This window comes from Streptomyces sp. NPDC039480, from assembly GCF_055597165.1.
Window position 1 is genome coordinate 622521 of record NZ_JBVITX010000003.1, and the last position, 112923, is coordinate 735443.

General features: G+C 72.0%; 103 protein-coding genes (2 of these 103 running past the window's edge). 44 read left to right on the forward strand and 59 right to left on the reverse strand.

Annotated features, from left to right (window positions below; genetic code table 11):
* Positions 1–383, forward strand: the end of a protein-coding gene (locus tag ACZ56E_RS13445; protein WP_471213888.1) for a DUF5937 family protein. Its footprint begins 733 nt before the window's first position; only the last 383 of its 1116 coding nucleotides appear in the window; its start codon lies off the left edge, out of view; its stop codon occupies positions 381–383.
* An 86-nt stretch (positions 384–469) separates the two neighbouring features.
* Positions 470–1012, forward strand: a complete 543-nt coding sequence (locus tag ACZ56E_RS13450) for a putative immunity protein (RefSeq protein WP_471213891.1) — start codon at positions 470–472, stop codon at positions 1010–1012.
* 27 nt (positions 1013–1039) lie between these two features.
* On the opposite strand, the gene ACZ56E_RS13455 is transcribed toward ACZ56E_RS13450, so the two are convergent.
* A complete protein-coding gene (locus ACZ56E_RS13455; protein WP_471213893.1) occupies positions 1040–1732 on the reverse strand; it encodes a TetR/AcrR family transcriptional regulator in 693 nt (230 codons plus the stop codon).
* Positions 1733–1809: 77 nt separating this feature from the next.
* On the opposite strand from ACZ56E_RS13455, the gene ACZ56E_RS13460 reads away from it, so the two are divergent.
* Both ACZ56E_RS13460 and ACZ56E_RS13465 read left to right on the forward strand, forming a co-directional pair.
* Complete coding sequence (locus ACZ56E_RS13460) at positions 1810–3207, forward strand: MFS transporter (RefSeq protein ID WP_471213896.1); 1398 nt, start codon at positions 1810–1812, stop codon at positions 3205–3207.
* A complete protein-coding gene (locus tag ACZ56E_RS13465; RefSeq protein ID WP_471213897.1) occupies positions 3204–4451 on the forward strand; it encodes a Rossmann-fold NAD(P)-binding domain-containing protein in 1248 nt (415 codons plus the stop codon). Before ACZ56E_RS13460 ends, ACZ56E_RS13465 begins: the two co-directional genes overlap by 4 nt.
* A gap of 22 nt (positions 4452–4473) precedes the next feature.
* Here the strand turns inward: ACZ56E_RS13465 and ACZ56E_RS13470 are convergent, their stop codons facing one another.
* The 6 genes from ACZ56E_RS13470 to ACZ56E_RS13495 form a co-directional block, all read right to left on the reverse strand.
* Positions 4474–5022, reverse strand: coding sequence for a dihydrofolate reductase (locus ACZ56E_RS13470; protein ID WP_468605268.1), 549 nt, complete (start codon positions 5020–5022; stop codon positions 4474–4476).
* A complete protein-coding gene (locus tag ACZ56E_RS13475; RefSeq protein ID WP_471213900.1) occupies positions 5019–5816 on the reverse strand; it encodes a thymidylate synthase in 798 nt (265 codons plus the stop codon). Before ACZ56E_RS13475 ends, ACZ56E_RS13470 begins: the two co-directional genes overlap by 4 nt.
* Positions 5817–5893: 77 nt before the next feature.
* Complete coding sequence (locus tag ACZ56E_RS13480) at positions 5894–6826, reverse strand: anti-sigma factor RsbA family regulatory protein (protein ID WP_471213903.1); 933 nt, start codon at positions 6824–6826, stop codon at positions 5894–5896.
* Positions 6823–7116, reverse strand: coding sequence for an STAS domain-containing protein (locus ACZ56E_RS13485; protein ID WP_398307973.1), 294 nt, complete (start codon positions 7114–7116; stop codon positions 6823–6825). Before ACZ56E_RS13485 ends, ACZ56E_RS13480 begins: the two co-directional genes overlap by 4 nt.
* A 150-nt stretch (positions 7117–7266) precedes the next feature.
* Positions 7267–8406: a S1 family peptidase gene (locus tag ACZ56E_RS13490; protein WP_471213904.1), complete on the reverse strand. Its 1140-nt coding sequence runs from the start codon at positions 8404–8406 to the stop codon at positions 7267–7269.
* A gap of 56 nt (positions 8407–8462) precedes the next feature.
* Positions 8463–9104: a restriction endonuclease gene (locus tag ACZ56E_RS13495; RefSeq protein ID WP_471213906.1), complete on the reverse strand. Its 642-nt coding sequence runs from the start codon at positions 9102–9104 to the stop codon at positions 8463–8465.
* A 268-nt stretch (positions 9105–9372) separates the two neighbouring features.
* Between ACZ56E_RS13495 and ACZ56E_RS13500 the strand changes: the two genes are divergently transcribed.
* The gene (locus tag ACZ56E_RS13500) at positions 9373–11754 is read left to right on the forward strand and encodes a SpoIIE family protein phosphatase (RefSeq protein ID WP_471213907.1); all 2382 of its coding nucleotides are present in this window, start codon (positions 9373–9375) and stop codon (positions 11752–11754) included.
* 78 nt (positions 11755–11832) lie between these two features.
* The gene (locus ACZ56E_RS13505) at positions 11833–12600 is read left to right on the forward strand and encodes a restriction endonuclease (RefSeq protein WP_471213909.1); all 768 of its coding nucleotides are present in this window, start codon (positions 11833–11835) and stop codon (positions 12598–12600) included.
* Between the two features lie 23 nt (positions 12601–12623).
* Here the strand turns inward: ACZ56E_RS13505 and ACZ56E_RS13510 are convergent, their stop codons facing one another.
* Complete coding sequence (locus tag ACZ56E_RS13510) at positions 12624–14852, reverse strand: MMPL family transporter (protein WP_471213910.1); 2229 nt, start codon at positions 14850–14852, stop codon at positions 12624–12626.
* A gap of 92 nt (positions 14853–14944) precedes the next feature.
* On the opposite strand from ACZ56E_RS13510, the gene ACZ56E_RS13515 reads away from it, so the two are divergent.
* The 3 genes from ACZ56E_RS13515 (at position 14945) to ACZ56E_RS13525 (ending at position 16598) form a co-directional block, all read left to right on the forward strand.
* Positions 14945–15679 (forward strand): TetR/AcrR family transcriptional regulator, encoded by a 735-nt coding sequence (locus ACZ56E_RS13515; RefSeq protein ID WP_471213913.1) that lies wholly within the window; start codon positions 14945–14947, stop codon positions 15677–15679.
* 89 nt (positions 15680–15768) lie between these two features.
* On the forward strand, positions 15769–16356 hold the full coding sequence (locus ACZ56E_RS13520) for a DUF2975 domain-containing protein (RefSeq protein WP_471213915.1): 588 nt from the start codon (positions 15769–15771) through the stop codon (positions 16354–16356).
* Entirely contained in the window at positions 16356–16598 is a 243-nt protein-coding gene (locus ACZ56E_RS13525; RefSeq protein WP_468605288.1) for a helix-turn-helix domain-containing protein, read from the forward strand. The genes ACZ56E_RS13520 and ACZ56E_RS13525 overlap by 1 nt, the downstream gene beginning before the upstream one ends.
* A gap of 43 nt (positions 16599–16641) precedes the next feature.
* On the opposite strand, the gene ACZ56E_RS13530 is transcribed toward ACZ56E_RS13525, so the two are convergent.
* The gene (locus ACZ56E_RS13530; protein WP_468605290.1) at positions 16642–18300 is read right to left on the reverse strand and encodes a catalase; all 1659 of its coding nucleotides are present in this window, start codon (positions 18298–18300) and stop codon (positions 16642–16644) included.
* Positions 18301–18610: 310 nt separating this feature from the next.
* Here ACZ56E_RS13530 and ACZ56E_RS13535 point away from each other — a divergent pair, with 310 nt between their 5' ends.
* The 4 genes from ACZ56E_RS13535 to ACZ56E_RS13550 all read left to right on the forward strand — a co-directional run bounded on the left by ACZ56E_RS13535 (position 18611) and on the right by ACZ56E_RS13550 (position 23975).
* Positions 18611–19123 (forward strand): DUF1360 domain-containing protein, encoded by a 513-nt coding sequence (locus ACZ56E_RS13535; RefSeq protein WP_471213918.1) that lies wholly within the window; start codon positions 18611–18613, stop codon positions 19121–19123.
* Positions 19124–19234: 111 nt separating this feature from the next.
* Positions 19235–19459 carry a DUF5133 domain-containing protein gene (locus ACZ56E_RS13540; protein WP_471213920.1) on the forward strand — a complete coding sequence of 75 codons (225 nt, stop codon included), beginning with the start codon at positions 19235–19237 and terminating at the stop codon, positions 19457–19459.
* A gap of 183 nt (positions 19460–19642) precedes the next feature.
* Positions 19643–20785, forward strand: coding sequence for a PQQ-dependent sugar dehydrogenase (locus tag ACZ56E_RS13545; RefSeq protein ID WP_471213921.1), 1143 nt, complete (start codon positions 19643–19645; stop codon positions 20783–20785).
* A gap of 124 nt (positions 20786–20909) precedes the next feature.
* On the forward strand, positions 20910–23975 hold the full coding sequence (locus ACZ56E_RS13550) for a 3-keto-alpha-glucoside-1,2-lyase-like domain-containing protein (protein WP_471213923.1): 3066 nt from the start codon (positions 20910–20912) through the stop codon (positions 23973–23975).
* Between the two features lie 15 nt (positions 23976–23990).
* Here the strand turns inward: ACZ56E_RS13550 and ACZ56E_RS13555 are convergent, their stop codons facing one another.
* Entirely contained in the window at positions 23991–24431 is a 441-nt protein-coding gene (locus tag ACZ56E_RS13555) for an OsmC family protein (RefSeq protein WP_471213925.1), read from the reverse strand.
* A 363-nt stretch (positions 24432–24794) separates the two neighbouring features.
* On the opposite strand from ACZ56E_RS13555, the gene ACZ56E_RS13560 reads away from it, so the two are divergent.
* Positions 24795–25502, forward strand: a complete 708-nt coding sequence (locus ACZ56E_RS13560) for an FG-GAP repeat domain-containing protein (RefSeq protein WP_471213926.1) — start codon at positions 24795–24797, stop codon at positions 25500–25502.
* A gap of 105 nt (positions 25503–25607) precedes the next feature.
* Positions 25608–26243, forward strand: coding sequence for a helix-turn-helix transcriptional regulator (locus tag ACZ56E_RS13565; protein ID WP_468606046.1), 636 nt, complete (start codon positions 25608–25610; stop codon positions 26241–26243).
* Between the two features lie 14 nt (positions 26244–26257).
* Here ACZ56E_RS13565 and ACZ56E_RS13570 read toward each other — a convergent pair whose 3' ends face one another.
* From ACZ56E_RS13570 to ACZ56E_RS13585, 4 genes are all read right to left on the reverse strand, one after another.
* Positions 26258–27673, reverse strand: coding sequence for a hydrolase (locus ACZ56E_RS13570; RefSeq protein WP_471213928.1), 1416 nt, complete (start codon positions 27671–27673; stop codon positions 26258–26260).
* Positions 27674–27786: 113 nt separating this feature from the next.
* The gene (locus ACZ56E_RS13575) at positions 27787–28386 is read right to left on the reverse strand and encodes a flavodoxin family protein (RefSeq protein ID WP_468605306.1); all 600 of its coding nucleotides are present in this window, start codon (positions 28384–28386) and stop codon (positions 27787–27789) included.
* A gap of 159 nt (positions 28387–28545) precedes the next feature.
* Complete coding sequence (locus ACZ56E_RS13580) at positions 28546–28902, reverse strand: hypothetical protein (RefSeq protein WP_468605308.1); 357 nt, start codon at positions 28900–28902, stop codon at positions 28546–28548.
* Positions 28903–28991: 89 nt separating this feature from the next.
* On the reverse strand, positions 28992–31037 hold the full coding sequence (locus ACZ56E_RS13585; protein ID WP_471213931.1) for a SpoIIE family protein phosphatase: 2046 nt from the start codon (positions 31035–31037) through the stop codon (positions 28992–28994).
* 193 nt (positions 31038–31230) lie between these two features.
* Between ACZ56E_RS13585 and ACZ56E_RS13590 the strand changes: the two genes are divergently transcribed.
* Positions 31231–31491, forward strand: coding sequence for a GlsB/YeaQ/YmgE family stress response membrane protein (locus tag ACZ56E_RS13590; RefSeq protein ID WP_468331466.1), 261 nt, complete (start codon positions 31231–31233; stop codon positions 31489–31491).
* Between the two features lie 130 nt (positions 31492–31621).
* The gene (locus ACZ56E_RS13595) at positions 31622–32251 is read left to right on the forward strand and encodes an alpha-ketoglutarate-dependent dioxygenase AlkB (RefSeq protein ID WP_468605312.1); all 630 of its coding nucleotides are present in this window, start codon (positions 31622–31624) and stop codon (positions 32249–32251) included.
* Between the two features lie 7 nt (positions 32252–32258).
* Here the strand turns inward: ACZ56E_RS13595 and ACZ56E_RS13600 are convergent, their stop codons facing one another.
* The gene (locus tag ACZ56E_RS13600) at positions 32259–33632 is read right to left on the reverse strand and encodes an NAD(P)/FAD-dependent oxidoreductase (RefSeq protein WP_471213932.1); all 1374 of its coding nucleotides are present in this window, start codon (positions 33630–33632) and stop codon (positions 32259–32261) included.
* A 252-nt stretch (positions 33633–33884) separates the two neighbouring features.
* On the opposite strand from ACZ56E_RS13600, the gene ACZ56E_RS13605 reads away from it, so the two are divergent.
* From ACZ56E_RS13605 to ACZ56E_RS13615, 3 genes are read left to right on the forward strand one after another with little or no spacing between them, the layout of a single operon-like run.
* The gene (locus ACZ56E_RS13605; RefSeq protein ID WP_471213934.1) at positions 33885–35069 is read left to right on the forward strand and encodes an alcohol dehydrogenase catalytic domain-containing protein; all 1185 of its coding nucleotides are present in this window, start codon (positions 33885–33887) and stop codon (positions 35067–35069) included.
* Positions 35066–35632: a cysteine hydrolase family protein gene (locus ACZ56E_RS13610; RefSeq protein WP_471213935.1), complete on the forward strand. Its 567-nt coding sequence runs from the start codon at positions 35066–35068 to the stop codon at positions 35630–35632. The genes ACZ56E_RS13605 and ACZ56E_RS13610 overlap by 4 nt, the downstream gene beginning before the upstream one ends.
* A gap of 9 nt (positions 35633–35641) precedes the next feature.
* The gene (locus ACZ56E_RS13615; protein ID WP_471213936.1) at positions 35642–37225 is read left to right on the forward strand and encodes an FMN-binding glutamate synthase family protein; all 1584 of its coding nucleotides are present in this window, start codon (positions 35642–35644) and stop codon (positions 37223–37225) included.
* On the opposite strand, the gene ACZ56E_RS13620 is transcribed toward ACZ56E_RS13615, so the two are convergent.
* From ACZ56E_RS13620 to ACZ56E_RS13670, 11 genes are all read right to left on the reverse strand, one after another.
* Entirely contained in the window at positions 37215–38621 is a 1407-nt protein-coding gene (locus tag ACZ56E_RS13620) for an MDR family MFS transporter (RefSeq protein WP_471213937.1), read from the reverse strand. The genes ACZ56E_RS13615 and ACZ56E_RS13620 overlap by 11 nt on opposite strands.
* Positions 38618–48589 (reverse strand): amino acid adenylation domain-containing protein, encoded by a 9972-nt coding sequence (locus ACZ56E_RS13625; protein WP_471213939.1) that lies wholly within the window; start codon positions 48587–48589, stop codon positions 38618–38620. The genes ACZ56E_RS13620 and ACZ56E_RS13625 overlap by 4 nt, the downstream gene beginning before the upstream one ends.
* A 1-nt stretch (position 48590) precedes the next feature.
* Positions 48591–49376, reverse strand: coding sequence for an ABC transporter ATP-binding protein (locus tag ACZ56E_RS13630; protein ID WP_468090034.1), 786 nt, complete (start codon positions 49374–49376; stop codon positions 48591–48593).
* Positions 49373–50302 carry a FecCD family ABC transporter permease gene (locus ACZ56E_RS13635; protein WP_471214096.1) on the reverse strand — a complete coding sequence of 310 codons (930 nt, stop codon included), beginning with the start codon at positions 50300–50302 and terminating at the stop codon, positions 49373–49375. Before ACZ56E_RS13635 ends, ACZ56E_RS13630 begins: the two co-directional genes overlap by 4 nt.
* Before the next feature lie 62 nt (positions 50303–50364).
* Positions 50365–51387, reverse strand: coding sequence for a FecCD family ABC transporter permease (locus ACZ56E_RS13640; RefSeq protein WP_471213942.1), 1023 nt, complete (start codon positions 51385–51387; stop codon positions 50365–50367).
* On the reverse strand, positions 51384–52379 hold the full coding sequence (locus tag ACZ56E_RS13645; RefSeq protein WP_471213943.1) for an ABC transporter substrate-binding protein: 996 nt from the start codon (positions 52377–52379) through the stop codon (positions 51384–51386). The genes ACZ56E_RS13640 and ACZ56E_RS13645 overlap by 4 nt, the downstream gene beginning before the upstream one ends.
* 43 nt (positions 52380–52422) lie before the next feature.
* Entirely contained in the window at positions 52423–53274 is an 852-nt protein-coding gene (locus ACZ56E_RS13650; protein WP_471213944.1) for a siderophore-interacting protein, read from the reverse strand.
* Complete coding sequence (locus ACZ56E_RS13655) at positions 53271–53510, reverse strand: phosphopantetheine-binding protein (RefSeq protein ID WP_468090042.1); 240 nt, start codon at positions 53508–53510, stop codon at positions 53271–53273. Before ACZ56E_RS13655 ends, ACZ56E_RS13650 begins: the two co-directional genes overlap by 4 nt.
* 158 nt (positions 53511–53668) lie before the next feature.
* Positions 53669–55063 carry a mycothione reductase gene (locus tag ACZ56E_RS13660; protein WP_471213946.1) on the reverse strand — a complete coding sequence of 465 codons (1395 nt, stop codon included), beginning with the start codon at positions 55061–55063 and terminating at the stop codon, positions 53669–53671.
* A gap of 99 nt (positions 55064–55162) precedes the next feature.
* Positions 55163–55435: a hypothetical protein gene (locus ACZ56E_RS13665; RefSeq protein ID WP_471213948.1), complete on the reverse strand. Its 273-nt coding sequence runs from the start codon at positions 55433–55435 to the stop codon at positions 55163–55165.
* A gap of 64 nt (positions 55436–55499) precedes the next feature.
* Positions 55500–56066 carry a DoxX family protein gene (locus ACZ56E_RS13670; protein ID WP_471213950.1) on the reverse strand — a complete coding sequence of 189 codons (567 nt, stop codon included), beginning with the start codon at positions 56064–56066 and terminating at the stop codon, positions 55500–55502.
* A 131-nt stretch (positions 56067–56197) separates the two neighbouring features.
* On the opposite strand from ACZ56E_RS13670, the gene ACZ56E_RS13675 reads away from it, so the two are divergent.
* The 4 genes from ACZ56E_RS13675 to ACZ56E_RS13690 all read left to right on the forward strand — a co-directional run bounded on the left by ACZ56E_RS13675 (position 56198) and on the right by ACZ56E_RS13690 (position 58706).
* Positions 56198–56344, forward strand: a complete 147-nt coding sequence (locus ACZ56E_RS13675) for a hypothetical protein (RefSeq protein ID WP_362989886.1) — start codon at positions 56198–56200, stop codon at positions 56342–56344.
* A gap of 98 nt (positions 56345–56442) precedes the next feature.
* Positions 56443–57015 (forward strand): dihydrofolate reductase family protein, encoded by a 573-nt coding sequence (locus ACZ56E_RS13680; RefSeq protein WP_471213952.1) that lies wholly within the window; start codon positions 56443–56445, stop codon positions 57013–57015.
* Positions 57016–57085: 70 nt separating this feature from the next.
* A complete protein-coding gene (locus ACZ56E_RS13685; protein WP_471214097.1) occupies positions 57086–58039 on the forward strand; it encodes a YdcF family protein in 954 nt (317 codons plus the stop codon).
* 265 nt (positions 58040–58304) lie between these two features.
* Positions 58305–58706 (forward strand): hypothetical protein, encoded by a 402-nt coding sequence (locus ACZ56E_RS13690; protein ID WP_468605344.1) that lies wholly within the window; start codon positions 58305–58307, stop codon positions 58704–58706.
* On the opposite strand, the gene ACZ56E_RS13695 is transcribed toward ACZ56E_RS13690, so the two are convergent.
* Positions 58693–59277, reverse strand: coding sequence for an AAA family ATPase (locus ACZ56E_RS13695; RefSeq protein WP_471213954.1), 585 nt, complete (start codon positions 59275–59277; stop codon positions 58693–58695). The genes ACZ56E_RS13690 and ACZ56E_RS13695 overlap by 14 nt on opposite strands.
* Before the next feature lie 357 nt (positions 59278–59634).
* Between ACZ56E_RS13695 and ACZ56E_RS13700 the strand changes: the two genes are divergently transcribed.
* The 6 genes from ACZ56E_RS13700 (at position 59635) to ACZ56E_RS13725 (ending at position 64415) form a co-directional block, all read left to right on the forward strand.
* Entirely contained in the window at positions 59635–60273 is a 639-nt protein-coding gene (locus ACZ56E_RS13700) for a carbonic anhydrase (RefSeq protein WP_471213955.1), read from the forward strand.
* Positions 60274–60326: 53 nt separating this feature from the next.
* Positions 60327–61853, forward strand: a complete 1527-nt coding sequence (locus ACZ56E_RS13705) for a SulP family inorganic anion transporter (RefSeq protein WP_468605396.1) — start codon at positions 60327–60329, stop codon at positions 61851–61853.
* A 123-nt stretch (positions 61854–61976) separates the two neighbouring features.
* A complete protein-coding gene (locus tag ACZ56E_RS13710; RefSeq protein WP_468605398.1) occupies positions 61977–62129 on the forward strand; it encodes a hypothetical protein in 153 nt (50 codons plus the stop codon).
* An 81-nt stretch (positions 62130–62210) separates the two neighbouring features.
* Entirely contained in the window at positions 62211–63428 is a 1218-nt protein-coding gene (locus ACZ56E_RS13715) for a phenylacetate--CoA ligase family protein (protein ID WP_471213957.1), read from the forward strand.
* A gap of 23 nt (positions 63429–63451) precedes the next feature.
* A complete protein-coding gene (locus ACZ56E_RS13720; protein WP_468605402.1) occupies positions 63452–63970 on the forward strand; it encodes a glycine-rich domain-containing protein in 519 nt (172 codons plus the stop codon).
* Positions 63971–64040: 70 nt separating this feature from the next.
* The gene (locus ACZ56E_RS13725) at positions 64041–64415 is read left to right on the forward strand and encodes a VOC family protein (protein ID WP_471213959.1); all 375 of its coding nucleotides are present in this window, start codon (positions 64041–64043) and stop codon (positions 64413–64415) included.
* Here the strand turns inward: ACZ56E_RS13725 and ACZ56E_RS13730 are convergent.
* Positions 64403–65335: a LysR family transcriptional regulator gene (locus tag ACZ56E_RS13730; RefSeq protein WP_471213961.1), complete on the reverse strand. Its 933-nt coding sequence runs from the start codon at positions 65333–65335 to the stop codon at positions 64403–64405. The two genes, ACZ56E_RS13725 and ACZ56E_RS13730, sit on opposite strands and share 13 nt — an antisense overlap.
* 109 nt (positions 65336–65444) lie before the next feature.
* On the opposite strand from ACZ56E_RS13730, the gene ACZ56E_RS13735 reads away from it, so the two are divergent.
* From ACZ56E_RS13735 to ACZ56E_RS13745, 3 genes are read left to right on the forward strand one after another with little or no spacing between them, the layout of a single operon-like run.
* Positions 65445–66653: a four-carbon acid sugar kinase family protein gene (locus tag ACZ56E_RS13735; RefSeq protein ID WP_471213963.1), complete on the forward strand. Its 1209-nt coding sequence runs from the start codon at positions 65445–65447 to the stop codon at positions 66651–66653.
* On the forward strand, positions 66650–67630 hold the full coding sequence (gene pdxA, locus ACZ56E_RS13740; protein ID WP_471213964.1) for a 4-hydroxythreonine-4-phosphate dehydrogenase PdxA: 981 nt from the start codon (positions 66650–66652) through the stop codon (positions 67628–67630). Before ACZ56E_RS13735 ends, pdxA begins: the two co-directional genes overlap by 4 nt.
* A 39-nt stretch (positions 67631–67669) precedes the next feature.
* On the forward strand, positions 67670–68350 hold the full coding sequence (locus tag ACZ56E_RS13745) for a HisA/HisF-related TIM barrel protein (RefSeq protein WP_471213966.1): 681 nt from the start codon (positions 67670–67672) through the stop codon (positions 68348–68350).
* Between the two features lie 46 nt (positions 68351–68396).
* Here the strand turns inward: ACZ56E_RS13745 and ACZ56E_RS13750 are convergent, their stop codons facing one another.
* A complete protein-coding gene (locus ACZ56E_RS13750) occupies positions 68397–69329 on the reverse strand; it encodes a DUF5829 family protein (protein ID WP_471214099.1) in 933 nt (310 codons plus the stop codon).
* Between the two features lie 304 nt (positions 69330–69633).
* Here ACZ56E_RS13750 and ACZ56E_RS13755 point away from each other — a divergent pair, with 304 nt between their 5' ends.
* The gene (locus ACZ56E_RS13755) at positions 69634–70362 is read left to right on the forward strand and encodes a hypothetical protein (RefSeq protein ID WP_471213968.1); all 729 of its coding nucleotides are present in this window, start codon (positions 69634–69636) and stop codon (positions 70360–70362) included.
* 12 nt (positions 70363–70374) lie between these two features.
* Here the strand turns inward: ACZ56E_RS13755 and ACZ56E_RS13760 are convergent, their stop codons facing one another.
* The 7 genes from ACZ56E_RS13760 to ACZ56E_RS13790 all read right to left on the reverse strand — a co-directional run bounded on the left by ACZ56E_RS13760 (position 70375) and on the right by ACZ56E_RS13790 (position 78462).
* Positions 70375–72036 (reverse strand): FAD-dependent oxidoreductase, encoded by a 1662-nt coding sequence (locus tag ACZ56E_RS13760; RefSeq protein ID WP_471213970.1) that lies wholly within the window; start codon positions 72034–72036, stop codon positions 70375–70377.
* A gap of 38 nt (positions 72037–72074) precedes the next feature.
* Complete coding sequence (locus tag ACZ56E_RS13765) at positions 72075–72989, reverse strand: AurF N-oxygenase family protein (RefSeq protein ID WP_471213972.1); 915 nt, start codon at positions 72987–72989, stop codon at positions 72075–72077.
* Between the two features lie 144 nt (positions 72990–73133).
* Positions 73134–74327, reverse strand: coding sequence for an MFS transporter (locus ACZ56E_RS13770; RefSeq protein WP_471213976.1), 1194 nt, complete (start codon positions 74325–74327; stop codon positions 73134–73136).
* On the reverse strand, positions 74311–74871 hold the full coding sequence (locus tag ACZ56E_RS13775) for a GNAT family N-acetyltransferase (RefSeq protein ID WP_471213979.1): 561 nt from the start codon (positions 74869–74871) through the stop codon (positions 74311–74313). Before ACZ56E_RS13775 ends, ACZ56E_RS13770 begins: the two co-directional genes overlap by 17 nt.
* On the reverse strand, positions 74868–76049 hold the full coding sequence (locus ACZ56E_RS13780) for a type III PLP-dependent enzyme (protein ID WP_471214100.1): 1182 nt from the start codon (positions 76047–76049) through the stop codon (positions 74868–74870). Before ACZ56E_RS13780 ends, ACZ56E_RS13775 begins: the two co-directional genes overlap by 4 nt.
* A 71-nt stretch (positions 76050–76120) precedes the next feature.
* A complete protein-coding gene (locus ACZ56E_RS13785; RefSeq protein WP_471213982.1) occupies positions 76121–77440 on the reverse strand; it encodes a DUF6271 family protein in 1320 nt (439 codons plus the stop codon).
* Positions 77422–78462, reverse strand: a complete 1041-nt coding sequence (locus ACZ56E_RS13790; protein ID WP_471213983.1) for a phytanoyl-CoA dioxygenase family protein — start codon at positions 78460–78462, stop codon at positions 77422–77424. Before ACZ56E_RS13790 ends, ACZ56E_RS13785 begins: the two co-directional genes overlap by 19 nt.
* A 336-nt stretch (positions 78463–78798) precedes the next feature.
* Here ACZ56E_RS13790 and ACZ56E_RS13795 point away from each other — a divergent pair, with 336 nt between their 5' ends.
* On the forward strand, positions 78799–79923 hold the full coding sequence (locus ACZ56E_RS13795) for an NHL repeat-containing protein (protein WP_471213985.1): 1125 nt from the start codon (positions 78799–78801) through the stop codon (positions 79921–79923).
* 62 nt (positions 79924–79985) lie between these two features.
* Here the strand turns inward: ACZ56E_RS13795 and ACZ56E_RS13800 are convergent, their stop codons facing one another.
* From ACZ56E_RS13800 to ACZ56E_RS13820, 5 genes are all read right to left on the reverse strand, one after another.
* Complete coding sequence (locus ACZ56E_RS13800; protein ID WP_471213987.1) at positions 79986–81464, reverse strand: esterase; 1479 nt, start codon at positions 81462–81464, stop codon at positions 79986–79988.
* 157 nt (positions 81465–81621) lie between these two features.
* Positions 81622–82533 carry a glycoside hydrolase family 16 protein gene (locus ACZ56E_RS13805; RefSeq protein ID WP_471213988.1) on the reverse strand — a complete coding sequence of 304 codons (912 nt, stop codon included), beginning with the start codon at positions 82531–82533 and terminating at the stop codon, positions 81622–81624.
* Between the two features lie 84 nt (positions 82534–82617).
* Positions 82618–83778 carry an oxygenase MpaB family protein gene (locus ACZ56E_RS13810; protein ID WP_471213990.1) on the reverse strand — a complete coding sequence of 387 codons (1161 nt, stop codon included), beginning with the start codon at positions 83776–83778 and terminating at the stop codon, positions 82618–82620.
* A gap of 28 nt (positions 83779–83806) precedes the next feature.
* On the reverse strand, positions 83807–84862 hold the full coding sequence (locus ACZ56E_RS13815) for a polyprenyl synthetase family protein (RefSeq protein WP_471213992.1): 1056 nt from the start codon (positions 84860–84862) through the stop codon (positions 83807–83809).
* The gene (locus tag ACZ56E_RS13820) at positions 84852–85130 is read right to left on the reverse strand and encodes a polyprenyl synthetase (RefSeq protein WP_471213993.1); all 279 of its coding nucleotides are present in this window, start codon (positions 85128–85130) and stop codon (positions 84852–84854) included. Before ACZ56E_RS13820 ends, ACZ56E_RS13815 begins: the two co-directional genes overlap by 11 nt.
* Before the next feature lie 278 nt (positions 85131–85408).
* On the opposite strand from ACZ56E_RS13820, the gene ACZ56E_RS13825 reads away from it, so the two are divergent.
* Complete coding sequence (locus ACZ56E_RS13825) at positions 85409–87520, forward strand: choice-of-anchor A family protein (RefSeq protein WP_471213996.1); 2112 nt, start codon at positions 85409–85411, stop codon at positions 87518–87520.
* Positions 87521–87550: 30 nt separating this feature from the next.
* Here ACZ56E_RS13825 and ACZ56E_RS13830 read toward each other — a convergent pair whose 3' ends face one another.
* Positions 87551–88246 carry a L,D-transpeptidase gene (locus tag ACZ56E_RS13830; RefSeq protein WP_471213998.1) on the reverse strand — a complete coding sequence of 232 codons (696 nt, stop codon included), beginning with the start codon at positions 88244–88246 and terminating at the stop codon, positions 87551–87553.
* 133 nt (positions 88247–88379) lie between these two features.
* Between ACZ56E_RS13830 and ACZ56E_RS13835 the strand changes: the two genes are divergently transcribed.
* On the forward strand, positions 88380–88763 hold the full coding sequence (locus ACZ56E_RS13835; protein WP_471213999.1) for a DUF779 domain-containing protein: 384 nt from the start codon (positions 88380–88382) through the stop codon (positions 88761–88763).
* Between the two features lie 156 nt (positions 88764–88919).
* Positions 88920–90128, forward strand: a complete 1209-nt coding sequence (locus ACZ56E_RS13840; protein ID WP_471214102.1) for a phosphodiester glycosidase family protein — start codon at positions 88920–88922, stop codon at positions 90126–90128.
* 7 nt (positions 90129–90135) lie between these two features.
* On the opposite strand, the gene ACZ56E_RS13845 is transcribed toward ACZ56E_RS13840, so the two are convergent.
* The 3 genes from ACZ56E_RS13845 to ACZ56E_RS13855 form a co-directional block, all read right to left on the reverse strand.
* On the reverse strand, positions 90136–91704 hold the full coding sequence (locus ACZ56E_RS13845) for a hypothetical protein (protein WP_471214000.1): 1569 nt from the start codon (positions 91702–91704) through the stop codon (positions 90136–90138).
* A gap of 98 nt (positions 91705–91802) precedes the next feature.
* Positions 91803–91997 carry a hypothetical protein gene (locus ACZ56E_RS13850; RefSeq protein ID WP_362989947.1) on the reverse strand — a complete coding sequence of 65 codons (195 nt, stop codon included), beginning with the start codon at positions 91995–91997 and terminating at the stop codon, positions 91803–91805.
* A 129-nt stretch (positions 91998–92126) separates the two neighbouring features.
* A complete protein-coding gene (locus ACZ56E_RS13855) occupies positions 92127–92993 on the reverse strand; it encodes a phosphatidylinositol-specific phospholipase C/glycerophosphodiester phosphodiesterase family protein (protein ID WP_471214001.1) in 867 nt (288 codons plus the stop codon).
* 291 nt (positions 92994–93284) lie between these two features.
* Here ACZ56E_RS13855 and ACZ56E_RS13860 point away from each other — a divergent pair, with 291 nt between their 5' ends.
* Complete coding sequence (locus ACZ56E_RS13860; protein WP_471214003.1) at positions 93285–93686, forward strand: RidA family protein; 402 nt, start codon at positions 93285–93287, stop codon at positions 93684–93686.
* A gap of 8 nt (positions 93687–93694) precedes the next feature.
* On the opposite strand, the gene ACZ56E_RS13865 is transcribed toward ACZ56E_RS13860, so the two are convergent.
* From ACZ56E_RS13865 to ACZ56E_RS13905, 9 genes are all read right to left on the reverse strand, one after another.
* Entirely contained in the window at positions 93695–94369 is a 675-nt protein-coding gene (locus ACZ56E_RS13865; protein ID WP_471214005.1) for an ABC transporter ATP-binding protein, read from the reverse strand.
* On the reverse strand, positions 94362–95273 hold the full coding sequence (locus ACZ56E_RS13870) for an ABC transporter ATP-binding protein (RefSeq protein WP_468606058.1): 912 nt from the start codon (positions 95271–95273) through the stop codon (positions 94362–94364). The genes ACZ56E_RS13865 and ACZ56E_RS13870 overlap by 8 nt, the downstream gene beginning before the upstream one ends.
* 44 nt (positions 95274–95317) lie before the next feature.
* Positions 95318–96184, reverse strand: coding sequence for an ABC transporter permease (locus ACZ56E_RS13875; protein WP_471214007.1), 867 nt, complete (start codon positions 96182–96184; stop codon positions 95318–95320).
* A gap of 19 nt (positions 96185–96203) precedes the next feature.
* Positions 96204–97169 (reverse strand): ABC transporter permease, encoded by a 966-nt coding sequence (locus tag ACZ56E_RS13880; RefSeq protein WP_471214008.1) that lies wholly within the window; start codon positions 97167–97169, stop codon positions 96204–96206.
* Positions 97170–97228: 59 nt separating this feature from the next.
* Positions 97229–98824: an ABC transporter substrate-binding protein gene (locus ACZ56E_RS13885; RefSeq protein ID WP_471214010.1), complete on the reverse strand. Its 1596-nt coding sequence runs from the start codon at positions 98822–98824 to the stop codon at positions 97229–97231.
* Positions 98825–98953: 129 nt separating this feature from the next.
* On the reverse strand, positions 98954–100051 hold the full coding sequence (locus tag ACZ56E_RS13890) for an acyl-CoA dehydrogenase family protein (protein ID WP_471214012.1): 1098 nt from the start codon (positions 100049–100051) through the stop codon (positions 98954–98956).
* Positions 100048–101235, reverse strand: coding sequence for an acyl-CoA dehydrogenase family protein (locus ACZ56E_RS13895; protein ID WP_471214014.1), 1188 nt, complete (start codon positions 101233–101235; stop codon positions 100048–100050). The genes ACZ56E_RS13890 and ACZ56E_RS13895 overlap by 4 nt, the downstream gene beginning before the upstream one ends.
* Entirely contained in the window at positions 101232–102200 is a 969-nt protein-coding gene (locus ACZ56E_RS13900) for an NADPH:quinone oxidoreductase family protein (RefSeq protein ID WP_471214015.1), read from the reverse strand. Before ACZ56E_RS13900 ends, ACZ56E_RS13895 begins: the two co-directional genes overlap by 4 nt.
* An 86-nt stretch (positions 102201–102286) precedes the next feature.
* Positions 102287–102898 carry a helix-turn-helix domain-containing protein gene (locus ACZ56E_RS13905; protein WP_471214017.1) on the reverse strand — a complete coding sequence of 204 codons (612 nt, stop codon included), beginning with the start codon at positions 102896–102898 and terminating at the stop codon, positions 102287–102289.
* An 89-nt stretch (positions 102899–102987) separates the two neighbouring features.
* On the opposite strand from ACZ56E_RS13905, the gene ACZ56E_RS13910 reads away from it, so the two are divergent.
* A complete protein-coding gene (locus ACZ56E_RS13910; RefSeq protein WP_471214019.1) occupies positions 102988–104049 on the forward strand; it encodes an NAD(P)/FAD-dependent oxidoreductase in 1062 nt (353 codons plus the stop codon).
* A gap of 3 nt (positions 104050–104052) precedes the next feature.
* Here the strand turns inward: ACZ56E_RS13910 and ACZ56E_RS13915 are convergent, their stop codons facing one another.
* Entirely contained in the window at positions 104053–104613 is a 561-nt protein-coding gene (locus ACZ56E_RS13915) for an RICIN domain-containing protein (protein ID WP_471214021.1), read from the reverse strand.
* 215 nt (positions 104614–104828) lie between these two features.
* Between ACZ56E_RS13915 and ACZ56E_RS13920 the strand changes: the two genes are divergently transcribed.
* Positions 104829–105932, forward strand: a complete 1104-nt coding sequence (locus ACZ56E_RS13920; protein WP_471214023.1) for an SDR family oxidoreductase — start codon at positions 104829–104831, stop codon at positions 105930–105932.
* Here ACZ56E_RS13920 and ACZ56E_RS13925 read toward each other — a convergent pair.
* The 4 genes from ACZ56E_RS13925 to ACZ56E_RS13940 form a co-directional block, all read right to left on the reverse strand.
* Entirely contained in the window at positions 105859–106692 is an 834-nt protein-coding gene (locus tag ACZ56E_RS13925; protein WP_471214025.1) for an enoyl-CoA hydratase/isomerase family protein, read from the reverse strand. The genes ACZ56E_RS13920 and ACZ56E_RS13925 overlap by 74 nt on opposite strands.
* Positions 106693–106746: 54 nt before the next feature.
* Positions 106747–107508: a PIG-L deacetylase family protein gene (locus ACZ56E_RS13930; protein ID WP_468605477.1), complete on the reverse strand. Its 762-nt coding sequence runs from the start codon at positions 107506–107508 to the stop codon at positions 106747–106749.
* 148 nt (positions 107509–107656) lie between these two features.
* A complete protein-coding gene (locus ACZ56E_RS13935) occupies positions 107657–108958 on the reverse strand; it encodes an alpha/beta fold hydrolase (RefSeq protein WP_471214027.1) in 1302 nt (433 codons plus the stop codon).
* A 157-nt stretch (positions 108959–109115) separates the two neighbouring features.
* On the reverse strand, positions 109116–110177 hold the full coding sequence (locus tag ACZ56E_RS13940) for a LacI family DNA-binding transcriptional regulator (protein WP_471214104.1): 1062 nt from the start codon (positions 110175–110177) through the stop codon (positions 109116–109118).
* Between the two features lie 663 nt (positions 110178–110840).
* On the opposite strand from ACZ56E_RS13940, the gene ACZ56E_RS13945 reads away from it, so the two are divergent.
* From ACZ56E_RS13945 to ACZ56E_RS13955, 3 genes are all read left to right on the forward strand, one after another.
* Positions 110841–111128: a hypothetical protein gene (locus ACZ56E_RS13945; RefSeq protein WP_471214028.1), complete on the forward strand. Its 288-nt coding sequence runs from the start codon at positions 110841–110843 to the stop codon at positions 111126–111128.
* A 118-nt stretch (positions 111129–111246) separates the two neighbouring features.
* Positions 111247–112458: an L-rhamnose isomerase gene (gene rhaI / locus ACZ56E_RS13950; protein WP_471214105.1), complete on the forward strand. Its 1212-nt coding sequence runs from the start codon at positions 111247–111249 to the stop codon at positions 112456–112458.
* 5 nt (positions 112459–112463) lie between these two features.
* On the forward strand, positions 112464–112923 hold the start of the coding sequence (locus tag ACZ56E_RS13955; protein ID WP_471214107.1) for a bifunctional aldolase/short-chain dehydrogenase. The gene runs 1580 nt beyond the window's last position; the window shows 460 of its 2040 coding nt (coding positions 1–460); the start codon lies at positions 112464–112466; the stop codon falls past the right edge of the window.

Below are 112923 nucleotides of genomic sequence, written 5' to 3' on the forward strand. Positions count from 1 at the left end.
CGTTCGTGCCGAGCACGTTCGGCTGGCCGCATCTCATCGTGCGGCAGGCTCCGGGGTGGCGGCCGGTCGTCGGCTATCCGGTGGCCGCACCGGAGTTGCGGCCGGGACCCCGCACCTCGCAGCTGATGGAGAAACGCCTGATGGCGCTGGCCCATCCGGTCCGGATACGGCTGTGCTGGGCGCTGGCCCGTGCCCCGTACACGACGAGCGAGTTGGCGACGGGCTTCGGCCTCACCGCGTCCGAGGTGTCGCGCCACCTTAAGGCCCTGCGCGAGGCCGAGATGCTCACGACGCGGCGGCACGGGAGGTACGTGCAGCACCAGCTGGACGTCACCGTGGTGGCACGGCTGGGCAGCGACTTCCTGGAGTCGATCCTGCGGTGAGGGGGCCGCCCCCAGCGACAGCACTGCCGGCACCGTCGGCACAGCCCGCGGGCTCCGGGCGGCCCGCACGTGGGAGAGTCGGTGCCATGACGACCGTATCCGGGGACTTCGAGCTGACCATGGACGAGCTGCGCGCCGTCGCGCGCTACGCCGTGGAGAGCGCCGAGGAGGTCCTGCCCGTCTTCGAGGGCGCCAACCCGGACGACCCGCGGCCTCGTGCGGCCGTCGACGCGGCACGGGAGTTCGTGAACGGCGCGCGGCGCACCAACCTCCAGCGCACCACCGCCCTCGACGCCCACCGCGCCGCGCGCGAAGCGGCCACGGAGGCCGAGCAGCTCGCCGCGCGCGCCGCCGGAGATGCCGCTGCCGCGGCCTACCTCCACCCCATCGCGAAAGCCACCCAGGTGGGTCACATCCTGCGGGCCGCCGCGAGCGCGGCGCGCGTGGGCGAACTGAACGCGGGCGGCGATCCCGCCGTCGGGCTCGCCCTGATCGAGCGGGCCGGGCGGCGCGCCACCCCGGTCCTGATCGACGTCCTCGGCCGGTATCCGCTCGCGCCGCCCGGCAAGACCCGTGTCGCGGAGCTCATGAGCATCCTGGACGCGTCCTTGCGTACGGCGGGCCGCTAGCACCCGCAGGAGTACCTACGGAAGTGTCTACAGGGCCCGGTACGCCCGCAGAAAGGTCCGCACTCCCTCGACGACGAGCGGCCGGACGCGCGCGTCCTCCAGGGCGTTCGCGGAACCGAGCCTGTTGATCGCGACGCTGAAGGTGAGCGCGATGAACTGGTCGGCCGCGAGCCGGGGGTCGGGGACGTCGAGCAGCCCGGCATCGGCGAAGGCGGCGAACCGCTCGGCGATCGCCTCGTCGGGGGCGTCGGCCAGGGGGTTTTCGCCCTGGTGCGGCGGGTGGCCGCTTTCCGCCCGGACCAGTCGCTGGAGCGTCGCGTACTCCGCCGAGCCGAGCATGTCGGTCGCGATGCGCATCGCGAACGTGACCAGGGCGTCCTCGAGTTCGGCGGCCTCGGTGAGGTCGGTCAGCGTGTCGTCGAGGGTGCGCCGGATCGTGGTGATCAGCGACTGACCCACGACGTCCACGACCGCGTGCAGCAGCGTCCGCTTGTCGCCGAAGTAGTCGTAGACCGTCCGCTTGGACACCTCGGCCCGGGCGGCGACCGCGTCGACGCTCGACCGGTCGAAGCCGTCGGCGAGGAACAGTTCACGGGCCGCCGACAGGATCGCGGCCCGCTTCGGCGTGGACCCCTCGCGCAGTGTCTTCGCGGTCGGCGTCCTCGGCGTCTTCGCCTTCGTGGTCGGCGTCTTCGTGCTCGCGGTCTTCGTGGTCGGCATGGGCACATCCTAACCTTCCTACACTGCACGGTGTAGTGTAGTTTCGGATTCGCCCGACCACGACGGAAAGGAAGTCCATGACCGCAACTCTGGCTCCCCCGGTGCACATCGGGAAGTCCGCTGTCGGAGCCCTCGGCGTGCTGGCGGTCGCCACCGGCGCCCTGGAGTCGGTGGTGACACCGACGCTCCCCCTCCTGCAACGCGAGCTGGACATGAGTCCGGCCGAAGGTGCGTTACTCAGCGTCATGTTGCTCATCACCGGCGCGCTCGTCACCCCGGTCGCGGGCAAGTTGGGCGACCGCTACGGCGGAAAACGGGTCATGGTCCGGCTGATGGCGGTGGTCGCGGCCGGTGGCCTGGTGTCCGCCCTCGCACCGAACCTGCCCGTGCTGCTGCTCGGCCAGGTGCTCCAGGGAGCGATGGTGGGCGCGCTGCCCCTGTCGTTCATCCTGGTGCGCGCGCACCTCCCCGCCGGGGAGTCGAAGGTGGCCATCGGGGTGGTCAGCGGTTTGTTCGTGGGCGGCGGGATGGCGGGCACGCTGTCCGCCGGGCCCGTGGCGGAAGGGCTGTCCCGGCACTGGATGTTCGCGCTGCCGACGCTCGCGGTCATCGGGGCCACCGTGCTGGTGCACAGGCTGCTGCCGCACGATCCGCCGGGCCGCTCGGACGGCGCCGGGATCGACTGGCCCGGTCTGCTCCTCCTGAGCGGGGCCCTCATCACGCTCATGCTCTTGCTGGCTCTCGCGCCCGAACTCGGTGGGCAGCCGCTCGTGCTCGGCGCCCTCATCGTCGTGCTCGTCGGCTTCGTGGCCGGGTGGACGGCCGTCGAGCGCCGCGCGGTCTCGCCGATGGTGGATCTGCGCATGCTGGCACGGCCCGCGATGTGGCAGTCGTGTGTGCTGACCTTCGTGATCTGCCTGGGCACCTCGATGGCGGTCTATCTGATCCCGCAGCTCCTCGACGTGTCCGCCGACGGATACGGCTTCGGGGCCGGCGCCACCGAGATCGGCTTCTACCTGCTACCGGGCGCCGTGGCCGCCTCACTGGCCGGGCCGCTCAGCGGGATCGGCGCGCGGCGCTTCGGCTCGCGGGCCGTGGTCGTCGCCGGGGTCCTCCTCATGACCGTCGGCCTGCTCGGCCTGGCCGCCGTGCACAGCGAGATCTGGCATCTCGTCGTCGGCAAACTGCTGATAGCGCTGGCCAACGGCCTGTGCGTCACGGCGCTGGTGACCCGTACCGCCACCTCCGTCGACCGGAGCGACACCGGCATCGCCACCAGCCTGGTCCTGGTGACCCGCGTGATCGGCTTCGCCGTGGGGGTGCAGATCGGCGGTGCCGTCCTCACCGCCGGAACCCCTTCCGGATCGGACATACCCGCCGAATCGGCCTTCGCCACCGGCTTCGTCATAGCCGGCGCCATCTCGGCGCTGTCCCTCCTCGTCGCCCGCACCATGAGCAAAGGAGTCAAGGAATGACCCGCACCGGCCTGTCGAGGAGCGTCCGTACCACGCCGAGGCGCACGGCTCTGATCTCCGGGGCCAGTGTCGCGGGGCCTGCCCTCGCGTTCTGGCTGAACCGCTACGGATTCGCGGTCACGGTGGTCGAGAAGGCGGGCGCGATACGGAGCGGCGGTTATCCCATCGACGTACGCGGCACCGCACTCGAAGTCGTCCGCAGGATGGGCATCCTGCCGCGCCTCCGGGACGCGCACATCGACCTGCGCCGACTGACCTTCCTCGACGGGGACGGCGGCGAGGTCGCCTCGATCGACCCGCACACCGTCACCGGCGGCGTCGCGGGCCAGGACGTCGAGGTGCGGCGCGGGGATCTGACCGACGCCCTCCACACGGCGGTCCGTGACGACGTGGAGTTCCTGTTCGACGACTCCATCGACGCTCTCGACCAGACCGGCCACGGGGTCGACGTCACCTTCCGCGGCGGCGGCAGGCGTACGTTCGACATGGTCTTCGGAGCCGACGGCCTGCACTCACACACCCGCGCGCTCGTGTTCGGCCCCGAGGAGCGGTTCCATCACTACCTCGGCTACTGCTTCGCCGGATTCACCCTGCGCAACACCTTCGGGCTCTCCCACGAGGCCCTGCTGTGGAACACGCCGGGCAGGGCCGCGGCACTCTACGCTGCGGGCGACGCGAGGGGCGGCGCCGCGGGCGGCAACGACGACGTGCATGCCCTCCTGGCCTTCGCCCACCCGGAACCGCCGCTCGACGCGTTCCGGAACCCGGCGGCCCAACGCGACCTGGTCGCCGCGGTCTTCGCGGACGCGGGCTGGGAGGTGCCGGGCATGCTGGCCGCCCTGCGCGACGCGGACGACCTGTTCTTCGACGTGGTCAGCCAGATCCGCATGCCCCGCTGGTCGAGCGGCAGGGTCGCACTGGTCGGCGACGCCGCGTACGCGCCCTCGTTCCTCACCGGACAGGGCTCCAGCCTCGCCCTCGTCGGGGCGTACATGCTCGCCGCCTCCGTGGCCGACCGGGAGCACACCGCGGGCTTCGCCGCCTACGAACGCGACACCCGTGCCTTCGTGACTACGAACCAGGAGCAGGTCGGCAAGGGCGACGCCGCGCTGTTCCCGACTACCGCCCGGGCCCTGGAGCAGCGCAACGCCATGCTGCGCAATCTGGCCACCAGGCCCCGCCCGACGGCGGGACGCCCGGCCCATTCGGCTCTCACCCTGCCCGGGCTCGCGCCCGTGCCGTGACCGGCTACCGCCGCGTGACCGGCTACCGTCGCGCCTGGACGCCCGCGTGGAGCCGGGTGTGGGTGCGGATGCGGTAGCGCAGGCCGGAGGTGGAGGTCCGCCAGCCGCTGTCCTCCGCGACCTGCCAGGTCGCGTCCGGTGTCGGGGCGTAGGTGTCGCCGGTCACCGGGGAATCGACTTCGGTCACCGAGAGCGTCGTGGCGTAGGCCAGGGCGGCGCGGTAGATCTCACCGCCACCGATCACCCACGTCTCGGCGGGGGGTGCCGGCTCCGAAGGATCGGCTCCGGGTGCGGGGAGCGCCGCCAGTTCCAGGGCCCCGGCGATGGACCCGGCGCGCTCCGCGCCGTCGGCCGTCCACTCGGGATCGCGCGTCACCACGATGTTGCGCCTGCCGGACAGCGGACGGAAGCGCGGCGGCAGCGAGTCCCAGGTCTTGCGCCCCATCACCACGGGGTGGCCGAGGGTGGTCGCCTTGAAGTGCGCCATGTCCTCGGGAAGCCGCCACGGAATGCCGTTGTCCGCGCCGATCACGCCGTCGAGGGTCTGCGCCCAGATCAGTCCGACGTTCATACGGCGACCGGAGCCTTGATGGCCGGGTGGTGCTGGTAGCCGAGCACCTCGACGTCGGCGTAGGCGTAGTCGAAGAGGGAGTCGGCCGCCCGCAGCCGCAGCTCGGGGAAGTCGAAGGGGGTGCGGGACAGCTGCTCGGTCACCTGCTCGACGTGGTTGTCGTAGATGTGGCAGTCGCCGCCGGTCCAGATGAAGTCGCCCGGTTCGAGGCCGGCCTGCTGCGCCACCATGTGCGTGAGCAGGGCGTAGCTCGCGATGTTGAAGGGGACGCCGAGGAACAGGTCCGCGCTGCGCTGGTACAGCTGGCAGGAGAGCTTGCCGTCGGCGACGTAGAACTGGAAGAAGGCGTGGCACGGCGCGAGGGCCATCTTGGACAGCTCGGCCACGTTCCACGCGGAGACGATCATCCGGCGGGAGTCCGGGTCGCGGCGCAGCGTGTCGAGGATCTCGGTGAGCTGGTCGATGTGTCCGCCGTCCGGCGTGGGCCAGGAGCGCCACTGGACTCCGTAGACCGGGCCGAGGTCGCCGTCCGCGTCGGCCCACTCGTCCCAGATGGTGACGCCGTTCTCACGGAGCCAGCTGACGTTCGAGTCGCCGCGCAGGAACCACAGGAGCTCGTACACGATGGACTTCAGGTGCACCTTTTTGGTGGTGACCAGCGGGAAGCCTTGCGAGAGGTCATAGCGTAGTTGGTGCCCGAAAATGCTCCGGGTACCGGTGCCCGTCCGGTCGGCCTTGGCCGTCCCGGAGGTGAGTACCGCGCGCAACAGGTCTTCGTACTGGGTGTCCGCCACAGTCGTCGAGTCTAACGGCACGCCGGGCCCGCCCGGACCCGGCGATACGTTTACGCACCCGTCCCCATCGTGGCTGGTCAGCGGTGGAAGTAGCAGTGGGTCGTCGTGCCGTCGGCCGGGTCGGTGTGGACGCGGACGAGGTCGGCGATCACATGCACCAGGAGGAGTCCCCGTCCCCCGCGCTGGTCCCTGGGAGGCGGACAGCGGCCCGCGAGCGGGTCGGCGAGGACGCCGGCGTCCCGGACCTCGAAGACGACGTGGTGGTCCTGGGCCCAGATCCGCATCGCGCCCGAGCCTCCGCCGTGCACCACGCTGTTGGTCGTCAGCTCGGCGACGGCGAGGGCGAAGTCCTGCAGCCGGGCCTCGGGCAGGCCGAGCTCGGCCGCTCTGAGGATGGCGTGATGCCGGACGTCGGACAGGGACTGCTTGGCGTAGGACACCTGCGGCACGTCGTCGGGTGCCGTCAGGGGCTGGTTGTAGCGGGAGACGACGGCCTCGGGAGCGTATGCCGCGCTCGTGTCCTCCGCACCTGCCCGGATGATCGTGGGGTGGGTGGCGTGGGCGTCGGCCAGGACCGTCTCTTCCAGATTCACTTCGTCGTACGGGCAGAGGATCGTGGCCTCGCGGCCCTGGAACGCCAGGTTGATCAGTGCCTCGTGCTGTGCGCAGGCGGGGTACTCCGTGGCGGTGCGCCCGGCCCAGATGGGTTCGCCGATGATCCGGACCCGGCCCTCGGGGTGCGCGTCGGCGAACGCCCGCAGCACCCGCGGGATGATCCGGCCGGGGTTGCGCCCCGCCTGCCCCATGTCGAGGAGCTGCACCTTCTCGGCCCGCACGCCCAGGGCGGTGCGGATCAGCTCGAGGTTGGCCTCGGGGACCGCCACCGCCACCGCCTCGCCGGCGTCGAGGCCCTCCAGGACGAACGGCACAGTGCCCTCGAGGTACTCCTCCCGGCCCCGGTAGAACAGCGCCGGGTGGACAAAGGGTTCGGTCTGAACCGTGGCACTCATGGGGCGGACACCTCGATTGCTGACAGATCGGGCCAGAACAGCTCGAGCAGGCGGGTCAGGGCGGGCGGCGGTCCTTCCAGCACGAGCCGCTGCCCGTCGGCCAGGCCCTGGGCTGCCACCGCGAGATCCGTGACTCCGGCCACATCGATGAAGGTCAGCGCCGAGAGATCAAGATGGTACGGCGGCCGGTGCTGCCGGGCCACCACCACCTGCTCGAGAGCCCGCTCCCACACCGGGTAGGTGGGCAGGCAGACCTCTCCGGCCACTTCGAGACCGGTCCGGTCGCTCAAGGGGCGAATCCGCAACCGAGAGTCCGAGGGCGTTGCTTCACCTGCCGACAAGTACCCCTCCTCCGGATAATCCACATCGCCCTCCCGCTTTCCTTCCAGGCATCACTAGTATCCCCCGCCTGGCTTGAAAGCAAGGCGAGTTGGAGTAGATCACCCGGCGCCGGCCCCGGTACCGGCCTCGGTGCCGCTCCCGGTGCCGATCTCGGCGTCGACCGCGGCCAGGGCCGTGGTCACGGGCTGGAAGAACGTCTCGCCGCCCGCGGTGCAGTCACCGCTGCCGCCCGAAGTGAGGCCGATCGCACTCCCCTCGCGGGTGAAGAGTGAACCTCCACTGTCTCCCGGTTCCGCACAGACATCGGTCTGGATGAGTCCGGTGACCGTGCCTTCCGGGTAGTTGACGGTGGCGTCGAGCCCGGTGACCACTCCGTCGCGGAGCCCGGTGGTGCTGCCCATCCGGGACACCTCGAGGCCGACCGCCGCTTCTGCGGCCCGCACGATACCAGTGGCCCGGCCGTCCCCCGTGTCCACCTCGGCCGGGGCGGCCGTGGCCGGATCGTCGTACGTGACGAGAGCGAAGTCACCGTCCCCCGGGAACGTCGCCGCCTCGACGGTTCCGACGGGCGCCCCGTCCTGTTCCTCCGACCACTTCCGGGCGGCGACCCCGCAGTGCCCCGCCGTGAGGAACCCGGGGCGTCCGTCGCCGGCCGTCACGTTGAACCCGAGCGAACAGCGCGCGCCGCCCCCGAAGATGGCGTCGCCGCCCGAGGCGAAGGTCTTGAACTCTCCCGCGGACTTCTCGATGCGGGCCACTCCCGTGCCGAGCGACGCGACGGTCGCCTCCAGTTCGTCCCAGCGTTCACCGGTCACCGTGCGGTCGGCCGTGACCAGGATCTGGTTGGTCCTGGGGTCGGTGGCCCAGGCGGTGCCGGGCATGTCGGCCCGGCGGGCCAGTGTCCGCCCCGCGGCCCCCAGCGCGTCCGAGCTGTTGCGCACGCTGCGCGCCACCGCACCGGCTTGCCGCACCTGGGCGGTCATGTCCTCGTCGTCACTCGCCACGTTGACGACGAGCCGCCGCCTGTCCGCGTCGTAGTACGCCCCTCCGTAGGCGTCGCCGAGCCGCGAGGCCAGTTGTCCGGCCAGCTTCGTCGCCGATGCCGCGCCGATCCGCTGGGACTCGGGCCCGGCCTGCGTGGCGCCGGCATGCTGCAGCAGAACTCCCACTGTGGCGAGGCCCGTCGCCGCGGCCACGGCCAGAACGGCCTTTCGCTTGGGTATGCGCTTGTGCTTCAACTCGTCGCCTCCTGTTGGGATACCGACCCCTGATACGGATGCGACGCGAGGTGTGTTCAGGCCCGCGAGCGGCGCTGCGTTGCTCCGCCGCCACGCCCGTTCAACGGGATCAGCGACTCGATGTGGGCGCCTCTGACCCAGGCGCCCAGCAGATCGCGGTGCAGGGCCACGATGTCCTGCCGCACGGCGAGGCCCAGTGCCGCCTTCGTGAACGTGCGGCAGGTGGTGACGAACAGGGCCACGTCCGCGCCGTGCTCCGGGCGGGCGGTGCCCACGAACTTCTGCATGTCCTGCGAGGACACGCTGCGGTGCGGCGCGTACTTCTTGCACTGGACGACGAGCCTGCGGCCGTCGGCGAGGTGACCGACGACGTCGGCTCCCAGGTCGCCGCTCCTGCCGCTGACCACGACCCTCGTGCAGCCGTCCCGGCGGCACAGATCGGCGACGTACCGCTCGAAATCCTGCCAGGAGAGCGCGTCGACCTCCGCCATCGACAGCTCCCGCGCCTTGGCCTCCTCGTCCGCCCGCCACCGCCGGTCCCGCACGACCGCGAGACGGTGCGCACGCCACAGCCCCCATCCGGCCCCGCCCACCGCGGCGGCCCCGAACACGGCCACGAGCACCGGCCACACCGTGGCCCAGCTCCTGACCACCCACACGGCGGCGACCACCACCGCGACCGCACCCAGGGCCCGCACCCGCGCGCGCGTGCGCTTACTCCACCGCTTCCTCCACCTACTCCACCGCTTCCTCCACCGCCGGCTCCGTCGTGCCGCCATCGCCCCCCCCCACTCCCCCGATCCCCACACCCCTGCCCCGCAGTCTGGGAGGCCCGGCCGGGCCCGGCAAGGGGCCCCGCTGCCCGGTGGTGACGGCGGCGGGCTCGCCTTGGGTGGGTGTACCGCAGTTGTGCCTGCCCCGGGGAGGACGGATTCTGTAGGGAATGAACGGGGCTGGTGTGGCGCCATGACGGCATGGAACGCGTGGAACGCCGAGGCAAGCGCTGACTTCCGTGGTCCTCTCGACGTCACCAGGGCGGCCACGGCGGTCGTCGACGCGCGGAACACGGTCATGGGGTGGAGCCCCGCGGCGGAGCGGCTCCTCGGGTACCGGCCGCAGGAGATCATCGGCCGGCCCCTGTCGACGTTTCTGCTGTCACCCGGCCCGGCGGCCGCCGCCCGCCCGCTCTCCGCCGGGTCGCGGGGCAACGAGCTCCGCGTCGCCCGGCACCGGGACGGGCGTGAGCTGACCGTCGCCACCGCGGTGTGTCCCCTGGCGGGCGCCGGGTCCGCGGTGCGTGTCGTCGTCGTCACGGAGCTGCGGGACCTGCGGCTGTGGGAGTCCCGGCAGGCACTGCTGCACGGGCTGGCCACCCAGTCCCCCGTCGGCCTCGCCATCTACGACACCGATCTGCGCCTGACCTGGTGCAACACGGCGTACGAACTGGAGATGGGGCGACCGTTCGAGGAGTTCCGCGGCTCCCGGGCCGACGACATGTACTCCGAGGGGCGCTTCGTGAGCAAGGGCCATCCGCCCACGCTCGACTCGGTCATGCAGCACGTCCTCGACACCGGTGAGCCCTTCCTCGACCTGCACTTCCAGGGCCGGCCTCCCAGCGACCCGGAAACCGACCACCTCTGGTCCTGTGCCTACTACCGGCTCCAGGACGCCGACGGTCACGTGTTCGGCGTATGCGAAGACGCGTTCGACATCACCGACCGTTACAAGGCCCAGCGGCGGCTCGCCCTGCTCGTCGAGGCGGGCCGCGGCATCGGCGCCGCCCTCGATGTGCGGGTCACCGCCGAGAAGATCACCGAGGTGGCCGTACCGGAGTTCGCCGTCACGGTGACGGTCGACCTCGCGGAGGCGGTCCTGGAGGGTGAGGTGCCGGCCACCAGCGGTGTGGCCGCGAAGTCGCTGGTGCGGGTGGCCCGCTGCTCGACCGTGGAAGCCGACTGTGCGCGCCAGCCGGGACAGCCGCTCCCCGTGGAGTATCCGCCGGGTTCGCCGCAGTACCGCAGCCTCTCCTCCGGCGGTCTCGTGCTCGACGACGCGGCCCTGGTCGTGCCGTTGCGGGCCGGGAACAGCATTCTGGGCCTCGTCACCTTCGTACGCGGCACCGGCCCTGCCACCTTCGACAGCGGCGAGGTGGCCCTTGCCGACGAGCTGGTCGCCCGTACGGCCGTGTCCATCGACAACGCCCGCCGCTTCACCCGGGAGCGCACCGCGTCCCTGGCCCTCCAGCGGCAGCTGCTGCCCCAGCAGCTGCCGGAGCAGTCGGCGGTCGACCTGGCCTACCGCTACCTGCCCACGGACGACGTGACGGGGGTCGGCGGTGACTGGTTCGACGTCATCCCGCTGTCCGGGACCCGGGTCGGGCTCGTGGTCGGGGACGTGGTCGGCCACGGGCTGCAGGCGGCCGCCACCATGGGACGGCTGCGCACGACCGTCCGCGCGTTCGCCCAGATGGACATGGACCCCGTGGAGCTGCTCTCGCGGCTCGACGATCTGGTGGGGCAGTCGGCGGAGGAGCAGTCGGGCGGCCCTGCCCTTCCCGGCGGCTACACCGACGTGACCACCGGGGCGACCTGTCTCTACGCGGTCTACGACCCGGTGTCGCGGCGCTGCGTCATGGCGAGGGCGGGCCATCTGCCGCCGGCGGTCGTCGACCCGGACGGCCGGCTGTCCTTCCCCGATCTGCCGGCCGGGCCGCCCCTGGGCCTCGGCGGCCTGCCGTTCGAGTCGATGGAGATCGAGCTGCCGGTGGGCAGCCTGCTGGCTCTCTTCACCGACGGCCTGGTCGAGGCCCGTGACCGCGACATCGACCATGGGCTCGACACCCTGGGCCGGGTGCTCAGCGACCGGCACGCGTCGCTCGAAGAGCTCTGCGACCGGGCCGTGGCGGAGCTTCTGCCGGGCGGCTCGACGGGCGACGACACCGCCCTGCTGCTCGTCCGCACCCGCGAACTGGACACCGCGCAGGTCACCGAGTGGGAGCTGCCCGCGGAACCGGTCGCCCCGGGCCACGCGCGGGAGCTGGCCACCCGTCAGCTGAACCACTGGGGCCTCGGCGAGCTGTCGTTCGCGACCGAACTCGTCGTCAGCGAGCTGGTGACCAACGCGGTTCGGTACGCCGAAGGACCGATCCAGGTACGCCTCATCCGTGACCGCACCCTGCTGTGCGAGGTCGCGGACCGGGGCCACACCTCACCGCATCTGCGCCACAGCGGCGAGGAGGACGAGGGCGGGCGCGGCCTGTTCATCGTCGCGCAGCTCGTCCAGCGATGGGGGACGCGCTACACCCGCTCCGGCAAGACCATCTGGACCGAACAGGCCTTTCCCCCTTAGAGCGCGGGCTCTTAACCGCGGCGATCTTGGGCATGCGGATGAAGTGATCTTCGTTGCCGACCGCTGTTGGGGAGTGGCATGACCGTACCCACGCGCCCGGTTCGCCGTGCGAACCGTGAGCGACGTTTCGATCTGCGCGCGACCGCCCTGTTCTTCGTGCTCGTCGCGATCATTCTGTGCGGCTCGGTGGCTCTGGTGCGCGTCGCCGCCCAGATGGTCGAGAACCGGCCGCTGTGGATCGGTTCGCTCGTCGTCGCGGGCCTCGCGGCCTGCTGCCTGGGCCGGTCCAGGTGGCGCCGCTTCTCCGCGGCGAGGTACGCGCGTCGTACGGCCGAGGTGCTGGAGGAGGCGGCCGAGCGGGCCTCGGAGAGTATGGAGAGTGCGCCTCCGCCGGTGCGGGACCCCCAAGAGACCGCCGCCACCGTCGTGATCGAGGCTCCCATCGAACTCGACTACGCCGAACTCGACCCCGACGGTTTCGAGCAGGCCATAGCCGAGCTGTGCGCCCGTGACGCGTGCCAGGAGGTGGAAGTCGTGGGAGGCGCCTGCGACTTGGGGGCCGATGTGGTGGCGGTGACCCCCGACGGGCGTCGGGTCGTCATCCAGTGCAAGCGGTACGGGGAGGACAACAAGGTCGGCTCGGAGGAGCTGCAGCGCTTCGGCGGCACGTGCTTCACCGTCCACGAGGCCGACATAGCGGCCCTCGTGACGACGAGCGACTTCACCGCTCCCGCCCTCGACTACGCACAGCGGTGCGGCATAGTGTGCGTCGCCGGTGCGGAGCTGCGGGCCTGGCACGACGGCACCGGGCCGAGCCCGTGGGAGTCGGTGGTCCTCGACGCCTGACGGGGCCGGGCCCGGTCGCACGGTCAGACCCCCGCCGCGTCCTTCTCGTGCGGGTGGACGGTCGCCGGTTCCGGCGCGGGGCCGTGCTCGCTCAGGCCGAACCGGTTGTGGAACCTGCGCAGCGGCTCCGGCGCGTACCAGGCCGTACGGCCGAGCAGGCGCATGGCGGCCGGGACGAGGACGCCTCGTACGGCGACGGCGTCGATGAGGATGGCGAGCCCGCTGCCGAGGCCGAACAGCTGCATGAAGCTGATCTCGGCCGTGCCGAAGGCGAAGAAGCTCACCGCGATCAGGACGGCCGCCGCGCTGACGATGCGTCCGGTGTGCCCGAGTCCGTTGACGACGGCGGATTCGTTGTCCTCGCCCAGTTCGTGGAGTTCCTTGATCCGGCTGGTGACGAACACTTCGTAGTCCATCGAGAGGCCGAAGGCGACGCAGAACATCAGCACGGTCATCGATGTCTCCATCGGCTGGGCGGTGAAGCCGAGCAGGCCGGAGAGGTTTCCGTCCTGGAAGATCCAGGTCATGACGCCGATGGTCGCCGCGAGGCTGATCGCGTTGAGGACGAGCGCGCGCAGGGGCTGCACGATGCTGCCGGTGAAGAGGAAGAGCAGCAGGAAGGTGGTGACGGCGATCAGGCCGACGGCGAGCGGCAGCCTGCCGCCGATGGAGTCGTTGGAGTCGACGAGTTCGGCGTCGGCTCCGCCCACCAGCGGGTGTGTCTCGGCGGGCGGGGCGGTCTCCCTGACCTTCGCGACCAGGTCCTTGGCCGCGTCGGACTTCGGCGTCAGGTCGGTGACCACGTTGAGCTGCTGGGCCGTGGAGCGGCCGAGTGCCGCGTTGCCGGGGCCGGTCGGTTCGGAGCGTCCGTCGGCGTAGGTCCCGGTGGCGGCCTCGACGCGGGCGACGCCCTGGAGGTCGGACAGCCGGGCCGCGTACGACGCCAGCGGCGCCTTGTCCACCGCCTGGTCGATGACGACGTGCAGGGCGGCCGCGTCGTTGCCGTTGAAGTTCTCCCGCAGGGCCGTCGAGACCTGGCGGCTCTGGGCGTCCTCGGGCAGCACCCGCTCGTCCGCCGTGCCGAAGGTGCTGCCCAGCAGCGGGCTGGCCGCGAGCAGCAGGACGGCGAGCACGGGCAGCGCGGTGAGCGCGGGCCGCCGCATGACGGTGCGGGCCGCCCGTCCCCAGCCGGAGGTCGCGGAGGCGGTGGAGCGGTCCGGCTTCGCCCACGGCATCCGGCCGCTGTTGACCCGGTGTCCCAGGACATTGAGCAGGGCCGGCATGACGAACAGGGTGGCGAGGGCCGCGATGACGACGACACCGACGCCGGAGTATCCGAACGAGCGGAGGAAGTACTGGGGGAACACCATGAGTGCCGCGAGTGCGGCCGCCACCGTCGCGGCGGAGAACGCGACCGTGCGGCCCGCGGTGCTCATCGTCTTGCGCACGGCGTCCTCCACGCTCGCCCCGGCCGCGAGCTGTTCCCGGAACCGGCTGATCATCAGCAGGGCGTAGTCGACGCCGAGGCCGAGGCCGAGCGCGGTGGTCAGGTTGATCGCGAAGATGGAGACGTCGGTGACGCTGCCGACGACATAGAGCTCGGCGAACACGCCGACGACGGCGATGAGGGCGATCGCCAGCGGGAGCAGCGCGGAGACCACGGTGCCGAAGACGACCAGGAGCAGCAGGAGGATGAGCGGCACGGCGATGGCCTCGGCCAGGACGAGATCCTTCTCCGTCTGCGGCCCCATCTCGTAGCTCACGCCCGCGCTGCCGCCGGCCTTGACGGTGAGGGTGTCTTCGTAGGTTCCGGCGTATGCGTCGATGACGCCCTTGGCGTTCTCCTGTTGCTCGGCGTCGTGCCCCTTCACCCGGGCGAGCACGATGGCCTCGCGGGCGTCCTTGGAGCGGAGGTCGGGGCTCTTCGTGTCCCAGTACGCGACGACGTCGGCGAGGTCCTGTTCGCGTTTGAGGTCGGCCACCAGGGCCCGGCCGCTCCGCTCGGCGGCCGGTGCGTCGACGCGGCCGTCGGAGGCGCGGACCAGGAGCACCAGGTTCGTCTCTCCGCCGAACCTCTCGTCGATGACGTCTCTGGCCCGGGAGGACTGCGAGGCCGGGTCGTCGAACCCGCCGCCCAGCAGCTTCCCGAACGCGCCTGCGCCCAGGGCGCCCATGAGGACCACGGCCACGGCGGTGACGACGAGGACCAGCCGGGACCTTCGGATCGCCAGCTCGGCTATGCGTTCGAACACGCGAGTTCTCCTTCGGTGGTGCGGCGTGAGGGGGTGTATCGCGGCCGAACCTAGCGAGGATCAACTTGTTTGAGCAGTGTTAGATTTTTTTCATGCCCCGAGAGAAAGCTCCGCTGTCCGGTCTGTCACTGCGTGAGCGGCGCCGCGCCGTCGCCGCCCAGGAGATCGTCGGTGCCGCCGAGTCCCACATCGTCGAGCACGGCCCGCACGCCCTGTCCCTGCGGGCGGTGGCCCGCGCCCTCGGCATGACCGTGCAGGCGCTGTACCACTACTTCCCGAGCCGGGACGACCTCGTCACGGTGCTGATCACCAAGGCGTACGACGACCTCGCCGACGCCGTGCAGGCCGCCGCGGACACCGCGCCGGACGACCCCGGCCTGCCGGGCCTCGTGGTCGCGGCCGAGGGCTACCGCCGGTGGGCCATCGACAACCCGGAGCGGTTCCAACTCCTCTACGGAGCGCCGCTGCGGCAGTACCACGCCCCCGTCGACGGCCCCACCACGGAGGCGAACCGCCGGATGGCCGCGGTCTTCGAGCGGGAGCTGTTCCGAGGCTTCACACCCGCCCAACTGGCCGCCGCCGACACCCGGTCGCTCTCCCCCGGTTTCCTGGCTCACCTGGAGGACCTGTCGCCGATGAGCGGCGAGGCCCTGCCGCCTCCCGCGACCGCCCTGCTCCTGAGCGTGTGGGGTTACGTGCACGGCATGGTCGCCCTGGAGGTGTTCGGTCACACCGGCTTCCTCGGCGCCCACCAGGCCGAGCTCTACCGGATGGCGATGCGCAATCTCCACGACGACGTACGGCGACGGGTGCCGGAGCAGCCCTGAGCGCGGCCGCCGGCCCGGCGGTGAACTTGTCGATTATCGATATGCTCCGCTAGCCTGCGGCATATCGATAAACGATAGGAAGGGGCGCGGTGAACACGCGACTCACGAGGACTCTGGCCTCGGTCACCTTTGCGCTGGCGGTGCTCTGCGGGCTCGCCTTCGCCGGCACGGCGCTCACCCACATGCTCGACGACGGAGCGGTCTGCGTGGAGACGGGCTTCTGGGCCAACGCCTCACTCGGGCCGGACGGCCTGCCGGTCGGCCAGGGCGTGGAGGCGTCCGCAAGCGCCACACGCCTGTGTCAGGACAGTCCTTCCGTGGCGCAGCGCGCCGCCGACCTCGGGGGCCGCCTCCCCTGGCTGCTGTTCGGGACCCTCGCGCTGCTGCTCTTCTCCCGGCTGCTGCAGGCTGTACTGGCGCACGGCCCGTTCACCGATACAGTGGCGCGCCGGCTCTCCGTCCTCGGCTGGTGCGTCGCCGTGGGCACCCCGCTGGCCGGGCTCGTCGTCGGCTGGTCGCAGTCCTGGCTCACGGGGAGCATGGCGCCGGTCGCGGGTTCGGGGCCGACGGTCACCGGGCCGCAGGCGCTCATCCTCGCCGGTCTCGCCGCGGTGATCATGGGGAAGATCATGCGCGAGGGTGTGCGCATGCGGGAGGATCTCGAAGGGACCATCTGATGGCCGAAGAGGAACGTCACTCGATCCGGATCCATCTCGACCGGCTTCTCGTCGAGCGCGGCATGACGCTCACCGAGCTGTCCGAGAAGGTCGGCATCACCGTCGTCAACCTCTCCGTGCTGAAGAACGGGCGGGCCAAGGCCATCCGCTTCTCGACCCTGTCGAGGATCTGCGACGTCCTGCGGTGCCAGCCAGGCGATTTGATCACCCACGACACGGCCCCGGCAGAGGACGACCGATAGGTCACGTCCCTCTGCCGGGGCGACTGCTCACGGCGCCTCCTCGTCAGCGCGTGACCTCGTGCCGCTCATTGGGTACGCAGTGGGTCATGGTCAGGCCGGAGACGTCGCGCGGCGGGTTCTTGCCCAGCCGCTCCAGGCGCGAGCGGTCCTCGTCCGTCAGCGTCTGGCCCGCCAGCGGTTCCAGGTGGGTCACGTCGTCGGGGCCGATGCCCAGCCCTTCGCCGACGCGCAGCCCGAGGTCGTTCTCTACCAGGAGGAAGTGCCAGACCATGCGCTCCTGGACCTTCCGGTCGCACTGGGAGATCAGGTCCACGAAGTTGCGTACGAGATCGTCCCGCTCCCAGTCCTCCATCAGCAGGTAGCGCTGGCCCGCCTGCAGGTAGTCGTTGGTGAGCGGGATCCGCTTGCGGGTGAGCCGGCCGCGGATCTCCGGGCCCTGCTCGTCGTGCGTCGGGTACTGGCCCTCGCGGAGCCCGCCGGTGATCGACGGTTCGTAGTTGACCTCGGGGTTGTCGTTCGCCGCCCGGTTGTCGTACGCCATCGCGCCGTCGCGCTGGTTGGTGCGCACTTCCGCGTTCTTGGCCTGGTTCACCGGCAGTTGCAGGTAGTTCGGGCCCACGCGGTAGCGCTGCGTGTCGCTGTAAGAGAAGGTGCGCCCAACGAGCATCTTGTCGTCGGAGAAGTCGAGTCCGTCGACCAGGACACCGGTGCCGAAGGCGATCTGCTCGTTCTCGGCGAAGTAGTTGTCGACCGTGCGGTCGAGCACCATGCGGCCGACGGCCTTCGGCGGGAAGTCCTGCTCCGGCCAGGTCTTGGTGTCGTCCAGCGGGTCGAAGTCCAGCTCCGGGTGCTCGCCGTCCTCCATGACCTGCACGAGCAGCTCCCACTCGGGGTGGTCGCCCCGGCGGATCGCCTCGTACAGGTCCTTGGTGGCGTGGCCGAGCTCGCCGGCCTGCACGTTCGCCGCGTCCTCCTCGGTCATGCTGCGCACGCCCTGCTTGGGCATCCAGTGGTACTTGACGAGGACGGTGTCGCCCTCGGCGTTGACCCACTTGTAGGTGTTCACGCCGAAGCCCTGCATGTGCCGGTAGTCCGCGGGGATGCCCCGGGGGCTGAAGAGGTTGACCAGCATGTGCATGCTCTCCGGGGTCTGCGACATGAAGTCGAAGATGCGGGAGGGCTTCTGTTCGTGCGACACGGGGTCGGGCTTCAGCGCGTGGATGACGTCCGGGAACTTCACGGCGTCCCGGATGAAGAAGACACCGAGGTTGTTGCCCACGAGGTCCCAGTTGCCGTCCTCCGTGTAGAACTTCACGGCGAAGCCGCGCGGGTCACGGGCGGCCTCGGAGGAGTCGCGGCCGCCGATGACGGTGGAGAAGCGCAGGGCGACGTCGGTGCGCTTGCCCTGCTCCTGGAAGAGCTTGGCGCGGGTGTACCGGCTGATCGGTTCGTCGCCCCACTTCCCGTACGCCTCGAAGTATCCGAAGGCGGTGACGCCCCGGGCGTGGACGACGCGCTCCGGGATGCGCTCGCGGTCGAAGTGGCTGATCTTCTCCAGGAAGTGGTAGTTCTCCAGCGTGGCCGGGCCTCGCGCGCCGACCGTGCGCTGGTTCTGGTTGTCGTAGATGGGATGACCCTGCCGGTCGGTGAGCACCGGCCGGGGGTCGTCCGCGGGTGAACCCATGCTGGATACGTCCGTCATGACCATCGGCTCCTTGACGAGTGACCGCGTGCACGAGCCCGCGTGCAGGCGCGCGTGCGGGCTGGATGGTTGAGCCCCAGTACCCCGCCCCGTCCACGATCACACACATGCGGCCGGTGCGCCGCGCCGACCATACGGAGTTCAGCCGTCCGGACGCCGGACCACGCGAACGAGACCATCGGTCTCCGTTTCCGTCGGCGGCGACGGGTTACCTGTCGCCTGGGCGGCCCCGTCCCTGAGGCGCGCAGGCCGCCGACGCGCTTGAGTGGAGGACACGGTGTTTCAGGACTCTCGCAAGGAAGGCACTGGCGTGCAACGGATCAGGGGAGCCTTCCGGCGCGCGCGGAGCGCCTACTCCGGCAGGGAGGAACACCGGCTCGGCGGTCACCTCGGCGCCGTGGTCGCCTTCGGCGCGTACACGGCGGCCTGGGGCGCGGCCGTCCACCTGCGGAAGACCAAGCTCCCCGAGCGCCCCGAGCCCTGGGACATCCTGCTCGCGGCGACGGCCACCTTCCGGCTGAGCCGACTGCTCAGCAAGGGATCGGTCACCAGCCCCCTCCGTGCGCCGTTCACGAGTTACGAGGAGGGCACCGGCCCTGCCGAGGTGAAGGAGAGCCCGCGCGGCGGGGACCTCAGGTCGACCGTGGGCGAGCTCGTCACCTGCCCGTTCTGCCTGAGCGTCTGGCTGACGACCACCGTCACCGGCGCCCACCTGCTGTGGCCACGCGCCACGCGGACCGTGACGGGCGGCCTCTCCACCCTGGCGGTCGCCGACGTCATGCAGCTCGGCTACGACTGCCTGGTGCAGAAGAACGGCGAGTGAGCGCCGAGCATCCCACCTGAAATATCCGAAATGCCGAGGAATGCCGGTCGAGGCGTGGGACACAAGAGGCCGTGCACCCCTGCAAGCAGCGGATATGAGGGAGAACGACCCATGCTCATGGCCCATCTCGTCCTGAAGAACCTGGTCGAGCAGTACGAGGAGCTGCGCACCCTGCACGCCGGCACGGGCAGCGCGGTGGCGCGGCGGCGGATGGAGGACGTCGCCTATTCGCTGTGCGCGTCGACCGGGACCGGAAGCGTCGACGCCGCCCTCGCCGTCGCGCGGTTCCGGCTGCGGCGGGTCGGCGCGGTGAGCGAGCCTCTGCTCGCCGCCTGATCCTCTGTCGCGCGCATGTCGGGCGCATGTCGCGCGAGCGGGCGTGAGGGGGAGGGAGGGGCGGATGAAAATGGATGGCGCCTTGGTCTACGCCAATGGGGTCCGTCCCAGTATTCTCATCCGTGGCCGGCCAGCACACCATGGTGACCTCCCCCCCCATTCGCCGCCTCCAGGAGGATCACGGTGAACGTTCGCACCAGAAGCTCGGCAGTCATCGGCAGCCTCTGCCTCGTCGTCTCCCTCGCCTTCACCACGGCGTCCGCGGACGAGTCCGCCACGCCGCACCGGAAAGCAGCCGCCAAGGTCGCGCTCAAGAAGGTGGCCATGGCCAAGAACCCGTCCGCCGGTGCCGCCGGGCCCGGGGGCACGGTCTGGATAGCCGAACGCGCGGGCACCGTACGGGTCCTGGGCCCCCAGGGGCTCGGCAAGCCCGTCCTCGACATCTCCGACGAGACCACCACCGACGGCGAACGCGGCCTGCTGGGCATCGCGTTCGACAACAGGCTCGCGCACTTCTACATCTCGTACACGGACCTCGAGGGCACCAGCACCGTGGACGAGTTCGCCGTGCGGCACGGCAGGATCCGCCCCGAGACCCGCCGCACCGTCCTCACCCAGACGCAGCCCTACGCGAACCACAACGGCGGCGACATCAAGTTCGGCCCGGACGGCTATCTCTACATCGCGCTGGGCGACGGCGGCTCGGGCGGCGATCCGCACGGCAACGGACAGAACCTCGACACCCTGCTGGGCAAGCTGCTGCGGATCGACCCGCGCGGCGGCAAGCCGTATGCGATCCCGGCGGACAACCCGTTCGTCGGCGACCCGAACGCCAGGGACGAGATCTGGGCGTACGGGCTGCGCAATCCATGGCGGTTCTCCTTCGACTCGGGCACGGGCGACCTGCTGATCGGCGACGTCGGCCAGAGCGACTGGGAAGAGATCGACTGGGCCCCCGCGAGCAGCGACGGCGGCGAGAACTACGGCTGGGCCCGGATGGAGGGCACCCACCCCTTCCGCGGCGCCACCGAGCCCGCGAACCACGTCCCGCCGGTGTACGAGTACGGCCGCGGCGGCCTCGGCTGCTCGGTGACCGGCGGATACGTGTACCGGGGCAGGGCGATCCCGGCCCTCAGGGGTCAGTACGTGTTCAGTGACTACTGCGACGGCACCCTGCGCGCGCTGCGCATGGAGCGCGGCAAGGTCACCGGCGTCAGCGACCTCGGCGTCAACGGCGGCGAGGTCGTCTCGTTCGTGCAGGGCGGCAGGGGCGAGCTGTACGTCCTCGACATCGGCGGCAGCGTCGCCCGCCTGGACCCCGCGTAGGGGTCACCGCCCGTTGGCCGAGCCGAGGGCAGGTCAGTTTTTCCTTTCTCTGGACAAAGTGTGGACGTCCTCGGACACCGTCCCTACGCTGAGCGTCGCTTTGCCACAGAAATCTGCGTAACCCATGCCGGAAATCCGCCGGAACCACGCAGGAGGAAGAGTGAAGCCACGCCCCGGACCGATATCCGGCCGCACCCGCCGCAGAGCCCGAAGATCCACCGGCCTGCTGCTCACCGCCCTGCTCGGCGGCGGCCTGCTGACGCCCGCCGCGGCCGCGGACGACGACCCGCGGCCCTTCGCGGACCTGCCGCCGCAGGAACCCGGCGTCACCCTGCGGGTGTTCGACGTCCAGACCCCGTTGAAGAAGCTGTGCGACCTAAAGCCCGCACAGACCCCCAATGTCGACAAGCTGATTCCGACCGCCGACTGGACCTCCACGGACGGCTTCGGGTTCAGCAACAACTTCGTGTCGCAGATCATCGGCAATCTCAACGTGCCCGAGGCAGGCGCGTACGACTTCCGGCTGATCAGCGACGACGGTTCACGGCTCTTCCTCGGCGGCCAGCAGGTCATCGACCACGACGGGCTGCACGGCGCCGAGCCCAAGGACGGCCGGATCACACTCGACGCCGGATATCAGTCGCTGCGCGTCGACCACTTCGACGCGGGCGGCGAGCAGCAGGTCACCCTCCAGTGGAAGCCGCCGGGGGCGAGCGAGTTCACGGTCGTGCCGAACTCGGTGCTCAGCACGGACGCCGATGTCGTCCGGGTCACGGCGCCCGGCCGCAAGGAGTGCGAGGGCACGTACGACACACCGGGCGACGGTCTGCCGCTCACCGAGGTCAACCCCGGGTACGAGCTGACCGACCTGCGCCCGAAGGGCTTCGAGCCGCAGGTGTCCGCGATGGACTGGCTGCCCGACGGCCGGCTCGCGATCTCCACGTGGGGCGGCAGCACCGAGACGAAGGGCGAGGTGTACCTGCTCGACAACGTCACCGGTGACACCGGGCCCGACAAGGTCACGTACAAGAAGATCGCCGACGGGCTCAGGGAGCCGATGGGCATCAAGTACGTGGACGGGAAGCTGTATGTGTCGGAGAAGCACCAGCTGACCGAGTTGAACGACACGGACGGCGACGACGTCACCGACGGCAAGCGGAAGATCGCCGAGTGGCCGTACGGCAAGAACTTCCACGAGTTCGCCTTCGGTCTGCTCTACGACAAGGGCGACTTCTATCTGAACCTCTCCGTCGCCATCGACTACGGCGGCGCGACCACCGACCCGCAGCCCGCCCCGAACCGCGGCACGACCGTCAAGGTCAACCGGAAGACGGGCAAGGTCAGCTATCTCGCCGGAGGCCTGCGCACCCCGAACGGAATCGGACGCGGCCCGGAAGGCGATCTGTTCGTCACGGACAACCAGGGCGGCTGGCTCCCCGCGTCCAAGCTGGTGCACATCAAGCAGGACCGGTTCTTCAACCACTACATGAACCCGGCAGGACCCTACGACGACAAGCCCGTCACCAAGCCGGTGCTGTGGCTCCCGCAGAACGAGATCGCCAACTCGCCCAGCACGCCGATGCGGCTGAAGAAGGGGCCGTTCGCCGGGCAGATGGTGTTCGGTGACGTCACCTACGGCGGGCTGCAGCGCGCGGATCTGGAGAAGGTGAAGGGCGAGTACCAGGGAGCGGTGTTCCGGCACACGCAGGGCCTGGAGTCCGGCATCACCCGGATCAGTGAGGGCCCCGACGGCGCGATCTACACCGGCGGACTCGGCGCCGACGGCAACTGGGGTCAGGAGGGCAAGCTCCGCTTCGGCCTGCAGAAGCTGACGCCGAACGGCACGACCGCCTTCGACATCAAGACGATGCGCGCGACCCGCGACGGCTTCGAACTCGCCTACACCAAGCCCCTGTCCGAGGAGACCGCGGCCAAGCTGACCAAGGGCGCGTACGCCGTCGAGCAGTGGCGCTACGCCCCGACGCCCGCCTACGGCGGCCCGAAGATCGACGAGGAGGTACTGCCCGTCACGTCGGCGCAGCTCTCCGACGACCGGCGCAAGGTGCGGCTCACCATCCCGGGGCTCAAGAGCGACCGCGTCGTCCACGTCCGCTCGCCGCGCCCGTTCTCCGCGTCCTCGGGCGAGCAGCTCTGGTCCACCGAGGCCTGGTACACCCTCAACGCCAAGCCGGGCCCGGCCGAGCCCGTCACCACGTACGACGCGGAATCGGCGCGGCTGGCCGGCGGCGCGGGCACCGACACCGAGCACGCCGGCTTCACGGGCGCAGGCTTCGTCGACGGCTTCGGCAAGCAGGGCGCGAAGGCGACCTTCGACGTCGAGGTGGCGAAGAAGGGCACGTACGACGTCGGCCTGCGGTACGCCAACGGCCCGCACCCCTCCCCCGGCACCAAGACGGTCGGCGTCAGCGTCAACGGCGCCGCCGCCGAGCGGACGAGCCTGCCGTCGACCGACCGGTGGGACCGCTGGTCCACCAAGACGGAACGCCTCGAACTGCGCGCGGGCCGCAACACCATCACCTACGGAGTGGGGGCCGGGGACACCGGGCACGTCAACCTCGACGCGGTCGAGATCCGGCGTCCCGGGGCGCGGATCGACCTCTTCTCCGGCGGCAGCGTCGCGTCGGCCTGGCAGCACACCGACGGCCGCAGCGCCGAATGGCCGCACACCGCCGAGAAGTCCATGGAGGTCTGCTGCGGCGACCTGCGCACGAAACAGCACTTCGAGGACTTCAGGCTGCACGTCGAGTTCCGGGTGCCGAAGCTCCCGGACGACGTCACCGGGCAGGACCGCGGCAACAGCGGGGTCTACCTCCAGGAGCGGTACGAGGTGCAGATCCTCGACTCGTACGGCGTGCCGAAGCTCGCGGACAACGAGGCGGGGGCGATCTACCAGAAGAAGGCCGCCGACCTCAACGCCTCGAAACCGCCGGAGACCTGGCAGACGTACGACGTCACGTTCCGTGCCGCCCGCTTCGACGCGGACGGCAAGAAGACGTCGGACGCGCGGGTCACGGTGGTCTGGAACGGCCGGAAGGTCCACGACGACGTGGCCGTCGACGGCCCGACCGGCGGGGGCGACCCGGAGTCGGCGGCGGCCGGCGCCATCCGGCTGCAGGACCACGGCAACAAGGTCCGGTTCCGCGATGTGTGGGTGGAGCCGCTGTCCTGACCGAACCGGGTCCGGTCAGCCGCCCGTGAAGAGCGCGGTCCCGTCGGGGCCCAGGGCCTCGACGCGCGCTCCGTGCTCGACGGTGCGGCTGACCGTGCAGTACTTCTCGTGCGTCAGCCGGATGGCGCGCTCCAGCGTCTCGGCGGCGCCGGTGTCGCCCTCCGGCAGGTCGAGTTCGTAGGCCACACGGACCACGCCGACACGGCCGTCGTCCTCGGGCCGGGACACCGACTCGACGACGATGCGGAGCCCGTCGTGGTCCACGGTCCTGGCCGTGCGGTCCACGACGAGCCCGCCGCACCCGCCGAGCGCGGCGAGGAGGAGTTCCACCGGGGTGAAGGAGGGCTGGGCGTCGGGGTTGTCGGCGGCGGCGACACGGACCTCGGCGCCGCGGTCGTTGCGGGCGGTCCAGTCGCGTTCGCCGTTGCGTACGGTCTCGATGCGGTAGTCGGCCATATCGGAACCGTAACCGGACATCGCTCCCGGTGAGGGGGCGGCTTCCCCGGCTCTTGGCCGAACCAGGGAAACCTGGGCCGGAGCGGCCCCCCGGGGGAACGCCGCTGAACCAACCCTGTGCGCCAAGTCCCCCGATTCGCAATCTTCACGCATGCGCGCGGCGGAGCATCCCACTCACGCGTTCCAGGCAGCTTGCGTTCCCCCAGGTCAGAGCGTGTTTTCGCATTCCAGCATCCCCAACTTCCCGGCAATCGTGGCGGCCGGGACGGCTCTCGCCGCAGGGTGGGTCCGTGCTCACCGGCCGGTCGTCCACGGCCGGGTTGCCGAGCACTGATCCGCAGCAACGACTTTGGGAGTACGTACATGGTTCGCAAGCGCTCACGTCTGATCGCCGTGCCGGTCGCGGCCGTCGCCCTGACCCTGACGCTCGCCGGTCACCAGGCCGGTGCGGCCGAGGCGTCGGCGGCGGCCCCGTGTCTGGCCGGTGCCACGACGCTGGTCGGCGACCTCGACGGCGACGGCCGCCCGGACAAGATCACGAACCCGGGGCACACCGGCACCAGGATGACGGTGCAGTGGGGAGCCGCCGACGGCACGTTCGGTGTGAAGCACTCCGTCGGCAAGCTGCTCGGCGCCAAGCCCGGCGAGGTCGCCACCGCCGCGGTCGCCGACTTCCAGAACGACGGCAAGCTCGACATGGTCGTCAACATCGTCGAGCCGTCCGGCGTGGACGACCCGGCGACGGCCCGCGTCGCCGACTACCGTCCCGGCCCGCTCAAGCGCGCGGACCTGGCCTCGGCCCGCGCCCGGCACCTGGACATCGGTGAGGCCGGCGAGGCCCGCCAGCTCCGCGTCGCCAACTACGGCGACGACGCCCACCCGGACCTCGCGATCCTGAACTACGCCGGTGACGGCGTCCTCGAACGGAACGTCCGCCTGTCGAAGGCGGCCAGTGGCCCGGGCAAGTACAACCAGGAGCACCAGCAGAAGTACGGCGACTGGGGCACTCCGGCCGAGCCGCCGGCCATGCCCGGCGACGGCTGGAAGCACTTCTACAAGTCCTGCTCCTGATCCACCCCCTCGGGCGCCGCCGGTCCTCTCGGCACCGGCGGCGCCCGCTGCCCACGTGAGGAAGATCCCTTGTCCACGCCAGTCACCGATACGCCGGCAACTGAAATACCTGTCACCGCACCGAAGACGAACCGGGTGCGGGTCGCCGTCACCGCGCCCGACCCGATCAGCCGTGAGGGAGTCCTCAGCCAGCTGCGCCGGCACCCGGAGGTCGAACTGTGCGAGAACTCCGGGCCCGCCACCGTCGCCCTGCTCGTCGAGGACACCCTCGACGAGGCGGCGCTCGCCCGGCTGCGACGCACCGTGCGCAGCGAGGGCGCGCGTGCCGTGCTCGTCACGGGTGCCGTCCGCGAGCACGAGCTCATCGACGTCATCGAGTGCGGGGTCAAAGCCGTCGTCTGGCGCCGCGAGGCGACCGCCCAGCGCCTGGTGCACGCGGTTCTCACCGCCGCCCGCGGCGGCGGCGACCTGCCCGCCGATCTGCTGGGCCAGCTGATCGGCCAGGTGCGGCGCCTGCACCGGGGCGGCGCCGACGAGCCCGGCTTCTTCTCGGGCTTCACCAAGCGCGAGATGGACGTGGTGCGGCTGGTGGCCGAGGGGCTCGACACCGCGCAGATCGCCCTGAAGCTGTCGTACTCCGAACGGACCGTCAAGAACGTGATGTACGGCCTCACCACCCGCCTGCACCTGCGCAACCGGGCACACGTGGTGGCGTACGCGCTGCGCGAGGGCTACATCTGAGGGCCGCCCCGCTCTCACCCGGTGCCTGTCTCCCACACGGAGAAGCGGACCGATTCGAGCTGGAGGTTCTCCTCCATCGGGCTGCCGCCGTACTTCCAGTTGCCGGGGTCGGTGCACGTCTCGCCCGTCCACTGCCGGTCCTTGATGTACGTGTCGTGGCAGACGGCGCCGTCGAAGACCTTGAGGGTGAATCCCTGCAGGGCGGGGTCCGCCTCCTCGGTGCTGCCGAGGACCATGTCCTCCTCGTCGTCCGCGTTCTCCCATTCGTCGCCCTTCCGCCAGCCCTCCCCCACGTAGGCGCCGGCGCCGGTGACGCCCTGGGTGTCGGAGACGGCGATGTCGAGGGCCTTGATGGCCGTGCCCGCCGTGCCGGCCTCGGCCCCGTCGCACACCGGGGTCTGCCAGCCCTCGCCACCGACGAAGACGCGGTAGCAGATGTGGCGGCCCTCGCTGCTGCCGGCGAGGTCGCGCACCGCGGTGGCCGCCGTCTCCTCCTCCGGCTCTTCCTCCCCGCCACCACCGCCGCCGCCGTCTCCGCCGCCCTCCGGTTCGGCCGGTGGCTCCTTGTCGGGCTTCTCCGCGGGCTCCTCCGGTTTCTCGGCGGGCGGGGACGGCGCGTTGCTGGCCGGCGGGGGCGGGCCGGCCGGCTCGACCTTGCCGGCCTCCTGCGGCTTCTCCCGCGCCGCGGTCGTCATCTGCGGCCGGTACGTCAGCCAGATCGTCACGAACGCGATCGTCACCGTGAGGAGCAGGCCGAGGGCGGCGGCCAGCCAGCCCGGCAGGACCCCGCGCTGCACGAAGGTTCCTGCCACGTCGACCGGCTCGGCGCCGGAGCGTCGTACGGCCAGCGCGTAGGGCTGCTCCTGTTTGGCGCCGAACCAGATGATCTGCTGGGGCCGCAGCGTCGCCTTCACGAACGCGGCCCGGCCCGGCTCGATCTGGACGTTGCCGGGATCCAGGTCGTACGTCAGCCGGTCGCCGCTGTCACCGCCGCTGAGCGACGCGGTGACCCTGGTGTTGCCGAGGTTGTCGACCGCCAGCTGCGGCCGCCCCCGGAACCACCCCTTCACCGTGGGCGGCACGAGTTCGGCGCGCACCTCGGTGAAGGGTGTGACGGTGAGGTTGCCCTCGGGGACAGTGACGGCGCCCCGCTGTTCCGTCGGCGTGATCCGTACCGCGTACGGAATCGGTCCCGCGGTCGCGTCCGGGGTGCGCGGCGGGGCGAACGTCAGCTCCACCGTGCCGGTCGTCCCCGGATAGAGCCGCAGCGACGGCGGCTCCACCGTGGTCCAGGCGGCGGCGTCACCGACCGGTTCGAAGCGGTAGGCGTCGACGATGTCGCCGGTGTTGCGCACCCGCAGCAGCACCGTGGTGCTGCCGCCGGGGTCGACGGTCGTGGAGGCGGGTTCCAGGGAGGTCCAAAGGCTCACGTCACGACGCTAGGAGAGCCCGCGCCGCGCGTCAGGAGCCCGCCGGGCAGATCCGGTTGCCCGAACAGGCACGCACACGCGTGCGCTCGCCCAGGCACACACACGTGGGCTCGTCAGACCGCCGGGTAGGGGTGGTCGTTGAGCAGGCCGGCGAGGTGGACCGCGTTGGCGGCGAGGGTGCGGGTGGTCTCGGCGACCTCCTCGGGGGTCGCTTCGAGGTCCTGGTAGTCGGTGCCGTGCTGCGCTTCACCGACCCAGTACGTGACGGCGTTGGGGGCCAGGGAGAAGCCGATGTCGTTGAGCCCCTGGAAGGTGTCGGCGCTGACCTTGTGGGCCCCGTCCTCGTTGCCGACGACGGCGACCACGGCGACCTTCCCGTAGGTGAAGGGGCGCCCCTGCTCGTCGGTCTCCGACGACTCGGCGTTGAGCCGTTCGAGGACGCGCTGGCAGATGCTGGAGGGGTGGCCCAGCCAGATGGGTGTGGCGATCAGGAGGATGTCGGCCTGCAGGACCTTCTCCCGCAGCGCCGGCCAGGCGTCGTCGCCGCCCATGTCGATGGCGACGCCGGGGAGCACCTGGTGATCGGCCACGCGGACGGTCTCGGTGGTGACGTCGAGCTTTTCGAGCTCGCGCAGCACCTGGTCCGAGAGCAGCTGGCTGCTGGAGGGTTCCGGGGACGCGTTGAGGGTGCAGACCAGAGAAAGGGCGCGCATCGCATTTCCTTCTGTGAAGTGACTTCAGAGGGTCCGCCACCAGGCTGCGCACAGGGTCGGCGCTGCCGCCACGTGGCCGCCGGGGGCGGAGACCACCCCGCGTACCCGGCACGGACCCCGTGATGCGCGCCGACGGGGCCGGGTGTGACTGCGAGGCTCCTACTCCTCCTCCGCTTCCTCGCTCTCGAAGTGCAGGGCGATGGACCTCAGCACGTCCGCGGAGGACACGTCCATGCGTCCCTCGTCGTGGACCTCGGCGAGCTGCGCGAAGGAGAAGGCGAAGGCGGACGTGATCTGTTCGATGACGGGTCCCAGTTCCTGGCCCACGACCGCGGCGACCTCGATGGGGGTGGCTTCGGCGGGGAGTTCGATGCGTGGCAGCATCTCCTCGAGCATCGCGCCGACCGCGCCGCTGTTCTCGATCTCTCCGTCCGGGTTCTCGCGTACCTGCCGACGCATCTCGAGCGACTCGGTGAGGATGCCGACGACTCGTTGAATGATCTCGCGCTGCTCCATACGGCGAAGCCTAGACGCAGGAGAGTTGGCGGGCGGGGAACGAAGGCTCAGCCCGCCGGTCCACCGGCCGGGGGGCAGGACACGGGCTGTCAGCCCTCGGGCGCGGTGAAGTCGCACCAGACGGCCTTGCCCTCGCCGCGCGGCTCGACTCCCCAGCGCGACGCGACCGCCTCCACCAGGAGCAGGCCGCGGCCGGAGGTGGCGGTCTCGCCCGGGGATCTCCTGCGGGGGCGGTCGCTGGAACGGTCGCCCACCGAGAGACGGACGCGGCGCGGCGGGCCGGAGAGGACCTCCAGCGTGAGGATGGCGCCCGCGTCGGTGTGGACCAGGGCGTTGACGAGGAGTTCGCCCGCCGCCACCTCGACGTCGTCGGCGACGGCGCCGAACCCCCACGCCGCGAGGTGTTCGCGCAGCGCGGCGCGCGCGTCGGTGAGGCCTTCCGGGTCGGCCTGGTGGACGTACCGGTGGATGCGGGGTTCCTGGGGTGTGCCCGGGTCGGGAAGCCGGCGCAGGACCAGGAGCGCCACGTCGTCGCCGGTGCCCCATCGCTCCCACAGCGCGTGCGAGAGGTGGTCCGCCAGCTCCTCGGCCCCCTCGGGGCCCGCGCGCATCTCGTCGGTGAGGTTCCGGATGCCGGTGTCGAGGTCGAGTCCCGCGTCCTCGACGAGGCCGTCCGTGCAGAGCACCATGGTCTCGCCCGGCACCAGGTCGAGCCGCACCTCGGGGTAGTCCTCCATGCCGAACTCGGTGGCAAGGCCGAGCGGCAGCCCGCCGGCGACGCGCGGCACGCCGACCCGGCCGTCCACGTGCCGCACGAGAGGCGGCAGATGTCCGGCCCGTACGGCGCGCACGATGCCGGTGGCGGGGTCGAACTGGGCGTAGGTGCAGGTGGCGAACCGCTCGGTGTCCAGCTCGGCCAGGAAGCGGGAGGCGCGGGACAGCACGGTGCCTGGCGGGTGCCCCTCACCGGCGAAGGCCCGCAGGGCGATGCGCAGCTGTCCCATGATGGCCGCGGCGTGGGTGTCGTGTCCCTGTACGTCCCCGACGACCAGGCCGATCCGGCCCCGGGGCAGGGTGACGACGTCGTAGAAGTCGCCGCCGACCTCGCGGCCGCCCCAGGCGGCGTGGTAGCGGACGGCGACCTCGGAGTCCGGGACGGCGGGTACCCCGCGCGGCAGCATCGTGGCCTGCAGGCTCTTGGCGAGGTCGCGTTCCTCGTCGAAGAGCATGGCGCGCTGCAGCGACTGGGCGACGATCCCGGACAGGCCGATGCAGAGGTTGCGGTCGGCGTCGGTGAAGTCCTTCCTGCCGCGGTAGAAGAGCGCGAGGCCGCCGATGGCGCGGTTCTGCGCGACCAGCGGCAGAAACGCCGCCGAGTCCAGTTTCATGTGCTCCATGTACGGCCGCAGGTGGGTGAGGCGCCGGGCGAGATCGGGCAGTGAGCCCACGAAGCGGGGCTGGCGGGTCATGACGGCCTCGGCCAGCGGCAGCGACTGGTCGAACTCGTACAGCTTGAGTTCGTCGAGGGCCTGCATCGTCTGGCCCACCAGGGCGATCAGCTTCAGGTTCTCGCCCTCGACCAGGCCGAGGACGAGGCCGTCGGCGGCGAACCGGTCCAGGCCGCTGGCGCCGGACAGCACGGCGACCACGTCGTCGACCGTGACGGCCCGCGAGAGCGCCTCCGTGGTGCCCTGCACCATCAGGGCGATGCCCTGGCGCCGCTCCTCCCTGGGGTCGATGGCCGCGAGTTCCGACCCGTCGTTGTCGGCCGTCCGCAGGACGCCGAGCACGCGCACGGCCCGGCCCTCGCCGTCGCGCAGGATGCGGCCCCGCGTGTGGCTGAGGTGGATGGTGCCGTCCCGGTGGCGGGCCCGGAAGTAGACGCCGTACAGGTCGTCGCCGGCGGTGACGGCCTGGGTCACCGCGTAGTTGATGCGCACGGCCTCCTCGGGCGGGATGCGCTTCTGGAGTGAGGTCACGAGGCCGTTGAATTCGTCGGGCCGCAGGTCGAGCACCGCGAGGGACCCGGCGTCGAGGCTGAGTTCGCCGCTCACCAGGTCCCAGTCGAAGCTGCCCACACCGGTCAGGAGCAGGCGCTGGGCCGGCTCGACCGGGGGCTTCTTGGCTGACGTCATGGCTGTCTCCGTAGGCCGCTCGGCCACCATAAGCGCCGGGTGCGCCACCCGCCTGCCGGAATCCGGTCCGGCCTTTCGTCCCCCGGCAAACAGGACCTTGGTCCTGTGTGAGCCGCTCTCGAAGGGACATTCGATGTGTGATGTCGGCCTGGCAATCCAGCGCCGACCGGCGCACAAGGAAAGGAACGTGCTCGTGGGCATCATCGCCTGGATCCTGATCGGTCTCATCGCTGGGGCGATCGCCAAGGCCCTCACTCCCGGCAAGGACCCGGGAGGCTGCCTGGTGACCATCCTGATCGGCATCGTGGGCGGCCTGCTGGGTGGTTGGCTGGGCAAGGTGATCTTCGGCGTCCACTCGATCAACGGGTTCTTCCACCTGTCGACGTGGATCGCCGCCATCATCGGCTCCGTGATCGTGCTGTTCGCCTACCGCCTCTTCACGGGCAAGCGGTGACCAGGACCGCACCTCTCGGGAGCGCGCACCCACTCCGGGTGCGCGCTCCCGCGCTTTCCGCACCCTCTCCGCGGTGACCTGCCCGAGCGCTCATTAGCTCAAGCGTTCGATTCGCGAGTACAGTGGGCGCATGGCAACGCACCAGCTCCAGGGATCGCTCTTCGATCAGAGCGACGACGTGCGCCTGGGCTCCCTGGCCGGCATCCGCAGGACGGTCCTCGGCGACGGGGCGTGGCTGGACCTGCTGCCGGGCTGGCTCGGCGGCGCCGACGCCCTGTTCGAACGGCTGGCCGCGGACGTCCCGTGGAAGGCCGAACGCCGCCAGATGTACGAGCGGGTCGTGGACGTACCCCGCCTCCTCGCCTTCTACGGCGCCGGGGAACCCCTCCCCCACCCCGTACTCGACGAAGCCCGGCAGGCCCTCTCCGCGCACTACGCCGCCGAGCTCGGCGAGGCGTTCACGACGGCCGGCCTCTGCCACTACCGCGACGGGCGCGACAGCGTGGCCTGGCACGGCGACCGCATCGGCCGGGGCGCCCGTGAGAACACGATGGTCGCCATCCTCTCCGTGGGAGCGCCCCGGGACCTGCTGCTCCGGCCGCGCCGCGGCGGCGCGACCGTCCGGCACCCGCTCGGACACGGCGACCTGATCGTGATGGGCGGCTCCTGCCAGCGCACCTGGGAGCACGCCGTCCCCAAGTCGGCCCGGGCGACCGGAGGCCGCATCAGCATCCAGTTCCGGCCGCACGGAGTGCGCTGACGCCGTCTCAGCTCGTGCGGCGGCTGAGCAGACGGCGTACCACCTTGGTGAGCACGGCCGGCCGGAACAGCAGCGAGGGCGGGGCCGTCATGTTGAGGACCCGCACGAAGCGCGCCCACACGTCCGGCTCGTGCACGGCGAGCGCGAACACCTGCTGGTTGTACCAGTGGGCGAAGCGCGCGGGCAGCGGCTGCCTGCCGGGTGCCCACATGAGGTCCGAGCTGGTGGCCATGGTCCAGGGGACCTGGATGACGCGGGCCGCAGCGCGCTGGTAGGCGCGGCTGAGTCCGTCGAGTCCGGCCGGGCCTGCCCGGTGGCGGGCCAGGAGCCGGCCGAGCAGCTCCGCTTCGAGCGCGGCGACCGTGAGCCCCTGGCCGTAGACCGGGTTGAACACGCAGAGCGCGTCGCCGAGCGCGATCAGGCGTTCGGGCCAGCGGGCGTTCTTGTGGTGCAGCCGCCACTCGTTGCCGGGGTTGGTGTAGCGGTGCACCGGTCCCTGCCGGGTGCCGCGTTTGATCTGTTCGGCGAGGCGGGGGTTGTCGAGGCTGTGGGCGAAGTCGAGGTAGCCCTCGTCGTCGGTGGGCGGCACGTGCCCGTCGACGCCGAGCAGTGAGCACATCCAGCGGTGGTGTTCCACGGCGAGGACCACTCCGCCGCGTGTGACGTCGGGCGCGAAGGCCATCTGGTAGGCGACGTCGAAGTCCTGCTGGTCGTCCGGCGGGCGTTCGATGAGGGCGGAGGTGTAGGTGATCTTCGCTTTGACGACGGTCTTGGCGGAGACGGGCAGACCCGCGTCAGTCAGCCAGCGGTCGACGGAGGTGGCGCGGCCCGAGGCGTCGACGACCAGGTCGGCGGTGACGTCGGTGGCCTCGTCGGCGCCCTCCGTTCGGTAGCGGACCCGGTCGAGGCGGCCGGGCGCGCTCGCCGTCACCGTCTCGCAGTGGGTCGCGGAGAGCACGCGCACGGCAGGGAGGGCCGCCACACGCTGCCGCAGGCGCCGTTCGAGCTCGTCGCGCGTGAAGGTCTGGACGGAGACGCCGACCGTGGTGGCCGGCGCGTAGCCCGTCGGCAGCAGGAAGTTGATCCGCTCGCCGTAGTCGAAGACCGGCGCACCCAGTTCGGCGAGCTCCGCCCGGAGCCCCGGAAAGAGCCCTTCCAGCGCTTCGCCGCCCCGGGCGAGCAGTGCGTGCGCGTGATAGCCCTGCGGAACGTGGGGGTGGACTCCGGTGTCCGTCCGCACCGGGTCGCGCTCCAGGACCAGCACCTCGGCGAAGTGATCGGCCAGGACCCGCGCGGTCACGAGTCCGGCATACCCCCCGCCGACGACGACAGCCCGCTCCCAGCGGGTCTCGGGCGACGAGCTGTGCTGCTTCGTGGTCATGGCCGTCCCATTCCTCTCGGCTCAGGTCCACGTCACTTCACCGGTTGGCGGCACGGTTCTCAAGACCGCCGGGGGAGCGCACTGAAGCACGCCCCCGGGACGGATTCGGAGCTTCCGGTCTTACGCAGGGGATCTCGGGTACACGTCACGGGCCGTCCTCGCCCCTGTGGCGGACCGGCGCACTGTGTGGGCAGCCTGGGAGAAGGAGCCCACACCCGGCCAGACGCAAGCCAGCAAGGAAGGTACGTCCCTATGCGTGCTCTCACATGGCAAGGCAAACGCGACGTACGTGTCGACGACGTCCCCGATCCCCGTATCGAGAAGCCGGACGATGTGATCGTCCAGGTGACGTCGACCGGCATCTGCGGCTCGGACCTCCACCTCTACGAGGTCCTCGGGCCGTTTCTCGACGTCGGCGACATCCTGGGCCACGAGGCCATGGGTGTCGTGGTGGAGAAGGGCCCCGACGTCACCGCATTGGCCGTAGGCGACCGCGTGGTGATTCCGTTCAACGTCTCCTGCAACACCTGCTGGATGTGCCGGCAGGGGCTCCAGTCGCAGTGCGAGACGACCCAGGTCACGTCCATGGGCAGCGGAGGCTCCCTGTTCGGCTACACCAAGCTCTACGGGCAGGTCCCCGGCGGTCAGGCGGAGCTGCTGCGCGTGCCCTTCGGCAACACCCTGCCCATCAAGGTGCCGGAGGGGCCGCCGGACGACCGGTTCGTGTACCTGTCCGACGTGCTGCCCACCGCCTGGCAGGCCGTGGAGTACGCCGACATCCCGCCCGGTGGCAGCGTCACGGTGCTGGGCCTCGGCCCCATCGGCGACATGGCCACGCGCATCGCGCGGCTGCGCGGGGCGGAGCTGGTGATCGGTGTCGACCTCGTGGACACGCGGCTCGAACGCGCCCGACGCAACGGCGTCACCGTCCTCGACCTGCGGCAGCACGAGAAGGATCTGGGGGACGCCGTCCGCGAGCTCACCCAGGGGCGCGGCACGGATGCCGTGATCGACGCGGTCGGTCTCGAAGCGCACGGGGCACCGGTGGCGAAGGCCGCCCAGTGGGCGACCGGGCTGCTGCCCGACAAGCTCGCCCGCCCCCTGATGGAGAAGGCCGGTGTCGACCGCATGGGCGCGCTGCTCGCGGGCATCGACGCGGTCCGGCGCGGCGGCACCCTCTCGATCAGCGGTGTCTACGGCGGGGCGGCCAGCCCGATGCCGTTGCTGACCATGTTCGACAAGCAGCTCCAGGTGCGCATGGGCCAGGCCAACGTCTGGCGCTGGGTCGAGGACATCCGCCCGCACCTCACGGACGACGACCCGCTGGGCGTCGACACCTTCGCCACGCACCACCTGCCGCTCCAGGAGGCCCCGGCGGCCTACGCGACCTTCCAGGCCAAGGACGACGGCATGGTCAAGACGCTCCTGAAGCCATGACCGGGCGGCACGGTGCCGGCAGCGCCCTGATCGTGATCGACATGATCAACACGTACGACCACCGGGACGCCGAGCTGCTGCTGCCCTCGGCACGCAAGGTCGTCCCGGTGCTCGCCGAGCTGCTGACGGCGGCCCGCGCGAACGACGTCCCTGTGATCTACGTCAACGACAACTTCGGCCAGTGGCGCTCCCACCAGGGAGAGCTGATCGACGCCGCCATGGCCGGGCCCCACGCGGACCTGGTCGAGCCGATCCGGCCGGACGACGACTCCCTGTTCGTCGTGAAGGCCCGCCATTCGATCTTCTACGAGACCCCGCTCACCTACCTCCTGTGGAACCTGGACGTCCGGGACGTGACGCTGTGCGGTCAGGTGACCGAGCAGTGCGTCCTGTACTCCGCTCTTGACGCCCACATCCGGCATCTCGACGTGACGGTGGTGGTCGACGCGGTCGCCCACATCCACCCGCACCTCGCCGAGGCCGCCCTGGAGATGATGCGGATCAACCTGGGAGCGCGCCTCGCCCATGGCAGCGAGGTCACGTTCACCGAACGGCCCACGTAAGCAAGGATCATGACGCGTTTCATAACGGTGGGCCTCCTGACGGCCTGCGCGGTGGGCGGTGTGCTGCTCGCCCTCCTGATGTCCCCCTGGTGGTGGCTGGCCGGCGCCCCGCTGGCGGCCGTGGCGCTGACCGGTGTGTACGACCTCGTGCAGAGGCGGCACTCCGTGCTGCGGAACTATCCCGTCCTCGGCCATCTGCGGTTCCTCATGGAGGCGATGCGCCCGGAGCTCCAGCAGTACTTCGTGGAGCGCAACTACGACGGCAGGCCCTACGACCGCGACACCCGCAGCATCGTCTACGAACGGGCCAAGGGCGTCGCTGCCGAGGAGCCCTTCGGCAGCGAGCGCGACATGGACGACCGCGGCTACGAGTTCCTCGTGCCGTCCATGGCGCCGGTGGACGTCCGCGACGAGCCGCCCCGGATCCGGATCGGCGGCCCCGACTGCGCCGAGCCGTACGACATGGCTCTCCTCAACGTCTCGGCGATGAGTTTCGGCTCGCTGTCCGCCAACGCCATCGTGGCTCTGAACACCGGTGCGGCGCGCGGCGGGTTCGCGCACGACACCGGCGAGGGCGGCCTGTCCGGCTACCACCTGCGGCCCGGCGGCGACCTGATCTGGGAGATCGGGACCGGCTACTTCGGCTGCCGCACCCGCGACGGGGACTTCGACGCCCAGCAGTTCGCCGAGAAGGCCGCCCACCCCGCCGTGCGCTGTGTGTCGCTCAAGCTGTCGCAGGGGGCGAAACCGGGGATCGGCGGCGTCCTGCCCGGCAGCAAGGTCAACGCGGAGATCGCCTCGGTACGCGGCGTACCGCAGGGTGAGACCGTCATCTCACCGCCGTACCACCGCGTCTTCTCGACGCCGCGCGAACTCGTCCGGTTCCTGGCCAGGATGCGGGAGCTGACCCACGGCAAACCGGTCGGATTCAAGCTGTGCCCCGGCTCCCGCGCGCAGTTCCTCGCCGTGTGCAAGGCCATGCAGGCGGAGGGGATCACTCCCGACTTCATCGTGGTGGACGGCGCCGAGGGCGGCACGGGCGCGGCGCCGCTGGAGTTCGCCGACCACCTCGGCATGCCGCTCACCGACGGGCTCATCACGGTGCACAACGCCCTCGTCGGCACCGGCCTGCGGGACCGGATACGGGTCGGCGCCAGCGGCAAGGTGGCCACCGGCACCGACATCGTCAAGCGCCTCGCCATGGGCGCCGACTACACCAACGCGGCCCGCGCGATGATGTTCGCCGTCGGGTGCATCCAGGCCCAGCGCTGTCACACCAACCGCTGCCCGACCGGCGTCACCACCACGGATCCGCACCGCGCCCGCGCCCTCGACGTCGTGGACAAGGCCGCCCGCGTCACGCGGTTCCAGGAGGCCACGGTCCACAGCGCGCTGCAGATCATGGCCGCGATGGGCGTCCGCGACCCCTCGGAGCTGGGCCCGCACCTCCTGCGGCGCCGCGAGGACCGGGGCAGGTTCCGGTCCTACGCCGAGTTGTACGACTGGCTCTCCCCCGGCGAGCTGCTCGCGGCGCCGCCGGAGAGCTGGGCCGCCGACTGGCGCGCGGCGGATCCGGACAGCTTCACCTCCTGACCGCCCCGGTCGCGGGCAGCCTGGTGGCTCCCGCGGCGGCGAGCAGGCAGAAGCCGAGCACCCACCAGAAGGTGTCGCCGAACGCCGAGGAGATGTCCGGGCCCCGGGCGGACAGCCGGTTCTCCAAAACCACCGCGAGGGCGGCGGTGCCCACCGAACCGCCCACCGTGTTGAGGAGGTTGAGCGCGCCGGACGCGCGGGGCAGGTGTTCGGGCTCGATGCGGCTGTAGACGATGTTCATCACGGGTGCGCCGATCATCGCCATGCCGATGCCGCGGACCGCGAGCGCGGCGATGATCAGCGCGTCCGGGGGTTCGTGGCCGAGCCGGGTGAACGGGATGGTGCCCGCGAGGATCAGCACGATGCCGGTGACCACCAGGGTCCGCGGCGCCACCTTGTCGATGGTGCGGTTGACCAGGACGGAGCCGGCGGCCGCGCCGAGGCCCTGGGGGGCGAGCAGCAGCCCGGCCTCCCACGCCGAGAGGCCCCGGCCGGTCTGGAAGTACAGCGGCAGCAGGAACGTCGTGCCGAACACCGAGGCGCCGAGGACGAGCAGCGCGAGGGCGGCGGCCCCGAAGGGCGGCCGGGTGAACAGGCGTGGGTCGACCAGCGGGGTGCCGCGCGTGCGCAGTCCGTGCACCGTGAAGCCCACCAGCATCGCGACGCCCGCCGTCACACCGAGCACGGCCGGGACGGTGCGGCCGTGGGCGACCTCGGTCAGCCCGTACACCAGCACGGCGAGGCCGGGTGACAGCAGTGCGGCCCCTCGCAGGTCGAACGCCGTCCGCCGGGTCGACGGCGGTACGTCGGGGACGTAACGGCGTGCGAGCAGGGCGGCGACCGCGCCGATCGGCAGGTTGACCAGGAACAGCCACTGCCAGGACGCCACGCCGAGGAGGGAGCCGCCGACGAGCGGGCCGAACACCGGCGACAGAAGCGGGACGACCGCGACGACGCTGATCACCCGGCCGGTGCGGCCACGTCCCGCGATGCGGGCGAGCAGCGCCTGCCCGGTCGCGGGCAGGAGCCCGCCGCCGAGCCCCTGGACCACCCGGAACACGATGAGGCTGGTCGCCGACCAGGCCAGCGCGCACAGCACCGAGCCGAGCAGGAACACGCCCACGGCGGCGAGCCAGGTCCGCCGGCCGCCGAACCGGTCGGCCAGCCAGCCCGATGCGGGCACGGCGGCGACGACGGCGAGGAGGTAGGCGGTGCTGACCCACTGGATGTCGGCGACGGAGGCGTCGAACTCGTCGGCCAGCCGGTCGATGCCGACGCTGACGATGGTGGCGTCCAGCGTGGCCATGAAGGTGCCGAGCACGAGGATGAACGCGATGCGCAGCAGCTGTCCGTCCACCCGCTCGCGCTCGGCGGGTGGTGCGACGTCCTTGGTCATCGGCGCTCCAGGAGGTCGTGGACGTCGTGGTCGAGGTACTTGTCCAGGGTGCGGAGCAGGTCGACGAGTTCGTCGGCGAGCCCGTCGACGGACACGCCTGCCCGGTGGGCGAGTACGCCGGTCCAGCCGTCGCCGTCCGGCATGACGGTCAGGGTCACCGGGTGGTGCGTGGACTCGCGGAAGCGGGTGCCGACGAGGGTGAGTCCGGGGGCGGGTTCGCGCAGGCGGTCCGGGTCGACCGGGTAGTTCTCGAACACCACCAGGCTGTCGAAGAGCCTGCGCCGCCCGGTCAGCCGCTCCAGGTCGGAGAGGGCGACGTGGTGGTGCTCGACCAGGGCGCGCTGCCGGGCCTGCAGATCGGCGAGCGTGTCGGCGAGGGTGCCGGTGAGCCGGGCGCGTACCGGCACCGTGTTGGCGAGCAGCCCGACGATCTCCTCGACGCCCGCCAGCTCCGGCGGGCGGCAGGCGACCATGGCGCCGAAGCAGACGTCGGCGCGGCCGGAGCGCCGGGCGAGCAGCACCGACCAGGCGCCCTGGACCAGGGTGTTGCGGGTCAGGCCGCGCCGCGCGGCGAGGTGGGTCAGCTCGGTCACGAGGGCCGCGTCGAAGGTGAGGAGCGTGGGCTCCTGCCAGGCCGGGCCGGGCTCGCCGCCGCTCAGATAGTCGCCTTCGGGCAGCCCGGCCAGCTCGGCGGCCCAGGTGTCGAGGTCGGGCTCGTGGTCGGCGCGCCAGCGCAGGTAGTCGCCGAACGGCACGGGGGTGGGCAGGTCCGCGGCGACGCCGCGGACGCGGGCCGCATAGAGGTCGAACAGCTCGGTGAGGATGCGCGGGGCCGACCAGCCGTCGGAGAGCACGTGGTGACTGGTCATCACCAGATGGGCGAGGTCCGCGCCGTCCCGGATCACGGTCAGGCGGAGCAGCGGGCCGCGGGCGAGGTCGAACGGTTCGGCCAGATCGGCCGCGAGGACCTCCTCGGCGGGCCCGTCGACCACGCGGAAGTCCGGCACGGGCGACGCGGGGAGCACCGCCAGGTCGGCGGGGAACACGGCGCCCAGGTTCGGGTGCCGGGCCAGCAGGTCGCCGCCCGCGGCGCGCAGGGCGTCGGTGTCGAGCGGTCCCGCGAGGGAGAACGTCGACTGCACGGTGTACGGGTCGGGGCGTTCGGTGCGCGAGTGCCGCAGCATCACTTCCTGGAGCGGGGTGAGGGGCTGGACCCCGGCGATGGGCCGCTCGTGGTCGAGTGCCCTGATCTCCGGTGCGGCGGCGAGCTCTTGGAGCGCGCTCCGCAGGCACTCGGTGAGGTCCGCCACCTCGGCGGCGGTGAACAGCGCGGCCGGCCAGGTGATCCGGACGCCGAGCGCGTCGTCGCGCACCAGGGCGTTGACCATGAGGCTGTGCGGCAGGGGCAGTGCGTCGGTGCCGCCCGAGCCGAGCGGGTCGGCGTCCGGCGGCGCCTGCCACGGCGTCTCCTCGGCGGGGGCGCCGGGGAACTGGCCGAGGTAGTTCCAGGCGATCTCCGGCGCCACGGGGTCGAGGAGACCCGCCGAGGTGAGGATGCCGTGTCCGAGGCCGTCGCCCTGGGCGCGCAGCCGTTCCCTGACCGCCTTCACGTCGTCGTCGGCGTCGAGGCGCACGGGGTGGACGGCGGTGAACCAGCCGACGGTCTGGGACAGGTCGACGTGCTGCGGGCGGCCGTGGCTCTCCAGCGCGACCAGGACGTCCCGCGTGCCGCGCCAGGCCCGTACCGCCTTCGCGAGCGCCGTGAGGAGCACGGCGTCCGGGGTGCTGCGGTAGGCGGCCGGCAGGGTCGTGATCAGGGCGCGGGTGGCCGCGGCGTCGAGCCGGATCTCGTGGTGCCGAGCGGTGGCCACGGTGTCCCTCGCGGGGTCGAGCGGGCGGGTGAGCGCCGGGGTGGCGGTCATCCCCTGCCAGTGGGGCAGTTCGGACCGCCGGTCGGCGGCGCGCAGCGACTGCGCCCAGCCGACGAACGACTGGCCGTGCCGGGTCAGTTCGCCGCCGGAGTGGGCGTGCTCGACGTCGTCGAGGAGGACGCGCCAGGAGACACCGTCGACGACCAGGTGGTGGGCGATCAGGAGGAGCCTGCCGGGCCTGTCCGGTCCTGCGTCCACCCACACGGCGCGCAGCAGGGGGCCGGTGCGCGGATCCATCGCGTCGCGGGCCCCGGCGATGTGGGCGTCGACGTGTGCGCGCAGGTCGTCGTCGGTCGCGCGTACGCAGGTCAGGACGTCGGCGCCGGTCACCGCGCCGACCGGTGGGATGTGCAGGGCGTCGTCGGTCAGGCGGGCTCGCAGCACGTCGTGCCGGGCGAGGAGCGCGTCGAGGACGGCCTGCCAGGCCGCCGGGTCGCCGCCCGGCGGGACGCAGATCTCCACCCACTGGCAGAACCCGTCGGCGGCGGTGCCCGCGCGGCGCAGCAGGTCCCGCATGACCGGGGTCAGCGGCGCGTCGCCGGTCGCGGGGGCCGCGCCGCTGTCGAGGGCGCGGGCACGTGCCGCGATGCCCGCGACCGTCGCGCCTTCGAAGACGTCCCGCGCGGTCAGCCCGAGCCCCTGGCGGCGGGCGCGGGAGACCACTTGCAGGGACACGATGCTGTCGCCGCCGATGGCGAAGAAGTCGTCGTCGGGCCCGATGGCGTCGGTGCCGAGTACGTCACGGAAGACGCCGAGCAGCACGGCTTCGGCCTCGGTTGCGGGTGCTCGCCGGGCTGCGGCGGCGGTCTCGGGGGCGGGCAGCGCGGTGGGGTCGAGCTTGCCGCTGGGGCTGAGCGGCAGCCGGTCGATGGGGACGAGCGCCGTCGGCACCATGTGGTCGGGCAGCTCCGCGGCCAGGAACTCGCGTACGCGGCCGGTGTCCAGGTCGGCGCCGTCCGTCGGGATGACATAGCCGACGAGGCGTCCTTCGCGGACGATCACGGTGCAGGCGCGGACGTCGGGGTGGCTGGTCAGCGTGGACTCGATCTCGCCCAGCTCGACGCGGAAGCCGCGCACCTTGACCTGGTGGTCGACGCGGCCGAGGAAGACCAGCTGTCCGTCGGGCCGCCAGCGGACCAGGTCGCCGGTGCGGTACATCCGCTCGCCGGGCGGTCCGAACGGGTCGGCGACGAACCGTTCGGACGTCAGCCCGGGGCGGCCGAGGTAGCCGCGGGCCAGGCTCGGCCCGCCGAGGTACAGCTCGCCGGTCACGCCGACGCCGGCCGGCTGGAGCCCGCCGTCGAGGACGTAGGCGCGGACGTTGGGGTCGGGGCGGCCGATCGGCAGCGGCCCGGCGTCGTCCGGGTCGTAGTGCCAGGTCACGGAGTTGATGGTGACCTCGGTCGGGCCGTAGGCGTTGAAGAGCGCCCGGCGGCCGCTCCCCCAGCGCCGCGCCAGTTCGGGGTCGAGGCGCTCGGCGCCGACGACGAAGAACACGTCGGGGTCGACGGTGCGGTCGTCGGGCATCGCGGCCAGGAACGACGGCAGCAGGTTCACGCCCGTCACCCGGTGCTCGACGATGTAGTCGAGGAGTTCGTCGCCGGGGACACGCACTTCCTCGGGGGCGATCACGGAGGTGCCGCCGGACAGCAGCGGCACCATGGTCTGCCAGAACGCGACGTCGAAGCTGGTCGACGCGAAGTGCAGGTACCGGTCGTGCTCGGTGACGCCGACGACCTCCTCCTGGAGTGCGATCAGGTCGGGCACGCCCCGGTGGGTCACGCCGACGCCCTTGGGCCGCCCGGTGGTGCCGGAGGTGTAGATGACATACGCGAGCGCGTCCTCGGTCAGCCTGGCGCGGGCCCCGGCCGGGTCGGTGTCCGGCGCGGCGGCGAGGGTGGCCGGGTCGTCGAGGCGCAGGACCGGGATGTCGCGGTCGACGGGGAGTTCGGCGCCGGTGGAGACGACGGCGGCCGGGTCGATGTCGTTGAACATGAACGCGAGCCGCTCGCGGGGGTAGCTCGCGTCCATCGGCACATAGACCGCGCCCGCCTTGGCCACGCCGAACAGCGCGACGGTCATCTCGATGTCGCGTCCCAGCAGCACCGCGACCGGGTCCTGGGGGCGCACGCCACGTGCGATCAGCGCGTGGGCGAGCTGGTTGGCCCGCCGGTCCAACTCCGCGTAGGTGAGCGAGCGGTCGCGGCAGACGAGCGCCTCGGCGTCGGGCTTGCGCCGGACCCAGGCGGCGAACTCGTCGAGCCAGTGGCCGCGCTCCTTGGCCGGGACGATCTCGGTGCCGGTGCGCAGGATGCGCTCGCGCTCGTCGGGGTCGAGCGCGGGCAGCCGGAGCGCGGGGCGTGCCGGGTCGTCGACGATCTCGCGGAGGATGTTGTGCAGCCAGCGGCCGTAGTCGCGCACGGTGTCCGCGTCGAAGGCGCGCGGCTGGTAGCCGAGGCCGATGGTGATCTCGTCGTCGGGGATCACGATGACGGTCAGCGCGTAGTGCGTGGCGTCGGTGATGTCCACGCCGGCCAGGTCGAGTCCGGGCGCGAGCGGGGTGCGCTTCCGGCTGGACAGCGGGAAGTTCTCCATCACGAGCATCGTGTCGAAGAGTTCGCCGACGCCGACCGCCCGCTGGATGTCGGGCAGGCCGACGTGGTGGTGCTCGGCGAGGGCGACGCTCTCGGCGTGCACGCGGGCCATGAGGTCGCTCGCGGTCTGGTCCTGGGTGTGCCGGACGCGGACCGGGATCGTGGTGCCGAGCTGGCCGATCATCGACTCCACGCCGTCGACCTCGGCGGGCCGCCCGGAGACGGGGCAGCCGAAGACGACGTCGCGGCGGCCGGTGAGCTTGCCGAGGAGCAGGCCCCACGCGGTCTGGAGGACCGTGGTGAGGGTGACGCCCTGTTCGCGGGCGAAGGCGCGCAGCCGGTCGCTGAACTCGCGGCCCAGGGCGACGGTTTCGCGTCCCGGCCGCTCGACGCCGGTGCCGGTGCTCGCGGGTGCGAGCCGGGTCGCGTCGTCGACACCGGCGAGCGCGGCACGCCACGCCCCGAGCGACGCCTCGTGGTCGCGTCCCGCGAGCCATCGGAAGTACTCCGAGAGCGGCGGGGCGGCGGGGACGGCGGGGCCGCCGCTCAGCTCGGCGTAGAGGGCGAGGAGGGTGCGGCCGACGAGCGGCATCGACCAGCCGTCGAGCAGGGCGTGGTGGTTGGTGATGACCAGCTTGTGCTCGGCGGGCCCGACGCGGGACAGGAGGAAGCGGATCAGCGGCGGCCGGGCCGGGTCGAACGGACGCTCCAGGTCCTCCTTGGCGGCCTCGGGGAACCGGTCGTCCTCCCGCCAGTCCAGGGTTACGTCGGCGGGTATCACCTGCACCACGTCGTCCCCGGCGGTACCGAGGTACACGCGCAACGCCGGGTGGCGGCGCAGGAGTTCGCGGGCGGCCTCGGCCATCCGGTCGGGCCGCAGCTCGCCGGCCAGGGTCGTCACGGCCTGTACGACGTAGACGTCGGCGTCGTGGTCGTCGCGCACCAGAGTGTGGAAGGAGAGCCCGACCTGCAGCGGGGTCGCGGGCAGGACGTCGGCGATGCGGCCAGTGCGTTCGAGGGCGTCGATGGCCGGCTGGTCGAGGTCGACGAGCGGCAGGTCCGAGGGGGTGAGCCCGCCCTCGGTGTGGCGCGCGTGCTCGGCGAGCGCGTCGAGCGCGGCGGCCCAGGCGTTCCGCAGCGCCATCACGGCGTCGGCGCCGAGCACCTCGGTCGCGGCCGTCCACTCGACGGCGAGCCGCGGCGCGCCCTCCTCGTGGACGAAGCAGTTCAGGGCGAGGACCTGCTCAAGTGCCTTGGCGCCGGGCTCGGTCACCGAGAACGCGTCGTGGACGGGCAGCCGCCAGCCGGTGCCGGGCAGTGAGCCGAACCGGCCCAGATAGTTGAGGAGGACGTCCGGCGGCGGCGTGGCCGCTAGCTCGGGCCCGGTCTCCGGGTCGAGGTGGCGCAGGACGCCGTAACCGATCCCGTTGTCCGGGACACCGCGCCTGGCCTCCTTGGCCGCGCGCAGCAGCTGACCCACGCCGTCGGCGAGGGGGACGCGGACCGGGTACTCGCTGGTGAACCAGCCGACCGTACGGGACAGGTCGAGGTGTTCGCGGCCGTGGCCCTCCATCGACACGGTCACCGCGTCGCCCGACAGGCCCCACTCGCGCAGGGCGAGCACGAGCGCGGCGAGCAGCACCTCGTCGACACCGGCGCGGTACGCCGCGGGCAGCGTCGTCAGAACCGCCTCGGTGACTTCGGGCGAGGCCACGGTGACCGACCGGTGGGCGGTCGCCACGGTGTCCCGCGCGGGGTCGAGGGGCCGGGCGCCGAGCCGGGAGGCGGCGGCGAGACCGGCACGCCAGTGGTCGAGTTCGTCGCGTCGCGCGCCGGACGCGCCCTGCTCGGCGAGGAGCGTGGCGTGCCTGCGCCATGAGGCGCCGGCGGGTTCGAGGGTGCCGCCCGTGCAGGCCGCGTGGAGGTCGGGCAGCAGGATGCGCCAGGACACACCGTCCATGGCGAGGTGGTGGACGACGAGGACGAGGCGGTCGGAGGTGTCGTCGTTGGTACGGAGCAGGGCCGCCCGCACCAAGTCGCCCGAGCGCGGGTCCAGTTGACCGGCGAGACGTTCGGCCAGGGCGGTCACGTCCTCGCCGTGGACCTCCTCGACGACGGCCCGCACGGCGCCGCGCGGCAGCACTTCGAGCCCGTCGCCCAGGCGCAGCCGCAGCGCGTCGTGGTGGTCGAGCACCGCCTGTACGCCGGCGGTCAGGTCGGCGAGGCCGAGTCCTTCGACGTGCAGGGCGGTCCACTGTGCGTAGGAGGCGACGACGTCCACGTCCGGGTGCGGGTCGAGGAGGCCGCGCACGATGGGGGGCGCGGGTACGGGTCCGGTCGGGTCGTCGACCGGTTCGGCCACGTCCTCCACCAGTCCGGCGGACGCGGCGAGGGCGGCGAAGGTGCGGCGCGCGAGGAGGTCCCTGGGCCGCAGTGCGAGGCCTCTGGCCCGGAGCCGGCTGCTGATGGTGATCGCGGTGATGCTGTCGCCGCCGAGGGAGAAGAAGTCGTCGTCCACGCCGACCCGGTCGACCTCGAACACCTCGGTGAGGACCGCGCAGAGCAGGCGTTCCCGCTCGGTGTGCGGCTCGCGGCCGCCGCCGGCGGAGACGGGTGCGGGCAGGGCGGCGCGGTCGAGCTTTCCGTTGGTCGTGACGGGCAGTTCGTCGAGGACGACGACCGCCGCGGGCACCATGTGTTCGGGGAGCGTCGCGGCCAGTCGGGCTCGTACGGCGTCCCCGGTGACCGTGGTGGACACGACGTAGCCGATCAGCCGGGACGACCGGACGGTGGCGGCCGCCGCGGTGACGCCCGGCACGGCGCCGAGCGCGGCCTCGACCTCGCCGGTCTCCACCCGGTGACCGCGGATCTTGACCTGGCCGTCGCCGCGGCCCAGGTAGTCGAGGCCACGGCCCGGCACCCACCGGGCCAGATCGCCGGTGCGGTACATACGCGCGCCGGGCCGGCCGAAGGGGTCGGCGACGAACCGGTCGGCGGTCGCCCCCGGCCTGCCGAGGTAGCCGCGGGCCAGGTGCGGCCCGGCCAGATAGAGCTCGCCCGTCCTGCCGTGCGGCACGGGCTGCAGCGCGCTGTCCAGGACGTAGACGCGGGTGCCCGCGAGCGGGTGGCCGATCGTCGGTTCGCCGCCGTCGATCCGGGCGGTGGTGGCATCCACGGTGGCCTCGGTCGGCCCGTACATGTTGCGGGCGGTGACGCCGGAGTCGGCGATCCGACGCCAGAGCGCGGGCGGGGTGGCCTCTCCGCCGAGGACGAGCAGCGTCGGCCGGCGGTCGAGGAGCCCTCCGTCGACCAGTGGCGCGGCCATCGAGGGGGTGGTGTCGACGATGTCGATGCCGTCGCGGGCGTACGCGTCGAGGAGCGCGTCGGCGTCGCGGGCGGTCTCGGCGTCGTAGACGTGCAGTTCGTGGCCGCACAGCAGCCACATCAGGTGGTCGAACGCGGAGTCGAAGGCGAAGGAGTAGGTGTGCGAGACGCGCAGTGCGCGCTTCGCGGCGCCCTCGGCCTCGGCGATGACCGTCGACCGCTGGTGGTGCAGGAGTGCCGCCAGGCCGCCGACGCGGCCGAGCACGCCCTTGGGGCGGCCGGTCGAGCCGGAGGTGTGGATCACGTAGGCGAGGTGGTCGGGGTGCCGGGGCGCGGCCAGTTCACCGGCCGTCAGGGGTGTGCCGGGCAGTGCGGCGGCCTCGTCGGTGAGGATCTTCCAGGGCAGCCCGTCGACCGTGTCGGCGGCGGTCAGGACCAGTGCGGGGCGGGTGTCGTCGATCAGTCCGCGCAGCCGCTCGGGCGGGTACGCGGTGTCCAGGGGCAGGAAGGCGGCGCCCGCGTCGAGGACGGCGAGGAGGGCGGTCACCGAGTCGGCGGAGCGCGGCAGTGCCAGCGCCACGACGTCGTCGGTGCCGATGCCGCGGGCCCGCAGCGCGCGGGCGAGCCGGTGCACGCGGTCGGCGAGGTCCTGCGCGGACAGCCGGTCGTCGCCGCAGACCAGGGCGGTGTGCCCGGGGTCGGCGGCGGCCATCGCGTCGAACGCGGTGGGTACGTCCAGGGGGGTGCCGGGCAGTGCGGGCGGGCACCAGTCCGCGAGGATCCGGTCCGCGTCGCCGGCCAGGGCGATCCGGCCGACGGTCCGCCCGTCGATCAGGCCGGTGAGCAGGGTCCGCAGTCCGGCCAATGAACTGTCCACGGAGGCCTGGTCGTTGGTCCGCGCGTCGACCTCGAAGCCGAGCAGCAGTCCGCCGTCGCGGGCGGGCAGGACGCTCAGGCCCATGTCCTCCGGCGGGCCGCCCGCGACGTTGCGCATGACGCCGCTGGACCCGGCGAAGTCGAGCGCCAGGTCGAACGCCTTGAGGTTGATGCCGCGTCCGTGGAGCAGTGCGCCCGCGCCGGGTACGCCGAGGTCACGGGGCAGGTCCTCGCCGCGGTAGCGCTGGTGGTCGCGCATCTCCTTCATCGCGGCGGCGACGCGACGGCTCAGCTCGCCGAACCCGTCGCCGGGCCGCACGGTCACCCGCAGCGGCAGGACGTTGACCGCCATGGCGGGGGTGCGCAGTTCGACGGAGCCCGTGCGGCACATCAGCGGCAGCGCGAACACCACGTCGGTGCGGCCGAGCACGCGGTGCAGGAAGGCGGCGTAGCAGGCGATCAGCGCCTCGCCCCAGGTGACGCCCTCGGTGTCGGCGAACGCGCGGAGCCGGGCCGTCTCCTCGGGCGAGAGGGCGGCGCGGGCGGTCAGGGTGCGGTCGGGTGCACCGGTCGCGGCGTCGGCATCGCCGAGGTCGGGCAGGGGGGTGAAGCGCTCGACCCAGTACGCCCGGTCCTCGGTGAACCGGTCGCTGTTCCGGTAGGCGCGGTCGGCGGCGATGAGGTCGGCGAAGGCGCCGAAGGTGGACTTGCGCGGCTCGCTGCCCTGGACCAGCGCGGTGTAGCGGGCGGCGGTGCGGCGGGCGAGCATCGCGGCGGTGTAGCCGTCGAAGACGAGGTGGTGGCCGAGCTGGGTGTACCAGACCTCGCGGTCGGAGAGCCTGATGACGGTGCGTGCGTACAGCGGCCGGTCCACCATGCCGCGGCAGGCCTCCCCGACCCGGGCCCGCTCGGCGTCGACGAGCGCGTGGGCGGCGGCCACGGGGTCGGCCTCGCCGCTGACGTCGACAAACCGGGGCGCCGCGACAGGTTCCTGACTGATCGTCTGGCGGGGCCCGTCGGGGGTGTCGTACACCCGCAGCCGCAGGGTCTCGGCCTCCTCGGTGGTCGCCCGGACCGCCTCGGTCAGCGCGTCGACGTCGACCGGCTCGCCGCCGGATATCTCCACGACGTCGCCGACCACGTAGTACGGCGAGTCCGGTTCGAGGCGCTGCGCGTTCCAGATGCCCGTCTGGGCGCCGGTCAGGGGGAGCAGGCCGTCCGAGGAGACGCTTGCGGTGCTCAACTTACTCTCCTTGCAGTGTGGGGACGACCATCGGCGTATCGGTCACCGGGTCGGGGACGATGACGCTCGGCAGGTCGAACACGTCCTTGATCAGCGCGGCGTCCACGATGTCCCCGGGGTCGCCCTCGGCGACCACCCGGCCGTCCTTCATGGCGACCAGGTGGTCGGCGAAGCGGCACGCCTGGTTGATGTCGTGCAGGACGGCGATCACCGTGCGGCCCTCGTCGCGCAGCCTGGCGAGCAGGCCGAGCAGTTGGTACTGGTGCGTGATGTCGAGGAACGACGTCGGTTCGTCGAGCAGCAGGTAGGGCGTCCGCTGGGCGAGGACCATGGCCATCCACACGCGCTGGCGCTGTCCGCCGGACAGCTCCTGCACGGGCCGGTCGGCCAGGTCCGCGACGCCGGCGGCGGCCATCGCCTCGGTGACGGCCGCCTCGTCGTCGGGCGACCGGAGCGCGAGGAGCGACTGGTGCGCGAACCGGCCGCGGCCCACCAGGTGGCGGACCTTGATGTCGTCGGGGGCCAGCGGGTCCTGCGGCAGGAAGCCGAGTTGCCTGGCCAGTGCCTTGGCCGGGTAGCCGCCGACGTCGCGGTCGTCGAAGCGCACATGGCCGTCGGCGGGGCGCAGCAGGCGGACGAGCGCGCGCAACAGGGTGGACTTTCCACAGGCGTTGGGGCCCACGATGGCGGTGAACGCGCCGTCGGGGACATCGAGGCTCAGCCGTGTGGACACCACCCGGTCTCCGTAGCGCAGGGTGATGTCCCGCGCGGTCAGGCGTGCGGTCACGCGCGCCCCACCTCCTTGGTCAGCAGCCAGATCAGATAGCAGCCGCCGATCGCGGTGCTCACCACGCCGACCGGCAGGGCGACCGGCGCGAGGAGCATCTGGGCGATCAGGTCGGCGCCTTGGAGCAGTACCGCTCCGGTCAGCGCGGCCGGGAGCAGCGGCACCCCGGCGGCGCCCGCGAGCCTGCGCCCGATCTGCGGGGCGGCGAGGGCGATGAACGCGATGGGGCCTGCCACCGCGGTGACGGTGGCCGTGCAGCCGACGCCGACGAGGACCATCAGCAGGCGCAGCCGGTTGAGTGCGACGCCGGTGGTGACCGCGATCGCGTCGCCGAGCGACGCCTGGTGCATGGCGTGGGCCCGCGACGCCATGAGGGCGAGGAGCACGGCGATCACCGCGAAGGGGATGCCGAGGTCCTCCCAGCCCACGCCGGCGAGTGAGCCCGCGCTCCAGCCGACGGCGGCGATCGCCACCTCCAGGTCGGCGCGGAGCACGATCCACGAGTTGACCGCGGTGACCATCGCGTTGACGGCGATGCCGATCACCACGAGGCGCAGTCCGGAGAAGCCCCGGTCGAACGAGAGCAGGTAGATGACGGCCGCGACGAGCAGTCCGCCGAGCACGGATCCTGTGGCCAGTTGGGCTGAGGTGCCCGACAGGACGGTGAGGGCGACCAGGGCGCCGGTGTAGGCGCCGGCGTCGAGGCCGATCACGTCCGGGCTGCCGAGCGGGTTGCGCGTGAGGTTCTGGAAGATCGCCCCTGCCACGCCGAGCGCGGCGCCGAAGACCAGTCCGGCGAGGACGCGCGGCAGCCGCCAGTCGGAGATCACCACGGAGCGGTCGGTGCCGGTCAGCGAGGCGAACACCTCGCCGGGGGTGGACCATGACGCGCCGTAGCACAGCCCGAGCAGGCCGAGGCCGAGCATCAGGGCGACCAGGGCCGCGACGAGCAGCACGGTGCGGCGTTCGGCTTTCAGTACGAGTGTGCTCACAGCGACCCCGCCCCGTAGCGGCGGACGGCCCAGATCAGCATGGGTCCGCCGAGGAAGGCGGTCACGACGGCCACCGGCACCTCGCCGGTGGGGAGCAGCACCCGCGAGCCGATGTCGGCGACCAAAAGGAGGATCGGGCCGAGCACCATCGAGTGGAGGACGAGCCACGGCACCGAGCCTCCGGCGGGTCTGCGCACCAGGTGCGGCACGATCAGGCCGACGAAGAGGATCGGTCCCGCGACCGCCGTCGCCGCGCCGCTGAGCACGGTGATCAGCACGAGTGCGGCGGCCCGCACCCGGCCGACGTTCGCGCCCAGGGTGTGCGCGACGGTCTCGCCGAGCGACAGGGCGTTGAGCGCCCGGCTCAGCAGCAGCGCGCCGACCAGAGCGGCCCCGATGACGGTCAACGGCAGTGCCAGCGGCGCCTGTTCGCGTGCCGCGAGGGAGCCGACGGACCAGAACCGGTACGCGTCGAAGGTGTCGGGGAGCATCAGCCGCAGGCCCAGCGCGACGCCGCTCAGGACGGCGGTCAGGGCCACGCCGGCGAGCACCAGACGCAGCGGCGAGTGCCGTCCGACGGCGGCGACGAGGAGCGCCGCGCCGACGGAGCCGAGGACCGCGAAGCCCAGTTCGCCCGCCTGACCGGCCGTCAGGCCGAGTGCCGAGCCGATGGTGATGGAGAACCCGGCGCCCGCGGTGACCCCGAGGATGCCGGGCTCGGCCAGCGGGTTGCGGGCCAGCGTCTGGATGAGCGCGCCCGCCACGGCGAGGGCGGCGCCCACCGCGACGGCGAGCAGCGCCCGCGGCGCCCGGACGTCGCGCACGACCACGTGGTCGTCGGTGCCCCGGTAGTCGAGGAGGGCCCGCAGGACCTCGCCGGGTGCGACGGAGCGGGCTCCGACGCCGATGCTGAGCACGGCGACGACGGCCAGCAGCACGAGGCCGCCGACGAGCAGGCCGGTCTGCGGGACGGCCCGTCTGGTTCCGGCCGCCTCGGAGGCGCGGCCCGCGACGGTCACCGCTTCAGGAGCGGCGCGAACGACGTGTCGATCGCGTCCAGGGTCTTCATGGCCTGCCCGTAGGTCGCGGCCTCGGTGTAGCGGATCGGGAAGGTCTTGCCGGCCTTGACGGCGGGCAGGTTCTTCCACAGCTTCGAGTCCATGACGTACTTCACCGGCTTGGGGATGCTGCCGTCGGCGTTGACCGAGTAGGTGATGGCGTCGGCCTTGCCGAGCGCGGCCGGGAGTTCCTCGATGGACGGGTACTCGCTGACCGCCTTCGAGCCGGGTCCCGGCTCCTTGACCTTGCCGTAGTACTTGGCGCCGACGTCCTCGGCGATGTTGGTGCCCCACGAGCCGCCGAACTCCCGCTGGAAGGTGCCCTTGGCGGTCTCGCCGTACGCGCCGACATGCCCGAGCTTGAGCTTCGGCAGCACGTTCTTGTACTTCTTGGCCAGCTCGCCGGCCTTGGCCTCGTACGTGGCCTTGGCGGCGTCGAACTTCTTGAGCGCGCCCGCCGCGTCGGACTGCTTGTGCGTCAGCTTGCGCCACGCGGACGGCACGGTCGGGCCGATCGCCACGACCGGGGCGATGCCCTCGAGCCGCTTGACGTCGATGTCGCCGAGCACCGGGGCGGGGACGCCGATGACGATCAGGTCGGGCTCGGCCTCGGCGATGGCCTCGTAGTTGGTCTCAGTCGCCAGCTCGCCCGCCACCTTGGGCGTCTTCTTGTACGTGGCGAGGTCCTGCTTGCTCATCATCGGCTCGCCGCGCTTCCACGACGAGATGCCGACGAGCGGGGCGCCGCCCTCGATCATGGCCGGTACGGCGTAGCCGGTGGCCACCACACGCTTCGGGTCGGCCGGGATGGTGATCTTGCCGTTGTCGGCGGCGAAGACCCGGGTCTTCCCCTTGCCCGAGTCGTCCGACCCGCCGTCCGACGACCCGCATCCGGTCACCACCAGGGCCAGCGCCACGGCGCCGACCAGGGCCGACGATCTGCGTATGGTCATTTTTCGCTCCTTGCTGCTTAGGTAAGGCTTACCTTAGTACGAGTCAGTGGTCGTCTTCGTCGAAGTCGGCGACGCCGCGCTTCCAGTAGCCGGTGATGTCGTGGTCGGCCTTGTCCAGCCCGAGCACGTCGCGGACCCAGCGGCGCAGGGGCTTGATCTGCCCGGCCTCGCCGGCGACCCACACGTACACCCGCTCCCCCTCGGGCACGGTCACGGCGGTCACGGCCCGTTCCAGCGCGCCGCCCGTGCCCGCCGGGGCGTCGCCCCGGTGCAGCCAGCGCACCTCGACGCCGTCTGGCGCGGACAGCTCGATCTCCTCGCCGGCGTCGGCGACTTCGACGAACGCCCAGCCCCGCGCCGTCCGGGGCAGCTCCTCGAGCCAGCGCGCGATCGCGGGCAGCGCCGTGATGTCGCCCGCGAGCAGATAGCGGTCATAGGTGTGCGGGACGATCAGCCCGCCGGGCGGCCCCGCGACGTGCACCACGGCACCGGGCCGGACCTCGTGCGCCCAGTCCGACGCGAGTCCGCCCGCGTGCGGGACGATGTCGATGTCGAGCTCGCCGGTGACGGGGTCGTAGTGGCGTACGGTGTACTCCCGCGAGGTGGGGGCCGGGCGCGGCCAGCGCAGCATCGCCCCGTTCCGCTCCGGCAGCCGCAGCGAGCCGTCCGGCTCCCGGAAGACGAGCTTCACGTGCTCGTCCGGGGCGTGCGCCTCGAACCCCTCGGTGCCGGGCCCGCCCAGGGTCAGCCTCAGCAGACCGGTGCCGACCATGGTGGTGCGTACGACCTCGACCTCCCGGATGCCGATCGGGTAGCCCACCTTCTCGGCGTGCAGGCCCGCGCGGACCTCGGCGATCCGGTCCAGGTGCCGGTGCCGGTGGTCGACCCGGCTCATGCGGCACGCCCCGTCAGGAGCTCCGTCCAGTGGCCGAGTTCGGGCTGCTCGGCGAGGTCGGGGAACTCCAGCGCGGTCGCCCCCGCCGCACGCCAGCGCTGGACCAGCGTCATGATCCGCACCGAGTCGAGACCGAGGTCGAAGAGGTCGTCGCCGGGGGCGATCTCGGTGGGCTCGCAGTCGAGCAGCTCCGCGATGTCGGCGCGGACGCGCTCGGGCGACAGGGTCTGGCTCATCGGATGGCTCTCCTTCGAAAACGGGTGCCGACAGTGCGGCCCGCCCGTCGACCCCTGCGATACTGAGGCAAGGCTAACCTAACTTAATCTTGGTCGTGGCATGAAAACGGGAGGCCCTCCAAAGGGCCTCCCGTGGTTGTGCCTCGCCTGTCGCCGCGTCACATGGCCGGTGAGCGGCGCCGGTTGTCCGGTGCCAGATCCAGGAGCGCGTTCTCGACGACCTCGGTGAGGGCCGGGTGGATCCACAGCGGACGGGCGGCGACGTCCCTGGCCGGCAGCCCGAAGGTCATGGCGAGGACGAGCGGCTGGATGAGGGTGGCGGCCTGCGGTCCGAGCACGTGCGCGCCGAGCAGGCGGCCCGAATCCCGGTCGGCCAGCACCTTGCAGAAGCCCTGCCCGTCCTCCAGCGCCCAGCCGTACGCCACGTCCTCGTACCGGCACGAACCGACCGTGTAGTCCAGGCCCTGCTCCCGGGCCTCCTGCTCGGTGAGCCCCACCTGGGCGATCTCCGGGCGGGCGAACACGGCTGCGGGCACGACGTCGTACGACATCGTGCGCGGCTCGTCGGGGTGCAGCAGATTGTGGGCCACCACCTCGCCCTCGCGGTTGGCCACGTGCTTCAAGGGCGGCCCCGCGGCGATGTCGCCGAGCGCCCAGACCCCGGCGGCGCTGGTGCGCAGCTGCGCGTCGACCTCGATCAGGCCCTTGTCGTCGCAGGCGATGCCGGCCCGGTTCAGGTCGAGCCGGTCGCTGTTCGGCTTGCGGCCCGCAGCGACGAGCAACGTGTCCGCTTCGAGGACCGAGCCGTCGTCGAGCGTCAGCCGCAGCTCGCCCGGGCTCCCCTCCACACGCACCAGTTCCCGGCCGAGACGCAGGTCGTAGCTGTCGCGCACGATGTCGGTGAAGGCCGCCGCGATCGACTCGTCCTGCTCGGAGAGCAGCCGGTCCTGCTGCTCGACGACGGCGACCGCGGTGCCCGCGGCGTGGAAGACGTGCGCCAGTTCGGCGGCGATGTACCCGCCGCCGAGCACCACCATGCGCTCGGGCACCTCGTCGAGCCGCATCACGGTGTCGGACGTCTCGTAGGGCAGCCCGGACTCCGCGACCACCGGCGGGACCGCGGGGCGGCCGCCCGCGACGACGACGATCCGGTCCGCGCCGACCCGTTCGGTCCCGTCCGCCGTCTCCACCAGGAGCTCGCGCTCCCCGGTGAACCGGGCGCGCCCGCGGTACACGGTCACGAAGTCCGACGCGCGACGGCCTTCCTCGCCTTCGCGCGCGACGGCGTCGAGCCGCCCGAAGACGCGTTCCTGGACGCCCGCCCAGGCGACCCCGTCGGGTTTCGCCCGTACGTTGTGCCGTTCGGCCTCGCGGACGGTGTCGGCCACCTCCGCCGTCACGGCGAGCATCTTGCTGGGGATGCAGCCCACGTTCAGGCAGGTGCCGCCGAAGGGGCCCTCCGCGACGAGTGCCACGTCCAGGTGCGAGAAGCGGTCGTCGATCAGCGCGTTGCCGGTGCCCGCGCCGAGGACAAGGAGATCATGATGTCTCATATGTGGAGCGTATCCGCGTATGCCCGTTACACACCTGGGAGCGACGCGGCCGTCCGTCACAGGTGCCCGGCCGTCCGCGACAGGTGCCCCGGCCAGCCGTCACAGATGACGCGGCGGGCTGTTGCGGACGGCCGAGCGGCGCGCCCACAGCGCGCACGCCAGCAGCACGAGTCCGGCGAAGCTGTACGCCCACGCGTTGGACGCACCCGTCGCCGCGCCGACGCCCCAGGCAAGCGACCACACGGCGAACAGAACGCACAGGGCGCTCCACGCCAGCGTCCACATCCTGTGGCGCGCCTCGAGACGCTGCGCGGTGCCGCGCTCCATCTCCCCCATGCCGGACCCGCCGCCTGACTCGTCACGTATCGTCATAAGCCCCCGGGTGCCCAGGAGTTGGGGGGTGAATCACCCCCGGAACCCCCGGCACCCCCGGCGCTCACAAGTGCCGCGTGACGGCCTGCTGGGCGCTCGCGGACGCCGAGCGGACGGCGCCCGCAGCGTTTCCCGCCACGCCGCTCAGCGTGTGCGTGGCGTCGCGCCGGGTGCGGCGGGCCGCCCGTCGGCCGCTGACCGCCGCGCTCCGGGTGCGGTACGCGACCGACGGCTTGCCGTGGGTGTCGGCCGCCGCGAGCAGCAGCCCGCCGAGCAGCGAGACGTTCTTGGTGAACTGTGTCCGCTGGGCGGCCCGTTGCTCGGGGTCCTTCTCCTTCCACCAGGCGTGCCCGGCCAGGGTGGTCGGCACGAGGGTGCCCGCCAGCGCGAGGGCGGCGACGCGCGGCAGCCGTCCGGTGGCCAGCATCAGACCGGCGCCCAGCTGCACGGCGCCGTTGATGCGGACGAGGCGCTCCGGATCGTCCGGGAGCCAGGGGATCCGGGAGCTCAGCGGAGCCGCGACGGGCTCGGCGGCGGGGGCCGCGCGCTGGGGGTCCCTGAGTGTGTGCAGCCCGCCCGTGACGAAAACGGAGGCGAGCATCGGGCGTGCGCATTTCCTGAGAACAGCCATGCCTTCCGGCTGCCCGCAACGCACACACTCAGACACGGTTTCGAGGATCCGCTCGGGGTACGGGGAACAGGAATCCCACGACAACCCGACGACCTCCCACCGCCACGGCGGTGAGAGCCCAGGAGGACCTCATGGCCGGACTGCTCGCACGCATCAGGGCGTACAGCCGCACCCCGCAGGGCCGACGGACCGTCAGTTCCGTGCGCCGGGCTGCCGCCGACCCGCGCAAGCGCGCCCAGGCCCGTTCGCTCCTCTCCCGGCTGCGCGGCCGCCGCTGATCGGGCGCGCCCGACAGAGCGGGCGATGATCGATGAGTTTCTCCGCGTCCCACGGTCATCAGTGATAATCAACGACCCAGACCTTCAGGAGAACTCAGATGCGCACGCTCATCAGCACCGCCTTCGTCTCGCTCGACGGCGTCGTGGAGGCGCCTGGCGGCGAGCCCGGTTACCGGAACTCGGGGTGGACGTTCAAGGACATCGAGTTCGTCCCGGAGGCGTTCGAGATCAAGGGCCGGGAGCAGCAGGAGGCGACCGCGATACTGCTGGGCCGGGTCAGCTACCAGGCGTTCAGCCCGGTCTGGCCGGACATGGCGGACTTCGCCGACTACAAGCCGATGCCCAAGTACGTCGTCTCCACCACGCTCGGCGAGAGCGACCTCGTGACGAACTGGGGCGAGACCACGATCCTGCGCTCGCTCGACGAGGTCGCCGCGCTGAAGGAGACGGAGGGCGGCCCGATCATCGTCCACGGCAGTGCCGCCCTCAACCGCGGTCTCTCGGACGCCGGTCTGATCGACCGGTACCACCTGCTCGTCTTCCCGCTGCTGCTCGGCGCGGGCAAGCGCCTGTTCAGCGACGCGGACAAGGACACGCAGAGGCTGAAGCTCGTCGAGCACGAGGCGTACGCCAACGGCCTGCAGAAGAACGTCTTCGACGTGATCCGCTGAGCCGACCGTGACTGCGCGAACCCTGATCTACGCCCCGGCGGCGCTGCTCTTCCTCGTCTTCTGCTGGCGCATGGTGCGTGAGCGCCGCCGGTTCGGCAACGCGGTGCTGCTGGGGCTCGCCGCGCTCTGCGGCCTTGCGGCCTGGATGTACGAACTGGTCTCGTCCGGCTCCACATCGGGGCTGGTCGTGGCCGTCTCGCTGCTCGTTCTCGGCGGCGTGGGCATCCTGGTGCTCGTGTGGCTGCTCTTCCTCAACGGCCTGCGGATGGTGCGCAAGGAGGGCAGGAGCCCGACCAACCTGCTCTCCCTGATGGGTGCTCTGTGCATCGTCGCCGTCGTGGCCCTGGTGGTCACGGCCGCCGTGCTGCGGACGCCGGTGATGATCGGAGTGGGCGTGACGGCACTGGGCCTCGCCTGCTACATCTCGTTCCTGTTCCTGAGTTTCGTCGTGTACGCGTTCCTGTACGGCCGGCTGCGCATCCGCCGCAAGGCCGACTTCGTGGTCGTGCTGGGATCCGGGCTCATCGGCGGGTCCACGGTGCCGCCGCTGCTGGCGAGCCGGCTCATGCGGGCGCAGGAGGTGCACGCGCTGCTCAGCAGGCGCGGCGGCGCGCCCGTGCTCATCACGTCGGGAGGGCAGGGACCGGACGAGGACCTGCCGGAGTCCCACGCGATGGCCGACTTCCTGACGGAGCGCGGCTTCCCCGCCGATCTGATCGAGCGCGAGGACCGGTCGACGACGACGGAGGAGAACCTGCGGTTCAGCAAGGCTATCATGGAGAAGTCCGATCCGGACTACCGGTGCGTCGTCGTGACGAACAACTACCACGCGTTCAGGGCCGCGCTCACCGCTCGGCGGATCGGCGTCAGGGGCCAGGTCGTCGGCTCGACCACGGCGGCGTACTTCTGGCCCAACGCGACGATCCGCGAGTTCGCCGCCGTCCTCGTCGCCTACAAGCGGACCAACACCGCCATGTGCCTGCTGTTCGTCCTCGGCGGCGTACTCGCGTGGGCCGCGCGCTGAGCCGAGCGGAGCATGTGAGCGGCCGCGGCCCTGTCCCACGAAGGCCGCGGCCGCTCAGCTCGGAGGCGGGGCCGCCCACTGACCTTTCAGCGGCCCCCGCAGGATGTCACCCCTGCACCAGGCGCCTGCCCACGGCGGATGCGGCTACACCCCTGCCCGGCGGACTCTCGCGCGCCACCCGTTTCTCCGCATGTCATTTCAGTAGAAAAGCCCTTTTTCTTCCTACGGTGGGCGGGTCGTACACCGAACCCACCCTGGAGTGCTCATGCGTCCCGCCCTGTCCCGTACCGTCGCCCTCTCCGCCGGCCTGCTGCTCTGCGCCACCCCGGTGACCGCGGCACTGGCCGTCGACGACCCCGCGGCCCCCGCTCACGGCCGACACGCGGCCGCCCCCAAGAAGACCCTGACGGCGAAGGCCACGGTCAGATCGATCAAGGCGTGGCAGCAGTTCCGGGTCCACGGCTCGAGCACCGGGATGCGGCCGGGGACGCAGGTGACGCTGCAACAGCTGCAGAAGAAGCGCTGGGTGTCGCTGCCGATCCGGATGAACACGAACAAGGCCGGGGCCTACAACCTGCGGGTCAAGCTCGGCATCAAGGGCCTCAACAAGATCCGCATCGTCGGCGGGGGCGCCGTCTCCAACGTCGTGCAGGTCACCGTCCGCTGACGCGGGCCGTACGCGTCGAGGGCGGACCGGAACGGATGGCGTCGACCGTCTCGTCCAGGGACATCTCGGAGCTGTCGAACCACTCGCCCTCGCCCGCGAGTTCGCTCCGCATCGCCCGGTCCAGGAAGGACCAGTCGTCCGCGAGGACCTTGTCCCGTGCGGTGAGCCGCCGGGACACGACCTCCACCGAGGGCGCGAGCACGATCAGCCGCAGCGGCAGCCCCTTCAGGTGGTCCCGGTAGAACTCCAGGTGCGCGCGCCGGACGACGACGTCGTCGATGACGGGCACGACACCGGCCGCGTGGAAGCTGCGCGCCAGGACCGCAGCGTTGCGTGCGCGCAGGAGCAGTTGACGGTCCGCCTCCACGTCTTCCTCCGGCTTGGGCAGGCGGCCGCCCGAGACGATGAGGTCCTGGAGGTGGTCACCCTCGATGTGCGCGCCGAGGGGGAACCGCCGGGCCAGGCCGTCCGACACCGAACTCTTCCCGGAGCCCGGGATGCCGACGACGAGGAACACGTACGGAGCCGGTCCGGTGTCGACGACCTGACCCTGGAACGAGGTTTCCGGCATGCCTTGTCCAACTCCCCTTCGCGTGCCCAACAGCGGCCCTTCGAGGCGGTGCGACTGCAACGCCGGACGAACGGAATCGCTTCACATACGGCACACAACCTCCACGACGATCTTTACCCAACGGTTGATTACTGGATCAATTCCCAGTTGAGGGGCGCTTATTACTCAACCTTTGGCAGGATTTTGCTCTGTCATCTCACCGTAATGCGATGGCAAAGTGGAGGACACGACAGCCGTACAGGCTGGCCGGGGCGACAGGCGCCCGCCGTCACGGCGGGCCGTGCCGCCCCTCTGTCACCATCGACCCGACCACACCGCGTCCCGGCACCGCCGAAGCGACGCAGGAGGCAGGCCACCTTGAAGTCACTGATAGCCAACGCCCGTTCGTTCGCCACGACGCACGTGGCCGACCCCCGGAACGCGGCGGCCTTCCAGGCCCTCGGCGCCGGGCAGTCACCGGAAGCCCTGTTCGTCACGTGCTCCGACTCACGCGTCGTACCGTCCCTGATCACCGGAGCGCGCCCGGGCGAACTCTTCGAACTCCGTACGGCGGGCAACATCGTCCCGCCCTACCCCACCCGCGGCACGCACCCCGAGAGCGGCCCCATGAGCGAGGCGGCCACGATCGAGTACGCGGTGTGCGTCCTCGGCGTCCGCGACATCGTCGTCTGCGGACACTCCCACTGCGGCGCGGTGGGCGCGCTGGTGCGCGGCGAGGACCTGTCGGCCGTGCCGGCGGTGCGCGACTGGCTGGAGCACTCCGTCGCCCCCGACGACGCCCTGCGCTCCCTCACCCCCACCTCGGCGGACGTGGCGGAAGCCGTGCAGACCCACGTGCTCGCGCAGGTGGAGCGGCTGCGGGCGTACCCCTGCGTACAGGAGCGCGTCGCCGACGGCTCACTCACGCTGCACGCCTGGTACTACGAAGTCCACACGGGCACCGTCACCGCCCACCGGCCGTCGGACACCGGCCGGCCGTCGTTCAGTCCCCTGTGAGTGCCGCCGCTCCCCCCTGACCGGCCCACCCACACGACAGGACCCCCACCCTCATGTCCTCGCTTCCCTCTCCTTCCTCCCCCCTCCGCTCGCCCTTCAGCGCCCTGCGCGAACCGGGCGTGCTGCGTCGGGACATCCTCGCCTCACTCGTCGTCTTCCTGGTCGCCCTGCCGCTGTGCGTCGGCGTGGCGGTCGCCTCCGGTGTTCCGGCCGAACTCGGCCTCGTCACCGGCATCGTCGGCGGGATCGTCGTCGGCTGTCTGCCGGGCAGCGCCCTGCAGGTGAGCGGACCCGCCGCCGGACTGACCGTGCTGGTCTTCGAAGCCGTGCGCGAGTTCGGGCTCAGCATGCTCGGCGCCATCGTGCTCCTCACCGGAGCGCTCCAGATAGCCCTCGGCCTGCTCCGCTGCGGCCGATGGTTCCGCGCGATATCCGTCTCCGTCGTCCAGGGCATGCTGGCGGGCATCGGCCTCGTGCTGATCTTCGGCCAGCTGTACACCATGGCGGGGGCCGAGCAGCCACGCTCCGGCATCGACAAGATCACCGGAGTGCCGGGGCTGCTCGCCGACACCGTGCAGGACACCACGGCGCTGACCGCCGCCGCCCTCGGCATCGGCACCATCGCCATCCTCGTCCTGTGGCCGAAGCTCCCCGCCGCGGCCCGCGTCGTGCCCGCCCCGCTGGCCGCCGTCGCCCTCGCCACCGCCGTCACCGTCGGCTTCGGCCTCGACGTGGCCAACGTGTCGGTGCGCGGCATGGTCGACGCCATCCAGCCGCCCGGCCTCGGCGACCTGGCGGACCTGGGCACGGTGGCCGTGCTCGGCACCGTCCTCGCGTTCACCCTGATCGCGTCCGCCGAGTCGCTGTTCAGCGCGGCGGCCGTGGACCGCATGCACGACGGGCCGCGCACGCAGTACGACAAGGAGCTCGTCGCCCAGGGCGTCGGCAACACGGTGTGCGGTGTGCTCGGCGCCCTGCCGATGACCGCGGTCATCGTCCGCAGCTCCGCCAACGTCCAGGCGGGCGCCCGCACCCCGCTCTCGCGAATCCTGCACGGCGTGTGGCTCCTGCTGTTCGCGGTGCTGCTGCCGGCCGCGCTCGGCATCATCCCGCTGGCGGCGCTCGCCGGTGTCCTGGTGCACGCGGGCTGCAAGCTGATCCCCTTCAAGGAGATCGTCCCGCTCGCCCGCGCCCACCGCGGCGAGGCCGTCGTCCTCTCCGTCACGGCGATCGCCATCGTGGTGACCAACATGTTCGAGGGCGTGGTGCTCGGCCTGGTGCTCGCCGTGGTCAAGTCCGCCTGGGAGACCTCCCACATCCACCTGGACGTCCGGGAGTTGACCGATGGGCGGATGGTGGTGACCCTGACCGGGAACGCCACGTTCCTGCGGCTCCCCCGCATCCTGGAGACGCTGGAGGCCATGCCGCAGGACCGGCCCATCGAGCTGGACCTGACGGGCGTCAAGCACCTGGATCACGCCTGCCGCACGACGCTGGAGAACTGGGCGCTGCGGCACAACGACAGCGGTACGGAAGCCGTCCGGATGAAGACACGTCCGGTGGCCGGAGCCGGGGCCTGACGCCCCATCACTCCACCTGCCGCTCACCGAATTTCCCCTGCTCCGGGTGGCGAGCGCCGCATGCCCGCCACCCGGTGTCCCACCCCTCGGCACAGCGTGCCGGTCAACCATGGAGGTTTCACCGTGGAACAGCTCATCAAGCGCATGACGGAGGAGTCCGTGTGGCGGAAGTGGGTCGCCGCCAACTCCACCCAGGGTGCGAAGGAGGGCTGCATCAGCGCGACGCCGAAGAGCGGCTGCATCAGCGCCACCGGCAAGACCGGCTGTATCTCCTGACGCAGTGACCCGGCGGGGCGGGGGCCGCAGCGGCCCCCGCCCCGCCCTTCACTCCCCACCCCCCGCACCCCCGGAGCCCCCTTGAATCGCCTGCCGAGCGCCGACGTCCTGGACAAGGTCCGGGACATCCCCCTGTACCGCGCGTCCGTCGAGCGCGGCGACTTCCCGATCCTGGAGAAGCCGGAGATCGCCCGGGACTTCCCCGCCAACTGGATGACCCCCGGCCTCGAACGCGCCCTGGAGGCCGGCGAGGCAGAGTTCGTGCTGTCCACCGGCACCAACCACGCCCGCATGCAGCTCATCCGGCCGCCGTACTTCCTGCTCCGCTCCTACTACCGGCTGTGGAGCGAACACCCCGACCTCGGCCCCCTCTGGCACGAGGACGCCCGGCGGATCTCGCTGACCACCGTCCTCGCCACCGAGCACGTGGCGCGCGTCAACGCCCGCAAGCCGGGGGCCACCCCGGGTGAACGCTGGCTCGACGACCGGACGTTGTACCTCAACCGCCGTATGGATCCGGCCGGCTGGGACCGTGCCGAGGTCGACCGCATGCTCGCCGAGATCCGCGAGGTGAGCGCCGCGCACCCGCGGGGTTCGTACCTCCTGGACTGCTCCGGCTACCACCTGGCGCATCTGGTCAGGAAGGTCGACGAGTGGGGCCTGTGGGACCGGTTCCCGCGGCCCGCCGGCATCGTCCACGCCTACGAGTACACGCCGCTGAACGTCCGCGCGTATCTGCGCGACCACTTCGACTGCCCGATCGTCGACCTCTTCGGCAGCACGGAACTGGGCTACCTCTTCTACAGCGCCGAGGACGGCCGCTACCGCCCCTATCTGCACGACATGAGCGTGGAGCTGATCCCGGTGGAGCCGGGCAGCGAAATCCACAGCCTCATCGTCACCAGCGTCCGCAATCCGTACATGCCGCTGGTCCGCTACCGGTCGGGCGACTGTGTCCGCACCCGCGACGGAAGCACGGACCCGGAGCGGATCGTCTCCTTCTGCGGCCGCGAGAAGGAACTGCTGCCGACGCCCGGCGGCCCGGTCGCGCAGGCCGACCTCGACGCGCGGGTCGCCGCCGCCTCACCCCGGATCTTCCTGCACCAGCTGCACCTGACGGGCGAGGACCGGTGTGTGCTGCGGTGCACCACCTTCGACGAGAAGCCGCTCTCCTCCGCAGAGGAGGCCGAACTCGGCTCGTCCGTAACTGAGTTGACGGGCCGCGCCTGCCGTGTGGAGCACGTCACCCACGTACCGATCGGGCGTTCCGGCAAGTACGCCTGGCTGACCACGCCCTAGCGCCGAACCGACAGGAAACCCCCATGCACGCACCCGCGCCGAACGCGCCCGCGCCCACCGCCGAGGAGCTTCTCGGCACCGACCTGCACGACGAGGTGGTCCGGCACTTCGCGGCGAAGCCCGACGCCCCTGCCGCCTCGTACATCAGGCACCAGGTCCGCGAATGCCTCCGCTATCTCTATCTGGTCTCCCGCCACCCCGACCGGCTCGGCGGCCTCTTCCTCCCCGTCGAGCAGGACATCGACGAGATCTGGCACTACCTCATCCTGCAGACCCGCGAGTACCGGGAGCTGTGCGAGCAGCGCCTGCCCGGCGGCCACTTCATCCACCACAGGAGCGTGTCCTACGACGCCTACCAGCAGGCGCCGGGCCGCGAGACGGCCGCCGAGGAGGCGCTGCGGTGGATCCCCCTCTACACCGCCGCGTTCGGCCCGTACGACGAGGACGCCCTGCCGCACTGGACGGTCGTGCGCTTCCTCCACGACGAGCTGCGGCTGTCCCTCGCGGAGATCGCGTCGTTGGCGGAGGGCTCGGAGAGCTAGGGCACGGCCTGCGCGATCTGCGAGTGTGTGTGGTGGACGGCCGACGACCACGCTTCGAGAGGATCACCTGGTGCAGATCAACGCCCTCATCATCGACGCCGCCGACCCCGAGCGGCTCGCCGCGTTCTGGTCCGAGCTGCTGGACAGGCCGGTCGTGGGCCGCACGGGACCGTACGTATGGCTGCGCAGGGAGAACGGCCTGGGCGTGGGGATCCAGCGCAGCGACGACCCCAAGCAGGGCAAGAACCGTCTGCACTTCGACCTCGCCTCGCCCGACCCGGCCGCCGAGCAGCGGCGGGTCGAGGCGCTCGGCGGACGCAGGCTGGAGGAGTACGCCGACGGCGGCTTCCTGGTGATGGCCGACCCCGAGGGCAATGAGTTCTGCATCATCCCCGACGGCCCCTTCGAGCTCGACGACGAAGGGCGTACGAACTATCTCGGCTGACCGGGTACCGGCTGTCCCGGCCGGTCGGGTTCCAGGCCTGCCGTCCGGGCGCGCAGCCATGACGTCAGCAGGTGTACGCGCCGGTCCTGCTCGGGCGGCCGGCGGCTGAGCAGGTGGTAGCCGGTCCCGTCGGCCACGAAGCCGAAGGGGGCGGCGAGTTGACCCCGCTCCAGGTCGTCGCGGACGACGGCGTACGGCGCGATGGCGACGCCGACACCGGCCACGGCGGCCTGGACGGTCAGATAGAAGTGCTCCAGTGTCTGCGTCTGCTGCGTGGGCTCGGTGGCCGTCCTGCCGGTGAGGCGCCGCCAGTCGTCCCAGGCACCCGGCCGCGTGGCGGCGTGCAGGAGAACCGTGTCCGCCGGCATGCCGGTGCCGTCGGCGAGGCGGGCCGCGAGGTCGGGCCGGCACACCGGGCCGATCCGCTCGCCGAACAGACGGGTGCGGCGCACGTCGTCGGGGAACGGGAAGTCGTCGCGGCGGATCGCGAGGTCGATGCCGTCCCGCTCGAAGTGGACCGGGCCGCCGCCTGCGGACAGATGGACGGTGACATCCGGCGCGCTCGCCGTCAGGTCGGGCAGGCGCGGGATGAGCCAGCGCATCAGGAGCGTCGGCTCGCACGAGAGGGTGAGCGGTCCGGCCGGGGCGCGCCGTGAGATCTGCCGGGCGGTGGCGTCGATCTGGTCGAGCGCGTCCCTGACGACGGCGGCCAGTTGGCGCGCCTGCGGGGTCGGGCGCAGGGCGCGCGTCCCGCGTTCGAAGAGGGAGACGCCGAGGGCCCGCTCCAGGTTCTGGATCTGCCGGCTCACCGCGCCGTGCGTCACGTGCAGTTCCTGTGCGGCCGCGGTCATGCTCGCGTGCCGGACAGTGGCCTCGAAGGGCAGCAGGGTGTTCGGGGGCGGGAGGTCCGGCCAGCGCATGCGTGAACTTTACTCACGGGTCCCGTGACAAGGAATCGTTTGTCCTGGCCTTTCCGGCTGCACGACCATTGATTCCGTCACAGCGAGCCGACCGACGGAGGGGCATGGCATGACATCGCTCGAAGGATCCGGGCCAGGCGTCACCGTCCTGGCGGACGACCTCACCAGTGCCGGGGACGGTGCGGCGCCCTTCCGCCGCGTCGGCCATGCCGCACGGATTCTGTTCACCGCTCCCCCGGCGCCTGTCACGGACCCCGGCGTGACCGCGATCGATCTCGGGAGCCGGCTCCTGGACGAGGCGGCCGCGGCCGCGCGCACCCGGCGGGCGGCACACCTGTGCGCCGACTCTCAACTCCTCTTCAAGACGGTGGATTCCACCCTGCGCGGGCATGTCGGGGCGGAGGTCAGGGCCGCGTGGGAGGGGTCGCGGCGACGGGCCGTGGTGATCGCGCCCGCCTTTCCCGCGGAGGGCAGGGTGACGGTGGACGGCGTGCAGTACGTGCGGGGTGTGCCGGTCCACGAGAGCGCGTACGCCCGCGGCCCGGTGCACCCGGTGCGGTGCGCGGACCTGACGACGCTCTTTCCCGAGGCGGTTCCGGTCGGGGCGGCGTCGGTCGGGGCGGACGAAGCGGCCACGCTGCCCGGGCTGATCGGTGAGGGCCGGCTGATCGTCTGTTCCGCCCGGCAGGACAGTGACCTGGACCGGATCGTGGCGGCGGTGCCACGCCTCGACGACGTGCTGTGGGTCGGCTCGCCCGGCCTCGCGGCAGCGCTGGCCCGACGGTGCGCGACCACCGGCGGCGCACACACCGCACCACCACACCCTCCCGCACGGCGCCCGCTCGTCGTCGTCGGCAGCGTCAGCCCCGCGACGCGGCGGCAGTTGGCGGTGCTGCGCGGCCGGGAAGAGGTGCGGGGCATCACCGTGAGCGGTGACGCGGCCACCGCGGCGGACGCCCTGCGGAATCTGACGGCCCCCGTCCTCACCCTGCAGACGCCCGACGTCCGGCACACCCCGGTGGCGGCGCGGGCCCTGGCCCGCTCGCTGGCCGCGACCGTCCGCACCCTCACCGAACAGGGCCTGGTGGACGCCCTCGTCCTCACCGGCGGCGAGACCGCGGTGACCGTACTCGAAGCTCTCGGCGTCACCGGGCTCGACCTGACCGACGAGCCCGAACCCGGCGTCGCCCGCGGCACCCCGTTCGGCGGACCGTCTCTGCCCGTACTCATCAAGGCGGGCGGCTTCGGCGACGACGACCTGCTCGTGCGCCTGTGCCACCTCGTCCGACACCCCATGACCGAGGAGACCTCCGCATGATCCCGCTCGCCCTCAGCATGGGTGACCCCTGCGGCATCGGCCCCGAGATCACCCTGAAGGCGTGCGCCGACCCCCGGCGCACCGTGCCCGTCGTCGTCATCGGCGACCCGGGCGTGCTCACCCGGGCCGACCGGTTCGCCGGCACGGGGCTCGCGGTCCGCCCGGTCGCCTCGGTCGCGCAGGCCGAGTACGCGCCCGGCACGGTGGACGTGCTCGCCGAGAGCGACCTTCCCGACGACCTGCCGTGGGGCGCGCTCGACGCACGCGCGGGCGCCGCGTCCTTCGCGTACGTGCGCCGCGGGGCACTGCTCGCCATGGACGGTCACGTACGCGCCCTGGTGACCGCTCCGATCAACAAGGAGGCGCTGCGCCTGGGCGGGGTGCCCCACCCCGGGCACACCGAGATCCTCGCCGACCTGTCCGGCACCACCGACTACGCGATGATGATGGCCAACCAGGAGCTGCGGGTGGTCCTGGTGACCGTGCACGAGCCCCTGCGCACCGCGATCGACGCGATCGACACCGCACGCGAACTCGGCGTCATCCGGCTCACCCACCGCGCGCTGGAGGGGAGCGGTCCGGCCGCTCCGCGCATCGCGGTCGCGGGCCTCAATCCGCACGCGGGCGAGAACGGGCTGTTCGGCCACGAGGACACGGACATCATCGCCCCGGCGGTCCGGGCCGCCCGGCGCGAGGGCATCCGGGCGAGCGGCCCGTGGCCCGCCGACACCGTTTTCATGCGGGCCCGCGCAGGGGAGTTCGACGCGGTAGTCGCGCAGTACCACGACCAGGGCCTCATCCCGGTCAAATACCTCGGGCTCGAACACGGCGTGAACATCACGCTCGGTCTGCCGTTCGTCCGCACCAGCGTGGACCACGGCACGGCCTTCGACATCGCCGGCCGCGGCCGGGCCGACCACACCAGTCTGCTCACCGCGCTGCACCACGCCGACCGGCTCTCACGCTCCACGCGCTGATCACCCGTCCCATCCCATCTCCGAAACCGCAGGAGCACCGTGGACTTCATCTTCATGCTCACCCGCGACGACCGCACCGTCACCGACTGCCTCGACGTCGCCGACGCCGTCGGGGACCTCGGCATCACCCACATCGGGTTCAAGGACATCGGCGTCGACCGCGACACCCTCACCCAACTGCACGCGAAACTGAAGGCGTTCGGGGCCACCACCTACCTGGAAGTCGTCAGCACCGACCGGGACCAGGCCCTCGCCTCGGCACGGACCGCCGTCGAACTCGGCGTCGACGTCCTCATGGGCGGCACCTGGATCGAGGAGACCCTCGGCCTCCTGCGCGGCACGTCCACCGCCTACCTGCCCTTCGCCGGTGCGCCCTTCGGCCACCCCACCCGGCTCGCCGGAACCCCGGCCCGTGTCGCCGACGACTGCCGACGGGCCGAGGCCGCGGGCTGCGCGGGCGTCGACCTGCTCGCGTACCGCGCCACCGAAGCCGATCCCCTGGACCTGGTCCGTGCCGCCCGTGCCGCGACCTCCGGGCGCCTTGTCGTCGCCGGTTCCATCACCGGCACCGGCCGGATCCGGGAGCTCGCCGCGGCGGGGGCCGACGCGTTCACGATCGGCTCGGCCGCCTTCGACGGCTCACTGCGGCCCCGAGCGGGCACCCTCGCGGCGCAACTCGGCGCAGTGCTCGACGCGGTACGGGAACCGGGCCTCTCCTGAGGCCGAGCGGCCCGCCGTCGTACTCACGCGGTATCAGGCGGCGCCGCTACCGTGCACCATCGAACGTCCACACGGCTCCGGCACCCGGCCCGACCGTGAGCGTCGACCGGCCGATCCGCTCCTCGTGGCGCTGTGCGGCAGGGCGGTTGAGTGAGAAGCGGACCTCCCGCAGGCCCGCATCCGCGCGGCTCGTCGCGTCGAGCCGGATCGTGGTGCCGCCCCGCAGGGCGACGGCGCCGCCACCGGGCAACGGACGGACGACGAACCCGCCGGCCCGCAGCAACGGCACCGTGCTCGCGATGTCGCGCGGGCTGGCCGCGAGGCGCAGGGATGTCACGTCCCGCATGAGGTGCTTGCGGTAGTCGTCGTTCAGATAGCGCTCGCGGCCGACGTCGCCCGGGTGGCCGGGCGGCTCGGTCTTGCTGCGCGGGTCGGCGAAGTACTCAGGCCGGTACTCCATCGCCCAGGTGCCGAAGGAGTCGTACTGGTCGGCCTCGATGACGAAGAACCCGTCGAACCAGGGCACGGGGACACCGTCCCCGAAGTCACGCGTCTGCAGGAAGTCGGCCGGGGTGATCCCCTGCGCCCGCACGCGTTCCCGCGCCGTCGCCAGGTCGCCCGCGCGCTCGACCGAGACGGCCATGCCTGTCGCGCCGAACTCGCCGTCCTTGCCGGGCAGGTCACCCACCCCGAACATTTCGAGGTAGGTCTCGCGGCCCAGGAGGTAGCGGCCGGTCCAGGTCTGTCCGTCGGAGCCGGTCGTGGTGCGGACCTGGAAGTTCGCGAACTCCCGCAGATAGGCGGAGTGTTCGATGGCGTCGGCGGTCTCCCGGTCCACGACTCCGTAGGCGTGGTTGTAGAAGAGCAGCTGCCGGCCGTGCGAAGGCTTGTCCTCGCCGGGCAGTGCCGCCCACGCGCTCCCTTCGGCCGCCGCCCAGACGAGGGCGGTGGCGAGCGCCACGACCAGGGCCATGAACATCCGCAACTTCCGGCGCAGCAGCATGCGGACGATCGTAGGGCGAACGGGACGATCAGGACAGCCATCGCGGGCGGATTTCACTCCGGCCCGGCCGATGGAGTACAGTCGATCATGTGCTCGCCGCCGAACAGACGGTGCCGGGCCCGGCGTTGGTGGTCCAAGGAAAGGCGCCCCACTTCCTGTGGGGAGATGCAGGTGCAAGGCCTGCCCAGCGCTCGCGAGTGAAGGCCCCGGCCTCCGGTGACGGAGACCGGGGCCTTCCGCCGTTCCGCCTCTGTCGTCGGCCACAGGCGACACTGATGACATGTTCTCCGACCGGCTTCCGCCCCCGACCGTCTACGGCCGTCTCCGCGTCGAGCGGCACGACCTCGCACCCGCCCGCTGGCTGGAGCGACGCCCTCTCGACTTCTCCGCGTTCGGCACGGTCGCGGCGGTGTGCGCGCCCGGCTTCGAGGCGTACGCGCGGATACTGCATCCGGCGCGGCTCGGCGCGGCGCCGGTGCGGTGGGACCGGGCGGCCGCCGCGTACGGCGCGACGGTCGACGCGGCGACGCGCTGGCACGAGCTGATCGGCGCCGACGACCGTCTCATGTACCGCAACGACGACACCCCGGCCGTCCCTGGCGTCTGGGACGAGCACCCGCACGAGGGTCCGCCCCCCGCCGACGTGGCCCGCGCCCTGATCCCCGTCCTGGCCCGGCACACCCGCACCCCCGACCGCTGCTGGTACGGGCTGTGGGCCGGATACGGGCACGTCGAATGGGATGGCGTGCCCACCTTCGAGACGCCAGGCCGCGAGGAGATCCTGCTCTCCGGCCCCCTGGACGACGCCGACTCCCCCGCGCCCGGCACCCACGAAGGCGTGCCTGACCTGCCCGACCTGTGGTGGCCCGAGGACCGGGCCTGGTGCGTGGGCGGGGACGTCGGTCTGGTGAGCACCTACGTCGGCGGCTCCGCGGAGTGCGTCGCGGACGTCGTCGCGACCGCGGGCCTGGAGGCGTACGAGGTCGACGAGACGTCAGCGGTGGACTGAGCGGCGCACCGCTCAGCGCAGCAGACCCGTGCGGGCCGACCGTGCCGTGGCGACGAGTTCGGCGACCGTGGCCAGCTTGACCCGCGGGCGTCCCGCGCCGCGGCCGCGCGTGACCTCGGCCCGTTCGATGGCGGCCAGACCCCGCGCGTCGACCACGTGGCGGTTGCGGCGGCGAGCCAGCCGGTGGAAGGCCTTGGGGGTGTGCCGCGGGGTGGGCAGGGTGCCGGCGACCGCGTCGGCGAGGAGCGTGGAGACCGTCTCGGCGGCGCAGGTGCGGTTGGCGCCGATGCCGCCGGTGGGGCCGCGTTTGATCCACCCCACGACGTAGGTGCCCGGCCGTCCGCCGACCCGGCCGCCCTCGTGGGGCACCGTGCCGTCGCTCTCGTCGAAGGGGAGTCCGGCGACGGGCACGCCGCGGTAGCCGATGGCCCGCAGCAGCAGGCCCGCCGGTATCGTGTACTCCCCCGCTTCGGCGGCGACGCGCACGGCGTCGACCCGGTCCGTGCCGAGCACTTCGACGGGTGCGCAGTGGAAGCGCAGCACGATCCTGCGGCCGGGCGCCGGGGGCCGCTCCCAGTCCTGCCGTGCGCGCGTGACGTCGCGCAGGACCGCCGCCTTGTCCTTCTCGCCCGCGGAGTCGACGGCGGGCGCGATGCGCGGGTCGTGGTCGTCGACGACCAGGTCCACGCCCGGCAGGTGCTTGAGGGCGAGCAGTTCGGACCTGGTGTACGCGGCGTCCTCGGGGCCGCGCCGGGCGAGCAGGACCACTTCGCGCACCTTGCTGTCGCGCAGGGCGCGCAGGGCGTGGTCGGCGATGTCGGTGCGGGCGAGGGTGTCGGGGTCGGCGAGCAGGATCCGCGCCACGTCCAGGGCCACATTGCCGTTGCCGACGACGATCACGCGTTCCGCCGACAGGTCCATGCCGTCCGGCGCGGCGTCCGGGTGGGCGTTGTACCAGGCGACGAACGCCCTCGCTGAGACGCTGCCGGGCAGCTCCTCGCCGGGGATCGCGAGGCGCCGGTCGGCCGAGGCGCCCACGGCGTAGATGACCGCGTCGTGGTGGTCGGCGATCTCCTCCGGAGTGACGTCGGTGCCCACTTCGAGGCCCAGGTGCATCCGCACCCTCGGGTGCGCGTGGAAGCGCGCGAAGGTGTCACCGACCTTCTTCGTCGCGGGGTGGTCCGGTGCCACGCCGTAGCGCACGAGGCCGCCTGCCACCGGCAGCCGGTCGATCAGGGTGACCTCGGCGCTGGTGTGCAGCAGCAGATCCTGCACCGCGTACATCCCGGCGGGGCCTGTGCCGACGACGGCGACCTTCAGCGGCGCGAAGTCCGCGGGCAGGACGCGCGGGAAGGACGGCTCGCCCCAGGTGTGGAAGTTGGGCCCTTCGGGAGCGGGTTCGGGCCCCTCGCCCTCCCCGTCGCCCTCGAAGTAGGCCGCGTTGAGCGCGGCGTACTCCCGCTGTGCGGCGGGCAGGCTGTCCACCGGGAAGATCGCGTCGACGGGGCACGCGTCGGCGCAGGCGCCGCAGGCGATGCACGTCTTCGGGTCGATGTGCAGCATCTCGGTGCTGCCGAACGCCCGCTCCTCCGGCGTGGGGTGGATGCAGTTGACCGGGCAGACGGCGACGCAGGTGGCGTCGCTGCAGCAGGTCTGGGTGATCGCGTAGGTCATGTTCGTCGGCTCGCTCGGCTCAGGTGGGTCGGGTCGGCTCAGATGAGGTGGGCGCGCTTGTAGAACACCAGGGCCGGCTTGGTGAGCAGGCCGCAGGAGGCCAGGAACTCCATGAGGCCCGAACAGCTGGACCGCATCATGGACTTGTGGTGTTCGTTGGCCTTCGCCTCGGCGATCGCCCGCTCCGCGTCGAGCCCGGCGTTCGCGTACACCTCGCGGTTCACCATGCTGGTGACGATGACGTACGACGCGATGGCCACCACCAGGGCGTTGATCTCCCGGCGCGCCCGGCCCGCGCCCGCGAGCCGCTTGCGGGTCTGGTCGCGGGCGAACTTCATGTGCCGCGACTCCTCGACGACATGGATGTTGTTGATGGTGCGGACGAACGGCACGACCCGCTCGTCCCGCATCCAGTCGCGCTGCATGACGTCGAGGACTTCCTCGGCGACGAGGATCGCGGCGTACGCGGCCTCGCCGAAGGCGACCGACTTGAAGACCCTGCCGAGTTCGGTGGCCCAGCGGCGCGGCCGGTAGGCGGGGGCGCCGAGCTTCTCGGCGCCGCGGGCGAACATGATGGAGTGGCGGCACTCCTCGGCGATCTCCGTGAGCGCCCACTGGACCTCGGTGCTCGTCGGGTCCTTGGCGTAGACGTCGCGCAGCACCATCTGCTGCAGGATCATCTCGAACCAGATGCCCGTGCTGGCCACCGACGCGGCCTCCTGCCGGGTCAGCTCCTTGCGCTGCTCCTCGGTCATCTCCCGCCAGTAGGCGGTGCCGTAGAGCGTGCTCCACTCCGGGCTCGCGCCGTGGCAGTTCCGGTCCAGCGGCGTCTCCCAGTCGACCTCGACGGCCGGGTCGTACGCCAGCACGGCGGCCGAGTCCAGCAGCCGCCGGGCGACATCGCCCTCCGGGGAGTGGTCCTGCGCGCTCGGCCGAACAGTGCTGCTTGCCATGCTGCGGCTCCTTGACTCGGACGTCCGGGCAGTGGGCGCGGCGCCTTGTCGCACGGCAGGCCGCGACCCCCTTGTTAGACGGAATGTATAACAAGGGGGTCGGGTGCGCCTACCCTCGAGTAAGTACGAGATGGAACCGAACCGTCAGCCGCTGGTCACGGGCCAGCGGATGCGGGTACTGCACGCGGACACGACCAGCGCGGACGCGGCGACGGCGGCGAACCCCCACACGAGACTGCTGGCGTTCGCGATGAATCCGATGAGCGGCGGTCCGGCAAGCAGACCCGTCGTGCCCATCGCGGCGACCAGCGTCAGCGCGTCCGAACCCTGGCCCGCCGCGGCCACATAGACGCACGGGGTGACGGCCGCGATGCCGAGGCCGACACAGGCGAAGCCCAGCAGGGCGGGCACCAGGCCGCCGCTGAGCAGCGCGAGCGCGAGCCCCGCGCCGGCCAGCACACTGCCGGTCAGGACGATGCGGCCGTCACCCCAGCGGCTGCGCCAGCCGTCGGCGAAGAGGCGGGCGACGACCATCATTCCGGAGACGACGGCGATGCCGAGCGGCGCCAGTTCGGCGGAGGCCTCGGCCACGTCCTCCAGATAGAGGGCCGACCAGTCGTTCATGGCGCCCTCGGTCACGGTGCCGAACGCCATGGCGACGCACATCCACAGCGTCACACGGGACGGTACGGTCCACTTGCCCTTCTTCTTCCCGGTCTCCTCCTTGGCCTCCCCCTTCGACTCCTCCGCCTCCTCCTTGACGGCCGACCGGTCGTCCGAGAGGAGCCCGGTCCGGGCCAGCGCCACCAGCAGGAGCAGGAGCAGCGCGGCCGCCCCGAAGTGCACGGCGACCGTCGAGGTCACCGCGTTCATGCCGGAGGCGAGCAGCGCGGCGAGCAGCGAACCGCCGCTGAACGTCGCGTGCAGCCGGGCCATGGCGTTGCGCTCGTACCGGTTCTCCAGCTCGGCGCCCTGGGCGTTCATGGCGACGTTGAGGCAGCCGACGAGGACGCCGTCGACGCACATGACGAGCAGGGCGACCGGGTAGTTGGGCGCGGCGGCCAGGGCGAGGAGCAGCAGGGCGAGGCAGAGCGCGGACAGGAGCGCGAGGCGCCGCGAGCCGAGGCGCCGCATCAGGACGGCCACGATCGGGAACGACACGGCCGCGCCGATGCCCGCGGCCATCAGGAGCACGCCGACCTCCGCCGCGGTCAGGTCGAGGTCCGTCTTGATGGCGGGGATGCGCGCCGCCCATGTCGCGTACTGGAAGCCGAGCGAGCAGAACAGCGCCGCGATCGCCAACTGGCCTCGGTGGAAAGGATCACGCACGCGGAGCACCCGCCTCAGCCCACATTTCTGTTTCTTCCGGTGCCGGCACGTCGGCCGGCACCGCCTTGGACATGTACACAGCTGTCGGGCCGTAGCCGGCCGGGGGCGGGCCCTCTCGGCGGGCGGTGTAGCCGCGGCCCGCCCAGAACGTCTCGCTGCCGCCGACGGCGACCAGGGAGATCTGCTCGTACCCGTGCGAGCGGGCCGTCGCGGTGAGGTGCCGCAGGAGGTGCCTCGCAAGCCCCCGGTGGCGCAGGTGCTCCGCGACGACGATGTCGTGCAGATGCAGGTTCCGCGAGCGGAGCGTCGTCGTCGGCTCGGTCCCGCGCAGCTCGGGGTAGGCGGACTCCGGATAGGGCAGGGCCAGCAGGTAGCCCGCCAGGCGCCGTTCCAGGTCCAGCGCGAAGCACGTGCCGGGCGACGCCCGCATCCGGGACTCCAGGGCGGCGCGGCCCTCCGACAGGCCGAGGGGTTCGTAGGCGCGGGACTCCAGCGCCACGATTCCGTCCCAGTCGTCGTCGGCGATGCGGCGTACCCGTATCTCGTCGGTCATGCGGCCTCGCCGTCGATCCAGGTGTACGGGAGCGGGCTGAAGCCGTTGAAGCCCTGCGTCATGTAGCTGGTGGCGTACGCGCCACAGGAGAGCACCCAGACCGGGTCGCCGGAGGCGACCTCCCTGGGCACCGGGACGAGGCCGTCCTCGTGGGAGTAGGCGTCGTCGCTGTCGCAGGTGGGTCCCGCGATCACGGCGGGGACGGACTCGGCGTCGCGATGCGTGGGAAAGACCATGCGGTACTGCAACTGGTCCATTTCGTAGAGGCCGTTGAACTTGCCGCAGCTCAGGTAGAGCCAGTACTGGCGCTCCCCGTCGGCCGTGCGGCGCGCGGAGAGCCGGGAGACGTGCGCGCGGATGGCGCCGTGGTCGGCGGTGAGGTAGCGCCCCGGTTCGATGACGAAGCCGAGCCGGTGGCCGGGCAGCGCCGCCAGGCGTGCCATGCCCTCGCGGATAACGGCGAAGATCTTGTCAAGCGGCGGGTCGAGGGGCCTGCCGTGCTTGTCGCGGTAGCCGAGCGCGGGCAGCCCGCCGCCGAGGTTGACGTGGTCCAGGGCGATCCCGCGCCGGGCGAGGGCGGCGAGCACGTCGGCGATGCGGTCGAAGGCGCCGTGCCAGGCGTCGGCCGTCATCTGCTGCGAGCCGACGTGCACGGACAGACCTGCGGGCGTGAGCCCCAGGTCGCGCGCGGCCCCGAGGATGGTGAGGGCGTCGTCGGGCGAGCAGCCGTACTTGTTGCTGAGCCCCCAGAGCGCGCCTTCGCCGGTGGTGGCGAGCCTGCAGAACACCCGGCTGCCCGGGGCGTGTTCGGCGATGGCCCGGACGTCCTCCAGGCTGTCGGTCGCGAAGTCCCTGATGCCGAGCCGGAACGCGTCGGCGATGTTCCGGTCGGATTTGACGGTGTTGCCGTAGTGCATCCGGCCGATCGGCACGCCCGCCGCCAGCGCCTGCTCCACCTCCTTGGGTCCTGCCGCGTCGACTCCGGAGCCGCGCCGCGCCAGGCGGGCGATGACCTCGTCCACCGGGCAGGCCTTCATCGCGAAGCGGACGGCTATGCCCGGGAGTTCGCGGCACAGGGTGTCGTAGCGTTCCTCGATGCCGGGCAGGTCGAAGACGATCTGGTCCTCGGCGGCGGCCGCGAGGGCGTCGAGGAGCGGGCCGCTGTCGTACCCGGGCACCGCGCCGAACGCCTCTCGGGTCGGGTATGTCGTCGTCGGGTACGTCGTTGTCGGGTACGTCGTCGTCGCGCTCACGCCGGGTGCCCCGCCGTCAGGAGCGGCCCCGCGGCCTTGCTCGCGCGCACGAGGGCTTCCCATGCCTCGGTCAGCAGGGCGAAGTCCTCGATGTCGCCGCGCGCCTCGTCGAGCAGGCGTTCGCGGCGCGTGGCCAGGTGGTCGGCGAACTCCGCGTATCTGCCGCCGAGTCCGCGGTAGGCGGTGTCCAGGCGGTCGAGCCGCCGGACGTTCCCGCCCTGGTCGAGCCCGGTGCTCTCCCGGGCGAACTCCGCGACGACGGAGGCGCGGACGTGTCCGCGTTCGTCGAGCAGCGCGTCGCCCGCGTCGGCCATCCGGTCGTAGATGTGGTTGAAGTAGAGCATCGACAGGAAGAACTTGGCGAAGCGTGTCTGGTACGCGAGGAAGCCGGCGTCGGTCCTGCGTTCCGCGGTGTAGTAGTTGACGATGTTGCGGTTGTGGAGGACGCCGGGGAGCGCGGCGTCGTGGACCAGGTGGATGAGGAAGTAGTCGCTGCCGATGGTGTCGGTGGCGGGCGGCAGCGGCACGCGCTCGTGCACGTCGTGGAAGCTGATGTTGCACATGTCGACGCGCATCGGGTCGACCAGCGTGAGCAGCGCGTGATCGCGCTCGAACGGGGCGGAGCCCGCGCCCCGGAAGGAGTCGTCGACCAGATCCCGCTTCTCGGCCTCGGTCCAGTGGTCGGGCGCCCAGAGGCTGACCACGTCGTAGTACGCCTCGGGGTCGAGGCGGTGGATCTCGCCGATGTCGACGGAGAGTTCCCCCACGAAGGAGCTGCCGACCATGGCCACCCGCTTGTCCGCGTGGCGGGGTTCGAGAGCGCTCTCGGTGACGCCGTGCGCCGCCTCCTTCGCGGGCCTGCCCAGCGACATGAGCTCGTGGTGGACGGGGAAGACGGGCTCGCCGTCGACGGTCTGGTAGCGGCTGTCGGAGTCCCTGCGGTGGACGGACTCGCAGCCCAGCGCGGCGGCGATGAGGAAGGCGCGGTTGGTGCAGGCGCCGTAGGAGAGGCCGTCGGGGAGCATCAGGTCGAGGACCAGCTCCGGCTTGGCGACGTCGGCCGCGCCGATCACCCGGCGCAGGAAGTCGCGCTGGGCCGGCTCGGCCAGGTGGTGCACGACGACGCGCGGCACGTCCGGCAGTGCGCGCACGGCCCGGGTGTGTTCGGTGAAGGTGGCCGGGTCGGAGGAGTCCAGGATCAGCAGGTGCGCCTCGACGTCGAAGTGCGCGGCCGCGTACGCCGCTTCCTCGCCGATCGCCGCGATGGTCTGCGGGCAGGCCCGGTTGGTGGGGAGCGTCAGGCAGATTCGGCGCATGCTGCTTCCCCGTTCCAGGACTTGAGGCCGAGCAGCTTGGCGCCCAGGTCGTTGAGTGCGGCGGTGCCGTACCGCAGCGACTCGTGCTTGTGGGCGTCGCCGAGGAGCGTGGCGTTCCAGTCCGGTGTGGAGAGGTTGCTCCAGGAGTCGACGCGGGAGCGGCGGAGCTCGTCGTGGGTCTCCAGGGCGGGCATCATCGAGAGGTACTGGACCGCCCGGACACCGTCCTTCGAGGTGTTGGGGGCCACGCCGTGCGCCAGCAGCCCGTTCCAGATCAGCAGGTCGCCGGCTTCCAGCTCGGGTCGTACGACGGGCATGTCGTCGCGGTCGATCGCGGGACGTATGGGGTCGCGGTCGTCGGGCTGGAGGGCCTTCCACCGGTCGAACTGCCGGAACAGCTCGGGGCAGCACTGGAAGCCGCCGTGGTCCTGACGGGTGTCGTCCAGGGCGATGATGCCCTGCACGCGCTGGGGCAGCACACCGAGGGTGGTGTCGACGTCCCAGTGCAGGTTGATGTCGAAGCCGCGCTCGGTGGGGGCGATCAGGGAGCGCGAGCGGTTCTTGACGTTGGGCGGGTTGAGGTTGAGCCGGTCCAGGGTCACCCAGAGCTCTTCGCAGTCCCATACGTCGACGAACGCGTCGTAGACCCGCCGGGTCTGGCGGCTGTCCCAGATCAGCTGGTGGTGATAGGCCTCGACGAAGCCGTAGACGTGCAGCTCACGGTCGAGGTCCGAGCGGAACTCGCGCTCCTCGTACCAGGTCTCCGGGCGGCCGCGGTCCAGGCCCTGGAACTCCCAGGCGAAGTCGAGGAGGTCCTTCGCGGCCTCGGCGGGGATCGCCTGCTTCACGACGACGTAGCCGTACGTCTGCCAGAAGGCGAAGTCCTCCTCGGAGAGAACGCGCAGGGGACGTGTCTTGTGGAGGTCACGCAACTGGGTCTGCGCCAGATACGTCTCACCGTCCGAGCTGAAGTACGGGACGTCGGAGGGGGCGCGATGGAGGTAGCGGTCGCTCGCTGGCATGTGGTGCTCCAAGGATCGGTTCTTCCGGCGGCAGATCTCCACGCCGGATCACCAAAATGGACTAGACCAACTCTCCGTGTCAACAATTGAATTGGGCGCCTTGGCAGCCAAAAGAGCGACATTTACCCCCAGTTCATACGCCCGCCATATGAGGATTCGGCAAAGAATCCGCGCCTCAACTCGGTTCTACTGAGCGGTAGTTGGCCCGGACCAGGAGGAAAAGGCGCGTCCGCGTGCATTGACGCCGCACGGCACCCGGTTCAGGGTGTTGCACACCTCAGCGCGCCCCGAATCTCACGCACCGTGAACCCCTCCCAGCAGAGGAAGGCTCTTCTCATGCGAAGACGCGTCTTTGTCCGTGGTCTTGCCTGTGGTCTGGCGGCGACCGGCACGGGGGCCGCCCTGTCCGGGCCCCTGGCCGGAACCGCCGCCGCCCGCCCCTCGACCGCCACCGGCACCTGGCAGGAGGTCGCCGCGCCCGCCGGACAGCCCGCCGCCACCCTCGTCTCCGTGGCCGCCGCAGGGCCCGGTCTCGCCTGGGCCGTGGGCGCCCAGAGCGTGTACGGCAGGGACGAGGGCACCCCGATCTCCCTCAGCTGGAACGGCACCGCCTGGTCACTGGACGACGTGTCCCACCTGACCTACACGGGCGGCCTGCGTGCCGTCGCCGTCGACCCCGCGGGCGGCGCGGCCTGGGCCGTCGGCACCGACAGCGCGGGCCACGACCAGCTCCTGACCTGGGACGGCACCACCTGGCGCGAGGCCGGCTTCCCAGGGCGGGGTGAGGCCGGGACCCGGCTGACGGACGTCGCGGCCGGACCCGACGGCCGGTTCTGGGTGTCGGGGCGGCACGGCGACCGCGCCGGACTGCTGCGCGGCGACGGCAGGACCTGGCGCTGGTGCAGGCCGCTGCCTGATCCGGCCGCCCCGACGCCGTACGGAGTCACCGTGGCACGCGGCGGCGACGTGTGGGTGTTCGGCGACATCATCGCCCGCTGGGACGGCGCCTGGACGGTCGTGCCGCGCCTGCCCGGCCTGCGCGCGGCGGTGACGGGACTGCTGCCGATCGCGCACGACGACGTCTGGCTGACCGGCTACGCGTACGGCCCCGGCGGGCCTCCCGGCAAGCCGCCCGGCATCAGGCTGGAGCACTGGGACGGCACGGAGTGGATCAGCCCGGGTGCCCCGTTCGGCGTCGGCCTGCTGAGCGGCATCTCGGGCGACGACCTGGGCCGCCCCGACCTGATCTCCGGCTGGGACTTCTGGGACCAGAAGCGCGCCCACTACCTGCGCTGGAACGGCACGGCCTGGGTGAGCGAACGCGGCCCGGAGACACCCACCGCCTACATGCCGGAGGCCATCACCCGGATTCCAGGGACGGACGGCGGCTACTGGTCGGTGGGCACGACCTCCTTCTCTCCGTTCCCACCGGCCCAACTCCGCGTGGAACGCTTCGGCTAGCCGGCGGCCCCGACGCGCGGCGTGTACCGCGCGTCGGGGCCGACGACCACCCGGACCTGCGGTTACTCGTCGATCGCCGCGCCGAACGCCGCTCCCGTGGCGGGCGCCCCGAGCGAACCCGCGCCGTACGTCCAGGACCCGGCGCCGGTCACTCCGCCCGACCCTGCGGACAGGACCCACACCACGCCGTCGCCCGCGTTCTCGCCGGGCGCGGCCGCGAGGAGCCCGAAGCGGCCGTCGCGGTTGGGGTCGGAGAGCCGTACCTGCGCGCCCCACTTGTCGCCCTTCTCGGGCGCACCGGGGATGTCTGCGGAGTCCTGGTCGAAGGATTTCGCGCCGCTCGCCGTCAGCCCGTTCTCCGCGCCGCGCAGCACCCAGACGGCGCCCGCGTCGGCGACCGTGCCGATGTCCTCGCCCGGCGCGCCGATCGCGACGTCCGCGTAGCCGTCGCCGTCGGTGTCCGCGACGGACAGGTCGGCGCCCCAGCCGTCACCGCGCTCGGCGACACCGGGCACGCCCTCGGCGTCCTGCGTCCACCACTTGGCCTCCTCGCCGAGGCCGTCCGCGGTTCCGTAGCGCACGCCGACCAGGCCGCCGGTCATCGTCTCGCCGCCGTCGTCCGGGGAGGCCGGCTCGCCGGTCACGAGGTCGTCGTAGCCGTCGTTGTTGATGTCGCCGGAGGCCGCCGCAGGGCCGCCGCGCAGGTCGTTCTTGTACGTGAGGCCGTCGGCGCCGCCCGCGAACTGCACGGACCAGCCGTGCCCGGGCTCGTCCCCCTCGGTGGTGCCTGCGGCGACGAGGTCGGCGTAGCCGTTGTTGTCGTAGTCGCCGGTGGTCAGCGCCTTGGACACGATCGAGCTGGCGTCGGCCGACCTGCCGAGCCGCTCGGTGGCCTGCCTGCGCAGCGGCGCCTCGCCCCTGGCCTGCGGCGCGGGGTCGTACACGAAGAGATCCAGGTTGTCCCGGTCGAGGACGGCGAGGAGGTCGCCGGGCGTGTCCGCGGTGAAGTGTGCCGCGGCGAGCCCGAGGCCGAACTGCTGGCCCGCGGCGGCCTGCTCGCTCTGCAGCCAGCTGCTGGCGGAGCCGGTGAGTCCCGACTTCGAGCCCCAGAGGACGGCGACGCCACCGGCGTCCGTCCCCTCGTCGAGGTCCTCACCGGGGATGCCGACGACCGCGTCGTCGTAGCCGTCGCCGTCCAGGTCGCCGGTGGCGACGGCCTTGCCGAAGTTGTCACCGGCCTCGGCGGCGCCGGAGACACCGGCCGTCGACTGGCTGAACCGGGCGACGTTCGTGGTGCCGATGCCTCTGGTCGAGCCGTACTGGACCGTGACGAGGCCGGCTCCCTTGGCCCCGCTCACCGTGGCGCCCGGTGCGCCGACCAGGACGTCCTCGTATCCGTCGCCGTTGAAGTCGCTGTTGCGGTCGTCGGCGTGGGTACCCCCAGGGGTGCCGGCGAAGGCGGAGGGGGCGGCGGCGATACCGGCCCCCGTCAGCAGAAGGAACGAGGCCGCGGCGAGGGCGGCCGAACGGTTCTTGCGCACGAGCGGCTCCTGTGAAGGAAGGTGGCCGGGCAGGCGCGGGGGGTGTCCGGAAAGGGCCCGTTCCTTGTCCGGCGCCCTGTTCGACACGGGATGCGGCAGAAGGGTTGTACGAGGTGACGAATCCGGTAAGCGCGGGTGAACTCGCCGCGTCCTGCGCTCACTTCCAGCCGTACGCGTACGCGGCCACCCACGTGATCTCCAGCTGGGCGCTGCTGCCGGGCGCCGCCCCCGGCCCTTCCAGGGCGCTCTCGTTCTGCAGGACCCAGGACAGCGGCCGGTCCGGCACGCCCCTCGTGTCGTGTCCCGTCTCGCGCCCGTCGACGAAGAACCGCACATGGCCGGGGGTCCACTCGGTGGAGACGGTGTGCCACTCGGTCCAGTCGTCCGCGCCCGGGTAGGAGCCCTGTTCGCCTCCGCCGCAGGGATGGTGGAAGGCGGTCAGGGAGCCGGTCCACTCGCCTTCGGGGTGGTCCATCTCGCAGCCGCCGCCGTAGTGCAGCCAGGCCGACTTGTAGCCGGGAGCCTGCTTGGTGACCTTGATCCGGGCGCTGTACTTGCCGTACTTCATCTGCATGACGGCGCGTGGTACCACCGCCGACGCGTGGACGGGCCCTCCGTCGGCGGGCCGCCACATACGGATGCGCATACGGCCGTCGCCGTCGGCCGCAGGGCCCACGCTGACGGTGTCCTCCGGGTGGTAGACGCCGACGACGTCACGGTCCCGGTCGTTCGCCGTGTCGCGCCAACCTGTGGGGTATGCCCACCAGTTGTCGCGGTAGGCGCCGTCGAGGCCGGCGCAGTACGCGGCGGAGGTGTCGGCGTGGTGGTCGCAGTCGCTGAACGCGCCGAGCGGCACCCGGTCGCCGTTGAAGTCCTCGGCGAGGACCTGCCAGAACGGCCCGCAGTCGCCGCGCGGCAGGGTGCTGCCCCCGGTGCGGCAGGCGTCGGCCGACAGCGGCGCTCCCCCGGCGCTCGGAACGCACAGCAGGGCGCCGAGCAACACCACGCCGAGCGCGCCGGACACGACCGGTCGCCTGGGCCGCCGGCCCGCCGCCGCGTGTCGTCCCATGGCGCTGCCTCCGCTCCGCGGACACCCCCGAGGAGGGGTCATCCTCGTGCAGCGGGCACCGCACCGCCAGAGTCCTGGCGCCCCTCAGGGGGTCGAGGCGGGCGGCGGGGTCCACCGTCGGCCGGGCGGCACCGCGGTGGAGACGCCGTAGTCCTTCTTGAGCTGTTCCGGGATGGCGTAGTGCATCACGCGTCCGCGGGTGAGGGAGGACAGTTCGAAGACGCTGACGAGGTGGCCGATGCGGTCCAGCGCCCAGGCGCCGTACGGGGAGCGGTCCTCGATGCTCTCCAGGACGCCGAGGAGGCGGGGCACCGCCTTGACCGCGGTGTCCCACGGCGTGCGCGGCACCGCGAGCCAGTCGGCGCAGGTGTCTCCGACGAGGAAGCGGATGAGGGCGGAGACGACGGGGTCGAGCAGGGTCCCCGGCACCACTTCCTCGTAGAGGTCGATGAGCTGCCGCGTCAGGTGCGCGCCCTCATCGGAGGGGCCCATGTGGCGGAGCATGTACAGATCGAGGAACCGGCGGGCCTCGTCGAGTGTCTTGGGGACCGCGTCCTGGTCGACGCCGAGCATCGCGCCGACCACGCGCCAGGCGTAGTAGTAGGCCTCCGCGCCCTCCGTCGACATGTGGATGCCGAGGCGGTGCAGGCTGTCCAGCACGAGCATCGAGAAGAACATCTGCCCGCCGATCAGGTCCTCCTGACAGATCGGCGTGCCGAGGGCTGCGGTGTCCCACTGGTTCTCGCGCTTCAGGTGGTGGCGGATCGACGCGTGCAGGAGGCGCACCTTCTGGGCCGCGGGGATGAAGCGGCTGCCGCTCTCGAAGGCGTCGGGCTGCATGAGGTGGACGGTGAACTGCCCGGTCTCCGCCATCCGTTTGGAGGGGTACTTCAGTCCGTGCGTGGCCGACAGGAGCTTCGCCACGTGCGGGACGACGTAGCAGGCGGGCATGGAGGCGAAGGACAGGGCGGTGGAGATGTGCACGTTGTTGTCGATGAAGAACAGCCTGGCCTTCTCCATCTCCCCCCAGTCCACCCAGGACGGCGGGACGCGGGTGGCCTCCAGGTACTCCCGCGCCACGTCGGGCAGCCCGTCCGGCAGCGGGGCGCCGGCGGTGGAGACGTACCGCATCAGGGTGTTGAAGGTGCCCACCTGCCCGCGTTCGAAGAGCGTGGCGACGGTGGCGTCGGCGAGTTCGTCCCCGGCCCGGCGCAGGCCGTCCATGGATGCCTCGGTGCAGGTCATGGCAGGGTTCCTCGTCTTCCGTTGCGGGTCAGGACGGACGGAGCGCGGCCGAGCGCGCCAGCGCGGTGAGTGCGGTGTCCGCGTGCGGGGGCAGGACCAGCTGGTGCAGGGCGTCGAGGGCGTCCTCGACCCGCGCGCCGATCATGTCCTCGACGCGGGCGGGTGCCCCGAGCCGGCGCATCACCTCGCGCACCTCTTCGAGGTTCTCGCCGCCGGGGTCCGGCCGGCCGAGGAGAGTGCGCAGTCGCTCCCGCTCGTCGTCGCCCGCGAGGCGCCAGGTCTCCGCGAGGAGGGCCGTGGGCCGGTGGGCGCGCACGTCGTCGGCGTTGGCCTTGCCGGTGACCTCCGGGTCCCCGAACAGGCCGAGCAGGTCGTCCCGCAGCTGGAACGCCTCGCCCAGCGGCAGCCCGTACGCGCGAAAGCCCTCGCGCAGCCGTGTCCCGGCACCGGCCAGGGCCCCGCCGATGAGCAGGGGCTGCTCGACGGTGTACTTGGCGGTCTTGTAGCGGATCACCTTCAGCGACGCCTCGGTGTCGGGCACGGCTCCGGTGCGCAGGATCTCCAGGCACTCGCCCGCGATGAGCTCCCTGGCCATCACCGTCCACAGCGGTCTGGCCCGGGCCAGATAAGCGGCGGGCAGGCCGCTGGCGGCGAAGAGCTCCCCGGCCAGGGCCATCAGGAGATCGCCCACCAGCATCGCCAGTGACCTGGCGGCGGCGTCGCGGCGGGGCCTGCGCCGTACGGCGCCGCGCAGGGCCAGGTGCGCGGTGGGCCGCCCGTGCCGCAGCGGGCTGTCGTCGATGAGGTCGTCGTGCACGACCGCCGCGGCGTGCACCAGTTCCATGGCGGCCGCCGCCCGTGCCAGCGCGTCGCTGTCGGGCTGCCCCACCGCGCGCCAGCCCCAGTAGCAGAACGCCGCCCGCAGCCGCTTGCCGTCGGCGACCGCCGCCTCCAACTGCTCGGCCACCGGGGCGAGGAGCGGGTCGACGGCCGCGAACCGGTCCGCCTCCTCGGCGACGAAGCGGTGCAGGACGTCGTCGACTCGGGTCTTGAAGCCGGTCGGCTCCCAGAGGTCATACGTCATCGGCGGCCCGTCGGGCCAGGGCGCGCCGGGCCAGGATCTCCAGGTGGGCCGGGGGCACCGTCGCGTACCGGTCGAGCGCAAGGCGTCCGCGGGCGGTGAGCTCGCGCTCGGCGTCCGCGGCAAGCTCGGCGGTGTCGGAGCGGCGCAGCAGGCCGCGCACCGCCCCCAGGGCCGAACTCACCGTGCTCACCGCCAGATCGGCCAGTCCGGCCACCAGGAGCACCGCCTGCCCGTCCGGGCCTCCGTGCGGTCGTGTGTCCCGAGTCATGCCATCTCCCCCATCCCCTCGCGCGTCCGGACGGCGCCGGTCGCCCGCCGTCCCGGTGAGCATCGCGCCCGAACCGGCCCGGGAGCGGCAGAACTCACGATCGGGTGATCACATCGTTCGGCCGTGCGGATCGCGGCCGCGGCGAGCGGGCCGTGAGCCCCGCACTCGGCCTTTGCGGTGCTCTTCGTATGAAGGCACGGATCGGTTGATCGGCCGCGGCGGGCAATCGTGCAAGCCTCCTCCACGTCGTTTTGTTCCTGTGAGGAGCTGATGTGCACGTGACCGTCCCCTCCCTCTTCCGGTCCGGAATGAGGTCTCTCTGTCTCCTCGCCGTCGTGGCGGGAAGCGGCCTGCCGGCCATGCCCGCCGCCGCGCACTCCGCCGTGGGCGCCGCGGCGCGGCCGCTGCCCGGCGGGCTCGGCCCGTGTGTGCCGGGCAACTGCCCCAGCGGCGGCTACCCGCCGGTCAACAACAGCGGGATCAGATACCGCGACAACGGCATCAACGTGTACGTGGGCGGCGACTTCCTCGTCCGCGGGCGCGCCGCGGAGGCCGAAGGGCGCGTCGTCGTCCTCGGCGACTTCGACCAGGACAAGGTCGCCGGCGCCAGCAGCGTCTACAACATCGGCGAGGCCGGCGTGGGCTCCCGGGTCGCGCCGCCCGTCGGCGCGGACTGGCTCACCACGGGCGGCGACGTCAGGGTCGCCGCCGGCGAGCGGCTGCTCGCCGAGGACGGTGTGGTGCGCCATGCCGGTGACACCAGCGGCAGGATCGTCGCCACCGTGCGCGAGGACGCCGACGCCGCCGAGCCCTACCGGCCGCTGCGGGACGAACTCACCGCCGCGAGCCAGTGTTACGCCCACCCCGAGGGCGGCACACGCACGCCGACGGGCACGGCCACGCACGCGGGCGGCGAGACCCTGTTCCGGGGCGACAACACCTCCATGCTCCAGGTCTTCAACGTCAACTTCGACCTGATGGGCGGCAGCGGCGGCCAGGAGGGCATCCGCTTCGAGGGCATCCCGGACGGCGCCACGGTGCTGGTCAACGTCCTCGGGACCAAGCGCACCATCAACACGTACAGCGGGACGATCGACGACAGCAGCGGGTTCAACCAGCTGCGCAGCCGGCTGCTGTGGAACTTCCCCGACGCCACCTCGGTGGAGATCAAGGGCACCGGGCACTTCCAGGGCAGCGTCCTGATCGGCGACCAGGGCTCGACGTCCACGATCAGCGTGCCGGGCATGAACGGCCGCTTCTTCACCACGGGCTCGCTCACCCACACCAGCTCGGCGTCGGGCGGTGGCGGCCAGGAGTTCCACAACTACCCCTTCGACGGCGACCTGCCCGACTGCTCCGACGCGCCCACCTCCGGCGAGGTGAAGGTCGTCAAGACCGACGAGGACGACGGGGAGCCGCTCGCGGGCGCCGAGTTCGAGCTGTGGGAGGAGACCAACGGCGTCGACGGGCTGCAGACCCGCGGCGACAACCCGGACACGAGGGTCGGTGGCCCCTGCGTCACCGAGGCGCCGGGCGAGTGTGCCCGGACGGTGCCGCTCGGCACGTACTACTGGCGCGAGACCAAGGCGCCGCGCGACTACGACCTGCCGTCGCCGAACGTCTTCGGGCCGCTGGAGCTGACCGAGGCCAACGCCTCCGCGGGCGTGTCGGTCACGGCCGACAACGAGAAGAAGCGCACCGTCGTGGAGGGCGAGGTCACCGTCGTCAAGAAGGACAAGGACACGGGCAGGCCGCTGCCGGGCGCGGTCTTCCAGCTGTGGCGCGAGACCAACGGCAGGCCGGGGCTGCAGCAGACGGGGTCGGACCCCGACACCGCGACGGGCTCGCCCTGCACGACGAACGCCGTCGGCACCTGCGAGAAGGAGGTCTCCGTCGGCACGTACTACTGGGTCGAGACGAAGGCCCCCGACCGATACGAGCTGCCGGACCCGGCGGTCTTCGGTCCCCTCGTCCTCACCGCGGCCAACGCCGACGACGGGGTCTCCGTAGAGGCCCTGAACAGTGTGCGTGACGAACCGGAGGACGTCGGCTCGATCACGGTCGTCAAGAAGGACAAGAAGACGGGCAGGCCGCTGAGCGGCGCCGTCTTCCAGCTGTGGCGCGAGACCAACGGCAGGCCGGGGCTGCAGACCTCGGGAACGGGCCGGGACAGGCTCGTCGACGGGGGCTGCGCCACGGACGGCCGCGGCCGGTGCGAGTACCAGGGCCTCGACCTCGGCTCGTACTACCTGCGGGAGACCGCCGTTCCCGACGGTTACGTCCTGCCGTCGAAGAGGGTCAGCGGACCGCACAAGGTGACCGCGGGCAACGCGGCGAAGGGTGTCACGGTGACGCTCACCAACGAGCGTGGCGGGGGCAAGAAGAAGTAACCCCCGGTGGCCCGACGGGCACGGGTGGCGTCAGCCGCCCGTGCCCGGCTTCGTGCCCCAGATGTACAGGCGGTCACCCTTGAGCAGCAGGTTGTAGAGCCGCTTCGCGTCCCCCAGGGCCAGGTTCACACAGCCGCCCGAGCCGGACGAGAAGAGGTCCGAACGGGTGCCGTGCAGGGCCTGTCCACCGTTGAAGAACTGCGCGTACGGCATGGGGACGCGGTAGATCGTCGAGAAGTGGTCGCGGTTCTTCAGATAGATCCGCTGCCAGCCGCGGCGGGTCTCCAGACCGTCCCGGCCGCTGCGGATCGGCACCGGGGCGAAGACCAGCCTGCGGCCTGACCCTGACTGCGCCCACAGGACCTGCCGGGTCAGGTCCACACACGTGACCCGGTACGGCTTCGCGGGGCAGGTCCGCCGTTGCGCCGGGTTGCGCCGGACGGAGTCGGCGACGGCGAAGCGGTACGTCCGCAGGTTGGCGCTGCCGTCCGCCGGGCGGATGCCGAGCCGCTGCTGGAGCCGCCGGATGGCCGCGCAGTCGGCGGCGGACTGGCGCCCGTCGACCGGCAGCCGCAGCTCACGCTCCAGCTCGCGCTGGTAGGGGGCGGTGCCCGCGCGGCACGCGGGCTCGACGAGGGCAGCGGCGGGAGCGGGAGCGGCGGCCGCCCCGTGTGACACGGGGACGGCCAGCGACAGAGCGGCGATCGACGAGAGGAGCCAGCGCATCGCACCAGCTTCGGCCGGTCCGCCGCCGCTCCCCGCGCGACACGACCCGACCATCCCACAATTGCTCCGAACAGGCGTCCGGCAGCCGCTCCTCGCAACCCTGTTGCAACGTGCCGCGGGGCAGAGTCGCCCCATGGACCGCCAGGAGACGAAAGACGCCGATCGCAGCACCCCCCGGGCGGAGCTCACCCCTGCCGCCGCACGGCTCGTACGCCGACTGCGGGAGCTGCACGGGCCGCTGATGTTCCACCAGTCGGGGGGCTGCTGCGACGGCAGCGCGCCCATGTGCTTCCCGGACGGCGACTTCCGCACCGGTGATTCCGACGTGTGCCTCGCGTCGTTGACGGTGGATGGGGTGGCCGAGCCCGTAGCGTTCTGGATGTCGAAGAGCCAGTACGAGGTGTGGAGCCACACCCGGCTGATCGTGGACGTGGTGCCGGGCAGAGGCAGCGGCTTCTCGCTGGAGGCACCCGAGGGCGTACGTTTCCTCATCCGTTCCCGCTTGGCCGGAACGTAGCAACCCGCGTCTGGTGAACTCCCCTGGCTGCTGCGACAGTTACTTCGCTCACTTCGCCGCCCGGCCGACATCCAGGAACCAGGGGGATCTGTGGCACGCCAGAAGCAACGCGGTGGACGGTCCAGAACGGTCTGCACCCTCTTCACGACGCTCGGCCTGCTGGCCGGTGCGGCTCTCGCGGGAGCGGCACCGGCCGGTGGTGCGTCCGGCGTCGCGGAGCGCGCCGGCGGCAGGATCGCGCCGGGCGTGGAGTACCGGTACTTCGACGTGGAGGGCTCCCGCGGCACGGCCCGCGCGCACGTCCTCGACGTGGATCTGCGCGACCCGCGCACACGCGTCGGGCTGCTGTATCCGGGCAAGGTCGCGGCGCGTGCGCCCGTCTCCGCGCTCGCGGACGGGGCCGGTGCCGTCGGCGGCATCAACGGCGACTTCTTCAACATCACCGAGACGCAGCACCCGGGTGTCGAGGCGACCGGTGCGCCCGTGGGGCCCGCGATCGCGAGCGGCCGCGCGCTCAAGGCCGCCGTGCCGAACGGGCAGCGCTTCGGGCCCGCGATGCCGCCGGGCGTGACCACCGAGGCCGTCCTCGGCGTCGGCCAGGACCGCAGGGCCCGCCTGGACAGCCTCGCCCTGGACGGGCAGATCCGCACCCGTGACTCCCGCCTCCCGCTGGGCGGCCTCAATCAGTACGCGCTGCCGGTGGGTTCCGTCGGCGCCTTCACCGCCGACTGGGGCACCGTCTCGCGCGTGCGCGCGACCTGCGGCACCGACACGAGCCGCGGCGCGCCCTGCAGCACCGACACGCACGAGGTGACGGTGCGTGACGGGCGTGTCGTTGCCTCGGCCGGCACGCCGGGCAGCGGTCCGATCGCCCCGGACGAGACGGTCCTGGTCGGCCGTGAGGGGGGCGCACAGGAGCTGCGGAAGCTGTCGGCGGGCGACCGGGTGCACGTCAGGCACCGTCTTGTGGCGGCCGAGTCGCGCAAGCCGTTGCGCTTCGCGATCGGCGGCTATCCCGTGCTGCGGAACGGTGTGCCGCTGCCCGGCCTCGATGCCACGACGTCGGCGGTGCGGACGGCGGCGGGCATCTCCGACGACGGCCGTCGGCTGCTGCTGCTCTCGCTCGACGGCTCCCCGGAGTTCCGTGCGGGCCTGACGATCGCCGAGGTGGCCGAGACGCTGCGGGGTCTCGGCGCGCGGGAGGGCTTCAGTCTGGACGGCGGCGGCTCCTCGACCCTGGTCTCCGCGACGTCCACGCTGGTCGCGCGCGCCCCGGGCGCCGATGCCGTGACGGTGCGGAACAACCCCAGCGGTGGGATCGAGCGGCCGGTTCCGAACGGCATCGGCGTGTTCTCCGGGAAGTGACGGGCCGTCACTCCGTGTCGCGTACCGCCACGAGCCCGTTGAAGACGCCCACATAGGCCGTCCCGTCGGGCCCGAGCGTCACGGGCGCCCAGTTGTTGTCGTAGGCGACGCCCGTGCCGGCGAGCCGCTTCCAGCGGGTGTCGCCGGTGCGGAAGTCGACCGCGGTGAGGTACCAGGCGTCGATGCCGAGGCTGTTGGGCTCCTTCGTGTAGAAGTACAACAGGCCGTTGGCGGTGGAGAGTTTGGGCACGGTCGACGGGGCGCGCACGCCGCTCTCCCAGGCCGTGTCGCAGCCGCTGCCGTCCTCACGCACGTCGATCCTGCTGACGCCGCCGACGACGCTGCGGCCGAAGGTGAGCGAGGTGATGTTCTCGTAGCCGTAGTTGTTCTCGACGACGAGGCTGTCGCCCCAGGTGATCAGCGAGTTGTCGGTGGTGGACGCGCCGGAGCCGAAGACGGGGACCTTGCACACGAGCCGCTCGTCGGCGGGCACGTCGGCGCCGCGCCGGTAGACGAGGACGTTCATGCGGTCGTCGGCGTTGTCGGTGATCGCGACATAGTCGTCGTGTTCGCCGAAGAGGTCGGGGGTGGTGCCCGAACCCTGGTTCACCGAGCCGGGCTTGGTGCCGGTGCCGCGGTCGTACGTCTGGCGCCAGACGGCCTTCGGTGTGCCGTCCGCGGCGGCCCGGAAGCTGTAGAGGGCGTGGTCGGAGACGATGGAGACGCCGTCCTCCGCTACGGAGAACGAGTTCTGGATCTCCTCGCCGGAGAGGCGGATCGAGCGGATGTCGCCGGACTTCGGGTCGACGGTCCCGACCCGCCCCTGCCGCGTCACCCACCAGATGCGTCCGTCCCAGTCCGGCATCACCGAGGTGACCGGGTCGCACTCGCCGCTCGGGTAGAGGTTGGTCCAGCTCACGCAGTCGTGCGGGACGTGGGCCGTCAGGTCCCACTCCTTGTCGACGACGAAGCGCCATCCGCCGTCGGCCGTGCGCTCGTGTGCGAGCCGGACGATGTGCTGGCGGGAGTCGGCGAGGACGAGCCTGTCCTCGTTGTCGAGGTACGAATAGGCGCCGCCCGACGTGTCCTTGAAGATCTTCGAGAAGTCGAGCCGGGTGATGGCCTCGACGGTCGAGGGCCGCTGCGGCAGCTTGTACTCGGCGAGCGTGTCCAGCGTCCTCGGGTCGAGCAGCTTGACCAGGAAGCCGGTGAACGTGCCGCACACGGTGACGATGCGTCCGTCGCGGTCGAAGGTGACGGTCGCGCACTCGCCGCCCAGCGCCGCCATCTTCTCGCTGTCGACCGCGGGCCGCTTCCCGAGCGGCCCGCTCCAGGGGTACGTGCCGCTGCCCGCCGCGTCGGCGTGCATGCCGCTGCGGCCGTTGGCGGCGAGGTACGGGTGCTGGGGCGGCGGGGTGCCGGGCAGCGGGCGGGCGTCGGCGGGGGCGCCCTCGTACTGCTCGACGAGCCGGTGCCCGGGGGCTCTGGGGATGTCGTCGGCGTGGGCGGGGGCCGCGAGGGACACGGTCAGGGCCATGGCACCGGCGGGGACGAGGCGGCGCAGTCTGCTGGACATGCGCCGAAGCTAGAGCGCACCCCTTGAAGTGTCCATGAAACAGCGTCAGTTGTTCATGAACCCGAAAGGAACGGCCTTCGGACCGGCGTACGAACCGGTCACGGCCGGATGCCGCTGACGATGTGGGCGGTGGCCGTCAGACCGTCCTGGATGGTCGGGGCCATGCTCGTGCCGGCCAGGTAGAAGCCCAGCAGCAGACAGACGACGGCGTGCGACAGCTTCAGCGCTCCGTTGCGCAGAAAGACAGCAGCAAGGATCACGAGCAGCAGCACGACAGAGATCGAGACAGCCATGCGAAGTACCTCCTCCGCCACGTGGGACCGCGGCTTCCGGCCGTCAGTGTTGCGCAGCGGAGGAGGCGTTCGGGCGTCTGACCTGTGCTCCGAACGGGTGTTACTCGCGCGAAGGTTGATCCGGTCGGATCATCGGCCGCGCGCGTCGAGGAACGCCTCGAGGCCCGCGAGGTCATCGGTGTTGAGGTGGTCGACACCGGCGGCGAGCAGCTCGCTCCAGACCGCGTCGCGCTGCGGGCCCGGCAGGTCGGGCGTCGCCCAGAAGCGGACGCGCTGCCCGCGCGCGTGGGCGGCGGAGACGATCCCGCGCAGCTTGTCGCGCTCGGCGGCGGGCATCGGGCCCGTGCCCTGCCAGCTGAAGTTGAGGAACCAGTTGTCGCTGATCAGCGGGATGAACGAGGCGGGCGCGGCGGTTCCCAGGTCGGCGAGACGGCCGTCGTAGAAGGCGTGCCGGACGCGCTGCGCCGCCATGGGAGCGCGGGCCGCGCGGTCCCCGGAGACGACAGCCGTGATCGCGCCACGGCGCACCTTCCCATGGGAGTACGACGTGAAAAGGCGCCGATAGGGCAGCAGTTGGCGATGGAGCGCGGCGTACGTCGACGCACCCTCGGTCTTGATGTCGATGAGCAGCTGGAAGGGCATGCGGTGGTGCCCCCGGTACACGGACCCGTGGTTGGCGCGCACCCGCGCCGCCAGGGGCTTCAGGTAGAGCGATGCGAGGGTGCGGGTGGGGTCGAGGTCGACCGGGTCGTGGGCGACGAGGAGCTCTCCGTCGACGAGAAAGATGTCGGCCTCGACACTGCCGAAGCGGTGGTCGAGGGCGTCGAAGAGGGGCCGGGGGTGTTCGTAGTCGTTGTGGGCGTGAGCACGGAACAGCGGCCGGGGACGAGGGTGTCCCCCGCCGCTGCTCGCCTGCGCATGGGCGGGTATCGCGACGCCGCCCGCGAGGGCCGCGCCAAAGGTGGTGAGGGCTCTGCGACGGGTGGTGAGGGCCATGTCTGCCTCCCGGAGGAACGGGTCGTGACGCGCCGGGCCACGACGCGCGGATACGACGGTGAGCGGAACCTCAGTGAGTATGAGGCCCAGCCCGTGTCAGGAAACCCTGGCCTTACGGGAGTTGGCGCTATCGATGCCGGGCGTTCACGACGGGGGCCGTGACCTGCTCGGTCACCGTCTGGTTCCTCGGTTTCTGGAAAGTGCGTCCTTCCAGTTCAGTGGCTGCTCTCCTACGGTTCCCGAGTAACCACAGGAGAGCGAGAGCCCTCGCGACAGGGAGCGGACGACAGCATGACCATGAACGATGTCTTCAGCCACGACGTGCCGGCCGAGAGCGCCTTCGGCTATGCGCAGGCGATCAGGTCCGGTGACCTGATCCATGTCTCCGGACAGCTCGCGCTCGACGAGGTCGGCGAGTTCCGTCACGCGGACGACTTCGCCGCCCAACTCGACCTGACGTACGCCAACTTCGACAGGGTCCTGCGCCACTACGGCGCGACCCGTGCCCAGATCGTCTCGCAGACCCTGTACGTGGTGAACCTGCGGCAGCACGCCGGGGCGGTGGCGGAAGGCAATCTGGCGTACTTCGGGGGCCACCGCCCGGTCAGCACGGTCGTCGGCGTCACCGAACTGACCTTCCCCGGTCAGGTCGTCGAGATCAGCTGCATCATCGACACCCGGCTGCCCGCCTGAGCGGGCCCTTACCGCTCGGCGGGCGCCCTGTCGGCCAGTTCGTCCCAGTGCGTGGTGCGGTCGCACCACCGTTCCAGGAGGACGCGGTCGTGGCCGACGGCCAGCAGTCCGGCGCCGCGTTCGGCCCGGTACTCCTCCACGACGTGGACCAGGGCCGCCGTCGTCGAGGCGTCCAGCATCGCCGTCATCTCGTCGCAGATCAGCCAGCGCGGGCGCAGCACCAGCGCGCGGGCCAGGCACGCGCGTTGCAGCTGGCCGTCGCTGACCTCGTGCGGGCGGCGGCCCAGCAGGTCCTTGCCGAGGCCGACGCGGGCCGCGAGCTCCGGGACCGCGGTGGCCGCTTCGGAGCCGCGGCCCACCGCCCGCAGCGGTTCCGCGATCAGGTCGGACAGGGCCAGCCGGGGGTCGGCGGAGAGCCGGGGCTGCTGGAAGACGACGCCGAAGGCCGTGCGCTGTTCGCGGGGGGCGCGGTGGCGCCAGCCGCGGGCGGTCTCGCCGTCGATGACGACCTGGCCCGCGTCCGGGCGGTGCAACAGCGCCGCGACCCGCGCGAGGGTGGACTTGCCGCAGCCGCTGGGGCCGAGCAGGCCCACGGACTCGCCGGGGGCGATGGTGAGGTCGACATCCCGGACGACGGGCGCGCGCCGGTCGTATCCGGCGGTGATGGCGCGCAGTTCAAGCACGGGGGGCCTCCAGCACATCCGCGTGGGGGTGGTGGCAGGCCGCCCCGCCGGTGAGCGCGGGCAGCGCGCCGCACGCCTCGTCGGCCCGGTCGCAGCGGGCCGCGAACGCGCATCCCGCGGGGAGCGCGGACAGCTCGGGCGGCATGCCGGGGACGGGGGTGAAGGCGCGCTCCGGCAGGGCGTTCAGGAGGCCGCGGGCGTAGGGGTGCCGAGGGCCTGGCGTGCCGAAGAAGTCGGTGGCGTCGGCGAGTTCGACGACGCGGCTCGCGTACATCACGGCGACACGGTCGGCGATCCGTTCCGCGGCCGCCAGGTCGTGGGTGATCAGGAGCAGCGCGCGGTCGTCGCCGACGTGCCGGCGCAGTTCGTCGACGGTACGGTCCACGAGGTCGCGGTCGAGGCCGGTCGTGGGTTCGTCGGCGAGCAGCAGCGGCGCGTCGCCGATGAGGGCGAGCGCGGTGGCGGCGCGCTGGGCGAGGCCGCCGGACAGCTCGTGGGGGTAGCGGTCGAGGTGGCCCGAGGGGAACGCGGCGCGCTGGGCGGCCGCTTCGGCGGCGGCCCGCAGCTGCGGCTTGCGCACCCCGGCGAGCTCGCGCAGTGTCTCCTCGAGCTGGGAGCGGACGGTGCGGACCGGCGTCAGATGGGCGGCGGGGCTCTGCGGTACGAGGCCGACGCGCCGCCCCCGCACGGTGCGGGCGAGGGTGCGCTCGTCGGCGGTGAGAAGATCCAGGCCACCGATCAGCGCGCTCCCCGCGGTCTCGGCGTTCTCGGGAAGCAGTCCGAGCAGCGCGGAGGCGAGCACGGACTTGCCGCAGCCGCTCTCGCCGACCAGGGCGAGGCACTCCCCCGCCGCGAGGTCGAAGGTGGCGTCGGTGACGGCGGAGACGTGCGTGCCGCCGCGCATGCGGAACCGTACGGAAAGACCCTGTACGGAGAGGACGGGGACCGTCACAGCATGAGCTCCGATCGGCGCCGGGGATTGATCCGTTCCCGCCAGGCGCCCGCGAGGCCCGCGATCGCCAGGGTGGGCACGATGATGAACAGGCCGGGGAAGAGGGTCGGCCACCAGTCGCCAGCCAGGAGCGAACCGCGCGCGCTCTGCACGAGCGTGCCGAGGCTCGCCTGGTGGGAGGGGAGGCCGAGGCCGAGGAAGGACAGCGCGGACTCGTGCCAGATGGCGTGCGGCACCATCAGGACGGCGGCGAGTCCGGCCTGCGGCAGGACGCCGGGCAGCAGGTGCCGCACGGCGACGCGCAGCCGTGAGGCGCCACCGGAGATCGCCGCGTCGACATAGGGCCGCGAGCGCAGGGACAGCACCTCGGCGCGCACGATGCGGGCGGTGGACAGCCAGTGGGTGAGCGCCACCGAGACGACGACCGGCCAGACGCCGGGCCGGAACATCGCGACGATGAAGATGCCGAGCAGCAGGTGCGGCACGGACGAGAAGACGTCCACGAGCCGCATGACGATCCGGTCGACCCAGCCTCCGGAGGCGGCCGCGAGGGCGCCGACCGCCGTGCCGATGACGGTGGCGACGACGGCCGCGACGACGCCCACGAGGAGCGAGACCCGCAGGCCGTAGACGCAGCGCAGCAGCAGGTCGCGGCCGACGTCGTCGGTGCCGAAGGGGTGCGCGAGCGACGGCGGCCGCAGCTTGGCGGCCAGGTCGACGGCCTGCTCGTCGAGGTTCACGAGCGGTGGTACGACGAGGACGGCGAGGACGACCGCGGCGACGATCACCGCGGAGGTGCGCACCCGCCACGCGCGCGTGGAGCGGCGCACGCCGCCCTTGGCGCGCCACACGATGTCCGTCATCTCGGTCCTCCCGGCCGGCTCAGCCATCGAATCCCACCCTCGGGTCGGCGAGGCCGTACAGGAGGTCGGCCACGAGGTTGCCCAGGAGGACCGCGGCGGTGGCGAGCGCGGTCAGGGCGGCGAGCAGCGGGAAGTCCACGGAGGTCGCCGCCTGCACGGTGGCGGCGGCGATGCCGGGCCAGCTGAAGACGGTCTCCACCAGGAGCGCCCCGGTGATCAGTTCGGGTACGCGGGAGCCGATGAGCGTGAGCACGGGCAGCATGCCGGAGCGCAGCGCGTGGCCGAGCAGCACGGTCCGTTCGGCGAGGCCACGCGCGCGTGCGCCGCGTACGGGGTCGTCGCCGAGCGCGTCGCCGACGCCTTGGCGGACGTACAGGACGAACCAGGGCAGCTGTGAGATGGCGAGGACGCCCGCGGGCAGCACAAGGTGGCTCGCGACCTGTCCGGCGGTCACGGTCGAGCTGGCCGTGTCGGTGAGGCCGCCGGAGGGCAGTACGCCGAGCTTCAGCGCGAACAGCCAGACGGCGAGCAGGCCGAGCCAGAACGGCGGCGCGGCTTCGAGGGTGTACGCGAGGGAGGTCACGGCGCGGTCGACCCAGCCGCCGGGGCGGCGGGCGGCGAGGACGCCGAGGGCGGTGCCGAGCAGGATGGCGACGAGGAACGCGGTCGCGGCGAGCAGCACGGACCAGCCGATGCGTTCGCCGATGGCGTCCGCGACGGGCTGCCGCAGGGTGCTGGAGTCGCCGAGGTCACCGGTGAGCGCCGAGGTCAGCCAGTCCCACCAGCGGGCGGTCAGCGGCCGGTCGACGCCGAGGTTGGCGCGCAGCTGGTCGAGGTTCTCCTGCGATGCGGTGAGCCCGGCCGTGCCCGCGTACGCCTTGACGGGGTCGAAGGGCGATGCGGCGGCGATGGCGAAGACGCCGAAGGTGACGACGAGCAGCACGGGCACGGCGAACAGCAGCCGCCGTGCCGCGAGGCGTGCCATCGGCCCCCAGGGAAGGCGACGCCGCGTCGCCTTCCCGTGGGCCTCGGATATCGCCGATGTCACTTCTTCGGCTGCCAGTCCTCGACGTTCCACCAGGGGCCGGAGGCCAGGCCGTGGTCGTGCGGCTCGGTCTGGGTGGTGAGGTCGCCGAACTTCTTGTCGACCACGTAGAGGTGGTCGATGTGGGTGAGGAAGGTGTAGCCCGGGTTCTTCACCAGTTCGCGCTGGATGGTGTCGTACGCGGCCTGGCGCTCGGCGTGGTCGCCGCTCTTGCGGGCGTCCTCCAGGGCCTTGTCGACCTTGGGGTTGTCGTAGTGCGCCATGTTGTTGAAGCCGTCGCCGGCGAGGGACGACTTCAGGAGCGTGTACTGGTCGAAGTCCGGGTCGGCCGGGGAGCCGCCGCCCGCGAGGACCGCGTCCTTGGGCATGCGGGGCTCGATGACCTCCCACGTGCCGGACTGCACCTCCACCTTGATGCCGATCTTCTTGGCGTCGGAGGCGTAGGCGAGGGCGTGGTCCTGGCGGAGCTTGTCGCCGGAGAGGTACCAGAGCGGGAACTTCGCCTGGACGCCGTCCTTCTCGCGGATGCCGTCCTTGCCCGGCTTCCACCCGGCGTCGTCGAGGATCTTCTTCGCCTTGGCGGCGTCGAACTTGCGCTCGGTGCCCTTGGTGAACCAGGGGCTGTCCGTCGGGACGGGCCCGTAGGCCTCCTTGCCCTCGCCGTACAGGATCGAGTCGACCATGGCCTTGCGGTTCACGCCGACGTCGAGGGCACGGCGGACGGCCGTGTCGCCGGCGACCTTGTTGCCGGTGGGCAGGGTCACGACGCGGTAGTCGAAGGTCTTGGCGGCGTAGGTGTTCTTGCCGCTGTCGCTCTTGTACTTCTTGGCGAGGTTGGGCGGCAGGATCGCGCCGTCGAGCTCACCGGCGTCGAGCCGGGTGGCGCGGATGTCGTCGTCCTTGATGATCGCCATGGTGAAGTTCTTGACCTTCGGCGCGCCGCCCCAGTAGTCGGGGTTGGCCTTGAAGGTGAGCTTCTCGCCCTTGGACCACTTGACCAGCTCGTACGGGCCCGTGCCGACCGGCTTGGTGGTGAAGGCGCCGGTGTTCACGTCCTGCTTGGCCGCGATGTGCTCGGGCGCGATGGGCAGGACGGTCCGCTCGGCGAACGGCGCGTAGGGGTACTTGAGGTGGAAGACGACGGTGTCCGCGCCCTTCGCCTCGACGCTCTTGACGGCGTCGAGCTCGGTCTTGGACGCGTTGTTCGTCTTCTTGTCGAGGATCGTCTCGTACGTGAAGACGACGTCCTTGGCGGAGAAGGGCTTGCCGTCGCTGAACTTGACGCCCTTGCGGAGCTTGTACGTGTAGGTCTTGCCGTCGTCGGTGACCTTGGGCAGCTCGGCCGCGAGGGCGGGCTTGAGCTTCATGTCGGCGTCGTGCGTGAGCAGCCCGTCGAAGATCTTCGAGTTGCCGTCCTTGCCGTAGCCGAGGAGCGGGCTGAGGGTCTCGGGCTCGTACGCGATGCCGACGACCGCCGAGTCCTTCGCGCCGCCCGCGCCGCCGCCGTCGCCCGGCGCCGAGCAGGCGGAGGCGGCGACCGCTATCGCGGCCGCCGTCGCCACCGCGCCTGCGCCCCGTATCGATCGGGCCCTCATGCTCCACACCCCTACTGAAGATCAGCTGTTGTTGCGAACAGCTCGCAATTATGCACGACGTAATGATGGCGTAAAACGCGCAGCCCGCACCTGGTAGGTGCGGGCTGCATCAAAACCGGGTCCGGTGGGTCAGGGTGCCTGGAGGTCCACCAGCTCCGCGAGCGCCTCGCGGTGCCTTCCCGCCGTGCCGTAGGCCACCGAGTCCGCCTTGGCGCGCTTCAGGTAGAGGTGGACGGGGTGCTCCCACGTCATGCCGATGCCGCCGTGCAGCTGCAGCGCCTCCTCGGCCGCGCGGACCGCCACGGGGGCGGCGTAGGCCTGGGCGAGGGCGGCCGCCACGTCCGCGTCGGCGCTGCCGGTGGCGAGGGCGTCGCAGGCGTGGCGGGCAGCGGCGCGGGTGTTGACGACCTCGGTCCACAGCTGGGCGAGCCGGTGCTTGAGCGCCTGGAAGGAGCCGACGGGGCGGTTGAACTGGTGCCGCTCCTTGGTGTGGCGGACCGTCTCCGTCAGGCACCACTCGGCGATGCCGAGCTGTTCCGATGCGAGCAGCGCGGCACCGGACCGCAGGCCTCGCCGTACGGCCGCTGCCGCGTCCGCGTCCCGGGACAGCTCACGCGCGCGTGCCCCGTCGAAGGTGACGGTGGCGAGCGGCCGGGTGAGGTCGAGGGAGGTCTGCGGTGTGACGGTGACGCCGTCCTGCGCGGTGTGGACCGCGTACAGCCCGCCGTCGGCGGGGACGAGGAGGACATCGGCGCCGATCGCGTCCGCGATGCCGGTCACCTGCCCGTGCAGGGCGCCCTCCTCATGGCGTACGCCCTTGACGGGGGCGCCTGGGGCGACGGCGAGGCTCACGGCGAGTGCGCCCACGGTGCGCCCCGCGGCGAGCGCCCCGAGCAGCTCGGTGGCCTCGCTGCCCCCGCAGGCGAGCAGCGTCTCCGTGGCGACGACGGCGCTGGTGAGATAGGGCACAGGCGCCACCGAGCGGCCGAGCTCCTCCAGCACGACGGCCGCTTCGCGGTGCGTGGCGCCCTGGCCGCCCAGCTCCTCGGGGATGAGGAGCCCGGCCAGGCCCATGCCGTCGGTGAGCGCCTTCCACAGCTCGCGGTCGAGCGGTTCGTCGCTCTCGGCGCGTGCGATGACGGTCGCGGCGTCGCACCGGTCGGCGAGCAGGGCCCGCACGGCGGAGCGCAGCGCCTCTTCCTCTTCGGAGTACAGCAGGTCGCTCATCGCGCGAGGTCCTTCCAGGCGACGTCCTTGTCGGTGCGCGGCTCGGCGGGCAGGCCGAGGACGCGCTCGGCGACGATGTTCAGCAGGACCTCGCTGGTCCCGCCCTCGATGCTGTTGCCCTTGGAGCGCAGATAGCGGTAGCCCGCGTCGCGGCCGGTGAAGTCGACGATCTCGGGCCTGCGCATCGTCCAGTCCTCGTACAACAGCCCCTCCTCGCCGAGGAGTTCGACCTCGAGGCCGCTGATCTCCTGGTTGAGGCGGGCGAAGCCGAGCTTCATGCCGGAGCCCTCGGGCCCCGGCTGCCCCGCGACGAGCTGCTGGCGCAGCCGCTCCCCGGTGATCCTGGCCACCTCCGCGTCGACCCAGAGCTTGAGCAGACGCTGGTGGAGGTCGTGCGTCCGCAGCTCGGGACGCTCGCGCCAGACCTTGGCGACCGGGCCGATCATGCCGCCCTCGCGCGGGATGCGCATGCCGCCGATGGAGACGCGCTCGTTCATGAGCGTGGTCTGGGCGACCTTCCAGCCGTCACCGACCGCGCCGAGGCGGTGCGCGTCCGGGATGCGCACGTCGGTGAGGAACACTTCGTTGAACTCGGCCTCGCCGGTGATCTGGCGCAGCGGCCGCACCTCGACACCGGGGTCCGTCATGTCGCACACGAAGTACGTGATGCCCCGGTGCTTGGGCACGTCGGGGTCGGTGCGGGCGATCAGGATGGCCCAGCGGGCGGTGTGGGCGCTGGAGGTCCACACCTTCTGGCCGTTGACCACCCAGTCGCCGGTCCCCTCGTCGCGGACGGCGCGGGTGCCGAGCGCGGCGAGGTCGGAGCCGGCGCCCGGCTCGCTGAAGAGCTGGCACCACACCTCCTCGCCGGTCCACAGCGGGCGCAGGAAGCGGCGCTTCTGCTCCTCGGTGCCGAAGCCGAGCACGGTCGGCGCGGCCATGCCGAGGCCGATGCCGATGCGGCGCGGTTCGTTGTCGGGCGCGCCCGCGGCCTCCAGCTCGGCGTCCACGACGGCCTGCAGGGAGCGCGGCGCGCCGAGCCCGCCGAGGCCCTCGGGGTAGTGCACCCAGGCGAGGCCGGCGTCGAAGCGGGCCTTGAGGAAGTCGGCGCGGTCCGTGGTGGCGGGCGGGTGCGCGGCCAGCAAATCCTGGGTGCGCGTGCGCAGTTCGGCGGCGTCGGTCATGCGGCACCTCCGTGCGGCAGGACGACGACCCGGCCGGTCGTGACGCCGTCGGCGACGCGCTGCACGGCGGACGCGGCGTCGGCCATCGGCACGCGGTCGCTCACCAGCGGCTTGATGGCACCCTTGGCGGCGAGCTCCGACAGCTCCTCGTGGCAGCGCTGGATCAGGCTCGGGTCCTTGGTCTTGTACAGGCCCCAGTGCAGGCCCACGATCGAGTAGTTCTTCACGAGCGCGTGATTGAGCGCGGGCGTCGGGATGGAGCCGCTGGCGAAGCCGATGACGACGATCCGGCCCTCGAAGGCCACGCACTTCGCCGACTTGGCGTACGCGTCGCCGCCCACCGGGTCGTAGATCACGTCGGCGCCGCGGCCGCCGGTCGCTTCCTTGACGGCACCGATCACGTCGTCCGTACGCCGGTCGAGGACGAGGTCGCAGCCGAGCTCGCGCGCGACCTCCGCCTTGTCCTCGCCGCCGACGACTCCGATGACCCTGGCGCCGGCGGCCTTGCCGAGCTGCACCGCGGCGCTGCCGACACCGCCCGCCGCCGCGTGCACCAGGAGGGTCTCGCCCGCCTGGAGGTGCGCGCGGCGGTGCAGGGCGAACCAGCCGGTCTGGTAGCCGATGTGGAGCGCGGCGGCCTCCGCGTCGTCGAGCGCGTCGGGGGCGGACAGCAGGGCGGCCTCGTCCGCGACGGCGTACTCGGCGAAGCCGCCGTACGGCAGCACGGAGTTGGCGATCACCCGCCGGCCGTCCTCGGTCTCGCCGCAGATCTCCATGCCTGGCGTGAACGGCATCGCGGGCCTGACCTGGTACTGGCCCCGGCAGAGCAGCGCGTCCGGGAAGTTGATGTTCGCGGCGCGGACCTTCAGCAGCACCTGCCCCTCATCGAGCGCGGGGCGCTCCACCTCGTCGAGGCGCATCACCTCGCCCGGCTCGCCGTTCTCGTGCACTTGCCATGCCTGCATGCGGGGCCTCCACGGGGCTGTCGTAGACCGTGCTCGTCCGCATACTAAGCGGTCGCTTGCCCCCATGGGAACAGCCTGGGGAACCGCTAGCCCGCGTCACCCTTCCGGGTGGGCCTGGCCCGTACGTGCATGCGCTCCCCCTGCGGCCCGAAGAGGCTGATGAACTCCGCGCCCGCCTCGCTCGTGGCCCCGAACCAGTGCGGGACCCGGGTGTCGAACTCAGCGGCCTCACCCGGGCCGAGCACCACGTCGTGGTCGCCGAGGATCAGACGCAGCTTCCCCGACAGCACGTACAGCCACTCGTACCCCTCGTGGGTCTGCGGGTCGGGGGCGGCCGTCGTACGGGCGGGCTCGACCACCTTGTACGCCTGGAGGCCGCCGGGCTGCCGGGTCAGCGGCAGCATGGTGCGGCCGTGCCGGACGATCGGCTTGGCCCGCACGCGCGGGTCACCCACGGGCGGGGCGCCGACCAGCTCGTCCAGGGGGACCTGGTGGGCGCGGGCGATCGGCAGGAGCAGTTCGAGGCTGGGCTTGCGGTGGCCGGACTCCAGGCGGGACAGGGTGCTGACCGAGATGCCGGTGGCGGCGGACAGGCCCGCGAGGGTGGCGCCGCGCTCCTTGCGGATGCGGCGCAGCCGGGGGCCGACCTCGGTGAGGACCTGATCCATCGCTTCGGGCTCCGGGGTGTCTTCGCTCATGGACCCATCATGCCCGCCTTTGCTGTATCGGCAAAGAGGCTTGTCGTTCTCGCACGCCTTGAGTGATGGTCTTCGTGGAGGTGGTCACCATGACCGGCACCTTGGACGAGAGGCGGAACGACATGCGGAACCAGAGCTACGACGTGGTGGTCGTCGGCGGCGGCACGGCGGGGCTGAGCGCGGCGCTCGTGCTCGGCCGGTCCCGCCGGCGGGTCCTGGTGGTCGACGCGGGCGAGCCGCGCAACGCGCCCGCCGCGCACATGCAGGGCTACCTGTCACGGGACGGCATGCCGCCCGCCGAGTTCCTCGCCGAGGGACGACGGGAGCTGGAGCGCTACGGGGCGGAGGTCGTACGGGGCCGCGTGTCGGCCGTGACGCCGGACGGCGCGGGCGACTTCGAGGTCGCGCTGGCGGACGGCGGGGCGGCGCACGCGCGCCGGGTCGTCATGGCGACGGGCCTCGTGGACGAACTGCCCGCCGTGCCGGGTGTCGCCGAGCGCTGGGGCCGCGACGTGCTGCACTGCCCGTACTGCCACGGCTGGGAGGTGCGGGACCAGCCCTTCGGCGTGCTCGCCGGGGATCCCTTCAACAGCCACCAGGCACTGCTCGTCACCCAGTGGTCCAAGGACGTGACGCTCTTCCTGCACACCGTGCGGGACCTGCCGGACGCGGAGTGGGAGCGGCTCGCGGCCGCCGGGGTCCAGGTCGTGGAGGGCGAGGTCGCGGGCCTGGCGGTCGAGGACGACCGGCTGGCGGGCGTGCGGCTCGCCGACGGCCGGGTGTTCCCGCGCTCGGTGCTGTTCGTCGCGGCGAAGCCGGTGCCCCGGGAGGGCCTCCTGAGCGCGCTCGGCGCCGAATTCAAGGAGACCCCCTTCGGTCCGTACCCCGCCGTGGACGAGACCTTCCGCACCACGGTCCCGGGCGTCTGGGCGGTCGGCAACGCCGTGTCCCCCATGGAGCAGGTGATCAACGCGGCGAGCGCCGGCTACCGCGCCGGGTCGATGATCAACGCCGAGCTCGTCATGGCGGACATCGACGCGACGGTGGCCCGTCGCCGGGCGGGCGTCTTCACTCCGGAGGGCGAGGCGGAGGTGGCGCGGGCACGGGTGCGGGAGCAGGAGCAGATGCGGGTGCAGGCGCAGGTGCGGTGACTTCTACTGCCCGTACCACTGCTGGTAGTTGAGGCCGTTGCAGGGGTGCTCGCGCAGGCCGAAGGCGCCGCTGTCGTCGATGCACCGGCGGGTGTTCTCGTTCTTGAAGGTCATCGTGCCATTGCTGTTGCGCCACAGCTCCCAGCGCTGGAAGTTGAGGTTGTTGCACGGGTGCTCGCGGAGCCCGAAGGCACCGCTGTCGTCGATGCACCGGCCGGTGTTGTCGTTCCGCAGGACCCAGTTGCCGTTCTGTCCGTAGAGCCGCCAGTCCTGGAAGTTGAGGCCGTTGCAGGGGTGTTCGCGCAGGCCGAAGGCGGCGCTGTCGTCGATGCAGCGGCCGGTGTTGACGTTCCGGATGGCGCCCCCGGCCATGGCTTGTGCGTCCCCGGGCTGTACCCGTACGGCGCCCGGCCCCGGGAACGAGGCGGCGGCCGTCTCGGCGGGAGCGGCAGGGGCCGCGGGCGTCGCGGCCGCGCCGGTACCGGCGAACATCAGGGACGCGCTCGCGATGCCCGCCGCGAGGACGGCGAGCGGACGGGCCGCGGGGAGTCTGCGTAAGGTCACTTCTGCCTCCGGTTCATACGGGTAAATGCCGGATGTCGATACACATTTCAGATTTCAGGGGGATCTCACGCCGGGCACCGAGGCTAGAGCGCGGCCCGTGAACATGACAGGGCTGCTCGGTGAGTTGTCCGCCCGCACGGGCTGAATGGCCGAATGCCTGTAGTGGCGGCCGAACTGTATGGAGCTTTCACGCCGTACGAGGTATCGATGCGCGCATGACGCATCACGGCGCGGACGACGGGGCAGGCCGGGAGGGCAATGGGGCGGGGCAGGAGAACGATGGGGCAGGCCAGAAGAGCGACGGCGGGGGCGTGGCGCCGGGCGGCGGAGCCGTGGCGCCGGGCGGTGCGCTGCCCGGGCTGCCTCCTCCTCCCCCGCCAGGGGCGGCCGCCCTGCCGCCCGGCACCTACTCCGGGGCCGTCGTCCTCGTCACCGGAGGTGGGACGGGCCTCGGCAAGGCCATCGCAGCGGAGTTCGCGCGGCTCGGTGCCGACCTGGTCATCGCGAGCCGCAAGGAGGACCGGCTCAAGGCGGCGAGGGACGAACTGGCGGCGCTGGGCGGGCGCGTGACGACAGCGGTGTGCGACATCCGGGACGCCGAGCGCGTCGCGGAGGTCTTCGACGCGGCGCAGGAGGCGTACGGCCTGCCGGACGTCCTGGTGAACAACGCCGCCGCGAACTTCCCCGTCCCCGCGGAGGACATGTCACCGAACGCCTGGCGCTCGGTCGTGGACATCACGCTCACCGGGACGTTCCTGATGACGCGCGAGTTCGGCCGCCGTCACCTGGCCGCGGGCACCCCCGGCTCGGTCATCGACGTGGGGGCGTCGTACGCCTGGACGGGCGGCCCTGGCTTCGCCCACAGTGCGGCGGCCAAGGCAGGTGTGAAGAGCCTGGTGGAGACGCTGGCCGTGGAGTGGGGTCCGTACGGCGTCCAGATCAACGGTCTGGTGCCGGGCCTGATGCCGCACGACGACATGACCGACGCCATCCGCGGCAACCTCGACCGGGCCGGGGACACGGCCGCCACCCGCCAGCCCGCCCTCCGTGTCGGTCTGCCCCGCGAACTGGGCTGGGCGGCCACCTTCCTGGCTTCCCCGTACGCCCGCTTCATCACGGGCCACACGCTGGTGGTCGACGGCGCGAACTGGCAGCGCAGGGGACTGGTGAGCCCACCGGTGGTGACGGTACGGGAACAGCTGGGCCTCCCCGCTTCGCCTACAACCCCTACTCCTCCCGCCGCCCCTACTTCCCCTCGAACGACGCCGCCCGCCTCGCCGCCTTCGCCCCGTACCCCTCGCGCGAGTCGTCCGACGTGAGCGTGATCGCCGCGTTCATCGCGACGCGGTCGAGCGCCCCCGCCATGCCCGTGTCGGCGTACGTGTCGATGCCGCGCTTGATGCCCTGGACGGCGAGCGGCGCGTTCGCGGCGATCTCGGCGGCCAGCGCATGGGCCGTCCTCGCCAACTCCTCTTCCGATACGACCTGTTGGAGCAGCCGGAGCCGCTCGGCCGTGGCCGCGTCGATCCGGCGGCCGGTGAGTGCGAGCAGCTTCGCCCAGCCGGCACCGGCCTCGCGGGCGATGCGCAGGTCACCGCCCGCGTCCACCGCGACGCCCAGCCTCGCTTCGGGCAGCGCAAACACCGCGTCGTCCGCCGCGACCCGCACGTCCGCCATCAGCGCCAGTTCGAAGCCGAAGCCGAGGCAGTAGCCCTGGACGGCCGCGACGACCGGCTGCGGCAGCTCCGCGAAGACGCGGAAGCGCTCGTGGACCCAGCGCATCGCCTCGTAGTAGTTGCGGGCGCGCTCGGCACCCGAGCGGCCCGTGATCGCGCCGCCCGGCGCCGTGATGTCGATGCCCGCACAGAAGGCCCGGCCCTCGGCGCGCAGCAGCACCGCCCGGATGGAGTCGTCGAACCGGATCCGGTCGGCGAACAGGCCCAGTTGGCGCGTGGACTCCCAGCTCCACGCGTTGAGCTTGCGCGGGCGGCAGAGGGTGAGGATGCCGAGCCCGTCCTCGACGTCGAGGCGCAGCCGCTCCTCGCCCCGCGGGATGTCCGTGCCGATGGTGTCGATCATCCGCGCCCCCACTCACCCAGTTTCCTGATGGGTCGTCAGGCTAGGGGCGACGGCTTACCGACTGAAGACCTCGAACCCCACCGCCGGTCTTCCACCGAAGCGGGGCGCCAGCGCCTGGGCGTTGCCCGTGAGGAACGTACGGCAGTACTTCTCCGGGTCCTCGTCGGTCAACGCCTCGATGTAGGTGCGGTGTTCGAGGAGGGAGGCCACGGACCGGTCGAGGCCCGCCGTCGCGTCCGCCGCGTGCGTGGGCGTCGACGAGCCGGCGACGGCGACCCACCGCACGCCGTCCCAGGGCTCCAGGCCCTGCTCCTCGATCAGCTCGGGGAAGATCCAGCGGTTGCCCGCGTCCGCCGCGGCGTCCAGCGTGGCGCGGCCGACCGCCACGTGGTCCGGCGTGTTCCAGGCGACGCCGCCCCATGTGTCGCGGTGGTTGAGCGTGATGACCAGCTCGGGGCGGTGCCTGCGGATCGCGGCGGCGATGTCGCGGCGCAGCGCGATGCCGTACTCCACGACGCCGTCCTTGTGGTCGAGGAACTCCACGGCGTCCACGCCGACGACGGCCGCGCTCGCCCGCTGCTCCCGCTCGCGCAGCGGGCCGCAGGTGGCCGGGTCGAGCGTGTCGATACCGGCCTCGCCGCGGGTCGCCAGGAGGTACGTGACCTCGCGGCCGCCGTCCGTCCAGCCGGCGATCGCCGCCGAGCAGCCATACTCCAGATCGTCCGGGTGGGCGACGACGGCGAGCGCCCGCCGCCAGTCGTCGGGCATGGGAATGAGCTGGTCGGCGGGGGTGGCTGACTGCTGCGGCTCGGTCATGATGCGTAGCTTAACCCTGGGGTCCGACAACGAGTTGGGCGTCGGGAGCGGGCCACCGGGCCCGGGGCCGCCAGGAGCGGAACGGGCCCGCGGGCGTCAGGAGCGGCACGGGCCCGCGGCTGCCAGGAGCGGAACGGGCCCGCGGCCGTCACGCCTCGCCGCGCGTCAGCGCGAGCAGCCGGTCGAGCACGCGCGGACCGCTCGCGCGCAGCCCGTCGTGCTCGAACTCGTCGGTGACCCAGGTGCGCAGGCCCCGGATGGCGCGGGCGGTGCGCAGGGAGTGCTCCGTGTCGACGTACAGGTCGTCGTGGTAGATCGCCGCCGCCACCGGCACCTCGTTCGCGGCGAGGCGCTCCGTGTCGTACAGGCGCGGCCAGTGGGTGCGCTCGGCGAGCAGGTCGGCGGTCTCGCGCAGCGGGCGCAGCGCGGGGTCGGTGTCGAACATCCAGCGCTGCACGGCCTCCCCGGTGAACAGCAGCGGCGCGTCGCCCGCCAGCGTCTTCTCCGCGTCGAACTGCGGGAACTCGGTGCGCGTCCGCTCGGCCGACCAGGCGGTGGGCCGCTCGCCCTGGCCGTAGATCGCCTCGTGCAGGACCGCGAAGAGCGGGTTGCCCGCGTACGAGAGGACGGTCTGTACGTTCTCCTGGAAGGCGTCGGAGAGCGCGAACCCGGCCGGTGTGCGTACGAATGCGTCCTCGAGGAGGTAGTGCAGGCGGTGGCTGCCGTCGCCGGCGCCGAGCAGGATGCCGAGGGACTGGAAGGCCTGGACGGTCAGCCGGTAGCCGCCGTTCAGGACCGGCTCGTGCTCGGCGAGGTGGGCGGCGATGTGCCGGGCCCGCTCGACGTCCTGCGGGTAGCGGGCGTAGTGCGCGGCGGTCTTGCGCTCCATGCGCGGGTAGGCGGCGCGGTACACGTCGTCGGCGTGGCCGTCGAGCGTGGGCAGGCCGCCGGTGATCAGCGCGGTGGACAGGCCCTCGGGCGCCGCCGACAGGTAGTGCGTGGCGCAGAAGCCGCCGAAGCTCTGGCCGAGGACGGCCCAGGGTGCGCCGCCGGTCACCTCGGGGCGGATCGCCTCGCAGTCGCGGACGATGGAGTCGGCGCGGAAGTGGGCGAGGTAGTCGGCCTGCTCGCGGGGGCCGCCGCGCAGGGGGAGCGTCTGGCGGTTGGCGGGCGTGGAGGCGCCGGTGCCGCGCTGGTCGACGAGGAGGACGCGGAAGTCTTCGAGGGCGCGGCCGAGCCACGACTCGCTGCCGTTGAAGCGGGTCGCCCCGAAGCCGGGGCCGCCCGTCAGATACACCAGCCAGGGCAGGTCCGCGCCGCCCCTGGACGCCGACACCGCTTCGCGCGCGAAGACCTCGATCCGCTCCCCCGCCGGGTCGTCGTGGTCGAGCGGCACGCTGAAGCGGCGGTCGGTGAGGACGACTCCCGGCTGGCGGTACGTGATGGTCAAGGCTGCTCCTGGACGACGTGGCGGGTACGCGTGTTCGTGTTCGGTGCCCAGTCCAGCACATGGGGCGCGTGTGCGGGCCTCGGGGCCGTCACCCCCGTGGCCGGGGCCGTCACCCGCGGCCGGGGCCGGGGCCGTCACCCGTGGCCGGGGCCGGTCGTCAGCGGGGCGGCAGGCTGGAGCGGCGCACGACCAGCTCGGGCACGAGCACTACGCGCCGGTGCTCGTGCGGTCCGACGGGCTCCTCGCCCGCCCCTTCCCCCGTCTCAGATGTGTGCTTCGTCTGTCTCGTCTCCTCGAGGAGCAGTTCCGCCGCCATCGCGCCCATGGTGACGGCGGGCTGGCGCACCGAGGTGAGAGGCACCACCGCGGCGGCTGCGAACTCGATGTCGTCGTAGCCGACGATCGCGATGTCCTCGGGGACCCGCACGCCCGCCGCGTACATCGCCTGGAGCACCCCGAGTGCCAGCAGGTCGTTGGCGCAGAAGACGGCGGTGGGCCGCTCGGCGAGGCCGAGGATGCGGGCCCCCGCGTCGCGTCCCGCGGCCACGTCGAGGCGTTCGGTGGGCAGCTCCCGCAGCGCCGACGCGTCCAGGCCCGCCTCGGCGAGCGCCTGGAGCGCGCCTTCGCGGCGGTCCTTGACCTGGTTGAGTCCGGGCGGGCCGCTCACGTACGCGATGCCGCGGTGCCCCGCGTCCACGAGGTGGCGGACGGCGAGCGCGCCGCCCATCACGTCGTCCACGGAGACGGAGCACTCTGTGGCGCCCTCGGCGACCCGGTCGACGAGGACGAACGGAATGCCGTGCCTGCGGAAGGCCTCGATGGTGCGTCCGGTCGCGTCCGCGGGCGTCAGCAGGACGCCGTGCACCCGCTGCTCGGCGAAGAGCGCGAGATATTCGGCCTCTTCGGAGGGGCTCTGTCCGCTGTTGCACACCATGACGCGGAGTCCCGCCTCGCGCGCGGCCCGTTCGGCGCCGCGGGCGACGTCCACGAAGAAGGGGTTGCCCATGTCGAGGACGAGCAGCGCCATGATGCGGCTGCGGCCCGCGCGCAGCTGGCGTGCCGATTCGCTGCGCACGTAGCCGAGCCGGTCGATGACCGCGAGCACGCGGTGCCGGGTCTCTTCGGAGACCATGTCCGGGCGGTTGATCACGTTCGACACGGTGCCCACCGACACTCCGGCGTGCTTCGCCACGTCTTTGATGCCGACCATGCGTTTCAGGTGCTCCATCCTGCCGTTCGACATCCTACGGCCACGCCTCAGAACCTGTACTTGTCGATGTTCTTCTTGGTGCTTCTTGTCGAACACGGTGGGCTCCCCGAGGTCGACGACACCGTCGCCGCCGACGGTGAAGGAGCCGAGGCCACCCGCCTTGAACGTCTCGCCCTTCTTGCCGGTGATCTGCCCGGAGGAGAGCGCCACGGCGGTGTGCGCGGCGAGGGCTCCGAGCTTGGCGGGGTCCCAGAGTTCGAAGCCCCGACATGCCCCGACGAGTCCGGCGGGGCCGACGATCTCCCCGTGCCGACCGTCGAACATCAGGGCACCGTCGCGCAGGGTCGTGACGCGCCGGCAGAGCGCGAAGACCCCCTCCAGGCGGTGGGAGATGAAGAGCACCTCGCTGCCGGTGAGGGCGGCGGCAGCACCGATCGGCGTGAAAGGTTTCAACCGAGTGCCAGGGAAGCTAGTCCCGCGCCAACTGAACCGTCAATGGGCGGGACTTGAGAATCACGCCGACCGTAAGGGGTTCTTGCCTGAGGTTGCATGGACTGTCGCGCGGCGAGCGGTGAGGCCCTCTCGCCCGAGACCCCTTGACAGCCGTCACCCTCGTGCCTAGCTTCGCCGTTCGTGAAACGATTCATCCCCGAGTCGTTACGGAGCTCCGCTGTGATCAGCAGAAGACGACTGCTCGGCACCACAGGCACCATCGCCCTGGGCACGGCCGTCACGAGTACCACCGCCGCCGCCGCGACAGCCACGCCCGCCTCCGCCACCGCGCCCGCCACCGGCGCCGCCGTGAAGCCCCTCCGGGTCACCCGACCCACCGTCGAGTACGTGCGGCACCCGCTCGGCCTTGACGCGCCCTGCCCCAGAGTCAGTTGGCCACTGATGTCCAACGCGCCGGGACACGCCCAGAGCGCCTCCGGCCGAGATGGCCGCCCAAGTGACCCATGACTCCGCGGAGTTCCTCCGGATGGACGACGGCTGCGCCGTCTACGCCGCGACCTCCGGAACCCACCACTTCTCCACCGCCGACCGACCCACTCGAACCATCTTTCGGAAGGGCTGCGCGATGACCGCCGGACCCAGCAAGGACGCCGTGAAGGCGGCACTCACCACCCAGGCCCTCGAGACACCGTCCTGGGCGTACGGCAACTCCGGCACGCGCTTCAAGGTCTTCGCGCAGCCAGGCGTCCCGCGCACGACACGCGAGAAGCTGGACGACGCCGCTCGCGTGCACGCGCACACCGGCGTGGCACCGGCCGTCGCCCTGCACATCCCGTGGGACCGCGTCGACGACTACGGCGCGCTCGCCGAGTACGCCCGGGAGCGCGGCCTGTGCCTCGGCGCGGTCAACGCCAACGTCTTCCAGGACGACGACTATCGACTCGGCTCGGTCACCAACCCCGACCCGGCCGTCCGCCGCAAGGCCGTCGCCCATCTCCTGGAGTGCGTCGACGTCATGGACGCGACCGGCTCGAAGGACCTCAAGCTCTGGTTCTCCGACGGCACCAACTACCCCGGCCAGGACGACCTGCGCGACCGGCAGGAGCGCCTGGCGGAGGCGCTGCGCACGGTCTACGACCGGCTCGGCGACGACCAGCGGCTGCTCCTGGAGTACAAGCTGTTCGAGCCGGCCTTCTACGCCACGGACGTCCCCGACTGGGGGACCGCGTACGCGCACTGCCTCAAGCTGGGCCCCAAGGCACAGGTCGTCGTCGACACCGGCCACCACGCACCGGGCACCAACATCGAGTTCATCGTGGCGACGCTGCTGCGCGAGGGCAGGCTCGGCGGCTTCGACTTCAACTCGCGCTTCTACGCCGACGACGACCTGATGGTCGGCGCGGCCGACCCCTTCCAGCTCTTCCGGATCATGTACGAGGTGGTGCGCGGCGGCGCGTTCGCGGCGAGCGGCCCCGACGAGCAGGGGGCGGGCACCTCCGAGGGGCCGGGTGTCGCGTTCATGCTCGACCAGTGCCACAACATCGAGGCGAAGATCCCCGCGATCATCCGCTCGGTGATGAACGTGCAGGAGGCCACGGCGAAGGCGCTGCTCGTGGACGTCGAGGCGCTGGCCGCCGCGCAGCGCGCGGGCGACGTGCTCGCGGCGAACGGGGCGCTGATGGACGCGTACAACACCGACGTGCGTCCCCTACTGGCGGAAGTCAGGGAGGACTCGGGGCTCGCCCCTGATCCGCTCGGGGCCTATGAGCGGTCAGGCTGGCAGGAGCAGATCGTCGAGGAGCGCGTCGGTGGCGTGCAGGCCGGGTGGGGGGCATGAGCGGCATGGAGCGGCACACGAGCGTCACGGAACTGCTGGACCGGGCCCATATGTTGGGCGCGGACCCGCGCAACACGAATTACGCCGGGGGGAACGCGTCGGCGAAGGGCACCGCACCCGACCCGGTGACGGGGGACGCCGTCGACCTCATGTGGGTCAAGGGCTCCGGCGGTGATCTCGGCACGCTGCGGGAGTCCGGCCTCGCGGTGCTGCGTCTGGACCGGCTGCGCGCGCTTCGGGGGGTGTACGAGGGCGTGGAGCGCGAGGACGAGATGGTCGCAGCGTTCGACTACTGCCTGCACGGCAAGGGCGGTGCCGCGCCGTCCATCGACACGGCGATGCACGCCTTGGTCGACGCGGCGCACGTCGACCACCTGCACCCCGACTCCGGTATCGCGCTCGCCTGCGCGGCCGACGGCGAGAAGCTGACCGCCGAGTGCTTCGGCGACACGGTGGCGTGGGTGC

Bases quoted from the DNA above. Each gene is read 5' to 3' on its own strand.
- ACZ56E_RS13450 (WP_471213891.1), top strand. From the start codon at position 470: ATGACGACCGTATCCGGGGACTTCGAGCTGACCATGGACGAGCTGCGC.
- ACZ56E_RS13455 (WP_471213893.1), bottom strand. From the start codon at position 1,732: ATGCCGACCACGAAGACCGCGAGCACGAAGACGCCGACCACGAAGGCG.
- ACZ56E_RS13460 (WP_471213896.1), top strand. From the start codon at position 1,810: ATGACCGCAACTCTGGCTCCCCCGGTGCACATCGGGAAGTCCGCTGTC.
- ACZ56E_RS13465 (WP_471213897.1), top strand. From the start codon at position 3,204: ATGACCCGCACCGGCCTGTCGAGGAGCGTCCGTACCACGCCGAGGCGC.
- ACZ56E_RS13470 (WP_468605268.1), bottom strand. From the start codon at position 5,022: ATGAACGTCGGACTGATCTGGGCGCAGACCCTCGACGGCGTGATCGGC.
- ACZ56E_RS13480 (WP_471213903.1), bottom strand. From the start codon at position 6,826: ATGAGTGCCACGGTTCAGACCGAACCCTTTGTCCACCCGGCGCTGTTC.
- ACZ56E_RS13500 (WP_471213907.1), top strand. From the start codon at position 9,373: ATGACGGCATGGAACGCGTGGAACGCCGAGGCAAGCGCTGACTTCCGT.
- ACZ56E_RS13505 (WP_471213909.1), top strand. From the start codon at position 11,833: ATGACCGTACCCACGCGCCCGGTTCGCCGTGCGAACCGTGAGCGACGT.
- ACZ56E_RS13515 (WP_471213913.1), top strand. From the start codon at position 14,945: ATGCCCCGAGAGAAAGCTCCGCTGTCCGGTCTGTCACTGCGTGAGCGG.
- ACZ56E_RS13525 (WP_468605288.1), top strand. From the start codon at position 16,356: ATGGCCGAAGAGGAACGTCACTCGATCCGGATCCATCTCGACCGGCTT.
- ACZ56E_RS13530 (WP_468605290.1), bottom strand. From the start codon at position 18,300: ATGACGGACGTATCCAGCATGGGTTCACCCGCGGACGACCCCCGGCCG.
- ACZ56E_RS13540 (WP_471213920.1), top strand. From the start codon at position 19,235: ATGCTCATGGCCCATCTCGTCCTGAAGAACCTGGTCGAGCAGTACGAG.
- ACZ56E_RS13550 (WP_471213923.1), top strand. From the start codon at position 20,910: ATGCCGGAAATCCGCCGGAACCACGCAGGAGGAAGAGTGAAGCCACGC.
- ACZ56E_RS13555 (WP_471213925.1), bottom strand. From the start codon at position 24,431: ATGGCCGACTACCGCATCGAGACCGTACGCAACGGCGAACGCGACTGG.
- ACZ56E_RS13560 (WP_471213926.1), top strand. From the start codon at position 24,795: ATGGTTCGCAAGCGCTCACGTCTGATCGCCGTGCCGGTCGCGGCCGTC.
- ACZ56E_RS13575 (WP_468605306.1), bottom strand. From the start codon at position 28,386: ATGCGCGCCCTTTCTCTGGTCTGCACCCTCAACGCGTCCCCGGAACCC.
- ACZ56E_RS13580 (WP_468605308.1), bottom strand. From the start codon at position 28,902: ATGGAGCAGCGCGAGATCATTCAACGAGTCGTCGGCATCCTCACCGAG.
- ACZ56E_RS13585 (WP_471213931.1), bottom strand. From the start codon at position 31,037: ATGACGTCAGCCAAGAAGCCCCCGGTCGAGCCGGCCCAGCGCCTGCTC.
- ACZ56E_RS13595 (WP_468605312.1), top strand. From the start codon at position 31,622: ATGGCAACGCACCAGCTCCAGGGATCGCTCTTCGATCAGAGCGACGAC.
- ACZ56E_RS13600 (WP_471213932.1), bottom strand. From the start codon at position 33,632: ATGACCACGAAGCAGCACAGCTCGTCGCCCGAGACCCGCTGGGAGCGG.
- ACZ56E_RS13605 (WP_471213934.1), top strand. From the start codon at position 33,885: ATGCGTGCTCTCACATGGCAAGGCAAACGCGACGTACGTGTCGACGAC.
- ACZ56E_RS13610 (WP_471213935.1), top strand. From the start codon at position 35,066: ATGACCGGGCGGCACGGTGCCGGCAGCGCCCTGATCGTGATCGACATG.
- ACZ56E_RS13615 (WP_471213936.1), top strand. From the start codon at position 35,642: ATGACGCGTTTCATAACGGTGGGCCTCCTGACGGCCTGCGCGGTGGGC.
- ACZ56E_RS13620 (WP_471213937.1), bottom strand. From the start codon at position 38,621: ATGACCAAGGACGTCGCACCACCCGCCGAGCGCGAGCGGGTGGACGGA.
- ACZ56E_RS13635 (WP_471214096.1), bottom strand. From the start codon at position 50,302: ATGCTCGGCCTCGGCCTGCTCGGGCTGTGCTACGGCGCGTCATGGTCC.
- ACZ56E_RS13645 (WP_471213943.1), bottom strand. From the start codon at position 52,379: ATGACCATACGCAGATCGTCGGCCCTGGTCGGCGCCGTGGCGCTGGCC.
- ACZ56E_RS13650 (WP_471213944.1), bottom strand. From the start codon at position 53,274: ATGAGCCGGGTCGACCACCGGCACCGGCACCTGGACCGGATCGCCGAG.
- ACZ56E_RS13655 (WP_468090042.1), bottom strand. From the start codon at position 53,510: ATGAGCCAGACCCTGTCGCCCGAGCGCGTCCGCGCCGACATCGCGGAG.
- ACZ56E_RS13660 (WP_471213946.1), bottom strand. From the start codon at position 55,063: ATGAGACATCATGATCTCCTTGTCCTCGGCGCGGGCACCGGCAACGCG.
- ACZ56E_RS13665 (WP_471213948.1), bottom strand. From the start codon at position 55,435: ATGACGATACGTGACGAGTCAGGCGGCGGGTCCGGCATGGGGGAGATG.
- ACZ56E_RS13670 (WP_471213950.1), bottom strand. From the start codon at position 56,066: ATGGCTGTTCTCAGGAAATGCGCACGCCCGATGCTCGCCTCCGTTTTC.
- ACZ56E_RS13675 (WP_362989886.1), top strand. From the start codon at position 56,198: ATGGCCGGACTGCTCGCACGCATCAGGGCGTACAGCCGCACCCCGCAG.
- ACZ56E_RS13680 (WP_471213952.1), top strand. From the start codon at position 56,443: ATGCGCACGCTCATCAGCACCGCCTTCGTCTCGCTCGACGGCGTCGTG.
- ACZ56E_RS13685 (WP_471214097.1), top strand. From the start codon at position 57,086: ATGGTGCGTGAGCGCCGCCGGTTCGGCAACGCGGTGCTGCTGGGGCTC.
- ACZ56E_RS13690 (WP_468605344.1), top strand. From the start codon at position 58,305: ATGCGTCCCGCCCTGTCCCGTACCGTCGCCCTCTCCGCCGGCCTGCTG.
- ACZ56E_RS13695 (WP_471213954.1), bottom strand. From the start codon at position 59,277: ATGCCGGAAACCTCGTTCCAGGGTCAGGTCGTCGACACCGGACCGGCT.
- ACZ56E_RS13705 (WP_468605396.1), top strand. From the start codon at position 60,327: ATGTCCTCGCTTCCCTCTCCTTCCTCCCCCCTCCGCTCGCCCTTCAGC.
- ACZ56E_RS13720 (WP_468605402.1), top strand. From the start codon at position 63,452: ATGCACGCACCCGCGCCGAACGCGCCCGCGCCCACCGCCGAGGAGCTT.
- ACZ56E_RS13730 (WP_471213961.1), bottom strand. From the start codon at position 65,335: ATGCGCTGGCCGGACCTCCCGCCCCCGAACACCCTGCTGCCCTTCGAG.
- ACZ56E_RS13735 (WP_471213963.1), top strand. From the start codon at position 65,445: ATGACATCGCTCGAAGGATCCGGGCCAGGCGTCACCGTCCTGGCGGAC.
- pdxA (WP_471213964.1), top strand. From the start codon at position 66,650: ATGATCCCGCTCGCCCTCAGCATGGGTGACCCCTGCGGCATCGGCCCC.
- ACZ56E_RS13750 (WP_471214099.1), bottom strand. From the start codon at position 69,329: ATGTTCATGGCCCTGGTCGTGGCGCTCGCCACCGCCCTCGTCTGGGCG.
- ACZ56E_RS13755 (WP_471213968.1), top strand. From the start codon at position 69,634: ATGTTCTCCGACCGGCTTCCGCCCCCGACCGTCTACGGCCGTCTCCGC.
- ACZ56E_RS13760 (WP_471213970.1), bottom strand. From the start codon at position 72,036: ATGACCTACGCGATCACCCAGACCTGCTGCAGCGACGCCACCTGCGTC.
- ACZ56E_RS13765 (WP_471213972.1), bottom strand. From the start codon at position 72,989: ATGGCAAGCAGCACTGTTCGGCCGAGCGCGCAGGACCACTCCCCGGAG.
- ACZ56E_RS13775 (WP_471213979.1), bottom strand. From the start codon at position 74,871: ATGACCGACGAGATACGGGTACGCCGCATCGCCGACGACGACTGGGAC.
- ACZ56E_RS13785 (WP_471213982.1), bottom strand. From the start codon at position 77,440: ATGCGCCGAATCTGCCTGACGCTCCCCACCAACCGGGCCTGCCCGCAG.
- ACZ56E_RS13790 (WP_471213983.1), bottom strand. From the start codon at position 78,462: ATGCCAGCGAGCGACCGCTACCTCCATCGCGCCCCCTCCGACGTCCCG.
- ACZ56E_RS13795 (WP_471213985.1), top strand. From the start codon at position 78,799: ATGCGAAGACGCGTCTTTGTCCGTGGTCTTGCCTGTGGTCTGGCGGCG.
- ACZ56E_RS13805 (WP_471213988.1), bottom strand. From the start codon at position 82,533: ATGGGACGACACGCGGCGGCGGGCCGGCGGCCCAGGCGACCGGTCGTG.
- ACZ56E_RS13810 (WP_471213990.1), bottom strand. From the start codon at position 83,778: ATGACCTGCACCGAGGCATCCATGGACGGCCTGCGCCGGGCCGGGGAC.
- ACZ56E_RS13815 (WP_471213992.1), bottom strand. From the start codon at position 84,862: ATGACGTATGACCTCTGGGAGCCGACCGGCTTCAAGACCCGAGTCGAC.
- ACZ56E_RS13820 (WP_471213993.1), bottom strand. From the start codon at position 85,130: ATGACTCGGGACACACGACCGCACGGAGGCCCGGACGGGCAGGCGGTG.
- ACZ56E_RS13830 (WP_471213998.1), bottom strand. From the start codon at position 88,246: ATGCGCTGGCTCCTCTCGTCGATCGCCGCTCTGTCGCTGGCCGTCCCC.
- ACZ56E_RS13835 (WP_471213999.1), top strand. From the start codon at position 88,380: ATGGACCGCCAGGAGACGAAAGACGCCGATCGCAGCACCCCCCGGGCG.
- ACZ56E_RS13845 (WP_471214000.1), bottom strand. From the start codon at position 91,704: ATGTCCAGCAGACTGCGCCGCCTCGTCCCCGCCGGTGCCATGGCCCTG.
- ACZ56E_RS13850 (WP_362989947.1), bottom strand. From the start codon at position 91,997: ATGGCTGTCTCGATCTCTGTCGTGCTGCTGCTCGTGATCCTTGCTGCT.
- ACZ56E_RS13855 (WP_471214001.1), bottom strand. From the start codon at position 92,993: ATGGCCCTCACCACCCGTCGCAGAGCCCTCACCACCTTTGGCGCGGCC.
- ACZ56E_RS13860 (WP_471214003.1), top strand. From the start codon at position 93,285: ATGACCATGAACGATGTCTTCAGCCACGACGTGCCGGCCGAGAGCGCC.
- ACZ56E_RS13870 (WP_468606058.1), bottom strand. From the start codon at position 95,273: ATGCGCGGCGGCACGCACGTCTCCGCCGTCACCGACGCCACCTTCGAC.
- ACZ56E_RS13875 (WP_471214007.1), bottom strand. From the start codon at position 96,184: ATGACGGACATCGTGTGGCGCGCCAAGGGCGGCGTGCGCCGCTCCACG.
- ACZ56E_RS13880 (WP_471214008.1), bottom strand. From the start codon at position 97,169: ATGGCACGCCTCGCGGCACGGCGGCTGCTGTTCGCCGTGCCCGTGCTG.
- ACZ56E_RS13885 (WP_471214010.1), bottom strand. From the start codon at position 98,824: ATGAGGGCCCGATCGATACGGGGCGCAGGCGCGGTGGCGACGGCGGCC.
- ACZ56E_RS13890 (WP_471214012.1), bottom strand. From the start codon at position 100,051: ATGAGCGACCTGCTGTACTCCGAAGAGGAAGAGGCGCTGCGCTCCGCC.
- ACZ56E_RS13895 (WP_471214014.1), bottom strand. From the start codon at position 101,235: ATGACCGACGCCGCCGAACTGCGCACGCGCACCCAGGATTTGCTGGCC.
- ACZ56E_RS13900 (WP_471214015.1), bottom strand. From the start codon at position 102,200: ATGCAGGCATGGCAAGTGCACGAGAACGGCGAGCCGGGCGAGGTGATG.
- ACZ56E_RS13905 (WP_471214017.1), bottom strand. From the start codon at position 102,898: ATGAGCGAAGACACCCCGGAGCCCGAAGCGATGGATCAGGTCCTCACC.
- ACZ56E_RS13910 (WP_471214019.1), top strand. From the start codon at position 102,988: ATGACCGGCACCTTGGACGAGAGGCGGAACGACATGCGGAACCAGAGC.
- ACZ56E_RS13920 (WP_471214023.1), top strand. From the start codon at position 104,829: ATGACGCATCACGGCGCGGACGACGGGGCAGGCCGGGAGGGCAATGGG.
- ACZ56E_RS13925 (WP_471214025.1), bottom strand. From the start codon at position 106,692: ATGATCGACACCATCGGCACGGACATCCCGCGGGGCGAGGAGCGGCTG.
- ACZ56E_RS13930 (WP_468605477.1), bottom strand. From the start codon at position 107,508: ATGACCGAGCCGCAGCAGTCAGCCACCCCCGCCGACCAGCTCATTCCC.
- rhaI (WP_471214105.1), top strand. From the start codon at position 111,247: ATGACCGCCGGACCCAGCAAGGACGCCGTGAAGGCGGCACTCACCACC.